The 115,343-nt window shown below is 47.9% G+C and carries 103 protein-coding genes, 1 tRNA gene, 1 other RNA gene and 2 pseudogenes (1 of these 107 running past the window's edge); 41 read left to right on the forward strand and 66 right to left on the reverse strand.

Features of this window, described 5'->3' with window-relative positions:
• Positions 1-304: 304 nt before the first annotated feature.
• The 3 genes from H6F88_RS34405 to H6F88_RS11230 form a co-directional block, all read right to left on the reverse strand.
• Positions 305-1,780, reverse strand: a complete 1,476-nt coding sequence (locus H6F88_RS34405; protein WP_190642837.1) for a GUN4 domain-containing protein — start codon at positions 1,778-1,780, stop codon at positions 305-307.
• A gap of 376 nt (positions 1,781-2,156) precedes the next feature.
• A complete protein-coding gene (locus tag H6F88_RS33295; protein ID WP_190642838.1) occupies positions 2,157-2,462 on the reverse strand; it encodes a GUN4 domain-containing protein in 306 nt (101 codons plus the stop codon).
• Positions 2,463-2,537: 75 nt separating this feature from the next.
• The gene (locus H6F88_RS11230; protein ID WP_190642839.1) at positions 2,538-3,104 is read right to left on the reverse strand and encodes an SEFIR domain-containing protein; all 567 of its coding nucleotides are present in this window, start codon (positions 3,102-3,104) and stop codon (positions 2,538-2,540) included.
• 210 nt (positions 3,105-3,314) lie between these two features.
• Between H6F88_RS11230 and H6F88_RS11235 the strand changes: the two genes are divergently transcribed.
• A protein-coding gene (locus H6F88_RS11235; RefSeq protein ID WP_242050503.1) for an IS5 family transposase occupies positions 3,315-4,144 on the forward strand; the annotation gives its coding sequence in 2 pieces (ribosomal slippage) (positions 3,315-3,651 and positions 3,651-4,144; 831 coding nt in all).
• Between the two features lie 29 nt (positions 4,145-4,173).
• A pseudogene (locus tag H6F88_RS34410) lies at positions 4,174-4,412 on the forward strand (AbrB family transcriptional regulator).
• Positions 4,413-4,690: 278 nt separating this feature from the next.
• Here H6F88_RS34410 and H6F88_RS11245 read toward each other — a convergent pair.
• The 5 genes from H6F88_RS11245 to H6F88_RS11265 all read right to left on the reverse strand — a co-directional run bounded on the left by H6F88_RS11245 (position 4,691) and on the right by H6F88_RS11265 (position 8,254).
• A complete protein-coding gene (locus tag H6F88_RS11245; RefSeq protein ID WP_190642840.1) occupies positions 4,691-5,104 on the reverse strand; it encodes a nuclear transport factor 2 family protein in 414 nt (137 codons plus the stop codon).
• A 37-nt stretch (positions 5,105-5,141) separates the two neighbouring features.
• A complete protein-coding gene (locus H6F88_RS11250) occupies positions 5,142-5,642 on the reverse strand; it encodes an N-acetyltransferase (protein WP_190642841.1) in 501 nt (166 codons plus the stop codon).
• 27 nt (positions 5,643-5,669) lie between these two features.
• Entirely contained in the window at positions 5,670-6,857 is a 1,188-nt protein-coding gene (locus H6F88_RS11255) for an MFS transporter (protein WP_190642842.1), read from the reverse strand.
• Between the two features lie 87 nt (positions 6,858-6,944).
• A complete protein-coding gene (locus H6F88_RS11260) occupies positions 6,945-7,613 on the reverse strand; it encodes an NUDIX hydrolase (RefSeq protein ID WP_190642843.1) in 669 nt (222 codons plus the stop codon).
• Positions 7,610-8,254 carry an HAD family phosphatase gene (locus tag H6F88_RS11265; RefSeq protein ID WP_190642844.1) on the reverse strand — a complete coding sequence of 215 codons (645 nt, stop codon included), beginning with the start codon at positions 8,252-8,254 and terminating at the stop codon, positions 7,610-7,612. Before H6F88_RS11265 ends, H6F88_RS11260 begins: the two co-directional genes overlap by 4 nt.
• 169 nt (positions 8,255-8,423) lie before the next feature.
• Here H6F88_RS11265 and H6F88_RS11270 point away from each other — a divergent pair, with 169 nt between their 5' ends.
• The gene (locus tag H6F88_RS11270) at positions 8,424-9,644 is read left to right on the forward strand and encodes an ROK family transcriptional regulator (RefSeq protein WP_190642845.1); all 1,221 of its coding nucleotides are present in this window, start codon (positions 8,424-8,426) and stop codon (positions 9,642-9,644) included.
• Here the strand turns inward: H6F88_RS11270 and H6F88_RS11275 are convergent.
• Positions 9,622-10,254 carry an FMN-dependent NADH-azoreductase gene (locus H6F88_RS11275; RefSeq protein WP_190642846.1) on the reverse strand — a complete coding sequence of 211 codons (633 nt, stop codon included), beginning with the start codon at positions 10,252-10,254 and terminating at the stop codon, positions 9,622-9,624. The two genes, H6F88_RS11270 and H6F88_RS11275, sit on opposite strands and share 23 nt — an antisense overlap.
• Positions 10,255-10,439: 185 nt before the next feature.
• On the opposite strand from H6F88_RS11275, the gene H6F88_RS11280 reads away from it, so the two are divergent.
• Complete coding sequence (locus H6F88_RS11280) at positions 10,440-11,312, forward strand: helix-turn-helix domain-containing protein (protein ID WP_190642847.1); 873 nt, start codon at positions 10,440-10,442, stop codon at positions 11,310-11,312.
• A gap of 24 nt (positions 11,313-11,336) precedes the next feature.
• On the opposite strand, the gene H6F88_RS11285 is transcribed toward H6F88_RS11280, so the two are convergent.
• Positions 11,337-11,879 (reverse strand): PadR family transcriptional regulator, encoded by a 543-nt coding sequence (locus tag H6F88_RS11285; protein WP_190642848.1) that lies wholly within the window; start codon positions 11,877-11,879, stop codon positions 11,337-11,339.
• A 112-nt stretch (positions 11,880-11,991) separates the two neighbouring features.
• On the opposite strand from H6F88_RS11285, the gene H6F88_RS11290 reads away from it, so the two are divergent.
• The 4 genes from H6F88_RS11290 to H6F88_RS11305 all read left to right on the forward strand — a co-directional run bounded on the left by H6F88_RS11290 (position 11,992) and on the right by H6F88_RS11305 (position 15,795).
• A complete protein-coding gene (locus H6F88_RS11290) occupies positions 11,992-12,399 on the forward strand; it encodes a DUF4188 domain-containing protein (RefSeq protein WP_190642849.1) in 408 nt (135 codons plus the stop codon).
• A 68-nt stretch (positions 12,400-12,467) separates the two neighbouring features.
• A complete protein-coding gene (locus tag H6F88_RS11295; protein ID WP_190642850.1) occupies positions 12,468-13,274 on the forward strand; it encodes a methyltransferase domain-containing protein in 807 nt (268 codons plus the stop codon).
• A 226-nt stretch (positions 13,275-13,500) separates the two neighbouring features.
• Positions 13,501-14,817 (forward strand): MFS transporter, encoded by a 1,317-nt coding sequence (locus H6F88_RS11300; RefSeq protein WP_190642851.1) that lies wholly within the window; start codon positions 13,501-13,503, stop codon positions 14,815-14,817.
• Positions 14,818-14,826: 9 nt separating this feature from the next.
• Positions 14,827-15,795 (forward strand): glutathione S-transferase family protein, encoded by a 969-nt coding sequence (locus H6F88_RS11305; RefSeq protein ID WP_190642852.1) that lies wholly within the window; start codon positions 14,827-14,829, stop codon positions 15,793-15,795.
• A gap of 222 nt (positions 15,796-16,017) precedes the next feature.
• Here the strand turns inward: H6F88_RS11305 and H6F88_RS11310 are convergent, their stop codons facing one another.
• Positions 16,018-16,368, reverse strand: coding sequence for an alpha/beta hydrolase (locus H6F88_RS11310; RefSeq protein WP_190642853.1), 351 nt, complete (start codon positions 16,366-16,368; stop codon positions 16,018-16,020).
• A gap of 38 nt (positions 16,369-16,406) precedes the next feature.
• On the opposite strand from H6F88_RS11310, the pseudogene H6F88_RS33300 reads away from it, so the two are divergent.
• Positions 16,407-16,534: pseudogene (locus tag H6F88_RS33300) on the forward strand (ABC transporter ATP-binding protein); the annotation flags it as partial.
• Between the two features lie 68 nt (positions 16,535-16,602).
• On the opposite strand, the gene H6F88_RS34415 reads toward H6F88_RS33300, so the two are convergent.
• The 3 genes from H6F88_RS34415 to H6F88_RS11330 form a co-directional block, all read right to left on the reverse strand.
• A complete protein-coding gene (locus H6F88_RS34415; protein ID WP_347277691.1) occupies positions 16,603-18,912 on the reverse strand; it encodes a Clp protease N-terminal domain-containing protein in 2,310 nt (769 codons plus the stop codon).
• Between the two features lie 116 nt (positions 18,913-19,028).
• The gene (locus tag H6F88_RS11325) at positions 19,029-20,072 is read right to left on the reverse strand and encodes a serine/threonine-protein kinase (protein WP_190642854.1); all 1,044 of its coding nucleotides are present in this window, start codon (positions 20,070-20,072) and stop codon (positions 19,029-19,031) included.
• Positions 20,073-20,499: 427 nt separating this feature from the next.
• A complete protein-coding gene (locus H6F88_RS11330) occupies positions 20,500-22,029 on the reverse strand; it encodes an FAD-dependent oxidoreductase (protein WP_190642969.1) in 1,530 nt (509 codons plus the stop codon).
• 256 nt (positions 22,030-22,285) lie between these two features.
• Here H6F88_RS11330 and H6F88_RS11335 point away from each other — a divergent pair, with 256 nt between their 5' ends.
• Entirely contained in the window at positions 22,286-22,468 is a 183-nt protein-coding gene (locus tag H6F88_RS11335) for a hypothetical protein (RefSeq protein WP_190642855.1), read from the forward strand.
• A gap of 218 nt (positions 22,469-22,686) precedes the next feature.
• Here H6F88_RS11335 and H6F88_RS11340 read toward each other — a convergent pair whose 3' ends face one another.
• Both H6F88_RS11340 and H6F88_RS11345 read right to left on the reverse strand, forming a co-directional pair.
• A complete protein-coding gene (locus H6F88_RS11340) occupies positions 22,687-22,905 on the reverse strand; it encodes a hypothetical protein (RefSeq protein ID WP_190642856.1) in 219 nt (72 codons plus the stop codon).
• Positions 22,884-23,570: a hypothetical protein gene (locus tag H6F88_RS11345; protein WP_206756439.1), complete on the reverse strand. Its 687-nt coding sequence runs from the start codon at positions 23,568-23,570 to the stop codon at positions 22,884-22,886. The genes H6F88_RS11340 and H6F88_RS11345 overlap by 22 nt, the downstream gene beginning before the upstream one ends.
• Before the next feature lie 375 nt (positions 23,571-23,945).
• Between H6F88_RS11345 and H6F88_RS11350 the strand changes: the two genes are divergently transcribed.
• On the forward strand, positions 23,946-25,808 hold the full coding sequence (locus tag H6F88_RS11350) for a histidine kinase dimerization/phosphoacceptor domain -containing protein (protein WP_190642858.1): 1,863 nt from the start codon (positions 23,946-23,948) through the stop codon (positions 25,806-25,808).
• Positions 25,809-25,816: 8 nt separating this feature from the next.
• On the forward strand, positions 25,817-27,397 hold the full coding sequence (locus H6F88_RS11355; protein WP_199333554.1) for an ATP-binding protein: 1,581 nt from the start codon (positions 25,817-25,819) through the stop codon (positions 27,395-27,397).
• Positions 27,398-27,496: 99 nt separating this feature from the next.
• On the opposite strand, the gene H6F88_RS11360 is transcribed toward H6F88_RS11355, so the two are convergent.
• The 15 genes from H6F88_RS11360 to H6F88_RS11430 all read right to left on the reverse strand — a co-directional run bounded on the left by H6F88_RS11360 (position 27,497) and on the right by H6F88_RS11430 (position 47,209).
• Complete coding sequence (locus H6F88_RS11360) at positions 27,497-27,886, reverse strand: sulfur transferase domain-containing protein (protein WP_199333555.1); 390 nt, start codon at positions 27,884-27,886, stop codon at positions 27,497-27,499.
• A 251-nt stretch (positions 27,887-28,137) separates the two neighbouring features.
• Entirely contained in the window at positions 28,138-29,532 is a 1,395-nt protein-coding gene (locus tag H6F88_RS11365; protein WP_190642860.1) for a hypothetical protein, read from the reverse strand.
• 95 nt (positions 29,533-29,627) lie between these two features.
• The gene (locus H6F88_RS11370; RefSeq protein WP_190642971.1) at positions 29,628-30,797 is read right to left on the reverse strand and encodes a glycosyltransferase family 4 protein; all 1,170 of its coding nucleotides are present in this window, start codon (positions 30,795-30,797) and stop codon (positions 29,628-29,630) included.
• 33 nt (positions 30,798-30,830) lie between these two features.
• Positions 30,831-32,063, reverse strand: a complete 1,233-nt coding sequence (locus H6F88_RS11375) for a glycosyltransferase family 4 protein (RefSeq protein WP_190642861.1) — start codon at positions 32,061-32,063, stop codon at positions 30,831-30,833.
• The gene (locus H6F88_RS11380; protein ID WP_190642862.1) at positions 32,060-33,181 is read right to left on the reverse strand and encodes a glycosyltransferase family 1 protein; all 1,122 of its coding nucleotides are present in this window, start codon (positions 33,179-33,181) and stop codon (positions 32,060-32,062) included. The genes H6F88_RS11375 and H6F88_RS11380 overlap by 4 nt, the downstream gene beginning before the upstream one ends.
• Before the next feature lie 134 nt (positions 33,182-33,315).
• Positions 33,316-34,584, reverse strand: a complete 1,269-nt coding sequence (locus H6F88_RS11385) for a glycosyltransferase family 4 protein (RefSeq protein ID WP_190642863.1) — start codon at positions 34,582-34,584, stop codon at positions 33,316-33,318.
• A 12-nt stretch (positions 34,585-34,596) separates the two neighbouring features.
• Positions 34,597-35,652 carry a glycosyltransferase gene (locus H6F88_RS11390; protein WP_190642864.1) on the reverse strand — a complete coding sequence of 352 codons (1,056 nt, stop codon included), beginning with the start codon at positions 35,650-35,652 and terminating at the stop codon, positions 34,597-34,599.
• 37 nt (positions 35,653-35,689) lie between these two features.
• Entirely contained in the window at positions 35,690-36,652 is a 963-nt protein-coding gene (locus H6F88_RS11395; RefSeq protein WP_190642865.1) for a glycosyltransferase family 2 protein, read from the reverse strand.
• A 238-nt stretch (positions 36,653-36,890) separates the two neighbouring features.
• Positions 36,891-38,033 carry a glycosyltransferase family 4 protein gene (locus H6F88_RS11400; protein ID WP_190642866.1) on the reverse strand — a complete coding sequence of 381 codons (1,143 nt, stop codon included), beginning with the start codon at positions 38,031-38,033 and terminating at the stop codon, positions 36,891-36,893.
• A 703-nt stretch (positions 38,034-38,736) separates the two neighbouring features.
• On the reverse strand, positions 38,737-39,732 hold the full coding sequence (locus tag H6F88_RS11405) for a glycosyltransferase (RefSeq protein ID WP_190642867.1): 996 nt from the start codon (positions 39,730-39,732) through the stop codon (positions 38,737-38,739).
• A 63-nt stretch (positions 39,733-39,795) separates the two neighbouring features.
• The gene (locus H6F88_RS11410; RefSeq protein ID WP_190642868.1) at positions 39,796-40,830 is read right to left on the reverse strand and encodes a glycosyltransferase family A protein; all 1,035 of its coding nucleotides are present in this window, start codon (positions 40,828-40,830) and stop codon (positions 39,796-39,798) included.
• Positions 40,831-41,190: 360 nt separating this feature from the next.
• The gene (locus H6F88_RS11415) at positions 41,191-42,141 is read right to left on the reverse strand and encodes a glycosyltransferase (RefSeq protein ID WP_190642869.1); all 951 of its coding nucleotides are present in this window, start codon (positions 42,139-42,141) and stop codon (positions 41,191-41,193) included.
• 175 nt (positions 42,142-42,316) lie between these two features.
• Complete coding sequence (locus H6F88_RS11420; protein ID WP_190642870.1) at positions 42,317-43,594, reverse strand: polysaccharide pyruvyl transferase family protein; 1,278 nt, start codon at positions 43,592-43,594, stop codon at positions 42,317-42,319.
• Between the two features lie 157 nt (positions 43,595-43,751).
• Positions 43,752-45,593 (reverse strand): heterocyst formation ABC transporter subunit HepA, encoded by a 1,842-nt coding sequence (hepA, locus tag H6F88_RS11425; RefSeq protein WP_190642871.1) that lies wholly within the window; start codon positions 45,591-45,593, stop codon positions 43,752-43,754.
• A 413-nt stretch (positions 45,594-46,006) separates the two neighbouring features.
• Complete coding sequence (locus H6F88_RS11430; RefSeq protein WP_190642972.1) at positions 46,007-47,209, reverse strand: glycosyltransferase family 4 protein; 1,203 nt, start codon at positions 47,207-47,209, stop codon at positions 46,007-46,009.
• A 473-nt stretch (positions 47,210-47,682) separates the two neighbouring features.
• On the opposite strand from H6F88_RS11430, the gene H6F88_RS11435 reads away from it, so the two are divergent.
• The 3 genes from H6F88_RS11435 to H6F88_RS11445 all read left to right on the forward strand — a co-directional run bounded on the left by H6F88_RS11435 (position 47,683) and on the right by H6F88_RS11445 (position 52,006).
• On the forward strand, positions 47,683-49,140 hold the full coding sequence (locus H6F88_RS11435; RefSeq protein ID WP_190642872.1) for an SLBB domain-containing protein: 1,458 nt from the start codon (positions 47,683-47,685) through the stop codon (positions 49,138-49,140).
• Between the two features lie 6 nt (positions 49,141-49,146).
• Positions 49,147-51,387, forward strand: a complete 2,241-nt coding sequence (locus H6F88_RS11440) for a polysaccharide biosynthesis tyrosine autokinase (protein ID WP_190642873.1) — start codon at positions 49,147-49,149, stop codon at positions 51,385-51,387.
• A 106-nt stretch (positions 51,388-51,493) separates the two neighbouring features.
• The gene (locus H6F88_RS11445; RefSeq protein ID WP_190642973.1) at positions 51,494-52,006 is read left to right on the forward strand and encodes a pentapeptide repeat-containing protein; all 513 of its coding nucleotides are present in this window, start codon (positions 51,494-51,496) and stop codon (positions 52,004-52,006) included.
• A 31-nt stretch (positions 52,007-52,037) separates the two neighbouring features.
• On the opposite strand, the gene H6F88_RS11450 is transcribed toward H6F88_RS11445, so the two are convergent.
• Positions 52,038-52,367: a hypothetical protein gene (locus H6F88_RS11450; RefSeq protein ID WP_190642874.1), complete on the reverse strand. Its 330-nt coding sequence runs from the start codon at positions 52,365-52,367 to the stop codon at positions 52,038-52,040.
• Positions 52,368-52,517: 150 nt separating this feature from the next.
• Between H6F88_RS11450 and aat the strand changes: the two genes are divergently transcribed.
• Together aat and H6F88_RS11460 are read left to right on the forward strand one after the other, a co-directional pair.
• On the forward strand, positions 52,518-53,096 hold the full coding sequence (gene aat / locus H6F88_RS11455) for a leucyl/phenylalanyl-tRNA--protein transferase (RefSeq protein ID WP_190642875.1): 579 nt from the start codon (positions 52,518-52,520) through the stop codon (positions 53,094-53,096).
• A gap of 235 nt (positions 53,097-53,331) precedes the next feature.
• Complete coding sequence (locus tag H6F88_RS11460; protein ID WP_199333556.1) at positions 53,332-54,012, forward strand: pentapeptide repeat-containing protein; 681 nt, start codon at positions 53,332-53,334, stop codon at positions 54,010-54,012.
• A gap of 20 nt (positions 54,013-54,032) precedes the next feature.
• On the opposite strand, the gene H6F88_RS11465 is transcribed toward H6F88_RS11460, so the two are convergent.
• Positions 54,033-54,935, reverse strand: coding sequence for a permease-like cell division protein FtsX (locus tag H6F88_RS11465; RefSeq protein ID WP_190642876.1), 903 nt, complete (start codon positions 54,933-54,935; stop codon positions 54,033-54,035).
• Between the two features lie 282 nt (positions 54,936-55,217).
• On the opposite strand from H6F88_RS11465, the gene upp reads away from it, so the two are divergent.
• Positions 55,218-55,853, forward strand: a complete 636-nt coding sequence (gene upp / locus H6F88_RS11470) for a uracil phosphoribosyltransferase (protein ID WP_190642877.1) — start codon at positions 55,218-55,220, stop codon at positions 55,851-55,853.
• 93 nt (positions 55,854-55,946) lie between these two features.
• Here the strand turns inward: upp and H6F88_RS11475 are convergent, their stop codons facing one another.
• The 10 genes from H6F88_RS11475 to purC form a co-directional block, all read right to left on the reverse strand.
• Positions 55,947-57,155: a 4-hydroxy-3-methylbut-2-enyl diphosphate reductase gene (locus H6F88_RS11475; protein ID WP_190642878.1), complete on the reverse strand. Its 1,209-nt coding sequence runs from the start codon at positions 57,153-57,155 to the stop codon at positions 55,947-55,949.
• A 122-nt stretch (positions 57,156-57,277) separates the two neighbouring features.
• Complete coding sequence (gene nadA, locus H6F88_RS11480) at positions 57,278-58,252, reverse strand: quinolinate synthase NadA (RefSeq protein WP_190642879.1); 975 nt, start codon at positions 58,250-58,252, stop codon at positions 57,278-57,280.
• 368 nt (positions 58,253-58,620) lie between these two features.
• Positions 58,621-58,821, reverse strand: a complete 201-nt coding sequence (locus H6F88_RS11485; RefSeq protein WP_190642880.1) for a hypothetical protein — start codon at positions 58,819-58,821, stop codon at positions 58,621-58,623.
• Between the two features lie 223 nt (positions 58,822-59,044).
• On the reverse strand, positions 59,045-59,434 hold the full coding sequence (locus H6F88_RS11490) for a hypothetical protein (protein ID WP_190642881.1): 390 nt from the start codon (positions 59,432-59,434) through the stop codon (positions 59,045-59,047).
• A 202-nt stretch (positions 59,435-59,636) separates the two neighbouring features.
• Positions 59,637-60,791, reverse strand: coding sequence for a lipid-A-disaccharide synthase (lpxB, locus tag H6F88_RS11495; protein WP_190642975.1), 1,155 nt, complete (start codon positions 60,789-60,791; stop codon positions 59,637-59,639).
• A 14-nt stretch (positions 60,792-60,805) separates the two neighbouring features.
• Positions 60,806-61,633 carry an acyl-ACP--UDP-N-acetylglucosamine O-acyltransferase gene (lpxA, locus tag H6F88_RS11500; protein WP_190642882.1) on the reverse strand — a complete coding sequence of 276 codons (828 nt, stop codon included), beginning with the start codon at positions 61,631-61,633 and terminating at the stop codon, positions 60,806-60,808.
• Between the two features lie 62 nt (positions 61,634-61,695).
• Positions 61,696-62,208, reverse strand: a complete 513-nt coding sequence (fabZ, locus tag H6F88_RS11505) for a 3-hydroxyacyl-ACP dehydratase FabZ (RefSeq protein WP_190642883.1) — start codon at positions 62,206-62,208, stop codon at positions 61,696-61,698.
• 82 nt (positions 62,209-62,290) lie between these two features.
• A complete protein-coding gene (lpxC, locus tag H6F88_RS11510; RefSeq protein WP_190642884.1) occupies positions 62,291-63,181 on the reverse strand; it encodes a UDP-3-O-acyl-N-acetylglucosamine deacetylase in 891 nt (296 codons plus the stop codon).
• A gap of 90 nt (positions 63,182-63,271) precedes the next feature.
• Positions 63,272-65,572: a BamA/TamA family outer membrane protein gene (locus H6F88_RS11515; protein WP_190642976.1), complete on the reverse strand. Its 2,301-nt coding sequence runs from the start codon at positions 65,570-65,572 to the stop codon at positions 63,272-63,274.
• Positions 65,573-65,753: 181 nt separating this feature from the next.
• Positions 65,754-66,488 carry a phosphoribosylaminoimidazolesuccinocarboxamide synthase gene (purC, locus tag H6F88_RS11520; protein ID WP_190642977.1) on the reverse strand — a complete coding sequence of 245 codons (735 nt, stop codon included), beginning with the start codon at positions 66,486-66,488 and terminating at the stop codon, positions 65,754-65,756.
• Between the two features lie 191 nt (positions 66,489-66,679).
• On the opposite strand from purC, the gene ssrA reads away from it, so the two are divergent.
• Positions 66,680-67,067: a transfer-messenger RNA gene (gene ssrA, locus H6F88_RS11525) on the forward strand.
• 27 nt (positions 67,068-67,094) lie between these two features.
• Here ssrA and H6F88_RS11530 read toward each other — a convergent pair.
• Positions 67,095-67,517, reverse strand: a complete 423-nt coding sequence (locus H6F88_RS11530) for a response regulator (protein WP_190642978.1) — start codon at positions 67,515-67,517, stop codon at positions 67,095-67,097.
• Between the two features lie 140 nt (positions 67,518-67,657).
• Positions 67,658-68,683 (reverse strand): zinc-binding alcohol dehydrogenase family protein, encoded by a 1,026-nt coding sequence (locus H6F88_RS11535; protein WP_190642885.1) that lies wholly within the window; start codon positions 68,681-68,683, stop codon positions 67,658-67,660.
• Between the two features lie 113 nt (positions 68,684-68,796).
• Between H6F88_RS11535 and H6F88_RS11540 the strand changes: the two genes are divergently transcribed.
• Positions 68,797-69,162, forward strand: coding sequence for a helix-turn-helix domain-containing protein (locus H6F88_RS11540; RefSeq protein ID WP_190642886.1), 366 nt, complete (start codon positions 68,797-68,799; stop codon positions 69,160-69,162).
• Positions 69,163-69,326: 164 nt separating this feature from the next.
• Here the strand turns inward: H6F88_RS11540 and H6F88_RS11545 are convergent, their stop codons facing one another.
• Positions 69,327-69,938 (reverse strand): hypothetical protein, encoded by a 612-nt coding sequence (locus tag H6F88_RS11545; RefSeq protein WP_190642887.1) that lies wholly within the window; start codon positions 69,936-69,938, stop codon positions 69,327-69,329.
• A gap of 172 nt (positions 69,939-70,110) precedes the next feature.
• On the opposite strand from H6F88_RS11545, the gene H6F88_RS11550 reads away from it, so the two are divergent.
• A complete protein-coding gene (locus tag H6F88_RS11550) occupies positions 70,111-70,794 on the forward strand; it encodes a response regulator transcription factor (RefSeq protein ID WP_190642888.1) in 684 nt (227 codons plus the stop codon).
• Entirely contained in the window at positions 70,791-72,284 is a 1,494-nt protein-coding gene (locus H6F88_RS11555) for an ATP-binding protein (RefSeq protein ID WP_190642889.1), read from the forward strand. Before H6F88_RS11550 ends, H6F88_RS11555 begins: the two co-directional genes overlap by 4 nt.
• A gap of 81 nt (positions 72,285-72,365) precedes the next feature.
• On the opposite strand, the gene mgtE is transcribed toward H6F88_RS11555, so the two are convergent.
• Positions 72,366-73,709 (reverse strand): magnesium transporter, encoded by a 1,344-nt coding sequence (gene mgtE, locus H6F88_RS11560; protein ID WP_190642890.1) that lies wholly within the window; start codon positions 73,707-73,709, stop codon positions 72,366-72,368.
• Positions 73,710-73,935: 226 nt separating this feature from the next.
• On the opposite strand from mgtE, the gene H6F88_RS11565 reads away from it, so the two are divergent.
• On the forward strand, positions 73,936-74,418 hold the full coding sequence (locus H6F88_RS11565; RefSeq protein WP_199333559.1) for an NUDIX domain-containing protein: 483 nt from the start codon (positions 73,936-73,938) through the stop codon (positions 74,416-74,418).
• 15 nt (positions 74,419-74,433) lie between these two features.
• Here the strand turns inward: H6F88_RS11565 and H6F88_RS11570 are convergent, their stop codons facing one another.
• Positions 74,434-75,582, reverse strand: a complete 1,149-nt coding sequence (locus H6F88_RS11570; RefSeq protein WP_190642891.1) for a WD40 repeat domain-containing protein — start codon at positions 75,580-75,582, stop codon at positions 74,434-74,436.
• A 464-nt stretch (positions 75,583-76,046) separates the two neighbouring features.
• Positions 76,047-76,736, reverse strand: a complete 690-nt coding sequence (locus tag H6F88_RS11575) for a Bax inhibitor-1 family protein (protein WP_190642892.1) — start codon at positions 76,734-76,736, stop codon at positions 76,047-76,049.
• A 283-nt stretch (positions 76,737-77,019) separates the two neighbouring features.
• On the opposite strand from H6F88_RS11575, the gene H6F88_RS11580 reads away from it, so the two are divergent.
• Positions 77,020-79,233 carry an AAA family ATPase gene (locus H6F88_RS11580; protein WP_190642893.1) on the forward strand — a complete coding sequence of 738 codons (2,214 nt, stop codon included), beginning with the start codon at positions 77,020-77,022 and terminating at the stop codon, positions 79,231-79,233.
• A 162-nt stretch (positions 79,234-79,395) separates the two neighbouring features.
• Here the strand turns inward: H6F88_RS11580 and rpsN are convergent, their stop codons facing one another.
• From rpsN to H6F88_RS33970, 3 genes are all read right to left on the reverse strand, one after another.
• Positions 79,396-79,698 carry a 30S ribosomal protein S14 gene (gene rpsN, locus H6F88_RS11585; protein WP_190642894.1) on the reverse strand — a complete coding sequence of 101 codons (303 nt, stop codon included), beginning with the start codon at positions 79,696-79,698 and terminating at the stop codon, positions 79,396-79,398.
• 143 nt (positions 79,699-79,841) lie between these two features.
• Positions 79,842-80,606 (reverse strand): WecB/TagA/CpsF family glycosyltransferase, encoded by a 765-nt coding sequence (locus H6F88_RS11590; RefSeq protein ID WP_190642895.1) that lies wholly within the window; start codon positions 80,604-80,606, stop codon positions 79,842-79,844.
• A gap of 215 nt (positions 80,607-80,821) precedes the next feature.
• Complete coding sequence (locus tag H6F88_RS33970) at positions 80,822-80,953, reverse strand: hypothetical protein (RefSeq protein ID WP_277882163.1); 132 nt, start codon at positions 80,951-80,953, stop codon at positions 80,822-80,824.
• A gap of 274 nt (positions 80,954-81,227) precedes the next feature.
• Between H6F88_RS33970 and H6F88_RS11595 the strand changes: the two genes are divergently transcribed.
• Both H6F88_RS11595 and H6F88_RS11600 read left to right on the forward strand, forming a co-directional pair.
• Entirely contained in the window at positions 81,228-81,377 is a 150-nt protein-coding gene (locus H6F88_RS11595) for a hypothetical protein (protein ID WP_190642896.1), read from the forward strand.
• A 35-nt stretch (positions 81,378-81,412) separates the two neighbouring features.
• On the forward strand, positions 81,413-84,667 hold the full coding sequence (locus tag H6F88_RS11600; protein ID WP_190642897.1) for a glycoside hydrolase family 15 protein: 3,255 nt from the start codon (positions 81,413-81,415) through the stop codon (positions 84,665-84,667).
• A 93-nt stretch (positions 84,668-84,760) separates the two neighbouring features.
• On the opposite strand, the gene rpsU is transcribed toward H6F88_RS11600, so the two are convergent.
• Together rpsU and H6F88_RS11610 are read right to left on the reverse strand one after the other, a co-directional pair.
• Positions 84,761-84,943: a 30S ribosomal protein S21 gene (gene rpsU, locus H6F88_RS11605; protein WP_190642980.1), complete on the reverse strand. Its 183-nt coding sequence runs from the start codon at positions 84,941-84,943 to the stop codon at positions 84,761-84,763.
• Positions 84,944-85,132: 189 nt separating this feature from the next.
• Positions 85,133-85,441, reverse strand: coding sequence for an RNA-binding protein (locus H6F88_RS11610; RefSeq protein WP_190642898.1), 309 nt, complete (start codon positions 85,439-85,441; stop codon positions 85,133-85,135).
• A 357-nt stretch (positions 85,442-85,798) separates the two neighbouring features.
• Between H6F88_RS11610 and H6F88_RS11615 the strand changes: the two genes are divergently transcribed.
• Positions 85,799-87,142, forward strand: a complete 1,344-nt coding sequence (locus H6F88_RS11615) for an ATP-binding protein (RefSeq protein WP_190642899.1) — start codon at positions 85,799-85,801, stop codon at positions 87,140-87,142.
• Between the two features lie 92 nt (positions 87,143-87,234).
• Here the strand turns inward: H6F88_RS11615 and H6F88_RS11620 are convergent, their stop codons facing one another.
• Complete coding sequence (locus H6F88_RS11620) at positions 87,235-87,825, reverse strand: VOC family protein (RefSeq protein WP_190642900.1); 591 nt, start codon at positions 87,823-87,825, stop codon at positions 87,235-87,237.
• 771 nt (positions 87,826-88,596) lie between these two features.
• On the opposite strand from H6F88_RS11620, the gene H6F88_RS11625 reads away from it, so the two are divergent.
• The 3 genes from H6F88_RS11625 to H6F88_RS11635 all read left to right on the forward strand — a co-directional run bounded on the left by H6F88_RS11625 (position 88,597) and on the right by H6F88_RS11635 (position 91,557).
• Positions 88,597-90,000, forward strand: a complete 1,404-nt coding sequence (locus H6F88_RS11625) for an undecaprenyl-phosphate glucose phosphotransferase (RefSeq protein ID WP_190642901.1) — start codon at positions 88,597-88,599, stop codon at positions 89,998-90,000.
• A 239-nt stretch (positions 90,001-90,239) separates the two neighbouring features.
• Positions 90,240-90,440, forward strand: coding sequence for a hypothetical protein (locus tag H6F88_RS11630; RefSeq protein ID WP_190642902.1), 201 nt, complete (start codon positions 90,240-90,242; stop codon positions 90,438-90,440).
• A gap of 16 nt (positions 90,441-90,456) precedes the next feature.
• Positions 90,457-91,557 carry a polysaccharide biosynthesis/export family protein gene (locus H6F88_RS11635; protein WP_190642903.1) on the forward strand — a complete coding sequence of 367 codons (1,101 nt, stop codon included), beginning with the start codon at positions 90,457-90,459 and terminating at the stop codon, positions 91,555-91,557.
• A 90-nt stretch (positions 91,558-91,647) separates the two neighbouring features.
• On the opposite strand, the gene H6F88_RS11640 is transcribed toward H6F88_RS11635, so the two are convergent.
• The 4 genes from H6F88_RS11640 to H6F88_RS11655 form a co-directional block, all read right to left on the reverse strand.
• Positions 91,648-91,739 (reverse strand) — tRNA-Ser (locus H6F88_RS11640).
• 58 nt (positions 91,740-91,797) lie between these two features.
• Positions 91,798-92,520 carry a SprT family zinc-dependent metalloprotease gene (locus tag H6F88_RS11645; protein WP_347277692.1) on the reverse strand — a complete coding sequence of 241 codons (723 nt, stop codon included), beginning with the start codon at positions 92,518-92,520 and terminating at the stop codon, positions 91,798-91,800.
• A 21-nt stretch (positions 92,521-92,541) separates the two neighbouring features.
• The gene (locus H6F88_RS11650; RefSeq protein WP_190642904.1) at positions 92,542-92,979 is read right to left on the reverse strand and encodes an NUDIX hydrolase; all 438 of its coding nucleotides are present in this window, start codon (positions 92,977-92,979) and stop codon (positions 92,542-92,544) included.
• On the reverse strand, positions 92,976-93,422 hold the full coding sequence (locus H6F88_RS11655; RefSeq protein ID WP_190642905.1) for a hypothetical protein: 447 nt from the start codon (positions 93,420-93,422) through the stop codon (positions 92,976-92,978). The genes H6F88_RS11650 and H6F88_RS11655 overlap by 4 nt, the downstream gene beginning before the upstream one ends.
• A gap of 356 nt (positions 93,423-93,778) precedes the next feature.
• On the opposite strand from H6F88_RS11655, the gene folD reads away from it, so the two are divergent.
• The 3 genes from folD (at position 93,779) to H6F88_RS11670 (ending at position 96,310) form a co-directional block, all read left to right on the forward strand.
• Positions 93,779-94,654 carry a bifunctional methylenetetrahydrofolate dehydrogenase/methenyltetrahydrofolate cyclohydrolase FolD gene (gene folD / locus H6F88_RS11660; RefSeq protein WP_190642906.1) on the forward strand — a complete coding sequence of 292 codons (876 nt, stop codon included), beginning with the start codon at positions 93,779-93,781 and terminating at the stop codon, positions 94,652-94,654.
• Between the two features lie 274 nt (positions 94,655-94,928).
• Complete coding sequence (gene crtE / locus H6F88_RS11665; protein ID WP_190642982.1) at positions 94,929-95,831, forward strand: geranylgeranyl diphosphate synthase CrtE; 903 nt, start codon at positions 94,929-94,931, stop codon at positions 95,829-95,831.
• Between the two features lie 26 nt (positions 95,832-95,857).
• Positions 95,858-96,310: a divergent PAP2 family protein gene (locus tag H6F88_RS11670; protein ID WP_190642907.1), complete on the forward strand. Its 453-nt coding sequence runs from the start codon at positions 95,858-95,860 to the stop codon at positions 96,308-96,310.
• Between the two features lie 146 nt (positions 96,311-96,456).
• Here H6F88_RS11670 and H6F88_RS11675 read toward each other — a convergent pair whose 3' ends face one another.
• Together H6F88_RS11675 and H6F88_RS11680 are read right to left on the reverse strand one after the other, a co-directional pair.
• Entirely contained in the window at positions 96,457-97,194 is a 738-nt protein-coding gene (locus H6F88_RS11675; RefSeq protein ID WP_199333560.1) for a hypothetical protein, read from the reverse strand.
• A 6-nt stretch (positions 97,195-97,200) separates the two neighbouring features.
• Positions 97,201-97,527: an MgPME-cyclase complex family protein gene (locus H6F88_RS11680; RefSeq protein ID WP_190642908.1), complete on the reverse strand. Its 327-nt coding sequence runs from the start codon at positions 97,525-97,527 to the stop codon at positions 97,201-97,203.
• Positions 97,528-98,562: 1,035 nt separating this feature from the next.
• On the opposite strand from H6F88_RS11680, the gene H6F88_RS11685 reads away from it, so the two are divergent.
• The 3 genes from H6F88_RS11685 (at position 98,563) to H6F88_RS11695 (ending at position 100,691) form a co-directional block, all read left to right on the forward strand.
• Complete coding sequence (locus H6F88_RS11685) at positions 98,563-98,787, forward strand: DUF2811 domain-containing protein (RefSeq protein ID WP_190642909.1); 225 nt, start codon at positions 98,563-98,565, stop codon at positions 98,785-98,787.
• A 147-nt stretch (positions 98,788-98,934) separates the two neighbouring features.
• Positions 98,935-99,564: a protoporphyrinogen oxidase HemJ gene (hemJ, locus tag H6F88_RS11690; protein WP_190642910.1), complete on the forward strand. Its 630-nt coding sequence runs from the start codon at positions 98,935-98,937 to the stop codon at positions 99,562-99,564.
• 245 nt (positions 99,565-99,809) lie between these two features.
• Entirely contained in the window at positions 99,810-100,691 is an 882-nt protein-coding gene (locus H6F88_RS11695) for an aspartoacylase (RefSeq protein ID WP_190642911.1), read from the forward strand.
• On the opposite strand, the gene H6F88_RS11700 is transcribed toward H6F88_RS11695, so the two are convergent.
• Together H6F88_RS11700 and H6F88_RS11705 are read right to left on the reverse strand one after the other, a co-directional pair.
• Positions 100,684-101,877, reverse strand: a complete 1,194-nt coding sequence (locus H6F88_RS11700; RefSeq protein ID WP_190642912.1) for an LL-diaminopimelate aminotransferase — start codon at positions 101,875-101,877, stop codon at positions 100,684-100,686. The genes H6F88_RS11695 and H6F88_RS11700 overlap by 8 nt on opposite strands.
• A 72-nt stretch (positions 101,878-101,949) precedes the next feature.
• Positions 101,950-102,288, reverse strand: coding sequence for a thioredoxin domain-containing protein (locus tag H6F88_RS11705; protein ID WP_190642913.1), 339 nt, complete (start codon positions 102,286-102,288; stop codon positions 101,950-101,952).
• A gap of 208 nt (positions 102,289-102,496) precedes the next feature.
• On the opposite strand from H6F88_RS11705, the gene H6F88_RS11710 reads away from it, so the two are divergent.
• Positions 102,497-103,654 (forward strand): hypothetical protein, encoded by a 1,158-nt coding sequence (locus H6F88_RS11710; RefSeq protein ID WP_190642914.1) that lies wholly within the window; start codon positions 102,497-102,499, stop codon positions 103,652-103,654.
• A 96-nt stretch (positions 103,655-103,750) separates the two neighbouring features.
• Positions 103,751-104,707, forward strand: coding sequence for an NAD-dependent epimerase/dehydratase family protein (locus H6F88_RS11715; RefSeq protein ID WP_190642915.1), 957 nt, complete (start codon positions 103,751-103,753; stop codon positions 104,705-104,707).
• 7 nt (positions 104,708-104,714) lie between these two features.
• On the opposite strand, the gene H6F88_RS11720 is transcribed toward H6F88_RS11715, so the two are convergent.
• Complete coding sequence (locus H6F88_RS11720) at positions 104,715-105,464, reverse strand: ABC transporter ATP-binding protein (RefSeq protein WP_190642916.1); 750 nt, start codon at positions 105,462-105,464, stop codon at positions 104,715-104,717.
• A gap of 224 nt (positions 105,465-105,688) precedes the next feature.
• Complete coding sequence (locus H6F88_RS11725; RefSeq protein ID WP_190642917.1) at positions 105,689-106,936, reverse strand: FtsX-like permease family protein; 1,248 nt, start codon at positions 106,934-106,936, stop codon at positions 105,689-105,691.
• A 697-nt stretch (positions 106,937-107,633) separates the two neighbouring features.
• Here H6F88_RS11725 and H6F88_RS11730 point away from each other — a divergent pair.
• Positions 107,634-109,415, forward strand: coding sequence for a C2 family cysteine protease (locus H6F88_RS11730; RefSeq protein ID WP_190642918.1), 1,782 nt, complete (start codon positions 107,634-107,636; stop codon positions 109,413-109,415).
• A gap of 73 nt (positions 109,416-109,488) precedes the next feature.
• Here H6F88_RS11730 and H6F88_RS34420 read toward each other — a convergent pair whose 3' ends face one another.
• On the reverse strand, positions 109,489-111,459 hold the full coding sequence (locus H6F88_RS34420; protein WP_190642919.1) for a helix-turn-helix transcriptional regulator: 1,971 nt from the start codon (positions 111,457-111,459) through the stop codon (positions 109,489-109,491).
• A gap of 1,169 nt (positions 111,460-112,628) precedes the next feature.
• Between H6F88_RS34420 and H6F88_RS11740 the strand changes: the two genes are divergently transcribed.
• Together H6F88_RS11740 and H6F88_RS11745 are read left to right on the forward strand one after the other, a co-directional pair.
• The gene (locus tag H6F88_RS11740) at positions 112,629-114,413 is read left to right on the forward strand and encodes a hypothetical protein (protein WP_190642920.1); all 1,785 of its coding nucleotides are present in this window, start codon (positions 112,629-112,631) and stop codon (positions 114,411-114,413) included.
• Positions 114,414-114,635: 222 nt separating this feature from the next.
• On the forward strand, positions 114,636-115,343 hold the 5' portion of the coding sequence (locus H6F88_RS11745; protein ID WP_190642984.1) for a Type 1 glutamine amidotransferase-like domain-containing protein. The gene runs 663 nt beyond the window's last position; 708 of the gene's 1,371 nt are visible here — the first part of the coding sequence; the start codon lies at positions 114,636-114,638; its stop codon lies beyond the right edge, outside the window.

Raw genomic sequence — 115,343 nt, forward strand, 5'->3', positions numbered from 1 at the left:
CGCTAAACGTTTCACGGTTGACCCCACACAAGCGCTTAAAGTGGCGCTTCGATAGATGCTCCAACTCGTTATATCGCATATCTGCTTCTGACATTAGCTTCTATTCAGAAGCTATCTTGCTTCGCTGCGATCCTCAACTGTCACACTCACTTTATATTCGTGCAGGAAGTCTACTACAAGCTAATCTTCGGTACAGTCGGGCAGTGCTGTACCAAGTAATAAATTGCTAGAACGTCAATGTTTAGTCACAAATAGTCATAGTAATCAATCTTGCGAAATGTCTAAAACCGTTAAATGCCAGGGTTTACAAGTCTAGATGTGTGAGAAGAAACTCAAATCCCCAAATCATTTCATAAGAACGATCACCCCATTTCCTCTCACCCAACACCGCACCAACCCCCAAATACGGGAGATGCCCTCTCGACGCACGTTGTGTCTCGAACAATAATTCGTGGTAGTGAAGCCAATTCTCTCCACTTCGCCATCCAACGCGATCGCCAAACTTCTCCCAGTCTTGTACGTATCTGGTTGGTCTACCGCATTCTTGCCAAATCTGCTTCTGAACACTGAATCCAAACTTACCGTTACTATACTTGACCCACAGCCGATCAATCGCGTGGAGGTCAGCACAGGGAAACCGTTCAAGATCTTCAACTCGTAACCAGCCTTCCTCTCGCCCCATAACTTCACACATCTGCTTAGCAGTTTCCTGGTCTGCCTCTTTCCACTTTCCCCCCTTCAGCAGAGCCTCCAACTGAGTATAGTTTCCTTGTGGAGCACTTTTAGTCGTAGAAACTTCAGGGATTAAGTATGTAACAATGTGCTTCTGAAAGTCCTCCAAGCTACTCCAGGCTTCTCGGAAAGTAGAAAAATTGGGGCTGTTTAAGGAATGAGTATTGCCATCAGCATAGTTAGGACTAAATCCTAAAACCTCCTTTTGATGAGGAAGCTGATTCCAATCTTGTTCAGCAATCCATACAATTCTAACCCAACGGAAAGAGCCTGAACTCGTTTGACGGACTTGATCATCTAGAAACTCAACAACATGAGTGACTTTTGCACGCTGATGCAAGATCATCAGGTCTCCTGCTTTGGGGCGATCGGCTCCATGACTGCCTATCCGCCACATCAATTCAAAAATTCTATTTTCTGATTGTTCTATTCGATCTAACGAATAAGCCCATCGTTCTGGATCTTTAACATTTTTAATAAAAAGAATTTTAGCTGAGTCGCACTCTTGTAACTCTTTCTTAGAGAACCGTTCTTCTACTCGGATTTGTTGCTCTAGCTGAATTTGCCTTTGTTGCTCAGTCCGCTTTTTGTCAATTAACTGATTGACCGTCTCCCGAATTCGCTGAGCCACAATCGTGAATGCCTCATCTGGGTCTGACCAGCTTTTAATCGGTTTTGCATGAGTTGGGAGAACATTCAGCTTACTAAAAGGTACATCCGGGTGGTTCCAATCGCATGAACTTAGAATGATGGGAATCACACGCGTTGTTCCCTCGTTATGCCGTGCGATCGCCCGTTTCAGTTCTGTACCATAGCAGTATTCGGAAGCAATAAAGTTTCTACTAACCAGTAGAAGAATGATATCTGCTGTATCAAGTTGATTCTGAATGTCTCGCTCCCATTCAGTACCGGGTTCAAGTTCAAGGTCATGCCAAGTTCTAATTCTGTTTGCTCTTCTCAAAGCAGACAAATGATCTTCCAAAGCACTCCGCATATCTAGGTCTTTGCGCGAATAGGAGTAAAAGATCTTAATAGCTTCCTCTGACACCTAGTTCTCCGATGAGGTTTGAGTGGACTTGTTGGGTCGATTATAAACTCTTTCCATAGGCTAACAGAAATGCCTTGGTTGGAGTGCGGTAGCGGTAATAGCTCATCTTCGTCATGTCTCAAACCTAGCTCCAGTTATCACATTTCTGCTTTGTTATACATCTCACTCTAATTGTGCACTCGCTCCATCAAGGCAACAAACTGCTTCACAGTATTTCCATGTCCTCCACGTAGCCACAATCGAGTCCGAGGAAAACAACCCAAAGGAGCTTTCATCGAGAAATCAAGCTTCGCGTCCGGCAGTAGTTTTTCATCAGTGCTACGCCAGCCAACTAAGCATCCAAATCGATTCCATGCTTGCGAGTCAGTCAATGGCTCTACCTTTTTAGCAAATATCTTAAAGCGGGTTTCTCTGGCTCCAGGATATTTTGCCATAACTGTCGCTGAACTCTTAGCCCAAACTTCCCATCACTATATTTCATCCAAAGCTGATCAATGATATCAAGAAAATCCAAAGGAAGCTGTCTAATTTCAGGAGCCGTTAAGGAATTATTTTGATTATTCACCAAAAGAAGCTTTTTAGTTTGCTCATCCGCCTCTTTCCATTTCTTTGCCTCTAGTAATTCCTCCCGCCGAGTACAGTCTTCTGTTAAAGTATCTGCCGATTGTTTTTGTTGCTCCACTTCTTGCTGAGCAGCATTTTGATCTTGAATTTCAGCAATATCTAGAAAAATTGGTGGAGGATCTGCTTGCGGTTTTTAAGGAGAAAAAAACTTTGGTTCAAGAGGTGCTTGTAATTTCGCTGTTGCAATGTCTGGTATTGCAACAACCGGCTCTTTCCTAAGGCGATAACACAGTTCTCTAAAGCTTTTTTCCTCTTCAAGGACATACTTATCATTCCCATTGAGAATGGAAGGAACATGGATTAGGTCTTGGGCAGAAAACACAACAGGAATAAATTTGGTGTTTCTCATTTGGTTGTTATAAAGGTGTTGCCTGATGATTGTTCCTTCCCAGGTACTGCCTCGCCCAATTCCTGGCTCTTCATCTCCCCTGAATCGCCGTTTATATGTTTCCGTACAAACTATCAGTACGAACTCAGCCCATTCAATCCTTTTTTCCATCCATAGATCCCATCCTTGCTCTGGAGTATATGGAGGTTTAGCTCTAACGTACTCATCCATATCAGCTTCTATTCCCCAAGGTTTTCGTAGCGTGTTTGCCAACGCAAACACACGTTCTTTATGATCTTCTGAGTCCCAGCTATAGCTGATAAAGGCTTTTGTAGGTGCTTTTGTTTCTTCTATCACCTGTTTCTCCGGCAAGACTTAAATAAACTTGCGATTGATTATGGTTTTCCTTCACAAGTTAACAGAAATGCCTCCGATGGGCATCTCTTACAAGATACGCTTACAATATATGCAAGGAATATGAGTCAAGGCTTAAGAAGCTGTTTGTAAACAAGTGCTAAGGAATTAGTTGATGAGGTAAGGAATAAGCGATATCTAAGAGAGCTAAATAATTTCTTCAAACTCATGAGTCAGCCAGTTTACAACAGTGACTTAACTGACCCAGAATGGCAACAAATAGAACCGCTATTACCAGCAGCAAAACCAGTTGGCAAAGGGCGGGAAGTGGATTTGCGAGAGGTTCTCAACGCTATCTTTTACCGTGCGGATAACGGCATCAAATGGCGAGCCTTACCCCGTGATTTTCCAGCCTGGCAAACAGTCTATGGATATTACCGCTTGTGGGTCAGATTGGGTGTGTGGGAACAAATCAACCTAGCCCTCGTGAGAGAGGTACGGCTTCAGGAAGGACGACAAGCCCAACCGAGTTTAGTGATTATCGATAGCCAGTCGGTGAAATTGGGACAAAAAGGGGGGAAGAACAGGGAGTTGATGGGTTCAAACAGGTAAAAGGACGCAAGCGTCATATCGTTGTGGATGTGCTGGGCTTAGTGCTGGGATGCTATGTGACTGCTGCCAATATCGCTGATGTCAAGGCAGCACCAGGTGTATTGGTTTGGGTGCTGCAGATGTATGGGCGGATTGTCAAAATCCTGGCAGATAAGGGCTATCGAGGAGATTTAGGCGCACTACTGACTCATTTTTTTGCTCAAGCCGGACGGCAAGTTGAACTGGAAATTAGCCAGCGTCCAGACAAGGCAAAAGGATTTCAATTAGAACCGAAGCGATGGATTGTTGAACGGACATGGTCATGGTTAGACAACGCTCGCATCCTGACTCGTGACTATGAGCGATTGCCTGAAAATCATGAAGGCATGATTTATATCGTGATGATTCGATTAATGCTTCGCAGACTCACAAACAACCAACGAACTTGGAAATCTAAAGCAACTTAATCAACGTTTACAAACAGTTCCTAAGAATGATGGATAATGTAACCATTACTAATGAAGGTCAGGTGACGATCCTGAAGGAAATTCGGGACTATCTAAAATTAGCAACTGCAGTCAGGTCGCTTTTGTAATCGATGATGAAGGGCAAGTTAAAATCATTCCTTTGAATGTCTCCGTTGAAACCCTATCAGGGCTATTGCATCGTCCTGGTATGGGTGCTGCTACTTTAGAAGAGATGGACTCAGCAATTCAACAGGAAGTATCCCGGTGATTGGGTTAGATACCAAGCCCAACAGTTACTTTGATCGCAAACTTGAGGGTGAAAAAGGATTGAAATGTTTGTAAGTTTGCGATCGCCTGTCTCGTCTAAACTCAGGGGTTTAACTTGGCAGTCACCACTGCAAATTTGTCACCGAGTTGTCTGACAGCAACCCGCTAAGACTCATCTTTTAAGTTATCGCTCTCATCGAATGCTTGATATGCATTGGCGATCGCCCTTCGGTCTGGTAGCACCAATACGCCAATGCTGCTGAGAATAGTTCAAGCAATCTACACGGGACCAGGAGCAGACTCATGATAGTGAATCACCTTCCACATTTCGTTCTTACGGTGCAGAATAAAGGTGTTTCGCCCATTGGCAATACGAAGTGAATTTCCCTCAACCTCACCCTCAAAGTGAAATGTGCAAAAAGCGTAGGCAACATCCCTAAAAACATCAATCGACAAATCGCTAACCGTCATCGTCCTGACCTGTTTTATAGACTCAGTCACGCTTTCATAATACTGTCTGACCTTTGCCCAACCCCGCATCGGTAGAGCTGCTTCTTGAGCAATATAAAGGATATTTTCATAATCTTGATCCCAAATAGCTTTGAGCTGTTCTGCATTCAATACGGCAAAACCACAGCGATACTGCTCAAGTATTGCTGCAATCTGTTGCCTGTCCTGATCACTTGCTGCCATAGTGTCTGCTTGTACCTATACTTTGCCAAACTTGTTACTATCCATTAAATGACTTATGGTATGAAACAAGTCCACTGGGTATTCGTCCATCAAAAGAAATGGCTTGGAAGTATTCAGGTGGCACTTCTGGGAGGACAAGATTTGGTTCTGCCTTAAAACCAAAGCGACTGTAGTACTCAGGGTTGCCCAGCACTACACATCCAGATGCACCGCGATCGCACAGACTGGCTAATGCCTGCCTCATGAGCTGTGACCCAATGCCAAGACCTTGATGTTTAGGAATTACACAGATCGGCCCAAGCCCATACCAATTCTGGCTGCCGTCAGAATTGGAAACTGGAGATATCGCAACATGTCCGACGACTCGTCCATCAACCTCAGCAACAAGAGAAATAGCCAGATCCCCTGAGTTACGTAAAGCATCAACAATAAGCTGCTCCGTATGGCTAGTATGAGGGGCATTGAGAAATGCGGCGACTATCAATGCCCTGATGTCTGCCACATCAGAAGCAACTTCTTCTCGAACGTTTATATTCATAGCTGATGGATTGATGTTTGCATTTTGCTAAACCGATTGGGTATCTGCAATGAGTTCTGTGTTTTTCACTAACCATCGATGTAGTATCACCATTAAAACAGCCAGTGGCAACATCACCACTGGCACAATCTCCAGGCTTGCTTTGTCCGCTATCCAGCCAATCCCCGTGGGAATGCTCACCGCTCCAATGCTGCCCATACTGGTCAAAAAACCGATCGCCGCTGGCACGATCGCTGCAGGCACTCGACGTGGCATCAACCAAATAGTAGTGGGAAAAATGGCTGACAGGGCAAACCCAAGCAAGGGCAAGCTCCAGAGTTGATGGGGAAACAGCCACCAAATCAACAAACCTGCAATCAGTAAGATGAGTGAATAGTCAATCAGCCGAGTTGCCCCGATCGGTTTCATCAGTTGCCCCATACTCAAGCGTCCGATGGTTAGCCCTAACCAGTAGGCAGTGACGCTATAGCCTGCGATCGCCACAGGGGTATCTCGCCCAATCGTTTGCACCGAGTATGCCCAAATACCGATCGCTGCTTCTGTGCCCACATAAAGCAACAGAAATAGACCTGCAACCAGTACAACAGGTGTCTTCAGGGACTGACGAAGATTGCCTCCAGCACTTTGGTGAGGAGAAGTCGGTAAATCCAGGAGCGGATGACGCTGTGAGGCCCAGAGCATTCCAGCGACTAACAGCGCTACGATTCCAGCAAAGAGCCAATAAGCCGATCGCCAATTTATCCCCAAGGTGAGCAAAGTGGTTGCGATCGCTGGCCCCGCAAGTGCGCCAATGCCATAAAAGGCATGAAGTAGTCCCATCAAATTGGCACTGCCCTGCTTGTGAGACATAAAGGTGTTAATGCCTGCATCAATCAGTCCAACTCCCAGTCCCAGCAGCGTTCCCGTGATCACCATGACAATCCAATGAGGGGTTGAAGCATAGATACAGAGCGCACTAGTTACACAGATGGCTGCCAGTAAAACCATCCGAGTTAGACCCATGCGATCGCTCAACAAACTACTGGTGAGTGCTGCGACAAAATAGCCACTAATTTGGCTAAAAAACAGAATTGTTACCGTTGCCGGAGTCAGGTTGTAGGCAGCTAGGATAGAGGGCAGCAGCACCCCTAAACCGCTCTCTGCAATGGCGATCGCAATAAAAGCATAAAACGCCAGAGCAATACCAACCCAGGCGGGAAAAGATTTGGATTTCATAAACGACTCTCGATCATCCACACATTAACGTAGAGGTTTCAGCTCTGTGACCTCTTAGAGAAATCGCAGATCGAAGCGCTCTCAAGATTAATCAAAATCAGTTGCCCAATCCGGATGGCGCAAATGCTCAAACAACCGAGCAATCTGGGTTGGCATAACGCGGGTGAGGGATAGTTCTGGAATTTGGTGTTCTGCAAAAAAGGCAACTGCCTCTGTTTCGTGATTTTCACTTTTGTGACTCTCTTGCAGTGCACTATCCAAGATTTCACTGTCTAAGATTCCACTATCCAAGATTTCACAGTGAAAGAAGAGTTTGTAAACATGATGACGGAATGGCGGGTGCCCATGACGAGCGTGGTTGCGGTCAAACAGGGCTAACAATTTGGTCGCCTTTGTCTGATAGCCCGATTCCTCATACACTTCTCTCTCAACTGCCTGACTCGGTGATTCGCCCACATCAACCCAGCCACCCGGAAGCGTCCAGCGGCCATCTTCCCGCTCCTTTACCAGCAAAATTTTGTCTTCTCGAAATACGGCACCCCGCACGTCAACTTTAGGCGTTGCATATCCTTCCTCCTGTTCGAAGAGGGAATATACAAAGCTTGGCTCTACCCCGGTATGCGCTGCCATAATTTCAGCGGCAAGTTGACGCACTTGCTCATACCGCTCAAGGTCAAAGGGATTTTGGCAATAAGCAAATCCGTTCTGGGCGATCGCCTGAAGCTGTTGGCTCCATTCCAACCACTTTGAACTCATGATTCTCTCCAAAGTACCCGCACATCAACCCACCGCATTCCTGCCCGTCGTGCCGCTTCTAGCCCCGTATCGCTGTCTTCATAGACAATGCATTCACCAGGTTCAACACCCATCCTTTCAGCTGCCAGTAGAAACAGGTCTGGAGCAGGTTTTCCAATTAAGACATCATCGAGTGTGACAATCGTGTGGAAGAGCGATCGCAGCCCAATCGCTTCAACCGTAGGCTCCACAATCGACTTTTGCCCATTAGAAGCCACTGCCATTGGCACTTTGCCAGAGTTTGCCCGTGCGATCGCTGCTACTGCATCGACCTCTTGCACCTGGTGAATCAACTCAGCAAAGTGTTTCTGCCGCTCTGCACCAAGCATGTTCTCGTCAATCGTGTAGCCAAAGCTCTGGTTAAACGCTGCAATTAACTCTCCAGCAGGAAGTCCTGTCCGTTCGTAATACCACGCCTCTGGCACCTCTGCACCAAACTTGCGAAAGGCAGCCATCCAGATTTGACAATGCACTGGCAGCGTATTGGCGAGAGTGCCATCACAGTCAAAAATCAAAGCGGCATAAGGTGGAGAAGGCGCAATTAACTGATTGAGGGCTTGCCCGTCTAAGTTTTGTGTCTCCGAACTCGAAATGCACTGCATCACTTCACCCTGCTAAACGTCAGATATAGCAGTCCCAAACCATGCAGAAGATAAGTGAGTTTCAATAAGTTCACTTATCGAACTGCCCTCACAACTGATTTAAGATCGCTATAAAAGCTATGCTAATTTGTTTGTTAGAAAAACAAACTGGATCAAAATAAATTTTGGTATGGCGATCGCTTCTCCCCAATTTGCCCCGACCAATTCCGGTTTACTCAAGCAAATCAACATAGCCCGATTACTGGAACTGTTGCGCTGCCATGCTCCCATTTCACGGGCTGAACTGGCGCGATTAACCGGACTGACCCGCTCCACCGTCACTGTTATCACCGCTGAACTGATTGCCCAGAAATTAGTTCGAGAGAGCGGTGAGTTCTCGGTGAGCCGAGGAGGAGGTCGCCCTGGTAGAGGCTTGATGCTCAATCCAGAAGGGGCATTTTTTATCGGAGCGGCGATCGAAGTAGAACATTTGACCGTTGTGATGCTAAATTTGGCAGCTCAAATTGTGGCAAAAGTGCAGCAACCGCTCGTCGAAACAGTACCAGAACTGGTACTACCGCAACTAATGCAGTTGATCGATCAGGTTCGTCAGGCAAATCCATCGCGTGATTCTCGCTTGAGAGGAATTGGACTCTCGATTCAAGGAGTATTAAACCTGGATGGTGTGGTGATTCGTGCCCCGTTTTTCAACTGGTCTGGGGTAGATTTACGCCGCTATCTGCAACCCCATCTCGATTTACCTTTATTTGTCGATAACGATGCCAATGCTGCTGCACTAGCCGAAGTCTATCTGGGTAGCGCGATGCAAAGCTCTAGCTTGCTCTATATTTTGATTAACCGAGGTATTGGTAGCGGCATTATCCTCAATAACCGTGTGTTTCGCGGGGCGTATGGTACGGCTGGAGAAATCAGTGCCCTGATGAGTGATCCACCAGGGCAAGACAACGCAAGTGAGTGCGGTCACCGGGTAGGCAAAGAAGACTTGCTAGACCGCTATTGGAAACAGGGCGGCAAAGCCACTAACCTATCAGAACTGGTGGAACAGTTGGAACAGGGAGAGGCGATCGCCCACACCGTAGTCCAAGATTGGGCAGAAAACTTGGGACGAGGATTAATCAGCGTCGTCAGCCTGCTCAATCCAGAACAAATTGTGCTGGGCGGACCACTCACCGTCCTGTTTCCTTATGTCAAAGATTCACTGATGACCCGGCTACGAGACGAGATGCCTCGCCAGGGTGAACAAGGTTTCTTCAGCAATCCTAAAGCTAAGTTTGAGATCTCCTCATTCGGTGAAGATGCATCTGCGGTAGGGGGTGCAGTGCTAGCTTATCAATCATTGTTTCGGGTTCCCGATCTGGTGTTACGCCCTATGCAGCAATTAGCTCACTGATCTTGGTGCGAGCTGCTGCGATCGATTCTACTAACTTTTGACCGCCATGTTCATCATTTTCTACATGGATAAAACTGATATCTGTGATGCCTATAAACCCAAAAACGGTAACGAGGTAAGGGTCATGGTGATTCATATTTTCGTAAATTCCACCAAGCTGAAAGCCCGAATCCCCTCGTGCTTCAACCACAAACATTTTCTTGCCTAACACCAGTGGCTTGTAGGCATTGGCAGAACCATTGGGTTCAAACGCAACGGTTCGCCCTATTCGCACAATCTGGTCAATGTAGGACTTGAACGCACCAGGAACGCTGAAGTTATACATGGGAACGCCAATCACATAAATATCTGCCGCTAAGAACTCATCCACTAGTTGATCGCTGAGGCGGATAGCTTCCCACTGTTCGGGTGTGCGCTGTTCGGGTGATGTGAAAGCAGCAGCAATCCAGAGTTCATCTATATAGGGAACAGGATGATGTCCAATGTCTCGATAGGTAACTGTATCCTTCGGGTGAGCTTGTTTCCACTGCTCAACAAATTCGCGGGTCATCCGACGAGAGTGAGAGCGTTCGCTGCGTGGACTAGAATCCAGATGCAATACATGTGCCATATTGATGATTCTCCTGACTTGCAAAGCTTCGCTGCTTCGTTACTCTTTCAACTTAGAGAAATGCTGCTGCGTTTAACTATCTAATTCCTGTGACACTATCAAAATCTTGCGGTTAGCTTTCAGGTTGCTCAGCAGCAGGTATTCTAGGAGTAGAGAGTCAAAATACAGAATATTGCGCCTTTCCAATGAGTATTCCAACCGTGCAGCAGACTGAAGCAATCTACGCACCCATCTTGTCCAGTCAAAATCGGGGTTGGGAAAACATTCTAGTGAAGCAGCATCAACATCCGGCAGGTGAGGCACTGTGCCTGTTTGATGACGAACATACGATTTGTATGTCGCTCGCCCCCCGTCCAGTTCGCTTTATGCATATCAAAGGGGGCAAAACTTATACCAGCCTATATGGGAAGGGCGATATTTCTATCACACCTGCTAAGATACCGCTCTTTGCTCGTTGGGATAGTGAAGATCTGTTTTTAGAGATTCGCCTCGCGTCCAGTTTTATTCAAACTATTGCTCAAGAAACTCTGGATATTAATCCTGATCACCTGGAGTTGATTCCCAAGTTTCGAGCACGAGATCCGCAGATTGAGGCGATCGCCCTGATGTTACTGGGAGAACTCCAGCAAGAAAGTTTAGGCGGAAAACTCTACATTGATTCACTCACCAATGTGTTAGCAGTGCATTTGCTCAGGCAATATGCCGTGACTCGTCCTCACCTCACGATCTATGAAGGTGGATTAACCCAGCATCAACTGCTGCGAGTCCTGGACTATATTAACGACCACTTAGATCAGGATGTTAAGCTTGCCGACTTAGCAACATTATTAGGCATGAGCCAATTCCACTTTAGCCACCAGTTTAAGCAATCCATTGGCATTGCTCCCTATCAATACTTGCTTCAGCAGCGAATAGAGCGAGCAAAGCAACTGTTGAAGCAAACGGATCAATCCATTATGGATATTGCCTTTTCATGTGGGTTTAACAGCCACAGTCACCTGAGCAAACAGTTTCGCCAGTTCACAGGCATGACTCCGAAAGCCTATAGAACTCATTAAATACTTCTTCTTTGTACCACCGACCTATTTTAGCAGCGGCATGATTTCATCACACCAGGATAGCCAACCTGTTTCGTGGTGAATTCCGCGCAGCAACGTCATGTATTGAAACTTGAGAGCCTCCGATAGTGCTTGCGGCTCCTGAAAGTACTGGTACTTGATCTCCTGATAAATCGCCAATCGCTGCTGATGCTGCTGTCGATGGTTCTCCAGTTTTGACAACAGGGTTTGGCGAGGCACCAAATGCCCCACAAAAAGCTTCACCAATAACTCATCTTTAATCGGTGTCATTTCTTCCAGCTCAGAAATCCACTGACACAACTGTTGCTCACCCACAGGTGTGATGCTGTAGATGCGTTTATCAGGGCGATTTTCCTGCTGCACTGATTTGGCTTGCAGCCACTCTTTCTCTTCCAGGCGGTTTAGCTCCCGGTAAATTTGTTGGAAGCTAGCATTCCAGAAAAACCCTACCGATCCCTCCATTGAGGGATTGAACCGTTTGGCAAGGTCATAGCCGCTGCTGGGGGCACCAACCAGGGCAGACAAGATGGCATAGGTGAGAGACATGAAGGAGTTGACATATTCAATTTAGTGAGTATATCATGTATTTTATATTCAATTTAGTGAATATTCTCAGATGAACATATATCTTTAATGGGTCTTGCCAAGGAGCCTAAATATGATGAGTGCTAAGGGATACTCCATCTATCAGGTTGATTTGCCAGAACATCCTCAAGCAGTTGTCTTTGTGAATGGAATGTTGACACGCGATCGCACAGGGTTTCTCTGGATGTGGCAAAACCTGCAGTGGATCAAAAACTCCACCACCCAGGCAGAAGGGTGTGTCCAGGTGAAAGCGGGAATTTGCAGCCCGAATGAAGTCATCATGGTTAGCTATTGGCGTTCAGAACAAGACCTGAAACAGTTTTTCCGAGGGGAAGCGCACCGCAAAATGATGCAGTTTGGGATGAAACATCCCAATAGCCTGTGTTTATATAACGAAACCTATCAACCCAAACACAGTGGCAAATACAGCCACGAACCCCAAGGGATGGCTACCCTTTACGCAAGTTTGACATCGCTGTAGACTGGGAGGCGATCGCAACTGTTGAAGATGCAGTGAATTAACCGCTAATCGTAGCGTGGCGAGGAGTTATGACTAGACAAGACTATGTTCACGGATATTCAGTCCGAGAGAACGAGCGTTTGCTTGACCAGGCTAATACCCTTGCTGAATTACTGCATCACGATACGCTCTATCCCAAAGGTGCTCTAGTGCTGGAAGCGGGATGTGGCGTAGGAGCGCAAACTGTTATCCTGGCGCAGAATAATCCCAAAACACAGTTTATCTCAGTAGACATTTCTCCTGCATCAGTTGAGGCGGCACAGGCTGCTGTGGCTCAACAAGGAATATCCAATGTTAGTTTTCGCACAGATGATATTCTCAACCTGTCGTTTGAAGCAAGCTACTTTGATCACATCTTCGTTTGCTTTGTGTTAGAACATCTGCAACAGCCATTAGCAGCCCTACAACAATTGAAGCGAGTTTTGAAACCTGGCGGAACACTCACCGTAATAGAGGGTGATCATGCATCTGCCTATTTTTATCCAGACAGCGAATATGCTCAGCAGGCGATCGCCTGCCTAATAGAACTTCAGGCTCGTATGGGCGGCAATTCTCTCATTGGCAGACAGTTGTATCCATTACTCAAGCAAGCCGGATTTCAAAACATCCGAGTCACACCTCGTCAAGTTTATGTCGATTCGAGTAGACCCGAATGGGTAGAAGGATTTACTAAAAATACCTTCACTGCAATGGTAGCAGGAGCAAAAGAACAAGCTTTACAGCAGAAATTAATCGATCTCAAGACCTGGGAGCAAGGCATTACTGATTTGTACGCTACAGCAGAGGAAAACGGCACCTTCAACTACACCTTCTTTAAGGCAATTGCTGTAAAGTAGGCTGGCGTTGAACAGCAGTCCTTTTCTCAACCAGCAGCGATCGCCCAGTAAGTCAATTACAGTTCTAAAAACTCACTTCATTCGATTGGGTGAATCGATTGGGTGAAGTAAAGAAAAGGGGCGATCGCTACTCTTAGAGGGCTATAGCTAGCCACAGAAAACAATGTATGGGTAGAGAATGAAGACGAGGGCTTTTGAGTCTTACATCATTACCTGCAAACATTTTATGACAAAACTGTTTTACGCTATTCTGGCAAACTCACTGGTGGCATCGCTGACCAACACATTTGTTTGGTTTGCAGTCACCTTCTGGGTGTATCTGCAAACCAAATCTGTGCTAGCTACATCAACGATGGCAGGAATCTATGTAGGAACGGTAGCCATCTCTGGATTCTTCCTGGGGTCGCTGGTCGATCGATATAAGAAGAAAACAGTGATGATGCTTTCAAGCATTTGTTCTCTCTTTTTATATATCCTTGCCTACCTCATTTTTATTTTTACTCCGACCTCTGCTTTTACTGATCCTGCCAGTATGGTTCTTTGGGGATTCATCATTCTTGCGTTAGTGGGAGCGATCGCTGGTAACCTTCGCACCATTGCCTTACCTACACTGGTGACAATCCTAATTTCTGAAGCAGAACGGGACAAGGCAAATGGTCTAGTAGGTACCGCGAATGGAGTTGCATTTCTAGTTGCTTCTATCTTCAGTGGAATGGTGATCGGATTTCTCGGCGTATCTTGGATGCTGATTTTTGCGATCGGACTGACGCTTCTTACCATTCTGCATTTAGGGACAATGTCTATTCCCGAACAGAGAATTATCTATACTGAAACTCACGCAAATCAGATTGATATTCGTGGCACAATTCGCGTCATTCGTTTAATTCCTGGACTATTTGCATTAATTTTCTTCAATTGCTTTAACAACTTCTTAGGCGGAGTCTTCATGGCACTGATGGATGCCTATGGTCTATCACTCGTTTCAGTACAGGTCTGGGGCATTTTATGGGGATTCTTGAGCTTAGGCTTCATCGTAGGCGGGCTATGGGTTGCCAGAAATGGCTTAGGGAAAAGCCCTCTGCGAACATTATTTCTAACTAACATCGTGATGTGGGTTATTGCCACTTTCTTCACGATTCAGGCATCTATTATTCTGCTGTCCGTCGGTATGTTTGGGTATCTCTGCCTGATTCCAGTCGTTGAAGCTGCGGAACAAACCATCCTTCAAACTGTAATTCCACTTGAACGTCAGGGACGAGTATTCGGCTTTGCCCAAAGCATTGAACAAGCCGCCTCACCCCTCACCGCTTTTATGATTGGTCCGATCGCCCAATTTATCTTCATTCCGTTTATGACAACAGGTGCAGGTGTAGATCTGTTGGGCGGTTGGTTTGGCACAGGAACCGATCGCGGAATTGCGCTTTTATTTACACTCACTGGATTGATCGGTTTAACGGTGACGCTGATGGCAATCCGATCGCATTCTTATCAAAAACTATCCGTAAATTACCAAAAACATTTGATGTTAAACCATTATGGTTAGGAGAAAATTATGGCTACAGGCATGATGATCGCAGGCAAGTGGACAGCCCATGGGAATCAATCTGATTCCAGCGGTAAGTTCAAGGAAATACCGACGACGTTTCGCGATCGCGTCACTGCTGATGGGTCAAGCGGGTTTAGAGCCGAAGCAGAGCGCTATCACCTCTACATTGCTTTAGGTTGTCCGTGGGCACATCGCACCCTCATTATGCGAGAGATTAAGGGATTGAATGCTGCTATTTCAGTCTCGATTGTCGATCCGATCATGGGCGAGAAAGGCTGGGCATTTTCTGAAGCAGCGGGAGCTATTCCTGACTCGGTGAATCATGCTCAATACCTGCAAGAAATTTATGTGAAAGCAAATCCAAAATACACCGGGCGAGTTACGGTTCCAGTGTTGTGGGATAAGCAAACTCAAACCATCGTAAACAACGAATCTCGCCAAATCATGCGAATGTTTGACGTAGAGTTTGCAGCATTGGCAACACAGAAAATTGATTTGTATCCACGTGACCTTCAACAAAAAATTGATGAAACAATCGACGCACTTTATCTGCCAGTCAATGCTGGAGTATATCGGGCTGGTTTTGCCACTTCACAAGCAGCCTATGAAGAGGCAGTAGTTGAACTCTTCGAGCATTTAGATCATTGGGAAACGGTTCTGAGCCAGCAGCGGTATTTGTGTGGCGATCGCCTCACGGAAGCGGATGTCTGTATGTTTCCGACGCTGTATCGCTTTGACACCGTGTATTACAGTCACTTTAAATGCAACTTACGACGAATCCTCGACTATCCAAACCTTTGGAATTATCTGAAGGATCTCTATCAGCGTCCTGAGTTCAAGGCAACCTGTAACTTAGATCATGTAAAACGCGGATATTACAAGAGCATGACTGATATCAATCCAAACCAAATTGTGCCCAAGGGTCCAATTATCGATTTTGATGAGCCGTGCGATCGGAGTATGGCGATCGCTTAAGATCGTGGATTAAATAAGCTGCGATTTTCTTAGGGTGGGTTAGTGCAGCGTACCACACCATTCTAAAAGCTGCGGTACGTTACGGCTTTGCCTAACACACCCTACTGGTACTTAGCTGATGAAGTTGAGTAATTCTTGAGCCAAACGGTCTTGTTCCTCAAAAAATGTGCCATGAGCGCTTTCCTCAAACCGCAAGAGTTTTACCCCTTGGATGAGTTGCTGTTAGGCTTCACCTGCTGCGATCGAAACAACAGTATCGTGGACTCCATGACAAATTAGCGTCGGAATTTGAAGGTTACTCACCTCTGAAACCAGATTGCGATCGCACAATTCTTCTAGTGTCCGTACCAACGCCCGTAACGAGGCAACCGTTCCCATCTCAGCATAAAACTCAAGCCGTTCCTGACTCAGTGGTTGATGAAATGCTTTTTGCACAAACGCATAAGCACAGGTGGCGGAGTCTGCTAAAACAGCCTGAATCAGATTTTCTAGCAGTTGCTTGTCCTCAGGATTGGGAGCAGCGATCGGGGTAGCAGCTCTCAGCAACACCAGTTTTGTAACGCGTGAGTCCATTTTGCGTACCCACATAGTGAGCGGCGATTGCTCCTCCCATCGAAAACTATTTACACTTCATTCGTCAGGCTGATTGCTACTACACCATGCAAAAGGGCGCATTGTCGCCTCTGTCCCCATCAGCGAGTTGAGCAATGAAGTAATTCAACGTTTTCTAGCGGTTTAATTCATATAGGTTTGGTAAAACAGAATTTACAGTTCCTATCGTTGTCAAACTTCAGTTTAGTAATGCCCCTAAAGGATCTCACCAAGTATTTGCATGATTTGTCTCGGAATGAGTGATGAGTCAACGCCTAAGTTCTTTAGAACTTGCATTGCCACTCCACCTTCTGCGCGAACCAATCCCAGCAATAAATGTTCTGTACCAATATAGTTGTGCCCTAATTTCCTTGCTTCTTCAGTGCTTAATTCTAAAACTCGTTTAGCGTCAGAAGTGAATGGAATTTCAACGGCTACGAACCCGGAACCTCGACCCATAATCTTCTCTACTTCAATTCTGGCATCTTTTAAATTAACTCCCATTGACCTCAGCACTTTGGCTGCAACACCAGTTCCTTCACCTATTAGCCCTAAGAGGATTTGTTCTGTGTCTATATAGTTATGACCCAAACGCCGAGCTTCTTCCTGGGAGAGCATGATTACCTTGATAGCTTTTTCGGTGTAACGATTAAACGACGGAAACTTATCGTTTTCTGGTTCTTTTATTGCTTCTAGCATACGCAGAACTTGTTCGCGTACCTCCGCCTCCGTCAAATCAACCCCTAAATTTTCTAGTACTCGCGCGGCTACTCCACCTTCTGCGCGAACTAATCCCAGCAATAAATGTTCTGTACCAATATAGTTATGTCCTAATAGCCTTGCTTCTTCGGTAGTTAATTCTAAAACTCGTTTAGCTGCAGGAGTAAATGGAATTTCAACGGCTATGAACCCGGAACCTCGACCAATAATCTTCTCTACTTCAATTCTGGCATCTTTTAGATTAACTCCCATTGACTTCAGCACTTTGGCTGCGACACCAGTTACCTCACCTATTAGCCCTAAGAGAATTTGTTCTGTGCCTACATAGTTATGACCCAAGCGTCGAGCCTCTTCCAGAGAGAGCATGATTACTTTGATAGCTTTTTCGGTATAACGATTAAACGACGGAAACTTATCGTTTTCTGGCTCTTTTATTGCTTCTAGCATACGCAGAACTTGTCTACGTACCTCCGACGAATCAACCCCTAAATTTTCTAGTACTCGCGCAGCTACTCCTTCTTCTTCTCGAACTAATCCCAGCAATAAATGTTCTGTACCGATGTAGTTATGTCCTAATAGCCTTGCTTCTTCAAGGCTGGATTCTAAGACTCGTTTAGCGTCAGAAGTGAGTGGAATTTCAACGGCTACGAACTCGGAACCTCGACCAATAATCTTCTCTACTTCAATTCTGGCATCTTTTAGATTAACTCCCATTGACTTCAGCACTTTGGCTGCGACACCAGTTACCTCACCTATTAGCCCTAAGAGAATTTGTTCTGTACCTACATAGTTATGACCCAAACGCCGAGCTTCTTCCTGGGAGTACATGATTACCTTGATAGCTTTTTCGGTACAACGGCTCCAGAATGTACTTTGGTCATTGTTATTAGAAGAAACAACATCTGATTGCTTCTTGTCAGTTCTAGTTTCATAAGATATAGTTTCAGTTTTCTCTTGAACTGAGCTTGGGGAAACTAGCTGGGTAGTTGAATTTTCCAACATTTCAAGCCACTCTTTGACAGATTGAGGGCGGTTTTCGGCTTGTTGCTCCATACCTTTGAGAATGGCCCGATTAATGCGAGCGCTTACCACAGGATTAATTTCCTTTGGCGGTATCAGCTCTACTCCGTCTGCTCGATCCAAAGCTGTAGGTAAATCGTGGACATTAACATTAGTTAAAAGCACATACAAGGTAGCTGCGAGAGCGTAAACATCCGTATAAGCACCCCGTCTCCGCCGCTTGAAATATTGCTCGATTGGGGAAAACCCTTCAGACATCTGCTCTGTATGAGTTACAGTCTGGTCAGACTTAAACTCACGAGCAATACCAAAATCAATCAAAACTGCTTCTGACTCACCTGCACGCAACATGATGTTTCGTGGTTTAATGTCTCGGTGAAGCAAGCTATTGTGATGGACAGTTGCGAGCGCTTCACCCACCTGTCGAATGTATTGCAACGCTTCGGTTTCTGGTAAAGCACCCTGTTGAGCAATGTAATCTGCCAGAGTCTCACCTTCGATGTACTCCATGACCATGCACCAAAGCTGGTCTTCTTGAAACACATCTTCGACTTGCACAATATGAGGATGTTTACACCGCGCTAGTCGCAGTGCCTCCCGCATAAAATCTTCCTGAAATTTGGCAAACTGAGGACTGTACTGAACACTGTCGTTTGGAACCTTGATAGCTACTGGTAGACCATCTTGATCGAAGGCAAGATAGGTGATGCCAAAGCCACCACGTCCTAGCACTCGCTCGATTGTGTAGTCACCGTTTCGTAACTTGTGCCCTTTGTTCCAAACCATGACTAGTTAGCTCAGGATCTTTAGACAACCTTAGAGTTAATTCTGGCACAGCTATTTCCGAGCTGCTTTAACCATGAAGAATTCTGTTAACATAAGCTCAACGCCTTCGGGATTAGTTACGGATTTGGACTACTTGAGCTGCTAGGTTTTACTTGCACGCTAGGGGGTGAAGTCGGGGTAGAGGGCGCACCGGGAGAAGGAGTCGGAGACGGTTTAAAGAAGGTCATAAATGCAGCTAGCCCAGCTAATAACGTTCCAATTGCTGCTACAGCTGTCCAGAAAAGCGTAGAGTTCTGTTGTTCACGGGCGGGAGGATTGGGGGAGGTTGAAGGTGTCGCTGTCGTTGTGACAGTAGACATCCCTAAGAGATCAAGCCATGCTTGGATTGATTGGGGCCGTTGGTCTGCTTCTAACTCCATGCCTGCCATAATGGCACGGTTGACGCGATCGCTGATTTGGTTGTTCAAGTCTTTAGGTCGAGGCAGCGGCACATGAGAATGCTTGCGCTCTTTAGCACTGACAGGATTTTGACCCGTTAACAGTACATACAGCGTTGCTGCCAATGAGTATACATCGGTAAATGCACCACGTTCGGCATTGCGAGAATACAACTCAATGGGGGCAAACCCTTCAGTTATTTCCTCAGACCGGGTCAAGGTCAAATCATGGTCAAATTCCCGCGCTAAACCAAAATCAATGAGAACTGCTTCTGGTCTACCTGCCCGAATCATAATGTTTTGTGGTTTTACGTCTCGATGCAACAGATTATTACTATGAACTTCAATCAGCGCTTGCCCAATTTGCTGAATGTAGTTCAATGCATCTGCTTCAGGTAAAATTCGTTGGGCTCGTTCTGCTAAATTTGTGCCGTCCACATACTCCATTGCAATACACCACATGCCGTCTTCCTGAAACGGTTCTTCAGCTTTCACAATGTGAGGATGTCTGCACTTGGCTAGCTTTACTGCTTCTTTGACAAAACTTTGTTGCAACCTATCTGCATCTGGTTTGCTAAGGGCTTCATCATTCGGTGTTTTGATGACTACCGAGTCACCGTTACGTTCGATGGCTAAGTAGGTGATACCAACGCGTCCATGTGCCAACACTCGTTGAATAGTATATCTACCGTTTTGCAACTGTTTCCCTGATATCCAAGTCATTGCTGTTTAACCAACTATTTAGGTTATTCTGGCATAAGGAAAAACTAATCTGGTATGCAAGTACAACCATTGCAGGATTAAATTTGGGTAGAGACGCGCCATTGGCACGTCTCTACGACAAAATGGTGGGCTTTGATAATTTTGAGATCGCAAGCAGAGTATGAAACATTTGCCCAAGTTCTGAAGATCAAGAGATTGGGGCGAAACTCTCCCTATTTCAACTGCTCAATTCGCACATTTATAAAGCGGTTATTTCTAAACCAGATGACGCTTTATTGAAGATTACGAAAGCACAACATAGAGCGGCAGTAACCTCTCAGCCACTGACAGTAACAGTTGAAAAAGGATATTGCTCGCAGGAGAAAATATAATTGATGCTGCGATCGCCACTACAGATGACGTATTCTAGTTCATCATCCCCAAGCTTCTAAGGGAGCCACAAAGGTGGTAGAAGTCGGCTGGTCCAATCGCGCAAGGCGCGGTTTGTCGTGCGAGCGAATTCGATGTGAGGTTCATCTGGTTCAACTTCAATAATTGGGGCAGGTGTCCCCACTCCAAACTGCTCAATCACTCGATTGGCTGCTTCTAACCCGGTGACATACGCCTTCTCCTGGGACCAAGAACCATGACGAGTAATAATCCAATCCCCACTCATGAATAGGTTAGACAAACTTGTTTTTCCCGGCAGCATCGATTGGTAGCTTCCAGGAGAGAAGTGCGTGACCGCTTTAGGCAACCGCACAACACTGCTATCAATCACTTTGGCATGGTGAAATTGAGGAACACAAGTTGCTAAATCTTGATGCACTTTGGCAATGATTTGTTCGTCATCAAGCGGCAACAGTTGATTAGCATGATAGAAGTCTGCTTCAATCACACTACCGGGTTCATCTTTCCACTCATCGTGTAGCGTATTCAGGTCAAAAAATGTCCAACCCGTCGTGTTATCAAATCCGAAGCAGGCATTAGAGGGCAAGGGCACCGGAACTTTGCGGTCAAACCAAAGCCGGGTTGCTAGCACATCGATCGCACCCAAATTCATCAGATTGCAAAATTCAGGTAATCCCCGAAGCACCGAACTGCTACTCACAATTTTTTGCATTCCAGTCACTCCGACAGCAAAAATCACGGCATCTGCCTCAAACACTTCATCCCCACAAACCACACCAGTCACTTGAGAGCTTGTATCTCTCCCTTCCTGTGCCTTGACTATCAAATCGGTGACTCGTTGCTGAGTCAGTACTCGTCCGCCCCTCTGCTCAATTTGCTCAACCCAGGGGCGAAAAATTAAGTCTCCCACGGTACCGCGACACCAGACCACGTCAAAATCTGGCTGATGAGCCAAGATGAAGTAATACAGCATTCCTAACGCTGCCGCCGCTGAACATTGTTCTCCCGGTGCAAACAATCCCACCAATAACATCGGCTCAAACGACTCTTTGTAGAGACGGGCAGAGACTCCAAATTGCTTAAAGAGTTCACGGGCAGTAACCGGGTCATACCGTTGCCAAGCTGCATCTGAGTTGTCAAAATCGACCAGCGCATAGAGTAAGGGTAGGGCAGAGAGGCGATCGCTCAGCGGGAGCCGCTTAAATCGTGTATACAAGAACGTGCCCAGTGGCGTGGGTAGCCGAGGTTCCTGTTGAAAGATAGGTGACTCCACTTCCAGACCTGCTGGGGAATACTGGGAAGAGCGAGTCCAATCGGTAAAAGGGGTTAGACCGAGTTGCTTAACCAGGGAAAAAATGTTGCGGTAGGGATACCAGAAGCCATGAATGCCAGCTTCAATCGATCGCCCCTGGGCTGTCTTCCATCCTGCCACCAGCCCACCTGGGTACCTTCCTGCCTCCAGTAGGGTAACATCATACCCCTGTTGAGCAAGATGGTAGGCTGCTCCTAAACCAGCCCACCCTGCTCCAACGATGACTACTTTGGGACGCTCTTGAGTTTGATGCATCGGTTGAGATCTCTGTTTCACCTGCTTCACAGCATAAGGCTTTCTTGCCAAGGCATTGTTGACCAAACCCTCCTGCTCTGGAATCAGAAGAATCACTCAGCAAACTCTCTCCTCTGCACCAGCAAAGCGGGTCGGCTTTCCTACCTTCTTCCAGCAAATTCTAATCCTTCTACAAAAACCGAGTAGTCCCTAAGTTAGATGAAGTTTTGCAGGTTTCAGCCCAGCATGAAAAGCATTGTTTTTCATATTAATACCAATGAGAACTGAAGAACCAACTAATCCTAACAACCCTGCTAATGTAACCGGCGAGTCAATTAAGAACAACAAACAAGATCCAGATCCAAAATCCTCTCAAGTGCTGGTCATCAGCACGGCGATAGGCGTTCTCACAATTCTGGTTCTGGCAATCAGCTATTACTACGGTATCGTTCGTTTCTAACTGTCTAATCAACCTTCGTTTGTCCAATAAGGACAAACAAATCATCCAGCAATCCTGTTTAAGGTGATGAAAAGATAGCTTTAGATGAGGGCTACAGGTAAGAGGGCATCCTCCTTCGAGGGCGTTCCTTTTCCTGTAGCCTGTTTTGTAGGAACGGTATTGGAAGTTTGGCAAGTAGCGAATACTCCCTATGAGGGAGTATTCGCTACACGCAGTATCTACTGGTTTTCTGCCAGTGCTGAATTTGGCAGTACGGCTGGATCGTCATCAATTGACAGCAAAAATTGAATCAGAGCAGTTTGCTCTTCGGTTGAAAATCCTGCTTTTGAGTCAACCCAATATTCATGTCCACTGCCGTCTACGTTAGTTGCCTGGAGATCAGCGTTGAATTGGTTATTGGCGATCGCCAACTCTCTCAAATCTCGATCCAACAACACTCGCAAACTTGCCTCTGGATCAGGCGGAATATTGCTAATTGAAGTGCCACCCAGCCCCAGTTGCTCAGAGTTAGCAACAACAGAATTTTGCCACCTTTAATTTTGGTTTGCATTCCTAGAGGAAAGGGTGAACCAGCAGGTACGTCTAGTCCTGTGTTTAACAAGGTTCCTGCGGCAAAGTTACGTCCGCCAATGGTTACATCTTCGCCCAGGGGAATTTGCAGATTAGTGGTGTGTTTGCCTCCCAAAGCTGCGATCGCCTTCCCCATACTCACCAGATTAATGGGACCGTCGATCGCACCGACTACATCTGTAAAAAAATACTCATTGCCAAAAGTCTCTCGATAAAAGGCATCACGTCCTAAGTTAATTAGATTTTGAGTGATGGCGATCGCCCCATTTTCAGGAGAAAGCTGCTGTTTCCCTTCCTCGGTGAGTAATAGGCGATCGGCTTCTGCTTTGCTGATCGTGTAGCCCAACAAATCATAAGAACCAATCTCTTGAGAAGAAACTTGTGTTACTGGTGTAAACGTACTGCTAAGTTTAGGTGGAGCAGTAGGTAAAGCAATTTCAACTCGATAACCCAAAAAACCTACTACAACCAGCAGCGGAATGAGCAACAGCGCTACCCGCAGGGGTTTTGGTAGGGATTTCATTTGATTCACAATTTTCTCCTCTGCCCGCAAGGCTTGAAGACTGCTTCAGCCATATCTTTAAAGTCACAACTAGCAACACGGTAGTTTTGGTGACTGGGATAAACTTCGGTCGAAAGAAAGAATTTACAGCCATTTTGACTGGGTAAGCCATAGCGTAGGGGCAGTTCGCGAACGGCCCCCACAGGGATATGTGGTTTATCCAAGTAGAAATTGCTGTAATTGCCTTCCCGCCCCAAAATTTTCCTGGCAAAAATAGTGTTGTAGCAACACTCTGATGATGGGTAAGAGTGACTAAAACCTTCTAATCTTCTGCAAAGACAACACGCTCGTACAGTTTCACCCGTAAAGTCTATAGTGTGGAGATGAGCTCTCTCTCCTAGAAACATGCTTATGCTTGACCTGCTCAAAGAGCTTTTTAGTTCAGGAAGCTTCATTCCTCACGGGCATTGTTTTTTGTGGCGACCTGGATTAGTTTGGCTTCACATCGTATCCGACACAACGATCGCCCTCGCTTACTATTCCATTTCCTTAACGCTGGCTAGTTTCATTCAACGGCGAAAGGATTTACCCTTCAACTGGGTCTTTGTTTTATTTGCAGCGTTCATTACTGCCTGCGGCACTTCTCATTTAATGTCAGTTTGGACGCTTTGGCATCCAACCTACTGGCTCTCGGGTGGGGTCAAAGCAATCACAGCCGTTGTGTCTCTAGGTACCGCGATCGCACTTTTTTCACTGGTGCCCAAAGCATTAGCGATTCCCAGTTCGCTAGATCTTGAAGTGGCAAACTGGGCGCTGCAACAAGAAATTATAGAGCGTCAAAAAGTTGAAAGAGAACTCACCTATACCAAAGATTTGCGAGAGGCAGTTTTTAACGAATCTGCAGACGCTTTATTTTTGGTTGATCCGCAGACGCTACACACCGTAGATTGCAATCGACGGGCAGTAGAACTTTTTCAAGCAACTGACAAAGCCCAGCTAATTGGTATCGAGGGACATACTTTGCAGCGATACCAATTTTCTACTGATGAGTTAGAAGCGATCGTCTCCCAAATTCAGTCAGCAGGGTTTTGGAGCCAGGAACTTGAGTATGTAACCTGCAAAGGAAACTTTTTTTGGGGCAATATTGCAGCCAAACCGATTGCCGTTGCTGAACGCACCTTTAATTTAGTGCGAGTCACGGATATTACTGAACGCAAGCACATCGAAGCTGAGCGTGAGCAAGCCGAACAAGCCCTGAAAATCAGCGAAGCCCGTTATCGTGGCATTGTAGAAGACCAGACAGAATTGATTGCTCGTTTTCTAGCAAACGGTGACATTGTGTTTGTGAATGAATCCTACTGTCGCTACTTTGGAGTCCAGTCAGAGAAAGTGATTGGCAGAAGCTATGAGCCCGTGATTTTTGAAGAGGATCGAGAAGCCGTTGTCCAACTCATTGCTTCAATCAGCCCAGAAAATCCTGTGGTGATGATTGAAAATCGGGTAGTTATCGATGGTGAAATTCGCTGGACGCAATGGAACAATCGAATGCTGTTTGACGAGCAGGGAAAATTTGTTGAGTTTCAATCCGTTGGGCGAGACGTGACTAACCTCAAACACACCGAAGAGCGCCTTCAATCGTCTCTAAAAGAGAAAGAGGTGCTATTAAAAGAAATTCACCATCGAGTTAAGAATAATTTGCAAATTGTCTATAGCTTGCTGCGGTTACAGCGCCGAAAACTAAAGGATCAGCTAGCCGCCAATGCTTTACTTGAAAGCCAAAGTCGGATTGAGTCGATTGCCCTGATCCATGAAAAGCTTTATCAATCTGAAGATCTGTCCCACATCAACTTAGCAGAGTACATTCCCAGTCTGGTTACAAACCTTTTTAGTACTTACAACCTCAGCCACACGCAGATTGCATTGCGAACCGAAATTGAACCCATCTTCCTAGATATTGATAAAGCAATTCGCTGCGGATTAATTATCAATGAGCTATTGAGCAACTCTCTTAAATATGCGTTTCCTGACAGGAATCAGAACAATCTATCGATACACTTACAGCTTTTTACAATTTCTACAGGAGCAGAAAAATCAACCATTCAGTTGAATATGAAAGACAATGGGGTAGGGATTCCAGATCATATCGATTTTTCTCGACCTGAAACGTTAGGTTTACAGCTTGTTCAAGGTTTCGTAGGGCAGTTGAAGGGAACCCTGGAAATGCAGCGGCAGGGTGGTACGGAGTTCCGGGTTCTATTTCCAGGATAGGTGCAATCATGAATGATGCAAATGTATCCTCGGCTTCGGCGCGGGTACTCATTGTTGAGGATGAATGGGTCGTGGCGATCGACGTGAGAGATTGCCTGGAAGAATTGGGCTACACAGTAGTGGCGATCGCTGCTTCGGGTGAGGAAGCCATTATCAAAGCCAGAGAGCTGAAGCCAGATGTTGTGCTGATGGACATCCGCCTAGAGGGAGAAATGGATGGAACTCAGGCAGCCCAAGTAATCTGGCAAGAACTCCAAATTCCCATCATCTACGCCACCGGGTATTCAGATCGCGCCACCGTTGATCGCGCCACCGAGACCGAACCGTTTGGTTATATTATCAAGCCGATTAAAGAACGTGATCTGTATATTGCCATTAAAACTGCACTGCAACGGTATGGACGGGAAGCCCAACTCAGGGAACAGCAAGAGTGGGCAGCCACAATTCTAAAAGCGATCGGAGACGGAGTCATTGTCACCGATGCTGAAGGACGAGTGAAGTTCCTTAACCTCGTCGCAGAATCGCTGACGGGATGGCAGTTTCAGGAAGCGATCGATCGCCCCTTAACAGAGGTGCTTCCCCTGATACATCACCAGACGCAGGTTCCCCTAAGCGATCCGCTGATGGAGGTGTTGCAAACGGGGACAGTTACCTACCTGGTGAACCCAATTTTGTTGGTCACCAAAGACGGCAGACAAGTGCCAATCGCAGACAGTGCTGCCCCAATCAGAGACAGTGCAGGAAACATCACAGGGGCCGTCATGGTTTTCCGGGAGGTGACGGAGCAAAAGCCTTCCGAAGAAAGATCCTTCTCGCTGCTGAGAGCGCAATTGTTAGAACAGCAAATAGAGGAACTTCAGCGCTTATCTCAGTATAAAGATGACTTTTTAAGCACGGTTTCCCATGAGTTGCGATCGCCCTTAGCCAATATCAAAATGTCGATTCATCTATTAGAGATGAACTTAGATCGACGCAAGCTTTCAACCTCAGAGGCAGAAATAGATGCCCAATCACAACGAGTTGGACAATATCTGGACATCCTACGGGAGCAGTGTGATCAGGAACTCGATTTGGTCAACGACCTGCTGGAACTACAGCGTTTAGAAGCAGATAGGGCTCCCATTGATTTAGTCCCAATTGAGGTGGTGGAATGGCTTTCTAACATTGCAGCCGTGTATCAAGAGCGTGCCCAAGAGCGGCAGCAAAGGCTACAAGTCTTTCTACCTTCTACACTGCCACCGCTCGTTTCAGATATCGCAATTTTGACGCACATTGTGCGAGAGCTACTGACTAATGCTTGCAAATATACACCACCCGGAGAAGCGATCGGGATCAACGCCCAGCAGGTCGGCGAGCAACTGCAATTGATAGTGAGCAATTCTGGCGTCGAAATTCCAGCAGAAGAACTGCCTCGCATTTTTGACAAGTTCTACCGGGTATCGGGAAGCGATCGCTGGAACCAGGGCGGTACGGGTCTAGGACTGGCACTGATCAAAAAACAAGTAACGTATTTGGGCGGCTCAATTCGAGCAGAGAGTAGCGCTAATGAAGTGCGCTTTGTGATTGAGTTACCTTCTAATGCTAATTAGTATCAGTCCAATCTAGAAACAGCAGCAGTCCGTCCGACTTTTGCATAAAAGGCTGAAAATTTAGGAATTCAAGGCAGCAAAATGCGGCGTTCCGACAACTCACGAGCCATCATTGAGTAAGCCCAATTTTATCACTTTCTGGAATGCATCTTCCGTCCTCATTCCTTGCTTCATTGCAACCTGCATAAGCGCAATAACCGATGATCGGATGCCGGTATCGCAGTGAACAAGCATCGGTTTGGGCAGGTCAGAAATTTGTTGAATGAGCCGCAACGCTGTTTCAGGAGTTAAATGACTCGACTGAATTGGATAATTAACGTAGCGTAATCCTAATTGCTCTATTTGAATCTGTTCGTCATTCCAAAACCCTGCCTCATCAGGCGATCGCAGATTGACGACCGAGCGATAACCTTCTTCAACTAACTGGGGTAGCTTGTCGGGTGCAGGTTGTCCGGCGATCGCCAAATCATTTGTAATCTTCCTGACCATGTTCATCCGCTTTTCTCCCAGACATCAATGATGGATCAAAGCAACCCCACCATCCCAGCGGAGATTTCACTTTGGCTTCTCACCAATTAATTGTTTTTAATAAGGCTGAATACCTTGATGCTAGAGGAAGAATTTGAGGAACTTGTGAAGATATATCATGCTAGACGTTGAAATCAAGACAAAAGGGAGAAAAGCTTTGCTTTTCTCCCTTTTGCTATCGCAACCTCATGGCTACGACTATAATCTGAGCGTCAAATCGCTTCGATCGGTCCATCTGTGCTGTACATGATCTGACGAGCCGAGATTTGGCGCGATCGCCGTTCAATTCGGTGTTCCTGCCAGCGTAAGCCAATCACAGCCATCATCGTTAACATATACCCAGGCTCTTCTAGCTGAGTAAAAATGAAACCATTGATTAGCACAGTAAGCAAAATAAACTTACAGAAATCATCGATGCAAATTCGCTGCCAAATGATTGAAACAATGTAGAGATAGGCAGCCAGTCCTAGAAAACCTGTATCTCCCCAAATACCTGCCCAACCCCACAGTGGCGAGAAGAAGCTGGAATCCAGATAATATCCGCGCCAAGTTGCCCAGACGGCTTGGCTAGCTGGATGAATAGTGCCACCCAGCGGCATTAACAGATATCCATAGTCTATCAACATCCAGCCGCCCAACCGCCCGATAGTGTGCCCTGGTCCAAGTCCAAAAAACCAGTTCAGGAATGAGGTGTAATAGGACGGAATGATCCGAAATGGTCCTGACTTGAGTACCGTTGCATCTCCGTCTGGACCGTAAATTTCGGGTCTAATCCAGGTTTTGAAGGCTCTAAACTCGTATAGGTTTTGGATACACCAGTATAGGATATAGCCAATTACAGCAGCAGCGATCACATACTGGAGCGTAACTCTGATGTCTTTTACACTCAACAAAATCAGGATGACCCAGGCCAGTAGAAAGACCATCAATACTTGTTTTGCATCGGCAGATACCAGCAGGAAAAAGGCAACCAAAACAATCGCAGACCGAAGCCAAATTGGAACAGACTTGGCGCTGATAAAGTAATACAAACCGAAGGACATGTAAACGAAAGCAGAGACAACATGTCCGCCTCCTGAAACATAGAAGACTCCTTGAATGTTGTCTTCTCGGGTTAAGTCAGCTTGAAGCTCAAGAATTCTGAGATCCAGCAGAATCTTTTGCCCCATTGCTAATATCAAATGAGTCAGGGCAAACCCCAACATCCAGCGTCGAAAGCGCTGAAAGCTCTCTGCCGAAAATGGGACAGAAATGATTGCTAGCAGCAGGATATACCCTTCAACCAGCAATAGGTAGCCGACAAATACATTAATTAGCCCAGCTTCGTTTAGCAGAGCGCTGGCAGTCATAATAGCCAGAAAAATGAGCAGCCCGACTAAAAGCGCTACCGTAGCTGCAACCTGCCTCCGATCTTTTGCTCGGGCTGTGATAATCACGTAAATGCAGGCCGGTGGAACAACTGCAAAGTGAAGGAAGTTAACTGGTGCAGGCGCACCCACTGCTTCAAGAATTCGAGGAAAAAAGGCAGTCGCAAAGGCAATCAGCAGTAAAACGGAATTTTGCACGTACCCTTTTCTTTTCTGGTAAATCCCTGCTTCTACAGTCATCTATCTTCCTCTGCACACAGATTGTTGCAAGCGATGACGCGATCGCCCCTATTCAGCAATTCATAATTCTCAACCTTGCTCCGGACTTTCAAGGTTTAGGCGGCGATCGCCTGAGCTTTGGAGTAAATTTCTAGCAGTGTCTCGTAATTTTTTTGAGCAGTGTACTTTGCCTCAAATTCGGCGCGTGCCTCCTGCCGCATTTGAGCAAGCTGGGCTGGATTTGCCAAAACCCATTCGATCTGAGCCGCTAGATCGGCAGCATCACCAGGACGGAAGTGTAAACCTGTGCGTCCTGCATCGACTAGTTCGGCGATCGCTCCAATCTTTGCCGCGATCACTGGAGTTCCCTTCGCAAATGCCTCAACTGCAACTCGCCCAAACGTCTCATACCATTTTGAGGGAAACACCAACACGGTTGCTTCTCCCATCAGGGCGTGAACCTCTGCCATTGGTTTGCGTCCCAGCCATTCCACCTGGGGTAAGCGCTTTGTTGCTTCCACGACCTGATTAACCAGCGGACCATCTCCCACAATTTTGAGCGGCAGCTTTGTCCCAAGTCGTTCCCAGGCTTCCAAAAGCGTATCTAGCCCCTTCTCAACCGAGAGCCGTCCGACAAACAGCGCATAGTTTCCCTGACCCAACCCAACGCCCGGATCGGGATTCACAAAATTGGGCTTCACCACGATCTTCTCAGCCGGAAGACCACCCTCAATGAATTTCTGGCGGGCAAACTCTGTCAGCGCAATGTACAGATCTACCGCTTGCGTCCAGGTTTTCATCGCCCGGTGAGTCGTTAGCATTGTAGCAACACCACCACTCGCAACCACACTGCCTCGGTAGCAGCCATGCATCACGCCTGCATAGGGAATGGGTTTTCCTAAACAGTCTTCACACACTTTCCCTTCTCGGAAAAACAGAGCGTTGGGGCAAAGCAGGCGATAGTTGTGCAAAGTTTGGATCACCGGAACCCCCTCGGCTCTAGCAGCGTAGTAAACCGATGGAGAGATCAGAGGGAAAAAGTTCTGTACGTGAACCACATCACAGTCCGTTTCTGCCAGTTTTTTTCTCACGGCTTTATAGGTTTCTCCTGACCAGATGGTGGCTGCCATCATGCGGAGTTTGCCGATCGCTGCAACGCGATCGTTGTTCTCCTCATAGACTTCTACGGGATGCCCCATCTGTTGCAGCAAACTTACTTCGGCTTCGTAACACTCATCTTCGCCACCGCGAATCTGATAGCGATTGTGAACAGTCATGATTCGCATGAGCGCCGTCTCTCTTGGTATGAATGTCATCAACTACGCGCCTTTGGATACCGTCTCCGCGTAAATTTGAGCCATGTGTTCGCCTCTGGCTCGCCAACTTAGAGTTTCGCGGACTAGCTGTTGCCCCACCTGCGCCATCCGGTTACGAAGTTCTGCATCTTGAGCAATCTGGGTCATTGCCACAGCCAGATCATTCACTGCCTGATCAGGATTGTGTGCTGGAATTCTTAGACCCGCATCTTTAGAAACCAATACGGCTGGCCCCGACAGATCCAGGCAAATCACCGGACGACCTGCGGCCATTGACTCTAGACAAACCCAGCCACCAGAGTCATGTAGGCTGGGATGTACCAGTGCATGACAGTCTTCTAGCTTGCCGAGGGTTTGTTCACGGGGAAGTCCGCCCCAAAACTTCATTCGCTGAGCAATGCCTAGCTCTTGGGCGAGGGTTTCCAGAGATTGTCGTTCAGGTCCGTCGCCAATTACCCAATATTCTGCGTCGGGTAAGTTTGCTTTGGCGAAGGCGCGTAGCCCCAGGTGAAAGCCTTTCCAGTGCAGCAGCCTGCCCATGCTGATAAACCGAACAGGAGAATCACTGGCTGGTTTGCATTGCGCTAGGCGGGCAATGTCAGCTTCGGGCAAACCGATCGCAGGCATGATTTGCACGTGATCCACGCCCATCTTGTAAAGCTGCTGGGCGGTGTCTTCAGTGGTGGCTTGAATGATAGCGCTGCGTCTAGCCGTGAGCCGGACAAACGGATCAAGCTCACCCGCAACCCGAAATAGGTCGCGAGCAATTTCGTATAGCTTGGCGCGAGGGCTAAAGTCTTGCCAAAATGCTTTGGGTGCCACTTCTCCACCCGCAACGGGACCCCAGACAAAGGGAATGGGCAGCAAAGAGAGGAAACTGGGACTAGAATGTTTGGCAAAGGTAACATGGTGAACCAGGTCAAAGCCAATTTCCTGGTGCAACCGTCGCGCCTCGAAGTAGGCTTGGATTTGCCAGAGATAGTGGTGAAGCTGCATCGCGCCTGCTTGCCCCCAGCGCAAACTATCCTTCCAAAACGGCAGCGTGAAGTAGACAAAGTGGAGATTGGGCACTGGGTTGCGGGCTAGCTCTGCCTCGATCGCCTCTCGACTTTCATCGGGACGGGTCAGTACCCAAACTTCATGATATCGGGCGGCTTCTCGTACCGTGTTCCAGCCGATTCCTGGTTCTGACCCTTTGCCGGGTTCACAGGAGTAGGCAGACATCAAAATTTTCATACGCGGGACGGCTCCTTTAGCAGCTTCTCGTAAATTTCAGCGATCTGTTCTGCTGTTTTTTCCCAGGTAAATGCTTTGACTCTTTCCAGTCCTTTAGTAACCAATTCCTGATAAAAAACTGGATCGCTGTGCAAGCGGCAAATGGCAGCGGCGATCGCCTCCCAATCTTGCGGATCAACCAAAACCCCTGCATCTCCCACTACTTCAGGCATCGCTGAAACATTTGCCGTAATTGCAGGCGTGCCACAAGCCATTGCTTCTAACAGCGTCATGCCAAATCCCTCATGCAGGGAAGGCGCAACCAGAATATTCGCCGCATTGTAAAGCTGAACCAGCGTGGACTTATCAGGATTTCCCAGATAAGTAACATGTGACCCAAGTCCTTCCGCATGAATGAATGCCTTCTGTTCGTCGTCAAAGTCCGCTCCTGCCTTCCAGAACAAGAAAGGGAACTCCTTTTGACGCAAAATTGCCAAGGACCTGAGAATGGCTGAGATGTTTTTACGAGGATGATTTGAACCCACATTTAGCAGACAAACCGTTTCTGGGGAAATGCCCTGCTGTTGCCGAAACAACTCACTTTCATGCTTGGGTAACGGTCGAAATCCAGACTCCACCGCATTGGGCACTACAGAAATCCGGGCTGGCTCAACGTTGAGAATTTGGGAGGTATCCTTGGCTGTGACCGCCGAAACTGTAACCACATGATCACAGTCCTGAAGCCCGCGTACCGAATACATCCACATTCCATTACTGACAAAGGGCACCTTGACTGAACCGCGCAGGTTGTCCTTATAGAAGAAGTTGATCAGGTCGTGACACGTCACCATCACGGGTTTGCCCGCCTTTTTTAGTCCATACACAATGTGGGCTTCGCTATGGTCGATGACGTGAAAGACATCCGCCTTTTGCCGCTGCACGGTGCGAGGAAAGTTCCAAAACCGTTCGTAGAATTTTTTTGCTCTCAGGAGTACGGAACGGCTGGTGCGATCGAGGGGCACAGGAGCTAGTTCAACCACCTCCCAATCGGGGCGAACGGCTCTTAGTCCTGCCGCCAGTCCGTCGGCGTAGACATCCATACTGAAGTTGGGCATGGTTCGCGCAATTACAATCCGCATCGCTCCCCTTTGATATCAATTCTTAGTTTTGGGTCGTAGGATGCGTTACGCAGTGCTAACGCATCACTCAAGCTCTTTCGGTGCGTTATGCTGGCGCTAACGCACCCTACTGGTGCTACCAGAAATGAACGACGTTAGGGCGTTTTCACCGGGGTAGTACCTTCTGCAAGCTGTGGTGATGTGTGTTTTGCCTGATTTGGCGATCGCTGCCGCTCACTTTTGATTCTGCCGATGGTTTCCATCAGGGCATTTAGCTCACAGTTGAGGTCTTGCCCGCAGAACACTTCTCTGGCGCGATCGCTATACACTCGACGAGTTTCATAATCCGTTAGTGCCAACACTGCCTTGACCAGCGCCTCAACATTGCCGCAGGGATAAACCAGCCCGTTGTAACGATGCTGAACCGTGTCACTGTAACCCCAGTTGCCGCAGCGATCGCTCAAGATAGGCGGACAACCTGCCGCCATTGCTTCAGAAATCACCAGTGGATGAGGGTCATTGTGAGACGTTGAGATAAACACATCGGTCGCTGCGTAATACAGCGGTAGTTTGCTCTGGTTCACAAAGCCCACATTCAACACTTCACCATTAAGGGATTCCAAGCGTTGATTAATTGCGTCAGTCAACTCACCGCCGCCAATCATGATGCCTCTAACGCGAGGGTCAATTTGGTGCGCTTTGGCGATCGCCTCAATAAACTCAAACGGATTCTTACGCTCAATGTATTTGCCCGTAAAGCAATACAGGATGGTGTCTTTGTCCCAGCTTAGCTTTTCGCGAATTTGCTGAATTTCGTCCTGATTGTGAACGATCGTTTGTTCGTAGCGATCGCGGTCAACCGGATAGCAGCCCCGCACCATCTTTTCATCAGGTACGCCATAGTGCCGCAGGTAAATCGCATTGTGGTCACCGCTAGAAACCCAGTGATCCGCCAAACTGTACATCCAGGGATACAGCATTGACATCACAATCTTTCGCAACCGACTGTAGTGATTGTCAGTAATGATGGTTGCGTCATTCTGCATGATGATGGGAATGTCCCGCAGCTTGCAGAGCAAAATTGCCAGTCTATAGGAGTAGGTGTAAAAGCTAGGCAAAAACACCGCATCGACGTTTTGACGCGTCAAACGGCTGAGCAACCCTGGGTTGAGCAATCCTTTTTCAATCTTGTCGGCAATCTTACCATCCCAAGTTTTTAGAAACTCATTGTGATAGCCGCCTGTGAGGTCAACATCCCAGGGTTGAGTGCTGCCAAGGTGGCGATCGCCACTTACCTGGTTTTCATTGCAGAGATAAAAAGCGGAAACTGAGACTCCAGGCTGTTCATTTAACTTTTGCCACAGCGGGGCGTGGTGCTGAGTGGGGTGGGTAAATACAACCCCTAAGCGAAATGTGTCTTGCATGGTTTAACTCACTCAACTCATTAACAAACGAAGTTTGCTCAACGTCCAGCTAATTGGCTTTGGGCGAAACTGGGGAGCAAATAGCCAGCTAATCGCAGGTTTTGCCAGCGGCAGCGGCATCACACCCACCCAGACAAACCACAGGCTAAAAATCACCCGCTTCTGCCAGTTGTAGTCTGAATATTTCCACAGAGCGCGAACACCCCAATAAGCAAGTTCCAGTGGGCGATCGGAGGGCACCAGATGTTGGTCAGGATCTAGCCGTAACGACGCCATGCGCGACCAGACCCTTCCAAAAAAGCGTAGTCCTAAATCAGCTGGCACTTCATAACCCAACTCACTTGCTCGCTGCTCTAGCAGTTCACATCGCTGTAAGTCGTGGCGCACAAACCGACGGAAGCGATCGCTTGCCACCTCCGTCACCGCCCACTGGTTGCTGTCATGAATCCGGTAAGCTCCCAGAGGTTCCTCAATTGCTCCGACATCGCCATACAGCGGAATCAGAACGGACAAATAGTCATCCGCCGTCAGCTTAAACTCATCAGGAATTGGGAAAACATGTTTCATCGCCTCCCGGCTAAGGGCATTGCCGCTGGTCGGCGTACTGTTATAGGTGCCTACATCAAGCAGAGTGCGCCAAACCTCTCCACTAGACAAGGGCTGTGTCCCTTGAGGGTAAGAAAATCCGCGAGGTTGTCCAGATGAATCGACCACAGACAGTCGATAATGGATTTTCGACATCCCTGGCTCCCAAGCTTCAACGACTCGCTTAGCTACATCGGGGAAAAGATAATCGTCGGAATCCAGGAAGATGATGATATCGCCCTTGCTTCTGGCAAAACCGCTGTTGAAGGCTGCTGCCTGCTTACCGTTGGGCTGCAAAACGGGAATGATGCGATCGCCATACTTTACAATCACATCGCGTGAATTGTCGGTGGAGCCATCATCCACCACAATTACTTCTGTATTGGGATAGGTTTGCGCTAAAGCACTGTCGATCGCCTCACCCAAAAACCGCTCGTAGTTGTAGTTATTGATGATGATGCTGACCAACGGTTGAGTTTCCATAGCTGTCTGTTAGATGTTTTGAACGAAAGATTCTCTCCTAAACTGGCTTGCTTAAGCGCGATTTAAGGAGGTAGTAAAACGTCACACAATTGACTTCTAACCTTTCATGAAACCGGAGATTGGCAAAATACTTCTCTATCAACTCCTTACAATCCTTGAGATTACTTCCACTAGCTAAGTAGGCGCTCAACCCTTGCGAAAATAGTTTCTTACTGAGCTTGTTGAATTCCAAGAAGCGAATACGCATCCAGTATGCTGTTGCGATACGAATTTCAGCATAAATTCTCCGCTTATTATCAAATGACTGTGTACTGTAGAGATTGTTCTCGTGAACTCTAAAAATTCCCAAATTTCTAGTTGTCACATATCCTGCCCCCAGTCCTACTGCCAAGAGATTCAAGTATGTGTCGCAGATTGCAAGACCCGAAGATCCTTTACACTCTGGCAGTGGAAAGATTTTTTCTAGAAAGGTTCTGCGGAAGCACAAATTAGATGTAGAAGGTGTGAAATTTGGCAACTTTGCTTTTTTTAGCTCTGACCTAAAATCAACCAGCTTTGGAGATTCACTAGAATTATTGACAAATATATTTTTGTAGAACTCTGTGCGTTCTACATTGACTAGTGCTTTTGTTTTCACTGGAGTAGATTCAGTGAAGACCCAACCAATCTCAGAGTTTGCCCTAAATAAATCAACGACCTCAGATACCTTTTGAGGTAAAAAGATATCATCCGCGTCAAGTATGCAAACTATCTCTCCTGTACTTGCTGCAAAACCGGCATTTAGAGCAGAAGCTTGTCCTCCATTCGCCTTAAAAACCTTGACGACTTGATCACCATAACCATCAATGATTGAGCGAGAGGTATCTGTAGAACCATCATCTACTACAACGACTTCTACCGAGTCGTAAGTCTGATTTAATGCACTATCGATCGCCTCTGCAATAAAGCGATCATAGTTATAGTTATTGATGATGATGCTCACTAGCGGCTGAGTCTCCACGTTTATATCCTCTTTACAATCCACGTGATTTCCGAGGGAGCAAGCTATCTCTCCCAACTTATTCTGAAGAAATTGGAAGAAAACCGGAACTTTTCAGAAGTAGGGAGTAATCCGTTGCTACAAAGGCAATCCCAGATGAAAGGGCACCCCGCTTCGCGGGGTGCCCTTTCATCTGTAGCCCTAACTTTTGGAATTGATATAACAATTGAAGTCAGCTAAGACACTGATGCAGGTTCACTCACAAATCCATTAACAGTCCTTTAAGGGTTTTACCTGCAACAGACCAATTCAAACGCGTTTGATATTCATGAAAGGCAGATAACGCCAACTGCTGGTACCGAGAGTAGTTGGTGAAAATATCCGTAATATATTGACAGTATTCAGATACTTCTGCCGCTGGATCAAACAACCGTCCGTTTATATCTTCTTTAATAATGGTAGGAACACCACCTACATGAGTAGCGATGCAGGGCACTCCTAAAGCGTTTGCTTCACAAAACACTAAGCCGTAACATTCGGCTCTGGTCGGTAAAATCAAAAAGTGAGACTCCGCTAAAAGACGTAAAATTTCTTCTTTGCCTGCTTGAGTTGATTTACTGATAAAACCAAGAGGACGCACAAAATCAGGCAAAGGTTCATCTAGAACAGGCTGACAACCCACTACAGTCAGTTCCGCTTTAAGACCTGAAGCGTTCAGCATCTTAACAACATTGAAGGCGATATCTCCTCCTTTGCGAAACCAGTCAACGCCCAAAAACAGAAATTTGCACACGTCACTAGGACGTGCTTTAATTACACTTTGAACCTCATCTAGAGCCCAACTATTTTCAAGATTGGCTCCAAAAGGGACAACTTTCACTTTATCTGGGTCAGCTTTGTAGTGATTGACAGCCGTTTGTGCAGCCCAATCTGAAGCATAAATTGCTAAACTAGATTTGTGCAAAGCTAACTGCTCCATACGGTGCCAGTCCCGGACAGTTTCTTGGCAAAGTTGGCTATAGTGTGGGTAAGAGCTGTTTAATCCAGCGAAGGTTGCATCTGCATAAAAAGCAACTGGCTTTGAAGTTTCCAGATAAGCAATCGAATTGCTAGTAACACTAAATATGAGGTCAGATTGGCTTCTTGCCAATTTTTGAGAAACCTGATGAGCGTAATCTTTCAAAATGAGTGGTTCTGGATCTCGCAAATATCGTTCACCAAACAATTCGTGATAGTGACGCTTTGATTTACGAATAACCTTGTGAATTAACTTGTCCTTTAATGGACCAATGTAATCGAGGGAAATAGCCTGATCCGTGAGGGACTGGGCAATATAGTACCCTAGACCTGACCACTGGTGAACATCTTGTGCGTTATAGGTGGTGACATAAGCTACTTTCATAATGTTTCTCCAACATTTTCAAGTGATTAAGAACTAAGGACATTGAGAGTGTTTCGAGCGTTTCAAACAAATCGAACTGATTCAATCTTTAAAGTCCCAACAGTGAATTCTGAATTCACTGTTGAACACATTGCTTTGATCAATAATTTGATGACTCTTTGGTCAATCTACCGCCTTAAAGTCTTATCGTTCTGGCTGCGAGTCTTAGTAGCTCTTGACTGTAGCTATGTTGGTCACTATAGTTCTCATAACGGCAGGCTCAAAAATGAGTTGAGTCGAAATAGGAGAAAGCCCCTGCTTCGGTGCTTTGCTCTAACTCTAGATTTGAGAATGCATTAGGTTTTTGAAAAACTCCCTTTCTGGCAAATCTTTTATGTCTATACCAGTTTTCACCTCGATGCACTGAATACTGGATTGGCGAGCCTTCTACAAGGTAAATACTCCCTAGCAAAGCAGCAGCAAAGGGAATATAATGTAATCGTCATACACACAATTACATCTTCTGAATTGTCGGTAGAGCCATCACCCACCACAATCATTTCTGTATTAAAACGGTTTTTGGACAGAGCGCTGCGATCGCCTCTGCCAAAAACCATTTGTAGCTATAGTTCTTGATGCTGCTAACTAGCAGCTAAATTTACACGCTTACATCCTCCTTAGTCCAAGTGACTTTAAAGGCAATCAGCTATTTCTCCTCCATCATTCAGGGAGAGTCAGAGGAAAACCGGAATTTTCCGAGCCAATAGAAAAGAAATAATCTAGTTTGTTTAATTAGAAAGACAATTCTTTCAAGGTTGCGGAAGCCGAAAAGCCTTTGAGCCAACGTGTAAGCGGCGGTTCTATCTGTGCTGTTTGCCTGAAACTTGGGAGATAACGTTAAAGTTTTCTCTAGTAGTTTGAAATATTGAGGCGGGTCAAATTCTAAATATCCTCTAGCCAACATGAAGTAAGACTGAGCCATTGCATCTCGGTAGCTTTGGGATAGCTTTCCCTCTGCCAAAAGCATTTTCTCCGCCTTCTCCAAAATTATCTGGTGGCTTTCGAGGTATCGAGTCTTAGAAGATGTAGAAACTGTGACGTTGCCATGGCGTCTATAGATGGAATAGCAACCAGACTGGTAGCCTACTTTGGCACCACTCATGACGATGGAGAGGAAAAAGTCCCGATCTTGTCCGGCTTTTAGCGATTCATCCCAGCCGCCAACTTGGGTAATGGGCGATCGCTTAAATAACAAACAGGCAGGCGAAACCCACCAATCTGCTAGCAGCGACTCCAGCAAATCTGGCTGGTTGCCAGTGACTTTTATATCTTCTAGATAAGAGTCTCCGTTGGGCAAATGATATTGATGTCGCCAATCGCCATAAACAACATCAAACGCCGTTTCTTCCAGAAAATGAACCTGCCGCTCTAGCTTCTCAGGCAGCAAGTAATCATCAGCGTCCAGATATTGAATATAGTCCCCTTTGGATAGAGCAAACCCTTGATTGCGGGCATAATTACCGCCTCGGTTAGGACCACTCTCCCAAATCACTCTGTCGCCATAGCGTTTGATTACATCTAGGCTGCCATCGGTTGAGCCATCGTCAATGATAATTATCTCTACGGCCGAATAGGTTTGGTTGAGACAGCTACCAATTGCTTCTGCAATCCATTTCTCAGCGTTGAAGCAGGGAATGATAACCGAAACAAGTTTTGCCATTCTATCCAATCCTATTCGAGCCTGTGAATTTAAGTAGCAGAAAAATATGCGATCGCGTTGAACTTAAAGCTTTAACGCAGAAAAATGCCTATCAAATCCAGTTTTATTGAGTACAAATAACATCATTACCTTGGCAAAGAACTTAATCGTTCTCTGATTAGGAGACCAGGTCATTACCTTGGTAGCTAACATCAACAGTTCCTTACTGCAAGCACTGAAAGTACCAAAGTGATTGCGGTAATAAACCTGTGCATGGATGGAATTGAAGTAATCTAATATAGGCTCTCTCTGGCTGCTCTCTAGTTTAGCGTTTAGGAACGTATCCATTGCATGGAGAAAGTCTTGTGAATCCGCCCTCTTGTTACCAAACCAATTATTACTGCCATGAACACGATATTGAGTTAAGGCATCCTCCGCAAAATACATATCGCCCAGCAAGGAAGCTGCCTTCACTACAAAGTCATCGGCACGAACCTTGATGAGGTGACAAGTTAAAGGAAAGATTTGCTCTGCTAATGAGCGAGTTAATGCTACGCCACTGGTTGGCGCACCTAAAAAAGGAATGTAACGATATTTTTTAGCATAGCTGTACACTTCTGTTGCTGTACTAATTTGGGTCAACGTTTGACCTTGGAATTCCTTAAGACGTTTAACCCTGTGCAAGCTTTTCCACTCACAGCTATGGTTAATTAATTCAGTCCTCAAATGTTCACTTCTATCGTTGATGATCTCAAGCCCGTTACAGATAGCTATATTTGCATTCTCTGAAGTGACCTGCTGAAACAAATTAACGAGCCTACTGATTTTTTCAGGAGAAAATGTGTCGTCAGAGTCTAAGAAGAAAAGGAAATCTCCCTTGCTTTGTTCAACCCCTACATTAAATGCAGAAGCTTGACCACCATTTTCTTTAAGGATGGGGATGATGCGATCGCCATAGCTCTTAATAATCTCCTGCGAGCCATCTGTTGAACCATCATCAACTACAACAACTTCAACGTGAGGGTAAGTTTGATTTAGGGCACTATCGATCGCCTCCCGTAAAAAGCGTCCATAGTTGTAGTTGTTAATAAGTACACTTACAAGCGGAGAGCTTTTCATGATAGGACTCGATGAAGGTATTAGCAAATCACAAAGCTATTTATTTACTAAAATTTACTCAACTAATTCGCACCAATCAGGATATTTCTTCAAATTTAATAGGCTCCTCATTTATTCGAGTTAAGAGAATATTTGAAGGGTCTAACTTGTTACTTGGTGATAGGCGAAAGCATAGCATTCTAGGTTTATTCCAGAGCTATCCGCCAAATGCTACGCTCTTACAGCAGACATTCGTCACTTTTCAAACATCCTCTTGACTCGACTTTATCCATTTGAGATCCAGAGCGTTCCTATAGAGTCAAGCTTAATTCACTCCGAATTAAGCTTGACTCTATCCAAATTTCTTGCCTGAGACAAAAGCTACAGGTTGGAAGCAAATTCCTTTGAGTTCAAAATCTTCTCAATTGCTAATGTTGCTCCTTGCTGAACAGCCTTGTGCAAAGGTCGCTGTTCAGGATGCATTTTCCACAAACGATATAGTTCAGAAACTTTGGCTTTTAGCGATCTATCGGGTGGAGAAGGCAACTTATTACGCATCGCCTCTAGAACAATTCGAGAATAAGTAGTTCCTTTAATCAAGCGAGAAAAATACTCCTGGGTCAGACGATTAGCTGGGATGAGATGTGTAAGTTTGAGAGCAGTAAATAACCCCGTGCCTAAGCCAAGATCGCAAGCGGTATATGCTAGGTCAATATCTTCACAGGAGAGCGGTATTTCATCTGTGCTAGACGCTCCTCTACGTCCAAGCTTTGACCGTACCGGATGATTCTGAACATCGGCAGCATATTGATCTGTTACGGTCTTACGGACACACAACCCGGCCCCGTAAGGGGTAGTTTCTAACTGATGCAACAGATTTGACCATTGATCTCTGTCTACTTCACGAAGAGCCAAATATCCCCAAAAAGGCTTTGTCCACTCTGGAGGAGAGACTTCAAATTCGGGCAGGGTCTGACCACCCCAAGCACCAATTGAAGGATGATTTTGACTAATCTGTAGCGTAACTTCCAGGTAGTCTGGCGCTAAGACGTTGTCATCATCAACAAAAACTAGAGTCTCCCCAGTTGCTTCAGCCATTCCGCGCAGTCTTGCAGGGGTCAAACCCAGTTCTTCTTCCCGAATATGGCGTGATTGGGGATGCCAACTCAAGTCTATTTCTGATGCAAGTAATTTGTCGCTTGCATTATCTACCAATAACAACTCCCAGTTATCCGTTGATAATGTTTGAGAACGCAACGCATTGAGAACTTTTTGAAGGTAGTTCGGGCGGGGATTGTGAGTGCAAATAATAACAGATAGAAACTGACTCATGGTTACTCCTCAAATTTCGGATTGACTAGCTAGATGCACCAGTTTTGTAGCTTGCTCAAGCCGCTTTAAGCGCGTACTTCTAGGCATAGCTGCGGGGGCACCCCTGGTAGTCTCAGTCAATTTGTGAGTAAGTCATACTCTGTTACAAAGACACACTATCTACATGAATAGTTCCTTAGAATTTTGCTATTTCGTAAACACGCTTGTATGCTGCATGCCCTGACTCTATTTGCTTTTGTGCAGCCTCTAACAACTGAGGTTTGATTTGTGCAGCCGTATGCCAGGCAGATTGAATGCTATTCAGCAATTTTTCACCAATGTCCTTATCATCTAAAAGCAATACCTCACAGCCAACACCAAACTGATCTGCCAGACCACGGAATTTATCAACATAGTATTGAGACTTGGCAAGGCAAACAACTGGTACACCTTGAGACAGCGAGAAAACGCCTGCATGGTAACTTCCAGTAATCACGACACGACATCTTCCTACTTGCTCAATCACCTTCAATGGAGTATCAAGCGATTCTCCACCATCCGAGGTGTCGTCATAACCAGCAAGCAATTGTTGAATTGATGCACTATCGGTTTCCATAAACCCTTTATAGAAACCATGAGCAATTGGGATAGGAAGAAGGGAAACTTCTTTTTGTCGAGCAAACGTTTGCAGGGCTGATTTGACTACTTCGAGCAGAGCTGCATTTACACCTGAATATGCAGCAACTCTGAGGTTTATTCCGATACTATCCCCAAGTTCGGGCTTCCGAGATGAGTAAGCTAACTCAATTGCATCGTCACCTGTTACAACAATCCCTTCTTGTGGAACTCCAAGAGATTTGAGTAGTGGCATTCCGACACGTTTTTCTCTTAGGGTCAACAGATTTATGTCCGGGAGAGTAGCTTTAGCCGTAGCGTATAACTCGCGGTTCTGAAGTGGTCCAAATCCTTGCCCCAACATAGCAGTGGGTTTGCCTAGCTTCGTGGCGAGTTTTAGAGTTTCCAGAGCAAAATTTGCATGATTCCCAAACTCATCATTGATGTATCCTCCTCCTGATGCAACCACTAAATCAGCCTTAGAAATTACATCCAGAAAGGTTTCGACATCCTTTACCTTGTCTGGAACCTTGCGTAGTTTGAATTTGACGTATGAACGTGATAACGAAGGGAAGAGGCTCCAGATCAAGTCTTCTAACGCAAGCCACTTCTTAGCAACCCCCTTGGGCAACACTCCATGAACTTGATGAATCAACGGAGAAAACCGCATTTCACGACCAAATGGTGATACGGGTTGTGCGTTGGGAATATACTCATGAAGAATTTCTGGAGCAGTTGTAAATACGTGGATTAGGGCACCGGGGAAGATTTTATGTAGCCGTGCAACCAGAACTTGTAGCATGGCTAAATCACCCATATTCTTCAATTCATAACCGCTCTGCTCTACAAGAATTCTCATGATAAATTAACGTGGTGAAACTACAAGGTAACCGCGCTCAAATCTGGATTAGTTGTATTTGGCTAGCTCTTCTCTAGCTCAATTACCACCAGCAGAATGCTAATTGTCTTTGCTATTTATCGAAATCAACAGATTGGGTAAAGTCAACAGATTCTAACTAACTCGCTTCGTGCTGCATCTGGTGATATTTCCACAGTTTGCCTTGCAAGCTCAGAAGCTCTTGATAAGTTCCCTGCTCAACAATACGACCTTGTTCTAGGACAATGATCTGGTCGGCTCTCATGATGGTTGATAAGCGGTGGGCGATCGCTATCACAGTCCGTCCCACAGATAACTCTTCCAGAGACTTTTGAATGAGTCGTTCAGAAACTGAGTCCAAAGCACTTGTTGCTTCGTCGAGGATCAAGATTTCAGGGTTTCTCAGCAAGGCACGGGCAATCGCAATCCGTTGTCTTTGTCCACCAGAGAGCCGCACACCGCGATCGCCCAACACTGTATCCAATCCTTCCGGCATCTTTTGGATAAACTCCACAGCATTCGCTAGTCGGGCTGCTTCTAGCACCTCTGCTTCACTGATGTTATCTAAACCGTAGGCAATATTACTGTGAACGGTTGAGTTAAAGATAAAAGTGTCTTGACTCACCGTTGCCATCCGATGACGAACCGAATTAATCTCTAGCTCTCGTAGGTCAATTCCATCAAATAGAATTTTGCCTCGCGTGGGGTCATAGAATCGGATGACCAAGTCTGCCAGCGTTGATTTTCCGGCACCCGATGCACCAACCAGAGCAACTGTTTGACCTTTAGGAATGGTTAGCGTGATATCTTTCAACACAGACGATTCAGCATCATAGCCAAAATCAACCCCAACAAACTCAATTGCCTGTTGCAGCCCTCTAAACTGAATGTGTCCAGCCTGTAGGTAAGGCTTGTTTTCAGTGCTTAACAGATTCTCGATACTTTGAATCGGACCTTGGAAGCGGCTGATTGCAGAAAACCGCCCGCTAATTTCTTGAATTGCGGGAGCAGCTCGAATCACAATAAAGATGAAGGTGAGGAGTGAGGCGACTGTCAGGGTTCCATTGTTGACAAAAACGCTGATTCCTAAAACTAGAATTCCGATTAAAACAACACTGGCAATGGCTTCTGCGATCGGCTTCACAACTGCGTAGCGAGTCGTGGCAACCTTCGCCGCCGCCGCTACATTGTCACTCGCCTCGTAAAACCGTCGCCGTTCAAACTCTTGAGTTCCAAAGGCGTGTACCGTCCGAATTCCGTTGATAAACTCCGCTGCGGTGGAAGTTAATCTGCCTCTAGCTCTAGACTCTGGGAAACTAGACTCTCGCACCCAGCCGTTTAGAGATGCTATTCCCGCTGCTGCTAAACCGAAAAGTAGGACTGCCATTACAGTGAGTTCCCAGGAAATGCCCACAGCCAGTATGCTGTAGGCAACCACAACCATCGATCTAACGAATATAGCAGTGAATGTTGAAACAGCTTCTTGAAGCTGAGAAACCTCAGCAGTCATAGTGTTCAATAGTTCACCAGCCTTTGTTTGTCCATAGAAACGCAGGCTGACTGCCTGTAGCTGCTCAAAAACCTGTTTATACAAATTATTGATTAGCTTGATTCTGCCAAAATCTCCATAGATGGCACTAAGATAGCCAAACAGGACACGAAACAGAGTCGAGAGCAAGATTAAGCCTGATATGCGATAAAGACGGCTTAGCGGCGATGCATTAACGCCCAAGATCCAGACATCAATCCACTGAATTCCAGTTTGCAAAGGTTCTGAATTCGGCTCTACCAAGTTTTGCAAGAACGTGAGTAGAAAGCTAATACCAAATCCTTCAAAAACGGCCGTTAGTAAGGAAAAAATAAGAACCAGAAAAATCAGATGCGGAAATTTCTTGATTTCTCGCAAAATCAACTTGTTATCTTTCCAAAAACCGGTTGTTTTGATGATCCGACGCAAAGTTGGAGGAAGTTGGTATTTCATGGAGAAAACTATCTACTTGACTGCACTGAAGATTGGCTGGCGCTGGGGATTGGGAGAGACTAGAAGCCTTGCAGCATTGGTTTATTTGCAGCACTAGTTGATTAGAAGTAACAGGGAAAACCGACCTGAATTCTTATCTGATGAACAGAAGCGTTTGACGTTTGTTCCAGATGGTAATCCTGAATCAAGTTTTCGAGATGTTACAGGCTTTTCCGGATATCTTTACGGAGGAAGAGTGCAACCTGGTGTGTTTCTGCCCTAGAAAACCTTATGTTTTAGCCTTTAGCTGGCTTTAGACAAAGCAACCCCTAAGGAGAGCTGCTCAGCCCTCTGTTAGATCTTTGTGAATTTTGTGAGATTCGTCCGGAGGAGGCGATCGCACTCAAGATAAAAGGTCAAATTAGCCAGAATATTCAGCTTCCTGTAGAAACGGTATCCGTTGCATAGAGCAAACGATGTAGGTTTTTAGCTGCTGGCTGCGCCTTTGCGCTTTGTCCGAGTTGTTCCCGCAACCGTTGATCCTGGCACAACTGACTTAATGTTTTAGAAATTTCAGCCGTAGAGTTGGGATCTACCAACAAACCTGTAACACCGTGAATGACAGCATCTTCTACACCCCCCGCCTTCGAAGCGAGAACAGGTTTACCAAAATAAGCGGCTTCTAGGTAAACAATGCCAAAACCTTCAATACTGTGGGCTTGTTCATCAAAGAAGGTAAGCATCGAAAAGAAATCGCAGGCGGCGTAGTAACCTGCTAGCTGCTGGTCAGTTACATATCCCAAAAAGTGAACGCGATCCTGCACATTTAGTTCTGTGGCGAGGGCTTTTAGCTCTTCCTCCATCCATCCCTGTCCACAAATTAAATAATGAACATCTAGCTGATTTGCTATCAGGTTGGGTAAGTTTTTGATGATGCGATCGAAACCTTTGCGGCGCACTAATCGTCCTACTGACAAAATGACAACTGCTGTTTCAGGAATATTGCAATTCTTCCGCATTTGGCAACGCAAAGCGTGAAGTTGATCTGCGTTTATACAGCCAAACTTCTCAGGTCTAACGGTGGGATGTATCACGTGAATGGATGCATCACAATGAAAATTTGATTTAAGAAAGGCTTGCGTGAAAGAGCTATTACAAACTACTCCTTTAGCCCGTTTGAGTAATAAATTAAAGAGTAGTTTAGACAGTGGTTTTTGAGCAATTTCGAGAACATCATCTCCATGCAAATATACAAAAAATTGAATCGGCAGCAGATAGCTTAGAAACAAAAGCACCGAGAATTCATATCCATGACACCACTCGATGTAGTCATAGCGATAGCGACGAAATAGCTTGACTGCAAACCAACAGGAATAAGTCATTCTCACAACCTGTCGGCAGAAATTAGTCAGACGAACGCTGCCTAAACCACGGGGTGACTGCACCCACTTTGGAACAAGCCAGCGATGAATTGGGAAAGGCTGGAGACGATCGAATGCCTGGTCTCCATCACAAGCCATCGTTGCTACAACAACCCGTTCAGGGTCTTGTAAACAACGGTTATAAGCATATTCCTCGATTCCACCTGCTTGGGGTAAGAAACTACGGCAAACGACAAGGATATTAGGTTTTACCATTGATGGCACGATAACTAAATAAGCAGCCACAGTTAAATATCTTTAATAAAAACCAGGAAGCTATTAACTGAAGCATTCCTTTGGTTTTTAATTTTTTCATTTACTTATGACTAGGGTTGAACTACTAGACGCAAACGCTTTACATCTGCACCTAATTTTATTTTCAAATTAGACAATACCTACGAATAACTTTTAGATGAAGATTCTTTCTAAAAGCACGTTTTTTCTGTGAGTTCACTAATATTTAACATTTGGCTTTTTTCTTTGAGGAATCTATCAAATTCCCTAGCAAAGCGGGGGGAATCAACCGGATACCAGTGTGTATCACTGTAAAGATTAGAAGGTATTCAGATACGTTCGCCTGTCCTAAATCGAGTTGTGAGTCTATCGGAAACACTAAGGCTAGCCCATACGACTATCACAGCAGCATGACTATTGCAACAGCTTCTGCACACTGGACCTACACAAGATTTATGTTGTACACGCGCTCTACAGATTTACTCAGGTGGACAAAGTCTACAGCAGGGCTGATGTTGTTTGCCTTGATGGCGATCGCCCCCATTGCTCCTGCTGCTGCTCAGCTACCATCTCTAAACAACACCAACCGTTCTGCTCTGCCTCCCAACCCCGCTCAAACAGACCAGGGCTACACCTTAGGTCCAGGCGATCGCATCCGCATTGACACCTTTCAGCTTCCCCAATATAGCGGCGAATTTGAAGTTTTAATCGATGGATCGATTAACCTTCCCGTTTCAGGACTCGTTTCAGTTCAAGGGCTAACTGTCAGTCAGGCAGCTGATGTGGTTTCAGCCGCCTATAGCGAATTTCTCAGACGCCCCCTCGTCACGCTTACCCTGCTAGTGCCCCGTCCCTTCCAAATTGGCATTGCTGGTGAAGTCAACCGTCCCGGTTCTTACACCGTTCCGCGTCAAGATACCCAGTTTCCAACGGTCACCCAGGCTTTACAAACGGCTGGAGGACCTACCCTCGCTGCCGACATTGGACGGGTTGAAATTCGCCGCCCTCAACGCTCTGGCACCGAGCAGATTATCAGCGTAGATTTGCGACAGCTATTGGCAACAGGCGATCTGCGTTATGACCTAGCACTGCGTGACGGCGACACCATCTACATCCCTACCGCCGATCAAATCGATCTACAAGAAACCTCTCGCCTCGCCTCTGCTAGCTTTGCCCCAGAAGAAAGTCCTGCCGTCAATATTGCAGTTGTTGGCGAAGTGTTTCGCCCCGGCACCTACACCGTCACGGGTACTGCTAGAACCTCTGAAGCGGGCGTTCCGGGTGGGCTAAACGTCACAGGTCGCCCTCCCACCGTGACCCGCGCCATTCAGGTTGCGGGCGGCATCAAATCGATGGCTGACATCGGACGCATCGAAGTTCGCAGACCCACCAGCACAGGTGAAGAACAGGTGTTTGAAATCGACCTGCGAGCGCTGTTGCTCGAAGGGGATTTGCGGCAAGATGCTGTTTTGCAGGAGGGGGACACTATCGTCGTGCCCGTAGCGACTGTCGTAAGCCCAGAAGATGCAGCGCTTTACGGTAGCGCTAGCTTCTCACCAGACAGCATCAGGGTAACAGTTGTGGGTGAGGTTACTGAGGCAGGAGTGGTCGAGATTCCACCAAATACCCCGATGAATCAAGCTATCCTCTCGGCTGGCGGATTTAATACTCGTGCCCGCAGAGGTACCGTGCGACTCGTGCGACTCAACCCCGATGGCACGGTGAGGGAAGAGCGAATTCCCGTCGATTTTGCTCAGGGAATTAGCGAAGAAAACCCGATTTTGCAAAACAACGATGTTGTTATTGTTGGGCGCTCTAACTTAGCCAGCATTTCGGATACGTTAGGCACGATCTTGACACCTCTGGATCGATTTTTCTCTATCCTTGGTGCTCCTTTCAGGATCTTCGATTGATGCGGTTTGGAACTCACTGCTGGCGACACGATTTACTCATTTGCGGGGGCAAAGATGAAGGCTGACCAATATTCTCAACGGATTCTTCCGGCTGACGCGATTCAAGCTGATGGTGGGGATGAAGGCGGGTTAGATCTCACTCAGACTGTAGGCGCTCTCCGGCGTAAAGCACTGCTAATTTTGGGTATCGCAGCCGCAATTACAGCCGCAGCCGTGTTCAAGGCTTTAACCGATACCCCCGTCTACCAGGCGGGTATGGAGATTCTAGTCAAGCCTGTGAGTGTAGAGACAGAAGTTCTCTCTAATAATCCTGACTCTTTGAGCCGTCGCAGAACGCGGCCAAACTCTGACCAACCTGCAATAACCGACACTCAACTCAAAGTTCTGCAAAGCCCTAAAGTCATCGCTCCGATTGTTGAAGACCTTGAAGGACAGTTTCCTGGACTAAACTACGGTGCCTTCATCAATAGTCTCAGCATCTCGGTGACGGCAGAAAACATTCTGGTCATTGGCTATCAGCATCCTGATCCTGAGCTAGTGCGAGCCGCGCTTACTGAAGTTTCTGAAGCTTATTTAGACTACAGCCTTGAAGAACGGCAGGCAGAAATTCGCACAGGACTAGACTTTATCGAAGCGCAGCTTGATCCATTGCAGGAACAGGTAAATCAGCAGCAGCAACGGCTACAGGTTTTGCGGCAGGAGAACAATCTGATTGACCCTGAATCTAGGGGAGGTGAGCTGTCTGGTCAGACGAGCGCATTCACAAACCAACAGTTGGAGACTCGATTGGAGTTACAGCAGGCGCGATCGCTCTATGCAGACTTAGAGCGCGAACTGGCAGAGTCAGCTGACGCAAATGCCTCATCTGCTCTAACTCAAAATGCTCGCTACCAAAAGCTGCTAGACCTGATTTTGGATGTTAATAGCCAGATGGCTCAAGGTTCAGCCTTGTTCCGAGAAAATAGCCAGGAAATGCAGGTACTTGCAGATCAGCGAGAGAGCCTTTATCCGCTACTGCGCCAGGAAGGACAGCGAGTTTTAGAGCAGGTTGGAAGCCGAATTCAGGAACTCGAAGCCCGCGATCAGGCTTTGAGCGAGTCGATCGGCAATATTAATGTGAGAATTGACCAACTGTCTGAAGTGAGTCGCCAGTACACAGACATTCAGCGCGAACTGCAGATCGCCACAGACAACCTAAGCTTATTTTTAGCGCAGCGAGAAGCTCTACGGATTGATGCCGCTCAGGAAGAGATTCCCTGGCAGATATTGACTCCACCTGGTGAACCCAGCCCCGTATCGGCAAGTGTTACTCGGAACGCCGCTCTGGGTATCGTTTTAGGTTTACTGATCGGCATCGGCACGGCTTTACTGCTCGACAAACTGAGTGACTTCCTCTACACACCTAAGCAAATCAAGGATGTCACCAAACTGCCCATTTTGGGGGTCATCCCTCACTACGAAGATTTGGAAGACTCAATTAGCGCAACTCATGTCATCGCTCAGTCGTTGCAGATGAGCCGAGGTGTGCTGAGCAATGGCAATGGGCATCGTCCGATTGACCCAGCTTTTGTGGAAGCGTTTCGCTCGCTGTGGACTAATATTCGCCTGCTTAATCCTGATGCTCCGGTGCGATCGCTCGTCATCGGGTCTGCCGTTCCTAATAGCGGCAAATCCACCATCGCCGTCTTTTTGGCTCAAGCTGCCGCCGCGATGGGGCAGCGAGTTCTCCTGGTTGACACTGATCTGCGGCGTCCCAGCCTACATGAGCAACTGGGCGTAGCCAACACACGAGGGCTAACCGATTTGATTTCTGCTAGCGTCACTCCCTATCAGGCGATTCAGCGATTGTCCAAAGAAGACTACCTGTTTGTTCTGACGGCAGGTTCGGCTCCACCCGACCCACCCAAGTTCTTTGCCTCTCGCCGAATGCAAAGCCTAATGGAAGAATTTCACAAAACATTTGACCTGGTCATTTATGACACACCACCGTTATTAGGCTACTCGGACGCGCTGCTGTTGACCGCTCGGGCTGACGGTATGGTACTCGTCTCGCGCCTCGGCAAGCTCAAGCGTTCTTCGCTGGAGCAAGCTTTAGAAGACTTGAGAATTGCTGGCGTATCAGTTTTAGGCGCAGTGGCAAACGGTTCTAAAGATCGGGTCAAAACACCTTACTCACCAGCATCTTACATCCCCCAGGAAGTGGCTGGCGAAATCCTCGAGCCATCCCATCCTGGACAGCAAAATTAGGGGAACTGATCACGCTGTACTGGAAAAGTTGTTGTAGAACCTGCAACAGGTGACGCATCAAAATGTTAACTTTAATGAAGTCACTCGACCGCGTTATCTACCTGCCATGCGTTTACAGCATCTTCCTAGACTTGTTCTAACCCTATTAACATTGGTTGCAGTCACACTAGTTGCTCTGTCGCCGATGCCAGCTCTAGCTGCCAGTTCTGCAGCGATTCGGGCTTATGATGATGCCGATGCAACCACCAAAGACTATTCGGGGCAGAGCTTGCTGCAAGCAGAATTCAGCAACGCCAACTTAAAGGAAGCCAACTTTAGCAATGCCGATTTACGAGGCGCAGTGTTTAACGGGTCTGCACTAAATCATGCTAATTTTCATGGCGCAAACTTCAGCGATGGCATTGCCTACATTACCGATTTTGCAGAGGCAGATTTGAGTGATGCAATTTTTGATTCTGCGATGATGCTCAAGTCAAACTTTCGCGGCGCGAAGGTCACGGGGGCTGACTTTAGCTTTGCGCTACTTGACCGAGAGCAGGCGATGGCCCTCTGTGAAACGGCTCGTGGCTCTAATCCAGTAACGGGCGTGGACACGCGAGAGTCTTTGGGCTGTCGCTAAGTCGATTGTCAGGTCTGAGCAAGCAAGATTTTTATTGTCCGCAGCAGCGATCGATTCCTAGGCTGTCTAGCAGCAGATCGCTGACTGCGTTGGCAACGGCGAATTCGCTATAAAAACTTTTAGAAAAGTCAAATGCCTGCATCTCCGTCAGGATGGCGATCACCAAGGATCCGACATCGTTTTCTCCTTCCATCCGCTGACGCACAAACACTTGGGCAGCGCGTTTAGCAATGTCTTGATTGACGGGTTCTGGAATAAACTCGTGGTCTAGCCATTGGTGCAAAGTTTCCTGGAGCCACTGTCCCTCTTGTTGAGCATCTTGAGGCGGCGGCAGGGTAATGGGTGAAATTGGCTCAGCCATAGTCAAGCAAGTAGTGGAGGGCTTTCCTGCTGAGTTAGAATGACCAGTCAGGATTTGTGATCACTATATAACAATCTCGGGGATGCATTCATCACTCCATCGACAATCAACAGCGTCTAGCAGCAGTTTGGCATGAGTGAGGAATAAACCATGCATTTTGACCTTTCTGCCATTGTTCAAGGATATGCTCAAGGCTGCTTTTTGATGGCAGATGAGACAGGCAGAAACTTGAGCTGGTATTCCAGCCAGGAGCGGGCACTGATTCCGCTGGATGAACGATTTCGATATCCGCGATCGCTCCAACGTGTGCTTAACCAAGATCGCTTTACTGTTGCTGTCAATCAGGACTTTGAGGCGGTGGTTGACGGTTGTGCCAATCGGGAAACAACGTGGATTTCACCAGAGCTGCGAGAAATTTACTTCGCGCTCTACAAAGCTGGCTACGCCTACAGTTTTGAAACCTGGCAGGGCGATCGCCTGGCAGGGGGTATTCTCGGCATTGTAATTGGTGCAGCTTTTATTGGAGAGTCTATGTTTTTCGCTATTCCCGAAGGCTCTAAGGTGGCAATGGTGAAGCTGGTGGAGAGATTGCGATCGCGTCATTTTCACTTGTTTGACGCACAAATGATGAACCCTCACCTGGAGAGATTTGGAGCCTACTACATCGGCAATCGAGAGTACAAAAATCTGCTCAAGCAAGCCCTCCCCCATCACTGCTCTCTGATCTGAATTTTCTAGACTTTCTGCACGAATCACTTTTCCAAGCATGAATGGTAGCGCGGCTGGGCCGCGCTACCATTCATGCAGGAGATTTTCTAATCTGAAATTCATCACTCCAGCCCTGAGAGCCATTTTCCGATCACTCCAGCGGGAGATGTGAATTGCATAGCACTCTTGTGATGATGAGCACAAGGAGTTTTTGTGTTTAAATCCATTTGGCTTAAGACGCTATTAGCCATCAACTTTGAGTGAGGAAAGGGCGATCGCAATGGCAAATCTAGAGCAGCTTGCCTTATTTCAAGAAGACACCATTCTGTGGAATCGCTGGCGAGAGGAGAATCCCCAGGTCAGACCCGATTTTGCTGGCGTTGACTTTAGCGGTCTTGACCTCAGAGGACACAATTTCAGCGGCGTTGACTTAACCGATGCTAATTTCCGGGGCGGCGACTTAATCAAAGCTGACTTTAGCGAAGCCATTCTAGATGAAGCTGACCTCAGCAACAGTGACCTCATCAAAACTGACTTTAGCAACGCTGACCTGTCCAACGCTGACTTGAGTGAGTCAGGTACCCGAGAATCTGACCTGAGCGGGGCAAACCTCAAAGAAGCAAATCTGATTGGCACCGACTTGGCTGGCGCAAATGTCATTGGCGCAAATTTGAGTAACGCTGACTTGATTGGCGCAAACTTAGAAGGCGCCAGTCTAGTTAAAGCTAACCTTAGCCACGCTGACTTGAGTGGCGCAAATCTCAGTCGAGCTAGTCTAATCAAAACTAACTTGGCTGGAGCTAGTCTGATTGGCGCAAACTTGAGCGGTGCAAACCTGAGTGGCGCAAACCTCAATGGTGCCAACCTCAGCGGCGCAAACTTAGAAGGCGCTGTGATGCCTGATGGAAAAGTCAATCAACAATCCACCCAAAAATAGCCCACAGTATAAGGGGCGTTCTAACGTAAGGCAAAGCGACGCACTGCGAACAGGCTACCCATCAGCCCTACGGTGCTTCCCAAAAGTAGTAGTGCTAGGGGCAGCAGGATGGTTTGCTGACGGCTTAGATCCAAACTGTTGGTCAAAAATTGAATAAACTCTGGCTGTTGGGCTAGCAAATGGTTGATAAATTGCTGTACACCCGCAATTAAGCCCCAGGAAATGATGGCTCCAGCAATTCCAAAGGCAATTCCCTGGAGAATGAACGGCAGATAAATCCAGGTTGTGGTTGCACCCACTAATTGCATCACTTCAATTTCACGCCGACGCGCCATCACGATCAGGCGAATGGTTGTGGTGATGACAGCGATCGCCGTCATCGTCAGGATTGCGGTCACGCCAAGGCTGACCCAGTTTAGCCCCTGGTTGAGCTGGGCAATGCGCTTGACTGCCTCATCCACATACTGCACTTCATCGACTCCCTGCATCACAGCCAGCTTTTCAGCCAGAGCAGGCACTTGTTCTGAATCCCTAGCTTTGACTTTGATTTCATCCACAAGCGGGTTGCCGTTTAGCTGCTGGGTAGCTCCTTGGATGTCTGAAACTCCCATATCTTTGACCAGTGCTTCCCAGGCTTGCTCTTTGGAGGTTGTTGCCACTCCAGAAACTTCTGGCATAGCCTCGATCAGGGGTTTTAATGTGTCTGCCTGAACTCCGGTTTCTAAATAAACCGACACCTCAAGCTGACTACCAAACTGGTTGAGCAAACTCTCAAGCTGCCAGGAAGATTGAAGACTCACACCAAACAGAAACAGCAGCACCGTAACCGTGCTAATCGCTGCCCAGTTCATCCAGCCGCCCCGTTTCAACCCCAGTAGGGTTTCACGCAGCAGGTAATCTGATTTAGTGAGAAATTGCAGCACGCAATAGCCTCCGCTTGAGAGTTATGAGGTTTAAATTCAGAAATTGTGAGTTTAAAGGGTCTTCAAAATTCACAACTTAGGATTCGTACCTATTGAACAAATTCATAGAGTAAACCAACTTGACCTTTTCGTAAAACGGTCAAAAATTGTCTCCTAGCAGTACCCGTAAATTGGTTGTACCAATTCTCTTGAAGGTTGCATATTCCAAAATATTCAGCCTTCTGTAGAAACAGGATTAGATTCAGGTAGTGTGATTGAATCCGTCTGTCGAGGAGTGCATTTATGGCTGCTGAAGTGACTGTAATTAACCATCCACTGATCCAGCATAAGCTGACTTTAATGCGACGGGTTGAAACCAGTACAGCCAAATTTCGAGCGCTGCTAAAAGAAATTAGTATGCTACTGGCGTATGAAGTCACCCGTGATTTGCCGCTGAAGACCGAGCGCATTCAAACACCCATGTCACCGATGGATGCCCCGATTTTAGCTCCAGAAAAGAAAATGGTGCTCGTCTCAATTATGCGGGCAGGGCAAGGAATTTTGGACGGCATGTTGGAGTTAATGCCGTCGGCAAGAGTGGGGCACATTGGCTTATATCGCGATCCTCGAACTTTGGTGGTGATTGAGTACTACTTTAAGGTGCCACAAGACATTGAAGAACGAGACATTCTCGTCGTCGATCCGATGCTGGCGACTGGAAACTCAGCAGTCGCAGCCGTGCATCGCTTAAAGGAAACAAATCCCAACTCCATCAAGTTTGTCTGTCTGTTGGCTGCCCCAGAGGGAATTCGCCATTTCCATAGCCAGCACCCAGATGTGCCGATCTACACGGCAGCAATCGACAACAAACTAGACGAGCATGGCTACATTTTGCCTGGGCTGGGGGATGCAGGCGATCGCCTCTTTGGCACCAAGTAGGGGCAGGTTTAGCCCTAAAGCGATCGCCTTGGTGCAAAAACTCTGGCAAAACCTGCCCCTACAGGGGGTTAAACCTCCCACAAATCCCCCAATTTAAGCGATCGCCCCGACCGACTTTAGTTCAAAAATCCTCTCGATCGCGTTTGCCACAACGCGGTCGGGAGTCGAAGCCCCAGATGTAACGCCGACCACAATTTTGCCCTCTGGCAGCCAGTTTTCGTAGACCTCCAGATCTCGATGCAGCGGCTTGTGTTCAACCCGATTGCCCGGGCCAATCCGCTCGGCGCTGTCAATGTGGTACGAGGGAATGCCCCGCTCGACTGCGATTTCCTGGAGGTGAGTCGTGTTAGACGAGTTGTAGCCGCCAATGACTAACATCAGGTCGAGCGGTTCCTCCACCAGCTCAAACATGGCATCTTGCCGTTCCTGGGTTGCGTCACAGATCGTGTTGAAGCTAAGGAAATGCTGGTTGAGTGCCGTAGGGCCATACTTTTTCAGCATGGTGTGTTCAAACAGCTTGCCGATTTGCTCGGTTTCTCCCTTCAGCATGGTGGTCTGGTTAGCAATGCCAACTCGCTCCAAATCTTTGTCGGGGTCAAATCCGGCAGAGCAGGCGCGGCTAAACTTTGCCATGAATTCCTGGCGATCGCCCCCATTCAAAATGTAATCACAGACATACTGGGCTTCTGCCAGGTTCAGGACAATCAGATAGGTGCTGGCAAAAGAGCTGGTGGCGATCGTTTCTTCGTGGTTGTACTTACCGTGAATGATCGAGGTGTGGCTACTTTTTTTGTGCTTCTCAACCGTATTCCAGACCTTTGATACCCAGGGGCAGGTCGTATCGACGATGGTGCAACCTTTGTCATTGAGCAGCTGCATTTCCTGAACGCTAGCGCCAAAAGCAGGCAAAATCACCACATCTCCCCGATCAACCACCGAGAAGTCTTTTTGACCTGCGTTCACCGCAATGAAGCCCACCTGCATATCTCGCAAGCGCTGATTCACAGAAGGGTTGTGAATAATCTCGTTCGTGATCCAGATCCGCTCTGTGGGAAAATGCTGGCGCGTTTCGTAAGCCATTGCCACAGCTCGCTCCACGCCCCAGCAAAAGCCAAACGCCTCGGCTAACCGAATCGTCACATCACCCCGATTTAAGGTGTAGTTGTTGTCGCGAATTTGCTGAATCAGATCGCTCTGATACTCGGTCTGCATTTGACCAGAAACTTCAGCTTCGTGACCAAATCCTTTGCGATGGTATTGCTCCGATGCATTGAGCGATCGCTTAAAAGCTTTTGTATCCATACCATCTCCCTACAAACTACACCTAACGAATAAAGCTACCTTCAACTTTAGTGGGCATTGACTACCCTATACAAGAAATTAACTACCCTGTACAAGGCAGAATTCTTGCCAGTTCGCACTTACTACACACTCATTTCCAGCATTCGCTGAATTGGCCGCAGTGCTGCAGCCTGAATATCGGCTGGAAGAGTAATTTCGGGTGTGCGATTTTTCATGCACAGATAGAGCTTCTCCAGAGTATTCAGTCGCATATGAGGACACTCGTTGCAAGCGCAGCTATTCATTGGCGGGGCAGGGATGAACTGCTTATCGGGAGCCTGTTTCTGCATCTGGTGAATGATCCCCGATTCTGTCACCACAATAAATGCCTGCTTGGAGCTTTTTTGAGCGTACTTCAACAGCGCAGTCGTCGAGCCAATGTAGGAAGCATGGCGCAAAACAGCAGGTTCACATTCTGGGTGAGCGATTACCTCAGCGGCGGGGTGAGCAACTTGAAGCTGCACCATTTTCTTTTCAGAAAAGTTTTCGTGTACCATGCAAGCCCCTTCCCACAGCACCAGGTCGCGCCCTGTTTCTGCCATGACGTAGCGTCCCAGGTTGCGATCGGGCGCAAAAATAATCGGCTGATCTTTGGGAATCTGGTTAACGATCTGGACAGCATTCGAGCTAGTGCAAATGATGTCACTCATTGCCTTGATTTCGGCCGTGCAGTTGATATACGAAACCACAAGATGATCAGGATGGGCTGCTTTGAAGGCGGCAAAGGCTTCGGGCGGACAGCTATCTGCCAGGGAACAGCCTGCATCCAGGTCAGGCAACAGCACAAGCTTATTGGGGTTGAGAATTTTGGCGGTTTCTGCCATGAAGTGAACCCCGGCAAAAACAATTACCTCGGCGTTGGTGTTAGCCGCTTGTTGAGACAGCCCTAATGAATCTCCAATGTAGTCTGCGATGTCCTGAATATCGGGGTCTTGATAGTAGTGAGCCAAGACCACAGCATTTAATTCTCGCTTTAGGGTTTGAATTGCCTGAAACAAGTCACGAGGCAAGGCAGACAATTGGTTTTGGTCGAGTTTAGACGGTGCAGTAGTGAACACAGTAAAAAAACGCTGTTAGTAGAGTGAACTCGGAAGCCTCCTGATTATAGTTGTTTTTACCAAAAACAACATGACTATTCCTGCTCCAAAATCCTGAAGTGAATCCGCAGAGATCCCAGCCCACACACCAGCCGCAGGATGGACAGGACTGCTTTACCCATTTCATTGCCCAAAGTCCAGTAGATAGGCACCAGTTCGCATTCCTTATCCTTCTACACGCAGCTTAGGTGCAGGAAGAATGAAGGGTGAGGGTTTTGTCTTGAAATACCAATATTCGAGTGCTTTATTCAACAAAACAGCCACGCACATGGCGTGGCCTCAGGAGCATGAATTGCAAGAGGAATCAGCCCTCTAAACTTTTTGCGGGTTCAATCTACGACTTGCAGGAGATCGTGACGCAAGCCATATAGCACTCGATGAATTAACGCTCGCTGCTCTTCTGCTAAAGCATCTTGAGATAAAGCAGAGACAAGACGGCTCTCTTCAACGCGAGTGATTTTGCGGGAAAACAAAATTTGTTCAACCAAATCTTCCAAAGGGATCTGGTAAACGGAGGCTTGAGTCTGCATCTGGCTAGAGATTAAGCGATGTTAAAACTATCGGTCATTCTGAACAAATCAGACGTGATTGAGGTGCAGCTTTTGTGTGATTATTTCCTCCGATAGAGGTGATCTATATCACTGCATAAAGCTTCATCTTCAAAGCTCAAGTTTTTTGCAAAGACTCAGTGTATAGAAGTTAAACATCCGCTGTAGCAACTCACGCTGCTGAGGGAGCGCAATAAGTCAGCGCTCAAAATCTAAAGCCGACTTGCCCATTCACTCCTCGAATGGAGTGGTAGCCTGCACCTAAGATGAGATTGTCGGTGGGGTTAATCTGGACTCCACCAGAAACAGCAACTCCCTGGTCTTCTGAGTAAAGTCCTAAACCAACGTAAGGAGAAACCTGATCGATCAGAGGCAGATTCACAAATGCCAGGGCATCAACTCCGGTTGAGTCTTCAGTTCCCAGCCCAAACTCGACTCCCAGGTTTAAGGCTCTTGCACCAATTGAAAAGGTAGTTTCGTCGTTGCGGCTACCGACCGACACCCAGGGTTGAGGAATAAGTTGGGCAGCAGCTTCTCCCGCAGGAATCAACGCAAGGAATGCAATTAAAGTGGTAGAGAAGAGGATAGATTTCATGGCTTAATCAGCACCCTAAGTGCTGTGACGGTTGGTATGTCAAGATCGCACTCACCAGTAGAACAATCAGTCACTTACTGGCGCAGAGCTTGCTTGATTTTACGTTTTGTCGCGTAATAACGTTTCTCTAAAAAGAGGCTACAGAGTAAATCTGACGATCGCCTTCTGAATAGGTTGCAGTGGCACGATGTGCAGCTAATGACTAAAGTACAAGGCCGAGAATTTCTTGGGCAGCGCGATCGCACACTCCCGGTTCCCCCAAAGCCTGACGCATCTTCTGATAGTCTGCTAGCATTTGCTGCCTGGCTTCTGGCTGCAGCAGTTTCAGGGCGGTGTGGGTGACGCTCTCTGGGGTCGCATCGTCCTGAAGTAACTCTGGCACGATAGGCTGCATCTCGACTAGGTTAGGCGGCGACATGAACGGGATTTTGAATTTTAGAATGTTTTGGGCAATCCAGGCGGTGAGAGGACTAACCCGATACAGCACGACCTGCGGAATGTCGAGCAGGGCAAGCTCCAGGTTGACCGTTCCCGACTTGGCGATCGCCAGATCCATTGCAGCAAAGACGGTTTGCACCTGTTCAGTCACTAGAGTTGCTCGTAAACCGTAGGTCTGAATCGCTTGCTCAACCGGACGGCGATATGCCTCAAGCGACAGCGGCACCCAGAACTGTACGTGCGGCAATTGTGTCTGGATGCGACGAGCAGCTTCAAAGATGACAGGCAGCAGATACTTCACTTCCTGGTGGCGAGAGGCAGGGAGGAGGGCGATCGCCACCTGATCGGGCGCTATTCCCAAAGCTTCTCGCGCCTGCGATCGGCTGGGTGTTGACTGCATCCGGTCAACCAGGGGATGCCCTACCCAGGTAACATCAGCTCCCCACTTTTCGTAGTAGCGGGCTTCTTCTGGAAAAATTGCCAGTAGCCGATCAACCAGTTCTACCACGCGTTTTGTTTTGTTTGCGCCCAACGACCAGACCCACTCCTGCGGCGCAATGTAGTAAACCACAGGAATCTGGGGAAAATGCCGCTTTACGTAGCTGCCAATTCCCAAATTAGGGGCGAGATAGTCAATCATGACCACCAGGTCAGGCGGATTTTGGCGCAAATAGCGCTTCACTCGCCGCTGCATTTGCAGGGTGGGCAAAACGTAGGGTAAAGATTCAAAAATTCCGATCGAGCCAATGGCGCTGGTGTCGCCTAGCAGCGTTGCCCCTGCCGCTGCCATGCGTTTTCCGCCCAATGCGAGAATTTCCAGGTTCAGCCCATTTTGCTTAGCCCGATCTCGCAAAGCTTTTACGAGCAATGCGCCTTGGAGATCTCCAGAGACCTCACCTGTACTGATAAAGATACGGATTTGCCTGTCATCTCTCATCCTTCATCCTTGCCCTTTCCCCCTCGCCCTGGAGTCAGTCCGCGTCGTCCTTTTGCTTGGGCTGCGATCAGAAATTGGCGCAAATGTTGGAGGTGTTCGTTGTCGGGCAGCAGGTCAAATTGTTCAATCGCTTGATTAAGGGTGAGTCCAGAGCGGTAGATCATGCGAAAGGCTTTTTTGAGCGATTGCAAAACTTTACCGTCATCTGCCTCAGCCAATCCTGCCCGCCGTAAGCCGACCTGGTTGAGCGATCGCACACGCGAGGGGTTTCCCTCAACCAGCATGTAGGGAGGCACGTCTCGGTCAACTCGGCTCATGCCGCCAACCATAGCGAGACGACCGATGCGGACAAACTGGTGAATCCCCAGTACGCCGCTAATTCTGGCTTTAGACTCAATGTAAATGTGACCAGCCAAGGCAACTGCGTTGGCAATGATCACCTGGTCTTCGATGATGCAGTTGTGACCAACATGGACATAGGCCATCAGCAGGGTATCGCTGCCGATAATGGTAGCTTCCCCCGCTCCAGTTGCCCGATTGATGGTGACATATTCTCGAATTCGGTTGCGATCGCCAATCTTGACCAGACTCAGGGAGCCGTCATATTTCAAATCCTGCGGCTCAGTCCCAATGACAGCTCCAGGAAAAATCTGATTGTGCTCCCCAATTTCTGTCCAGCCATCCAGGACAACATGTGCCCCAATCACGGTTTCCGCACCAACGATTACCTTTTCCCCAATCACACTGTACGGCCCCACTTTGACAGTGGGGTGCAGCTCGGCACCAGGATGAATTACAGCAGTTGGATGAATCAAAGTAGTCAAGGGCTGGTCTCCAGTCGCTTTCAGCCTATCGCTTTCAGCTTTTTATTCACTTTCTATGTCAATTAATCCACTAGAGAAAACATCAGTTCGCCTTCTGCAACCAACTGACCGTCAACTTCAGCCCGTCCCTGCATTTTGCCAAACCGTCGTCGCTTCACGACAAGCAAATCGACCGTCATGATCAGCTGATCTCCAGGCACAACGGGACGGCGAAAGCGGACTTTATCGATGCCAGCAAACATCAGTAAGCCTTCGGGTACATCCGGAAGCTGAGTGAGAACGATGCCACCTACTTGGGCCATCGCTTCGACAATTAACACTCCGGGCATGATCGGTCGCCCAGGAAAGTGTCCTTGAAAGTGGGGTTCGTTAAAAGTGACGTTTTTGATGCCTACGGCTCGTTCGCCAGGCACATAATCGATGATTCGATCAACCAGAGAAAACGGATAGCGGTGTGGCAGAAGTTGCTGAATTTCTTCTAGGGTAAACACTTTTTTAGGCTGGCGATTTACCACCTCTTGTTCCGCGTCGGTTGTGAGAGGAGTCGGTGTGTGAACGTCAACTAATGTAGACATGGATTCGGTTAGGTCGGTTAAGTAGGGCTTTGTTAGAAGAGAACTGCAAAAGAAAACTGCTCACAACACCGCTAAAACGATGCTAGCTGGGCAGAAAATTTTGGGCCACAAGCCGAGCGAGTTGGGTGTGCAGGCTGTGGCTAGCTTTATAGGCTAGAACATGGACAAGGGGAAAGATTCCCAACAAACTTAAATCCCCTACTAAGTCTAAAAGTTTATGACGCACTGGCTCATTTGAAAATCTTAGGGGTGGGTTTAACCATCCTTCAGTTCCACAAACCAGCGCATTTTCTAGACTACCGCCTTTGATTAACCCATTTTGTTGCAACTGCTCAATTTGGTGCGCCAGTCCAAAAGTGCGGGCAGGGGCGATCGCCTCTGCAAAACTTTCTTGGGCTGGTGTCCAGCTATACCATTGATTGCCGATCACAGGCAAGTCAAAGTCAATGCCGTAGGTAAAACGCAAGGCTGGAGCAGGTATCGCCGCAACAAATGCGTCGCCCTGGTGAACCCAGATCGGTTCCTTGAGCGTATAGACTGAACGGGGATCAGACTGGGCAACTAGACCAGAGTGGGCGATCGCCTCCACCCACTCTCGGGCTGACCCATCCAATAGCGGCACTTCTGCCCCGTCGATTTCAATCCGAGCATTGTCAACTCCCATCCCAGCCAGCGCTGCCAGCAAATGCTCCACCGTGCGAACGCTAGCCTCCCCACTGACCAACTCTGTAGAGAGGAGAGTTTGACTCACCGCAGTGATATTTGCCGGAATGCGGGGTAACCCTGCCTGATCGACACGAACGAAGTAGCGCCCCTCTCCCGCTGGCGCAGGCAAGACCCGGACATGGGTTGACAAACCCGAATGCAAACCGACCCCTGACCGCTCAAACCCGATCGCCAATGTGTGCTGTAGTGAAGTCTCAACTAACCGCTCAGGATTGCGTTCTAGCTGCTGCACCCGTATTTCCCTCATCCTTCATCCCTCATCGAACGGTAGGGAGCCGGGAAGAGTAGGTGTGAACACTGCTGGTTCCCTCACCCTACCCTTCATCCCTCATCCTTCCTAAAACCTTTCCCCAATGCCGAAGTGCAGCCTGCTGTCACCCTCGTCATTGAAGCCGTAGTCAACTCGGATCGCGCCCAGGGGAGACTGAACCCGAACCCCTACACCATAGCCAAAACCAAACCCAGGTTTGTCTCGAATTTCGGCTGGCTCGCCCGGTACATTGTCTCCGGTACCCAGATCAGAGCCAACATCGACAAACAGTGCTCCACCTACAATTGCGAAGATCGGAAAACGGTATTCAGCCGTTGCTTGAACAAAGCTACGACCACTGCCCAATTCCCCTGAATCGTAGCCTCGGACAGAATCAGTGCCGCCCAGAGAGAAAGCTTCATAGGGAGGTAAATCTCCGAAGATAGTTCCTGCCTGAAGGTTAAGCGCTAAGGTTTCTGGTCCTTCGGTAAAGTTGGTGTAGTCTACCGGGATGTAGTAACTGTAGCTCGCCCGCAAGCGGTTAAACAGAATGCCACTGAGAGGGACGGTTTGCTCGGTGCTTAGGCGTAGCAAAGAGCCGCTAGTCGGCTGAAGTGGGTTGTCTCGCAAATCTTGAGCAAGTCCAAGCTGGAAGATCAGCAGATCATCGGTGCCGTCGTCGTTAAAGCTGAGCAAGTTGCCCAGCTCGTCTCGTGGGGTAATTTCTCCATCTCCATCGCGAAGGGAGACACGCTGATATTGCAAGCCCGCAGAGGCTCTCCAGTTCTCTAATCCCAGCCATTCATCCAGGGGACGGCTGAAACTAACGCCTCCTCCTAAACGCTGCACACGGGGGCGATCGCCATTCTCTAACTCAACCTCGTTCTCTCCTCCGTCAAAAATCAGCGAGATCGATCGGCGGTTAAACAAGTTCACGGTGTAGGACGTGCGATAGGGATCACCCGCAATCCACGGGTCAGTAAAGTTAAGGTCAAATAATAGAGCGTCCCGTTCTCCAAGCTGAACCTCTGCTCCGAGCCGCTGGTTGTTGCCGCCCAGGTTTTGCTCTTGATAGCTGACCGTACCAAACAAACCGCTAGCCGAGCTAAAACCAACCCCTGCTGCCAAGGAGCCTGTATTGCGCTCAATCACATTGACGACCACATCTACCTTGCGGGGATCATCGCCTGGATTCAGTGAAACCCTGACATCCTCAAAAATTCCTAAGCCAAAAACTCGCTGCAAGTCTGACTGGATCGCGGTCTGGTTAAACACGTCTCCCGATTGCGACTCAAACTCACGAGTAATGATAAATTCTCTGGTTTTGCCTTCAATCGGTTCCCCGTTTTCGTCTTCAGTCTCGCCATCCTCGCCTAGAAAAAGCACTTGAATGTCTTCAATTTCACCCTCAGCAACCAGCAGCGTTACCGTTCCATCGGGCGAAACCTGAGGAGCATCGATGACCTGAGCCAATACATAGCCGTTGTCCTGATACCACTGGTTAAGCTCCTCAATGCCAAACTGAAACTCTCTCAGATTGAGGATGCTGCCGTACTGCTCAGCAAAAATTTCGTCTACTACCGTTTGGGGCAATACCTGATTGCCTTGAACTTGAACTTCTTGTAAGACTGGGTTAGGCGCTACTTCAAACGTGACTCTCACACCCAACGGGGTATCTTGTGGCACGGCTCGCACGTCTGAGAAAAAGCCCGTTGCAAAAATTGAGTTGATGTCTTCCTGCAACTGCGAACGGGTAGTTGTGCGTCCTGGCTGCGTCCGAATCGCTTGATAAACCACGTCTTGCAGCTCGCCCTCAGCACCGGTTACTGCTACTTCTGCGACGAGTACACGGGGCTCAGCGGGTGAAGTTTCTGCGCCGGGGGCAGGAGCGGGCTGACTGCCTGCGGGTGGTGCATCCTCCTCATCTCCAGGTTGGTCATCGGCTGGAGAAACATCAGTAGGAGGGGCATCTTGCTCAGGCTGCGCGTCTTCTGAAGGCACGACAGGAGTTTCTGGGGTCTCATCCGGCGAATCATCGCCCTCCGAAGACGGCGTAATGTCAAACTGAATCTGGTTTGGGGTTTCCTGTACTGGCGTTTGGGTGTTGGGTGGCGGACTGCCTGCGTCTGCCGGGGGGTCTGCTATGGGGGGAGATGTGGGAGACTGCGCCCAAAGATTTGCGATGGAGGGTTCTGGGGCGCTCACCGTTGGCAAGGCAGACAGAACGGAAGTAGACAAACCAGACTGATTTGTCTGTGCAATGATCTCAGAACCGTTGCTTTGTCCGGTAGCTGGAGCTACCTCAGACGTTTGCGATTGGGCAGGACGGGATAGACCAAGAGCAGCAGAGGCAGTAAAGACTGCCAGTAAAACTGGAGAGAGACGCATATTGTTTGGGTTTTTTAGCACTTCCACACACCACGACCTGCCATTGCAGGTGAAGGACACAGAGAATCAGGCAGAGGAACCAATCGTTTTAAAGTCGAACGATCTTGAGCAAACGATGCTGAGCAATCGGAGAAATTTTACAGCATTGATGGAACAACATTCGCCTATTCGGGTTGAGGGGCTAAATTTGAGCGGTTTTAGCCAGGATTCTGTCTAAAACTTGCTGATAAGCTGCTTCGACGTTTCCTAAATCGTGACGAAAACGGTCTTTATCCATAACGCGCTGTTTGGGGTCGGGGTCGGATTGGTTCCACAAACGACAGGTATCGGGGCTAATTTCGTCTGCAAGCAGCAAATTTTGAGACGGGTCTAAACCAAACTCTAGTTTGAAGTCCACCAATGTAATTCCACATTGCTGAAAGAAATCAGTAAGGATTTGGTTAATTTTCAGGGCTTTGGCTCGAAGCTGTTCGACTTGTTCTGAGGTTGCCAGGTTTAGGAGAAGCAGGCGATCGCTCGTCAATAGAGGATCACCCAACGCATCATTCTTGTAGTAAAACTCAACCAGCGGCGGCTCCAGGACAGTGCCTAGCTCCAGTCCAGTTTGTTGACAGAGGCTACCAGCGGCAATGTTCCTGACGACAACTTCTAGCGGCAGAATCTTCACCGCCCGAACCCGCATCGTATTTGCAGAAGGACAATCAATGAAGTGGGTGGCAATTCCCTGAGCTTCTAGCAACTGAAATAGATGGCTAGAAATGGCGCAGTTAATTTCACCCTTGCCTTGAATGCTGCCTCGCTTCTGGGCATTGAAAGCAGTCGCATCGTCCTTGAAAGAAGACAGCAAAACGTTGGGATCATCTGTCGCGTAGAGAATCTTCGCTTTGCCTTCGTATAGCTTTTGGTGAGCAGCCATGTAGAGATAGTTGAGATTTTTCTCAAAACAAAAAGTCAGGGAAAGCATTACTTTACCCCAACCTGGTATCACTCGAATGAAGGAACTTAACAATTCTAGCGGACAGGTCTAGCGGACTGCGGTTCGGTAACGCTGATCGCTTGCCTTAGCTACCCGTTTGACAGACATCAAGCTATACTGAAAGGATGCAAGGGGCTGTAACGGTTTCGACGTTTTGGCGAACGCTACTTTGTGATACAGGTCGAGAGGGAGTCCACTCTCGTGAATCAAGGCTCAAAAACAAGTAGATGCGAACAACATCGTTTCTTTTGCTCGTAAGCCAGCTCTAGCTGTTGCCTAAAAACCTCTTATAGGTTCGAGCGTCTACGGTTTGACTCCGTTAAGGACTGTAGACTAAACCCCAACGGATGCTCCGGTTAGGTACCTCTGGTTGCCTACTGGCTAAGACTTCACCAGAGAATCCTGTTATCCGGGATAATGGATAATCCCCGCTTCGAGGGCTAGAGAAGCTAAACCTGTGAGTGAGCGAAGTATTAATACCCAGAGCGGACACGGGTTCGACTCCCGTCAGCTCCATTAATTAGCTCATAGTTTTCCTTCCTCCTCTTAGAAGAGGTTTGGCGGCGGAGAAAAGTCGTAGGGCTTTCTGGCGCTCTTGCGCTCTAACAAAGTTTTGATGATATCGTGCAATACTTCAAAGTCAATTGGCTTTCGCACAAAGTCGCTTGCTCCTACCGCTAAACCTTTGATGCGGCAAGATTCAATGTGGGCTGTGAATAGCACAACTGGAAGAGCGTGCAGGTTGGGGTCGCGTCGAATTTTTCGGGTTAGCTCATATCCGTTGACTTCAGGCATCATTACGTCGAGCAACACCAGGTCGGGGGGTGAAGCCTGCATTTTGTCGAGGGCGATCGCCCCACTAGAAGCCACGTCAATGGTGTACCCTTCTGACTCCAAAAAGTTTTGTAGCAGAAATAGATTATCTGCTACATCATCTACGATTAAAATCCGATAGCTCTCTGACGACATCACAGCTATCTAACCCATTGAAACGACTGGAGGGGTGCCTTTCAATTTATCGAATTGAATCCCTAAAGTCTATTTCCTAGCATCTTGTTTCCGATTCCGCCAAAATGCTGAATAGTTATTGAGCCATACCAGTCTCTAGGTTAGGTTGCAATTTCAGAGAGAACAACTTTCCCGATCGCCTTTCCTGACTCCAACAAGGCATGAGCTTTTGCCAAGTTAGTAGGATTCAGCGGCCCAAAATTCTCAGTTAGAGTAGTTTTAATTACTTGTTGATCGACCAGAGTTGCGACTTGATTGAGCAGGTCATGCTGAGATTGCATGTCCGGGGTTTCATACATGGGCTTGGTAAACATTAGCTCCCAAGCAAAGGTGACACTTTTGTTTTTCAGCAAATTCAGATCTAAGGGTTGCGCTGTTTCAACAATGGAGCAAATTTTTCCTTGAGGTTTGATTACATCTGCCATGTTCTGCCAATGTCCGTCTGTGTCATTCAAACACAAGATGTAATCAACCTGCGGAATGCCAAGCTTCTCAAGCTCTGATATAAGCTTCTCACGGTGATTAATCGTGTAGTCAGCACCCATCCTTACGCACCAATCAACAGTTTCTGGGCGTGATGCAGTTGCAATTATGGTCAACCCAGCCACTTGTTTTGCTAGTTGAATGGCGATCGAGCCAACGCCTCCTGCCCCACCGATGATCAACAGTTTACTTGCCTCATTTGCTGGAGTTTTTTGTGGCTCAATTCCTAACCGTTCAAACAATGCTTCCCAGGCAGTAATCGTGGTGAGAGGCAGGGCAGCAGCCTCTTCAAAGGAAAGGCTAGCAGGCTTTTTGCCGACGATCCGTTCGTCTACCACCTGGTACTCACTATTACTTCCAGCGCGAATAATGCTGCCTGCGTAATACACCTCATCTCCTGGTTTGAACAGAGTTACTTCACTGCCTACCTGTTCTACAATTCCGGCTGCATCCCAACCTAATACTTTAGGAGCAGACCCAGGTTGAACAGAACGTCTGACTTTGTAATCGACTGGGTTAACGGAAACTGCTTTCACTTTAACCAATAGGTCTCTTGGACTCACTGGAGGCAGATCGAGAGTAACTTCAGCAAAACAGTCTGTCTCAGTGGCAGATTTGGCTTGATCAATGGCGATCGCTTTCATAAATGACTCCTAAAAACTGTGGCTGTGCTTGAGTACTATGATTTGATTATGTGAAGTACTTTAAGAATTGCCAAGTACGCACATTTTTGAGCAGTAGTATCAAAAGTTATACTATGAAAAATCGCCAGTATGATTGCAACTACGGCTGTCCCGTTGATGCCACTTTGGATGTAATTGGAGGACGGTGGAAAGGAGTAATTCTATTTCACTTGTTGTCAGGTACTAAGCGATTTAATGAGTTACAGCGCTTATCCCAAGGGTGTACTCAAAGAATGCTGACACTGCAACTACGGGAGCTAGAAGCAGACGGTGTAGTGCATCGGAAAGTATATGCCGAAGTGCCGCCCAAAGTTGAATATTCACTCACTGAGTTGGGACAAAGCCTGGAGCCAATTGTGCTACTGATGCGCGACTGGGGGGAGCAATACATCAATCGACTGAATCAGCAAAAACAATTATCCAAAGATGAGTCCGCATAACCTTAGATAAATTATACTGATCGGCAAGTTATAGCGTAGGGGCGGTTCGTGAACCGCCCCCACAGGGGTTTGTGGTTTATACAAATGGAAATTGCTGTAAACCCCTATGTTAGTAGTGCGATGTGCAGCTTCTCAAGCTTCTCATGGAATCTTTAACGACAAAGCTAGGAGTTGGTGGTGGGGCGATCGCCCTCCTGCTGACAGTCTGGAACTCCTAGCGCTTCCCTCAATTGTTGTTCAGTTACACCTAACGTTTCTGCGGCAGCGACAAAATCAGGGCGAGGTGGACGACCTGCTTGCTCGCCCTCCGCTGGTGGATTCTCGGGAATGCCCAAAGCTGCTGTCAGCTCATCTTCAGTCACACCCAATGTTGCAGCAGCAGCGGCAAAATCAGGACGGGGTCGACGGGGTGGAATTCCTAGGGCTTCCACTAAACGTTCTTCTGTCACATTCAGGCGGGTGGCTGCTCCTGGAATGTCCAGTCGTTGACGTTGTCCTGGTTCAGTGGATGAATCCGCAGAAATTCCCAAAGCTTCTCGCAGTTCGGCTTCAGAAGTGTCAAGCTCAGAAGCAGCAGCGGCAAAATCAATTTGACGACGAGCCCGTCCTTCTCTCGGCTCTTGTGGAGTAGCTTGGGCGATGCGAAGCACTTCCCCCGTTGGGGTAATCGCCTCTGAAGATGCCCCCATTTCAAGTGAAGTAGCTGAATTGGCTTGGTACAGCGTTAAACCCATAGTGCTGACTAACAGTGAGGATGCAATGAGTAATCGAATCATGAGAAATACCTTATTGGTGTGAACGTGATAGGCATATCTGAATCAGTTCCTTCAGTGCCTAATTTGATTAACTCTGTTGAAGATGACAAATGAGGGCTGACAAAAATTACAAAACTGTAATTTGAACTCAAGATGGGCAACTTTATACTTGAGAAGTGGCACCGGGCATTGTATGAACGTTTTGTTAGTCGAAGATGAAGTAAAAATTGCAGACTTTGTTCAAGCCGGACTCAAAGAACATGGCTTTATCGTGGACTATTGCGACAACGGCAATGAAGGATGCGATCGCGCCATCGACCACGAATACGATGTGCTGGTGCTAGACATCATGATTCCTGGCAAGGATGGGCTGTCGATTCTCAAGAGTTTGCGTCGGGCAGGGCGAAATGTGCCCGTAATTTTGCTAACCGCCCGCAATGAACTCGACGATCGCCTGGAAGGATTGAACTTAGGAGCCGACGACTACATCGCCAAGCCATTTTTTGTAGAAGAACTGGTTGCCCGAATTCATGCCGTCGTGCGCCGCAGCATCGGAGAACGCCAAAATTTACTCACGGTTGGGACACTGAAGCTTGATCGCATTACTCGCGAAGTCACCTGCGATCAGCAAATTGTTGAACTCACCAGCCGCGAATTTAATCTGTTGGAATATTTGATGCGATCGCCCGGTCGCGTCTTCACCCGAACGCAAATCTTGGAGCATGTTTGGGGCTATAACTTTAATCCCAGCACCAATGTGGTGGACGTTTGCATTCAGCGAATTCGCAAAAAAGTTGACCCAACTGGCAACCCAAGCTGGATCGAAAGTGTTCGCGGAGTCGGCTATCGGTTCCGTCAACCTGATCCTCAGTCATGAAGCGGTCATTTCGCCTACGGCTGGCGCTGCTGTTGGTGTTGCTGGCAGGCAGCGGGCTAGTTGGATTTAGCGTCGTCTCCTGGAAGCTAATTTACGATGCAAAAGTCAGCCGTTTGGATGCCAGCCTTGAAAATCAATTGAGGCGATCCGTGCGTTTGCCCGATGGCGATCGCGGTACACCAGAACGAACCCATCACCTGGGAGAAGAAGAACGCTGGCAGTTCTATGAATCGATGCTATCCCGCGAGTTGGGCACTGGTTTAGTGGCTTTGCAGGTTACCCAGGGAAACAGTGTGCTGTACCAGTCGGCAAATTGGACAGCGGATTTGGATGCATCAGCGCTATTTCGACTGTTGCCCGAACCGACTGATTTACCTGAAACAGTACCTCCCAATCAGGATAGAAGAATGAGGGGCGATCGCCCCCTAACTGACCGATTGTCAAACTTTCCCTTTGCAACTCGATACAAAACTAGCGGAGCCTGGCGTATTGGTGCGATTCGATTTCCTCAATCTGAGGTGGCGATCGCGGTGAGTTTGCAAAGTATCGATCAGGAAATGGTCGTTATCCGCAATATTTTTCTGATCTCAATTCCTGTAGTGTTAATTTTGGTAGCGGTAGGAGCCTGGACGCTATCAGGTCAAGCGTTGCGTCCGATTCGCCAACTCACTGATGCAATCCAACATGTTTCCGCAAAAGGACTTGACCAGCGACTTTCCAGTCAGGCGATCGATGTAGAATTTGTGGAATTGATCCAGGTCTTCAATCAGATGTTAGAGCGGCTGGAGCGCAGCTTTAAGCAGGCTTCTCGGTTTAGTGCCGATGCTGCCCACGAGCTAAAAACGCCACTCACGATCTTACAAGGTGAACTCGATCGCACGCTACAACAAGCTGAAGCAGGATCAGAGATGCAGCAGCGGTTGGGCAGTTTGTTTGATGAGGCGCATCGCTTAAGTGAGATTGTGCGAAAACTGCTGTTGCTTTCCCTTGCCGATGCCGGACAGATGAGCCTGTATCAAGCTGAGGTAGATTTGTCTGCAATTCTGGTTGAGATGGTTGATGATTTGGAATTACTTGCACCCGAACTCACTGTGCAGACTGAAATTGCTGATGGTCTAAGGGTTTGGGGCGATCGCGACTTACTCATTCAGGTGCTACAAAACCTTTTGAGCAATGCCATTAAATATAACCTGCCGACTGGCTGGTTGCGGATTGATGCCAAGCAACAGTCCACAATGGTGTTAGTCACATTCAGCAATGCTTCAAAAGAGCTTTCTGCCGCTGACCGTCACCGCATCTTCGATCGCTTTCACCGTGGCGACCCGGCTCACACCCGCAAAGTTGACGGAACCGGACTGGGACTTAGCTTAGCCAGAGAAATTGCCCGCGCTCATGGTGGCGATCTCACGCTTGATCCAGACGCACCGAACCAAACTTCGTTTACATTAAGCTTGGCGATCGCACCGCACGTTACAGAAGTCTCATCCTAACTTTATCCATTCTGAGCTTGAATCTCTTGCAAAAGTGATTGAGTAATAGGATGAGATGATAATTCTTTGGTGCGATCGCTCTCACCCTAAAAGGTCCAGCGTGACTGAAACCAACCCCAAGAAGGTCAAAAAACCGATCGCATCCAGAGTAGTAGTGAGTAACGGGCCACTAATCAAAGCGGGGTCAAGGTTTAACCGCTTGAGTCCCATTGGAAGGAGCGTTCCGGCAGTCGCAGCGACAAATACATTAATCACCATGACAGAGCCTGCGACTGCACCAACCCAGCGTTCTTGGGGAGCAGACCAGATCAAAGATAGAACTGCTAAAGTGAAACCTAATGCTAAAGCAGTTCCCAGTCCTGCCAATAGTTCTTTACGAAGAATACGGAGGGTGTCTTTGGGAGTGACTTCGCCAATTCCTAGTCCGCGCACGGTGACGGAAAGCGCTTGAATCGCAACGTTGCCGCTTGTGTTAGAGAGGATGGGCATGATCACCGCTAGCACAGGCACAACGGAGATCACCTGCTGAAAAGGGGCGATCGCACTAGCCGCGCCAATGTATAGCCCAATGTTGCCCAAGAGCCATGGCAGACGTTTGCGAATGGTGACTGCGGGAGGGGAGAGGGCAGCTTCGTCACCACTCACACCTGCGAGTTTTTGGATATCTTCGGTGGCTTCTTCTTCGAGAATGTCGATAACATCGTCGATAGTGATAATGCCCACCAGACGATCTTCTCGGTCAACCACAGGTAGCGCTAGCAAGTCATAGCGCTTCATCAGTTGTGCCACTTCCTCCTGAGGCATAGTGGTGTAGGCTTTGATAACGCGATCGCTTGCCACATCTCGGATCAGCGCATCGGGAATGGAGAACAAAAGCTGGCGCAGCGATATCACTCGCACCAGCCGCCGCTCATCATCCGTCACGTAGGCGTAGTAGACCGTTTCCTTATCCTGGTCTGACTGGCGAATCTTGCTCAGTGCCTCACCCACAGTCAAGCCCTGCCGCAACCGTACATATTCCGTCGTCATTACCCGCCCGGCAGTGCCTTCTGGGTAACCGAGAATCGTGGCGGTTGCCTGTCGTTCTCCAGAACTCATTTGAGCCAACAGCCGCCGCACAACTCTAGCGGGCAGTTCGTCAAACAATTCTGCCCGGTCGTCAGGGCGCATCGCTTCGATGATTTGATACACCTGCACGTCTTGAAGAGAGCTAATCAGCGATTCCTGCACCTCTGGCGGCAGGTACTCAAACACCTCAGTTGCCTGGATTTTGTTGAGCAGGCGAAAGGCGATCGCTTGTCGCTCTGGGGGAAGTTCTGTAATGTAGTCGCCCACATCAACAGCGGGCAAATAATTTAGCTCTAGCTTGAGCCGATTAAAATCTTGAATATCTAGCAGCGTATCGCGAGCGTCCTGAGTGAGCATGACACAACCTCCTAAGCCTCCCCCGCGCAGGGAGACTTAGCTCACCAGGTTAGGGGAGATGAACAATAGTACTAAGTGATGGACTTCGGTCCATAAAACTGATTAACTCGGCATCAATGCCTAAAGAGGCATTGCTAATTTTTATGTTACTCTCTCGAATACCCAAATTGGTAGCCCTCATCCGGCAGAAGCTGTTTGTCTCTTCCTCTAGTACTTTAAAGCAGTGGTGAATTTTAATTCGATGGAGCAGTCCAAACCGGAAAGAAGCAAACTTTCGACCGTTCAGCAAGTCTCAGCGGGCGGGGTGGCATTTCGTCCTGGAGCAGCGACGGCTGAAATTGTGATTGTCTCTGTGGGAACCAAATTGCGGTGGCAGCTGCCCAAAGGAATTGTAGATTTAGGCGAAACTCCAGAAATAACAGCTTTGCGAGAAGTGCGAGAGGAAGCGGGAATTCAAACCCAGCTGATTCAGCCCATCGACGTCATTGAATACTGGTACATTGGCGATCTGGAGGGGCAGCGAGTGCGCTTTCACAAGTTCGTTCACTTCTTCCTGCTAGCTTACGAAAGTGGTGATGTCCAGGACCACGATCACGAAGTCCATGAAGCACGATGGGTCAGCCTTGAGCAGGCGTTAGAACTTCTGGCGTTCAAAGGTGAAAAGCAAATTGTGCAGCAGGCAAGTTCGATGATTAATTTGAATGCTTGACCTTGAGACTCTCTGTTAATGAGATACTTGCCACACTTTAATCGTGCCGTCGTAGTTTACACCTGCCAAGATTTCACCATTAGGGCTAAAAGTGAGAGAAGTGCTTGTTCCACCCTCTCGCACAGGTTCTTCTGCCAGTGTTTGAATCAACTCACCGGTTATCGGATTCCACAGTTTGACTGTGCTATCCAAATCGCTAGTGGCTAAAACCTCTCCATTGGGGCTGTATTGAAGGGAGAGAACAGTTGCCGAATGTCCGGTGAGGGTGTGCAAAAGCTCACCTTCTTGATTCCACAGTTTAACGGTGTTATCAGAACTGCCGCTTACCAGCGTCTCACCATCGGGACTGAAAGTGAGTGCATGAATCGGATACTCATGATCAGTTGGAAATGTGAGAATGAGTTCCCCTGTTTCCAGATTCCAGAGCTTGATAATTTTGTCTAATCCTGTAGTGGCGAGTGTTTTACCATCATCACTTAGAGCAATTCTGGAAAGCCTACCGGGAACTTCTACAGAGCGATCGCTTCCCTCAATCACAATGGCCTCATGAGCCGAGTTAAAACTTCGTTTAACTTGCTGGCTCTCTACATCCCACACCTGCACCGTCTGATCGTCTGGATTGGCCGTAATTAACGTTTTCCCATCCTGACTCAAAATGAGTAGTTCAGTCAGATAGCCAATGTTGGGTAGGGTCTGAAGCTTTTCTCCCGTCTCCAGGTTCCAAAGCTGAATGTTATAAGAGCGATCGCCCACCACCAAGGTTTGGTGATCAGCCCCCACCGTCACAACAGACATTTCATCAAACAGCCCAGGTATTGTAGAAGTAAGTTCACCCAACTCCAAATTCCATATTCTCACTTCGCCGTCATACGATCCCTCCTCGTTCGGTTCGCTGCCACTCATGCCAACGCTGATCAGCGATGAACCATCTGCACTGATCGTCATAGAGCGAACATCAATCAAACGGCTATTAGAATGTCCGGGTAAGGTGTGCAGCAATTGTGCTCCTTCCCAATCCGCCACCATTACGGTAGTCACTGTGCTTTGACCGCCATTTTCTCGTGCAGTTGGAATGGCAGTGCAGCTTGCGGTGGTGATCGCCATCAGACCTACTAAACCTGTGAAGAGGAGGGGCGATCGCTTAAAAATTCGTACTATCATCATTTCAAAGCCGGAACTCGTACTACCTTTAAAGATTCAAAGCCGAGTGTCCAGGTTTCGTGAAACAGTTTAGTGTTGTAAAACTTTTCACACTATTCTCATCTTCCCATCGCCTTTTCTTCCCGCAAAGTCATAACACTAGACCTCCTGCATGAATCACTGTTTGAAGCGTGAATGGTAGCACGGCTCCGCCGTGCTACCATTCACGCTGGAAGTCTACTGTTGAGCACTATTTGCTGTTAAACGTTCAGCAGTCCCCTGCCACTCACTAATGCGAAGCGCGTCCTGCCACGAAACCCCAATCCCTTGCGGAGGGGGGTGGGGGACGAGCACGTCCCCTGCTGGGGGTTTGGGGGAACCCCCCAAGGCTGTCCCTCCAACATGGAAGAAACTTCGGCTTAAGAACCAAATAAAAACAAAAAAAGGGAGGCAGGGCTTTACCCTGCCTCCCTTTTTTTCCCGTATGGCTAACGGCGCGAAGAAAGTGACATCACAATTTGCAGGATATACCAGAACAGCAACGCAACAGACGCAAACAGTTCTAATGACGCAGCGACATATTGATGAGTGGCATAGTGATGCATGACTTTAGACGTGTCATACAAAATCGCAGCCGACGCAAAAACCACCATCACCACTGAAAAGAACAGCCCCAAATTAAAGCCAAAAATCACGCTACAAACGATTAGCCCGATCGCCACCAGTCCACCAATCTTGAGAATGCCGCCCAGAAAAGTAAAGTCGGTGTGCGTCGTAAAGGCAATCAGCGTCAAACCTGCAAACAGGAACAGTGTCAAAATTGCAGCCGTTGGCAAAACAGTCGGATCAGCAAAGAAGGCAGCAAGGTAGAGAATTGGCGCAAAGATTAGGGCTTCTGCTACGACATAGATTCCCAAACCTGTGTACTGAGTGCTAATGGAATCAGCTTTGGCTGCCAGACTGCGCGAAAACCAGCCCAACAGCGCAAACCCACCCAAAATCAGCAGCCAGCTAAAGCGGCTAGATGCAACCAGATTGGTAATGGCTCCAGCAATTCCAAGCTGAAATAGCAAGAACTCTACGAGAATGAACGCTCCGACTGCTCCCGCAAGATGCAGATAGGTTTGCTGAATAAATTTGGCTCTTTCATTAGGTCGTGCCTGAGCAACAGTCAGCATGACAAGTCTCCTGTGCGAGGAAAGATACTGAAAATTTACTCTGAGTTTAGCAAAACAGAACTGGACTACTGGCTGATTTTGAACTGACCTACGCTTTCCTGCAACGCCTGAGCAACTTGGCGGAGCTGGTCAAAAACTGACAGTTAATACCCTACTTTTAGGTTAAAAAGAACAGCAGCGCCGATAATCATTACACATCCGTCAGTTCTGCCAAGCTGAACCTGAATTCTGGGCAACTTTTCCCCGATACTAGTACTTGTTGCAATCCGGCATCCCTTTGGGCATGGAATTATTTGACCAACAGCGCCAGCAGCTGATCGAAACCGAAGCCCCTCTAGCCGCCCGGATGCGTCCCCGGACGCTAGATCAGTTTGTTGGGCAGGATCACATCATCGGGCAGGGGCGACTGCTGCGACGGGCAATTCAGGCAGACCAGCTTTCCTCACTCATCTTTTATGGTCCGCCAGGAACGGGAAAGACGACTCTGGCGCGGATTATTGCCAACACGACTCAGGCTCATTTCATCTCAATCAATGCGGTGCTGGCGGGTGTGAAGGAGATTCGAGAGGCGATCGCCACAGCCCAGGAGAAACGCGGCATGTATGCGCAAAAAACAATTCTGTTTGTGGACGAAGTGCATCGGTTTAACAAGTCGCAGCAGGATGCCCTGTTGCCCTGGGTAGAAAACGGTACGGTGATTCTAATTGGCGCAACCACAGAAAATCCTTACTTTGAGGTAAATAAGGCACTGGTAAGCCGATCGCGCATTTTTCAGCTTAAGCCGCTGGATGAAAATGATTTGAAACAGGTGGTGATGCAGGCGTTGCAGGATAGCGATCGCGGCTACGGCAAACTCACGATTCAGCTTCACCCCGATGCGATTGATCACTTGGTTAACGTAGCTAACGGCGATGCCCGTGCCCTGCTGAATGCACTGGAACTGGCAGTTGAAACCACGCCTGCCGATGAAAATGGTGTGATTCCCATTAGCCTATCGGTGGCGGAGGAGTCGATTCAGCAGCGGGCAGTCCTCTACGACAAAGAAGGGGATGCTCACTTTGATACGATCAGCGCCTTCATCAAAAGCCTGCGCGGTTCTGACCCCGATGCAGCACTGTATTGGTTAGCGCGAATGGTTTACGCCGGAGAAGATCCGCGTTTTATCTTTCGGCGGATGTTAATTCTCGCTAGCGAAGATGTCGGACTGGCGGCTCCTGACGCAGTGGCGATCGTGAATGCCTGTGCCCAAGCGTTTGATCGGGTGGGAATGCCCGAGGGACGCTATCCGTTAGCGCAGGCGACACTATATCTAGCAACGGTACCCAAATCCAACAGTGTCATGGGATTTTTTGATGCCCTTGCTGCGGTTGAGCGAGAGCGGGAAGAGGATGTGCCGCTGCATCTACGAGACGCAAACCGGGATAAGCACAGCTTTGGGCACGGGTCTGGGTATCTCTATCCTCACTCCTATCGAGAACATTGGGTAGCGCAGCAATATTTGCCCAACAGCCTCCAAGGACAGGTGTTTTACCAGCCCTCTAACCAGGGCTATGAGGAGGACATTCAGCAGCAGGTAGCCCGACGACGAGAAGAACAGCTTGCCTCACTGGTAGAAGGAATTGGCGTAGCGTTACCCGAAGTTCTCACTTTTAGCCCGACAAACTCTACTGAGGATCGTTGGCTACAGCGGACTTTGAGCCAAGTGGGAGAACAGTTAGGATTGGTGCGCGATCGCCTCTTTCATCTCGCTCAACCCCAACGCCATCACCTGATTCTAGACTTAAACGCAGGTAGCGGATTACTCACCTGGGAAGCCCTGCGCCGAGTCCCCGAAGGTGGCGTATATGCTTGCGTTCGCACCCTTGACGATGCTGAAGCACTGCAAGAACAGGCATCTGTTTTACCCGAACTCTCACGTCCGATTGTGCTGCGATCCTCATTAGCTGACCTGCCGCAGGCGCTAGAGAAGTATCCCGATATTCGGTTTGACCATATTCTTGGACACAATGCTCTTTTGCAAGAGAGCGATCGCCCCTTCATTCTCAACTCACTGGTAGAACGACTTCAACCTGATGGGTCACTCACTTTAGCAGAAACCATTCCCCGCCATACCCAGCGGCTTTACCGGTTGCTAGAGCCTGAACGGTTCACTAAAAAACTGTTGAATCGACTGATTAAAGCAGAAGAAAGTATTTACACTAACCCATCTGATCCAATGGTGAATTGGGATGTGGATGAGTTGCGATCACTCTTTCACACCGCAAACCTAACTGTTGACATCCAGGTCGAACAGACCCAAACCGACATTCGCATTACCTCTCACTTACTGGAACGCTGGTTTCGACCGGGAGAATCACGCCCCAGCTATGCAGATCACCTTTTCAACTTTTTAAGTGAGTCCGAAGTGAGAACCGTGCGTGAGTTATTTACAAAATATTTACTCAATCAAGTGGTGAAGTGGGAAGGGGCGATCGCCTTTATTCAAGCTAGCCATTAGTTTTTAAAGCAGTTGGTTTTTCCACCCTAAACATAAAATTCCCAGGCTCCTTGAGAATCTGGGGATTTTATGTTTTATTTCTACCTACTACAGCACTGCTGGGTTTGAGCTTTGTGCTTTAGCTTGTCCTGTGCAGCTTCAAGCTGTTTTGCTGAAAGGAAACTACCAGCTAGACTTGACCACACCAGGTAACAGACCTTGGTGAGCCATTTCTCGAATAACGTGACGAGAAAGCCCAAAATCACGGTAATAGCCTCTAGGACGGCCTGTGAGCCAGCAGCGATTGCGAAGGCGGTTAGGGGCACTGTTGCGCGGAAGCTGCTGGATTTGACGATGAATTGCGACTCTTTCTTGCTGAGTAGCCGCGCTGTCAAACTGTTCTTTTAGTTCTTGTCTCTTTTGAGCGTATTTTTCGATCAGCTTTTTGCGCTTCTTCTCCCGCTCAATCATGCTCTTTTTAGCCATGAAAAATTCTGTTATCCCCGTTTAAGACAGTATTTCTTATCATATACCAATTTTTTCCAAGACCGCATATTTTTAGGGTGTGCCCCATTCACCCTAAAAATAGCAATTTAGCTACTCGGTATTTGTCCAGTTGAGTAAGGGGCTCAGCTACGAGAATGCACTAGCGCCCGCAGCGCAAATTTAGGCAAAGCCATCATGCGCCGCCAGCGCCAGGGCTCTTGATATAGCCGATAAACCCATTCCAGGTGATTTTCTCGCAGCCATTTTGGGGCACGGGTTTTGGTGCCTGACCAAATATCAAAACTGCCACCAACGCCAATCCATACCGCTTCGGGGCAAAGATGGCGGTGTTCAGCAATCCACATTTCCTGGCGTGGCACACCTAACCCAACCAAAATGATGTCAGGCTGCAAGTCCTTGAGCGTTTGGCGAAATTGGGGCTGTTCTTCGGGGGTCAGGTAGCCGTGTTGGGTGCCCACGAGCGCTAAACCCGGCACTCGCTGCTGCCAAACTTCAGCGGCAGCCTGACACACACCGGGCGCACCGCCATAGAAGAAGACCTTGAGTGGGCGATCGGGAGAAAATGAATCGGCTGGAGTAGGAAGCGATCGCCGCAACAAAGCCTCTGCCAGCTCAATTCCTGGCTGACGACGCGTCCGCTTACCCCGCAGCAACAGGTAAAACACCACTCCAGCCCCATCGGGAATCACCAAATCAGCCTGTCGAATTACCGTTGCCAGAGCAGCATTTTGCTCTGCTGTCATCGACATTTCTGCGTTTAGCGTCACCACATGTACGCCCTTTCGCTGGTTTAGCCGCTGAATTAGCCAACCTGGATAATCGTCCAACAAATGCACGGGTAGCCCCAGCACCGTTAACTGCTTGGGCATTTGAAACGACTCAGGCATACCCAACTCCTCACCTTGCGATCGCCACTACAAATTGCCAATTCGCAGCTTATCACCATTGCCCAGGATTTTAAGGCAGAAAATTCTGCCAAAAAAAGCAGGGCGGTTTACACTGCCCTGGGGAGATAGACACTTTAAAAATCTAAAGCTGCTAAGGGAATGAACTTGGGAACTGAATGTTGCTTTCTTAGTCGTCAAGATCAAACCTGGATCGGCTATGCGCTGCGCTGTAGAGTGCCGTCAGCGTATTGCTCTAGCGGAACGAGTTCAACTTTGCCGTTCACTTCAACTTTAGAGTAGACAATTTTGACTAGCGGAGCCTGGTTATCGTTGTAGCGGCGAGACATAGCGATTCACCTGCGTTCTAACAATTCTCAGAAGTTAGCTTCTGAAGCTGGGCTAGAGTTGCTCCAGCAGTCCGCTCTGACCGATTGCTCTAACAAATCTTTTGCCCAGAGATTTACTTTTTCAGACTACCAACCTTTCCGTAAAGATACAGGCAAATCGGGCAGTCTTAAATAAAGATCTGAAGAATTAATTAAGCTCGGAGTAGCGTTTATCTTTCGCTTCCGTCTTAAGTAGTGAATGAGGCTTAAACGAGGGCTTAAACAAGCCATAATCATGAGGAATGTTTTTGTGGCAATGAAGGGCGATCGCCCTTTGCCTCCGAGCATTCGCCTACTGACCACTTCATCACACGTAGGACGTGGTTTAACCCTGATTGAGAGAGCTGGTTTTTGTGCGCTTCGCGAACGAAAACTCAACCCTTAAACCAGAGCTTAGACTTCACCTCTAAACATCAGAATATGCAAACTACAACCTCCCAGCCTGCTCAAACCACTCAGCCAGCCGTTTTTGGGTCACTCAAAACCCGCTTAGAAGGGTATTACCAGGAGGTTAAAGCCGTTATTTTGTCTCGCCAAAACCCAGTATCCGGGCTGCTGCCTGCAAGCACAGCAGTCAACATTCACGGGGATTATACGGATGCCTGGGTCCGAGATAACGTCTACAGCATTCTGGCGGTTTGGGGGTTGGCGCTAGCCTACCGCAAAGTGGACGAAGACCAAGGACACACTTACGAGCTAGAACACAGCGTCGTGAAGCTCATGCGTGGCTTGCTGTTTGCAATGATGCGGCAGGCTGACAAAGTAGAGCGATTCAAACAGACTCAGGCAACGCTAGACTCCCTTCACGCCAAATACGACACGGCAACGGGTGACACGGTGGTTGGCGATGACGAATGGGGACATTTGCAACTGGATGCGACCTCGCTATACCTGCTGATGCTGGCGCAAATGACAGCTTCTGGGCTGAAAATTATTTTCACCCTGGATGAGGTCAACTTTATTCAAAACCTGGTCTATTACATCGGTCGCGCCTACCGGACTCCCGACTATGGCATTTGGGAGCGGGGCAACAAAATTAATCATGGCAAGGCTGAACTCAACGCTAGCTCGGTCGGTATGGCAAAAGCCGCACTGGAAGCGATGAACGGGCTGAATCTGTTTGGTGTTCAGGGGAGTCAGGCATCGGTCATCCACGTTTTGCCTGACGAGATCGCCCGCGCCCGGATCACGCTGGAGTCATTGCTGCCCAGAGAGTCCAATTCTAAAGAAGTGGATGCAGCGCTGTTGAGCGTGATTGGGTTTCCGGCTTTTGCAGTTGAGAATGTCGCGTTGGTAGAGCGGACTCGTAATCAAGTCGTCAGCAAGCTTCAGGGCAAGTACGGCTGCAAGCGGTTTTTGCGAGACGGACACCAGACTGTGCTAGAAGATGTCAGTCGTCTGCACTACGAACCCTGGGAACTGAAGCAGTTTGAAAATATTGAGTGTGAGTGGCCGCTATTTTTTACGTACCTGCTGCTGGATGCGCTGTTTCGGGGCGATCGCCAACAGTCCGAAGATTACCAAAAACGGCTAGAAGGATTACTGGTTAACGTGGACGGGATACAGCTATTGCCAGAGCTATATTATGTGCCCGCCGACAACATTGCCGCCGAGCGCGCTATTCCCCATAGCCAACCTCGCCAGCCCAACGAAAACCTGCCGCTGGTCTGGGCCCAGAGCCTGTATCTGCTGGGGCAGTTTTTGCGAGAAGGGTTACTGGCGATCGGTGATATTGACCCGCTAGGACGGCACCTGCGCCTGGAAGAACACCGCGAACCGCTGGTGCAAATTGCGCTGCTCGCTGAGGACGAATCCTTACAACAAGAACTGGCTGCCTATGGCATTGCCACTCAAACCCCCAAGCAGGTAGAGCCAGTTCAGGTGCGTCAAGCGGAAGACTTGTCTATGATTTACGCCCAAGTAGGGCGCAATGACCCGTTGGGGTTGAGCGGTCGTCCAGTACGCCGTCTTCGCAGCCTGACCACTTCTAGAATTTTTCGCCTCCAGGGCGAGACAGCCGTGTTTTTGCCTGCTTTTCTCGATCAGCAGCAGTTTTACCTAACTCTGGACTACCACTTTCTAGTTGCCCAAATTAAAGGGGAACTGGCTTACATCAAGCGCCACTGGTATCAGTTAGGTCGTCCGGTTGTGACCCTGTTGCTGACCCAGGACATGTTTGAGATTGGTCAAGAATCAATCGACGAAGCCCCACTGTTAGAGCTAATCAAGGAGTTGCGTGACGGGGAATGTAATGGCGTTGCAGTCAAACTAGGGCACCTGCGACAGCTTATGCTGACGGCTGGCACAGAACGAGTGGACTACGTCCACAGCCTTGAATTGATGCAATCACTCGTGCAGGATGCCTTGCCTCTCGCTCAGTATTTGATTTTTCATCCAGACCGAAACTGGCTGCTGAACAGCACTCAGGAATTTACGCTAGAGTGCGAAACGAACATTCAGCTTTTGATTAGCAGCCTGCGCCAAGCAACTAATTTGTACGAACAAATTGAATTGCTGGATAGTTTGACGCAACTGCGAGGCTTAGAGTTTGATACAGGGTTTGCGGGTCCGGGTCAGCCTGTCACAGTCGCCGATCTGCTTAACGAGGTTTACACCAAAGCTGGACAGGTACAGCTTTGGGCGATCATTCGGCGGGCAGCGGGCTTGCTCAACAAAGTAGATATTGGCTTGTCGGATGCCGTGACGGATATCGTCGTTCGGCAAAAGCAAATTACGGTCGGCAAAGCTTACAGTGAAGCATCGCTGATCGCTCGCCCCATGTCGCACACCGAGGTGATGGACAAGATTCGGGAGTTTTGCGGGAAAGATGTGCGCGATCGCTCAATCACCCAAGAAATCTTGATCTACCTGGGCATCTTGATCAAAACTGATCCCCATCTATTCAATGGGCTGCTGACCCTGCGAGTCGGCTACCTGATTTTGCTGATCACCAGCGAACTGGCGCGAGAGCTAAACATGACTCAGGACGAGGCATACGAGCATCTAATGCAGCTTAGCCCGTTTGAGGTCAAAACCCGTTTACGTCAAGTCCTGGAAGGATACGCCGGGTTAAACCAAACCCTGTTTCAGCGAGAGTCGCTGCACGTCAGGCAGCAAAGCGATATTCAATGGGTCGTTTCTCCAGAAACCAAGGAAGTGGAGCCACCCACCGATAGCTGGTGGCGACAGCGACAGCGTGATGGCGCACTTAACCGCGTTCCCCGAAACTTTTACCCCAAGGTGTGGCAGGTTCTACAACACTCAAAGGGACTCGTCATCGGCGATAAACTCGATCGGCGGAATCGTCTGGATAGCGAACTAATTCTGGCTGAGATGACACCGGGTGAAAAAAACTTTGCCCTGCGAATTGAACATCTGCTCAACAAGATGGAGGCTCCCGAATATCGTCACGTCAATATTGAGGCGCTAATGGAACTGGCAGCGATCGCCGACCGCAACCCCGACCTGCAAATTGAGGAGTACGTCGTCCTGGATGTGCTGATTGGACACGCAGTTCGCCTGGCCTGGCTGGACAAAAACCCGGAACAGACCGATCGCTATGACGAAAACAAAGGAAGTGCGTGGCGGTCGTTCTATGAAAGCTCACCTTACCTTTGCGCTAGCTACGTCGCCAAAGCACTACGATTCCTGACTGAGTTAGGGCAGAAGCAATAATACAGCCAGAACACTAAAAAATGCGAAAGGCGCATCCTCGGAAGAGATACGCCTTTCGCACCTAATTTGGAGTTTCATCACAAGCAAAAATGGTTAACGAGTAAACCGGCGTTTGCGTCTTCTGGCGATCGCCTTGCGCTTGCGTTTCTCGATGGGAGTTTCAAAATGGCGCAATCTTCTGATATCTGAAAAAATTCCTGCCTTAGAAACTTGCCGCTTAAATCGACGTAGAGCAGACTCGATCCCTTCATTTTCACCAACAATAACTTGAGTCATGCCGTCTCCTTCTGCGTATGGGTTAGTCGCCTGGCTCACCTAAAGTCCATCTCAATGGAAAACAGATAGGATCTCGCAAAGGCTTAAAATTTTTAAGCGGGGTAGAACAAGAAGCCTACCCCGCTTGCTCAAACAGCTTAGAGCTAGCGCCTTAAAAGGCGAATAGCATTAGTCGAAAGGACTTAGAACTTAGTAGCGACGAGAAAACCCATCCCGGTTGTTGTTTCTACGGTTGCCACCTGCGGGGCTTCTTTCTTCACGAGGCTTGGCTTTGTTGACTTTCAGGTCACGCCCCATCCACTCAGCACCATCTAGAGCCTCGATTGCAGCTGCCTCTTCTGCATCAGAAGACATTTCGACAAAGCCAAAACCACGCATGCGCCCGGTTTCACGATCAGTGGGCAGCTGAACGCGCTTAACAGTTCCGTATTCGGCAAAAACCGCACTTACATCCTCAGAAGTTACTTCGTAAGAAAGGTTGCCAACGTAAATAGACATGGAAAATCTCCAAATCGAGTGTGTAGAGATTGAGATTCGGAGATATGAAAACGAGCCTTATCAACCGAACTTAATGCTCGATGTAACTCTAGCACAGGATCAAGCCGGATGCAGGCATAACTATATAGATATGTAAAGCTCTGTGTCCTTTAATTGACAGGCCGTGTGAGCAATTTTAATGAGCAGCATCCGTAGATTTGAGCAGTCAGTTTGCTGGTCTCTAAGACTGTCCGCTGACCAAGAGCTTGATCTTTAAGCTGAAAAACTACCTTTACCCTTCTTTGTTTCCCTCAATAGCTAGAGCGAGGTGAAATATCGGAGTATAAAAGCAGCGAGATAGAATTCACAAACCATAACATGTTTCAAGCCACTCGTCGTCGTCTTGCGCTCTGGTATACCGCAGTTACAGCTGTACTACTGCTGCTGTTTGCCAGTGGATTTTATCTCTATGTCCGCAGTACGCTGGTAGAACGGGTAGACGATACGCTCAACCATGTCGTGGAGGTAGTACAGCGATCGCTGGTGATTGAGCGATCGCCCTGGGACGGGACAACCCTTGAAGCACCCTTACGAATCAACATCGAAGCCAGCTTTCACGACAATGCGGCGACGGTTGAGGACGACCACATTGATCTGGAATGGTTTAGCCCAACCGGAGAACTACTCTGGTCTACCCTCTCCAGCCCGCTTGACATTCCATTGCATCCTAGCGATGGCGAAACGATCCACCTGACGGCTGACCATCTGCTGCGTCAGTTGACTCAGCGAGTGCAAATTGGGCGGCAGGTGTTAGGCTATCTGCGGGTCAGCCATCCCTGGTTTGAGGTCACAAAACCAAGTCGGCAACTGATTGTTGATCTGAGCCTGGGAACAGCGCTGATGGTGGGGGCAGTGGCAGCGATTGGCTGGTTGCTATCGGGGTTGGCGATCGCTCCCGTGCGCGACTCCTACCAGCGGCTCAAGCAGTTTACCGCTGATGCATCCCATGAATTGCGCAATCCGATCGCGGTGATTCAAACCAACGTGCAGGTTGCCTTGACCGATCCCGACCCCGATCCACATCTGCTGCAAAGTCAGTTACGAGTGGTTGAACGGCTGACTCGCCGTCTGGGACGGCTCGTAGATGACCTGCTATTTCTGGCGCGACAAGATGGGGGAATGACTCAACGCACTGATCCCATCGCTTTGGACGAGCTAATCGAAGAAGTTTTGGAAGAACAGGGGGCGATCGCCAGTGAAAAAGCGATCGCGCTCTCATTCCAGATTGCTGACGAAGGAACTTCAGGATACAAAACTCAGGGCGATCGCGATCAGTTTACTCGGCTATTTACCAACCTGGTCAGCAATGCCGTTCAGTACACCCCATCAGGCGGCGAAGTCCAGGTTAGGCTTCAGCACGCAAAGCACCACGGACTAAATCAACTTCAAATTCAAGTCACAGATACGGGCGTTGGCATTCCTGAGGAAGCGCTACCCCATTTGTTCGATCGCTTCTATCGAGTTGACCCAGCGCGAACCCACGCTAAACCCTCGGTTGGGTATCAAGTGGCAAAAACGACGGGTTCCGGACTGGGATTGGCGATCGCCAAAGTCATCGTAGAAAATCACCAGGGACAAATCCAGGTCGAAAGCAAACCTAGCCAGGGCACCACTTTCACCGTCACCCTCCCCAACGGCAGTTATCCTACTTCCAAAAATTAGAGCTACAGATGGAAGGGCATCCCGCTTCGCGGGATGCCCTTCCATCTGTAGCTTGTTTCTGTAGAAACGGTATTAGCGTAACGGCGTCTAATTTAGTTGGAGATTTCTGCCATCTCGATCACGCGGCCATCTATATCTTTAACCAAAAAGTTAAGCGGCTTTTCTCGCCGAATTTTGTACCTCACGCCCCGTGACTGCACCCGCAGCAACACCTGCTCCAGACAATCGTGGTCAAAGCAAACGTGACGCTGACGGTCCTTTTGCCCTAAGCTGGCTCCGCTAATGATGTGTAGCTGCGTATTTTTCTTGAGCTGATACCACAAGCCATCTGGGCTGTTTGCCTGCTGCGTTGCAGGCTGACCCATCGCCCCAGCAGACATGTAAAAAGGGTCAATTCCAGCCGTTCCTAACGTTTGCTCGTAGTTGTAGTAGTAGTGCAGCGGCACATCAGCAACCGCCAGGTCAAGCAGTCCTTCATAAAATTGCTTTGCCAGTTCCAAGTCGGACACCATCACCGTATGAACCTTGGGCGCACTGGTTAAAAACATCCACATCGCCCCAGCATAGGCAACCAGCAGCATCACCATGATGCCTTGAGTGGACATCAGGCTATCTAACGGCAAAGACCAGAGCGCAGCAAAGGCTGAGGGCAAAAGTGGCATAACACTAAAAGATAGAACCATGAACGGATTAGGAGTAAATAGGATCAACGGGTTAAAGCTGAAACCCTAAGCAGGTGGCCTTGATTTATCGTAGGATGCGTTAGCAGTAGCGTAGCGCATCTTTCCGTAGCCCTGAAGGACGGGTGCGTTGTAGACTCGCCTAACACACCCTACAACTTCGTTCAGTGATGACCACTTGCCTAGCAGCTTGATTGGGTAAATCAATTTTGCCTTCTTCTAGTTTACCAATGTCATCTTTAATCTCATCCGATCCGGATCGCTAGCATTCTTGGAAGGATGAATAGTTAAGCAGCTAAAAACCTTCTAAAAAGCCAGATTTGGTATAGGTTTTAACCGTTTCTAGTATGCTTTGGGGTGACTTTTGAAAAGGTTCTGAAAATTAGGGTCATAAAACCAGAACCTACTGTCAAGTTTTCATGAAGTAATTCTTTAAGTTTTCATGAAGTGTGAGTTTGGACACAGGATAGAGTTCGATTTCAGTCGTTATACTTCATAGGTAATAGCAAGGACTAGGAAACCCATAAATTGTGAAAAGTTAGAACAGCATGAGTTGATGCGCTGGGTGTGAATTTGGAACTTAAGGGAAAACAAACCCGTCAATTCAAGTGAGCGACTTTTCAGTCTCCTATCTTTTTCATCTGCTATCAAATCTAGAGCAAGCATCTTTAATGAGATGCTGTTAGTCACAGGACATCTACCTGAATCAAGCAAAAAATCCATCGGTAAAGACCGATTAGCTATCACGATTCTGCGTAGTGTAGGAGTTGCTAAATGCAAGCCAATAATCTGAAGTTGCTAGGAGACTATAGCTCTACATTACTGCCCTTACAGCGAGTATGTGACCCGATTGTAGCGATCGCTTTACTGTCCATTTGGAATCAGTTGTATGGTGTCCCATTCACCACACCTTACATTCTGCTAGCGGCTTTGACATTTCTGCTAGCACCTTCCATTTTCAAAGCAACAGGGCTCTATCGCGCCGATCAAAAAGATGAGCTAATCGCTAAATCTTCCCGGATTTTGCTGGGTTGGGGAATCATTTTAGCGTTGCTATTTCTGTTAGGTTATCTAACCCATAGCTCAAATTACTTTTCTCGCGAACTGTTGCTAGCCTGGGCATTATCTGTTCCAATTGGGTTGTATGTCTTTCACCTAAACTTGGAGGCACTTTTACATCAGCTTCCAACCTTGGGTTGCAACACACGAACAGCGGTAATTGCGGGCATTAGCGAATCAGGACTAGATTTAGCGGCACAAATTCGCAACTCCCCCAAACTGGGGATCAACTTGCATGGCTTCTTTGACCAGGTCATATCCTCTCAGCCAAAACTTACGAACAGTAAGCTAATTGGCACTCTAGAGGAACTGCCAGAGTACGTTCGCAAGCATCACATTGACGTAGTTTACATCGCCACGTCGATGAAGAATGAGGAAATGCTTAACACCTTGATGCGCGAACTACAGGACACAACTGCCTGCGTTTATTTTGTACCAAATGTTCTCAAATTTAGTTTGATGCGAGACAGAACGCACGAGATTAATGGCATTCCTTTAATTGCAGCCTGGACAATTCCTTTTTCAGGAGTACAGTCTGTTTTGAAGCGGGCGATCGACATTATTGTTGCAAGTTTAGCGATCGCCCTTCTGTCACCCTTAATGCTGACTATTGCGATTGGCGTAAAGCTTTCTTCACCTGGACCCGTGTTGTTTAAGCAGTGGCGCTATGGCTTAAATGGACAAGAAATTACCGTCTACAAATTTCGCTCAATGACGGTCATGGAGAATGGCGAAAACGTCGTTCAAGCAAAGCAGAATGATCCCAGAATCACAAAGTTTGGAGGATTTTTGCGCCGCACCTCACTAGATGAACTGCCCCAGTTCATCAATGTCCTGCAAGGGAGAATGAGCATCGTTGGACCGCGTCCTCACGCGATTTATCACAACGAGCAGTATCGCAAGTTGATTAATGGCTACATGCTGCGCCATAAAGTCAAACCTGGTATTACCGGATTGGCACAGATCAACGGCTTTCGAGGAGAGACAGATACGCTCGACAAGATGAAACAGCGTGTTGAATACGACTTGCAATATCTAAAGAATTGGTCTTTAGGGCTAGATTTGAGCATCATCTTTAGAACTGCTTTCGTCTTTTTTAACAGCCGTAACGCCTACTAAAGCGATTAGTAGAAATAGCGGTTCTGTGAGCCTCCCAAAACAATCTGTTGCTCTATGTCCAAAGACAGATTTAATGCAGTTTCTCTCCTGAAACGCTAAGCTCTTGTGCTCCCTGTTAGATACATTACATCTCTTAACATTTTCTACTGCTATAGTCTGCTTCATCAGTACCTCCAAAGAGGTAACGGCTATGGCATCGAGCCCACACAAATCCATCCACGGAGTTGAATGACGAACCTATGATTGACACCCTAAAGCAATCCTACAAGGAACAATTAATCAAGGCAGGCGTCGAACCTCAAAAGGCTGTAAAAGCCGCTGAAAAAATTACTCGTGAAGAGTTGAATCTGATTGGTGAAATTTGGACAGACTGGGCTAATGCCGCACGCCGAATTGAGTTATCGTCTCGTGCAGTCGGCTTAGCTGAAGTGACTCAGTAACATTTCGGAGGGTTGAATGGTTAGGAGTTTGGAGCGAACAACGCAATTTATGGGCATAGCCTTGAGCAATTTGATTGTGTTGAGCCAAGTTCCCTCGGCGATCGCTCAAATCCCTTCAAACAAGGGGATTGCTCCTAACCCAACCCCTCCTGCCGCTGTCCCACAGGAATCAGGTGCGCCTGCTCCGGCTGATCCAGCTCAATCATTACAAGACTACACGCTGGGTTCTGGCGATCGCGTCCGGCTAGACCTTTTTGAAGTACCTGAATACAGCGGTGAATATCAGGTTTTGTCAGACGGGACGTTGAGTCTGCCTCGAATTGGCGTTGTGCCCGTGCGTGGATTGACTATCGACCAGGCTTCTGCTGAAATTTCAAATCGCTATGCAGTCTATGTGCGCCGTCCCTTTGTGACGATCACGTTGCTGGAAGCGGGGGCAATCAATATTGCGATCGCCGGACAGGTGCAGCGTCCTGGCACCTACGTCGTTTCTGAGGAAGAGATTGCAGGCATTCCAACCGTGACGCAGGTGATCAAGCTTGCGGGCGGCATTACCCAAGATGCCAATGTGCGTGAAGTGCTGGTGCGTCGTCCTGCCCCTCGTTTGGGCGGTTCCAGCCAGGAACTAGAGGTAGATCTGTGGGAACTGCTGAGAACGGGTGACATCAGCCAAGATTTAGTCGTGCGAGACGGTGACACTATTGTCATTCCCACGGCAACTGCTCTCAGCCCTGCTGAAGCCACAGAAATTTCCTCTGCTAGCTTTTCGCCTGACACAATTACGGTGAATGTGGTTGGTGAAGTGGTTGAGCCGGGGGCGATCGCCGTTCCGCCTAACACACCGCTAAACCAGGCGATTTTAGCAGCAGGCGGATTCAACAATCGCGCCAGTGAAGGCGACGTTGAGCTGGTTCGGCTAAACCCCAATGGCACCGTTGCCCGTGAAACGATCGAAGTTGACCTGGCTCAGGCGGCTGACCCGGAAGCAAATCCGCCCCTTCGCAGCAATGACACGGTAATTGTAGAGCGTTCTAGCTTAGCCTCTTTCTCCGATACCGCAGGCTTCTTACTCTCGCCCATCACAAGCATCGTTAGAATTCTGGAAGCAATATTTTAAGGCAAGCTAGCAAAAGGAATGGGTAAGGGCTAAGCCCTTACCCATTCCTTTTGCTTAACCTGTATGGTTGCCGCTGTACCTAATTTCAAACGGAGAGGGAGGGATTCGAACCCTCGGTAGGGCATTACTGTTCCTACAACAGATTAGCAATCTGCCGCTTTCGACCACTCAGCCACCTCTCCAGGTGACGAAACATCATAATAACAGATTTGCGAAAAGAACTGGTAGGTCTTTTCATCCTTACTCAAAAGATTGCTCGACCCAGGCGGGAATGTAGCGCCAAGCTTTATTTAGCTCAGCATCCAGCGCTCTATAGTTAGGCTCCTTCTTTTCCACGAGTGCCCAGAATTTGGCGGAATGGTTGAGATGAACCGTGTGGCACAGTTCATGGATGAACACGTACCGAACCAGATCAGGCGGCAGAAACAGCAGTTTGTGGTTGAGGCTAATTGACTTTTGGCTAGAACAGCTTGCCCAGCGGGTCTTTTGTCCTCGTACAGAAACGCGGCTATAGGGCAGACTAATCTCCTTGCTAGTTCGTTTTAACCAGGGAGCCAGATGACAGTAGGACTGGCGGGTGAGCCATTGTCTCAGGGCTTGCCTACAGGCTTCTAGATGATGGGTTGGCCCACGTAGTATGAGTTGATGGGACGCTTTTTGAGTCGTGAGCGATAGGTTGGGCGCGTCAGACGGAAGATAGGCAACCGTCCAGGTCAGGGGGGGCGATCGCCACTCAATTTGGTCGGGCAATGCTCCAGTTGGCTCAGCCGGAGTAGCCTGCCGTTCCGTCGCAATTCGTTCGGTTGTTTTAGCGATCCAGTCTTGCCGCCGCTGAAGAAGTTCAGGAACACGTCGCTGGTCAAATCCTTTTGGGACAATGATCTCTACTTCACCCCGTAGGGAAATCTTGATCGAAACGTGTTTGGCTCTAACGCTTTCCCGGATACTATACGCAAGTTCCACAATTTTAAGAATTTAACAAGGCTAACGTTTGAGGAAATCTAATAAAATTTGCTGATGCGGTTTTCCTAAGGGACGCACTTGCCCAGCGCGTTCTGAGTAGCGATCGCCCCTCACAATATCCTCTACGGTAAACAACCCCAAATCCCACCCTTCATTTAGCTCCAGGGTCTCGACAGGTACCGTGAGAGGCGCGTGATAGACATGCCGAATCGCATGAGCATCCGCATAATCCTTGAATTCTTCCACACTGGGGGGACTGTAGCCAATTTCTTCTAGCAATTCGCGCCGCATTGCCACCTCAGGTGACTCTCCTGGCTCCAGGTGTCCACCAAAAAAAGCCCAGTGACCAGGGTAAATGATCTCTGGAATATTGTCGCGAAGCTGCATGAGAAACTGATGGTCTTGATAGAGAATGGCGATCGCTACAGCCGGACGGCTATCTTTTTCAGCTTGCATCATAAAGCAGTAAGGATTGAAGGGTGAGGATCAAAGCTACGAGAACCCGCTGCGCTGCGTTCGAGTTGGCTTAATTCTTCAACATAAAATTCTCCCTGCTCCCGCCCAGCGAGAGGAATACTTTGATATCGGACCCGTCCTCGAATTAAAACTTGATCCCCAGTTTCCAGGGTTGTATCAGAAGTCAAAACCCAGACTGTTCCTGTGCTGTCTTGAAGCTGGTAAACTTGCCCGTTTAGCAAAGGAGCGCGATCGCCCACGGTGCCCTGCAGCCGCACAAGCTGGTTAGTTGCAGAGCAAGTTTGAATCCGCTCGATCGGTCTAACTTGTCCTGGCTGCAGTCCATTCAAGCAAACTGCCTCTGACCAGCCCGCACAACCCGACAGCCCAATTAACCCCAACAGAATGCTAAATTGCCAAACTCGTACTCTAACCAACCGTATCACCTGCTTAGAAATTCTCTTTATCAGCAACCGCATCTGCGAAACATTATGCCTGCATTGCTAAAAACCCAAAAATAAACTGAATACCGCTTCTACATGAAACCGCATATTTTGAAACAGGCTCCACCTATGCGGGACACGTTCCAAAATATGCGGACTTAAAGAAAGTTGGTATGAGAGCTAACAATTTGAAACACGGTTTCTGAGAAACTTCTATCTACCCAGGGCATGTTTTTTTAAGCAGCTTCTATCTACGAACGTAAAATTACTACGGTGAAGGATTTAAGCTGTAAACCTTGAGTGTCTAGTTGTATCAACTTGCACGACTGTTCCCATTCACAATGACACTGAGCTAAGACATGACTGGTAGAGCTGGCATATTAGATGGCAAAGCACTTGCCGCACAGTTACACATTGAGTTAACTCAACAGATCGAAACCTTGCAGCCCCAGATGGGCCGTCCCCCGGCGCTAGCAGTGCTAATGGTAGGAGATAACCCTGCTAGCCTATCTTACGTGCGAGGCAAAGAGCGGGCTTGTGAAAAAGTTGGCATTGCCTCCGTAGGCAAACATCTGCCAGCAGAAACGACTCAACTGGAGCTAGAAAAACTTATCCACGACTTTAATCAAGATGAAACGGTAGACGGCATTTTGATTCAGCTTCCCTTGCCCAATCATCTTGATGCTGTTGCACTGCTGAGTCAGATTGATTCTGATAAAGATGTCGATGGGCTGCACCCGCTCAACCTGGGACGACTGGTACGTGCTGAAGTTGGCTTGCGAAGCTGTACCCCAGCCGGGATTATGCGTTTGCTGGCAGCGTATGAAATCGACCCGACAGGCAAACACGCCGTGATTATTGGACGCAGTACGCTGGTTGGCAAACCTTTGGCACTGATGATGCTGAATGCGAATGCAACAGTAACAGTTGCCCACTCGCGTACCCAAAATCTGGAGGCGATCGCCCGTGGTGCAGACATTCTCATTGCAGCCGCCGGTCATCCTAATCTCGTCACAGCAGACATGGTTATGCCCGGTGCAACAGTGATCGACGTGGGCACCAATCGGATCGTAGACGAGACTGGCAAAGCCCGATTGGTAGGTGACGTAGATTTTGACAACGTCCAGAAGGTAGCCAAGTGGCTGTCGCCCGTTCCCGGTGGAGTTGGTCCAATGACGGTTGCCATGTTGTTATACAACACCGTATGGAGCTACCGTCGCAAGTTACACCCCTGAGATTAAGCGGAGATTAATCTCTAGCTATATCCTTGCAGACACTTGCAATCGTAAAATCTTCCTAAGTGGCTGCTACGACCATCAGAACTTACGCAGACAGAATTCCAGATTCGAGCAGTCCAAACGCTAACTAGGAGTTTAAGCCCCTATTCTTCGTGAATGCGTAAGTTCTGATAATTTTGAGCGCAAACTGTGCAAAACTTTCGTAGCACAAACGGAAATTTTAAGTTGAATCAGAAGTGTGAGGAATCAAGGGCTAGCCGTGACTAACGCCATGAATTTATCTCAGTCAGAGTTTAACCTTTCTACTTACCTATCCGCCCAACAAGCTCGTGTAGAATCCGCCTTGGACCAGTCCATTGCAGTCGTCTATCCGGAAAAGATTTATGAAGCAATGCGCTACTCTCTCATGGCAGGGGGCAAGCGTCTGCGCCCAATTCTTTGTCTGGCAACCTGTGAACTGCTGGGCGGGAGTGCTGCAATGGCAATGCCAACGGCTTGTGCCCTAGAAATGATCCACACGATGTCTCTGATTCATGACGATTTGCCTGCGATGGATAACGATGACTATCGCCGGGGCAAGCTGACCAATCACAAGGTCTATGGGGAAGACGTTGCGATCTTAGCGGGAGACGGTTTGTTAGCTTATGCATTTGAGTTCATTGCCCTGCAAACTCAAGGAGTACCTGCTGAGCAAGTTCTGCAAGTCATTTCACGGCTAGGGCGAGCGGTGGGTGCAGCCGGACTGGTTGGGGGTCAAGTGGTTGACCTGGAGTCTGAAGGCAAGGTCGATGTCGCGTTGGAAACGCTTGATTTTATTCATCGCCACAAAACAGGAGCGCTGCTCGAAGCCGCTGTAGTGTGCGGGGCAGTGTTGGCAGGTGGGTCAGAAGCTAACGTTCAAAGGCTTTCCAGCTATGCTCAAGATATTGGGCTAGCCTTTCAAATCGTGGATGATGTGCTGGATATTACGGCAACCCAAGAGGAATTGGGCAAATCAGTGGGCAAAGATTTGCAGGCTCAAAAAGTGACCTATCCCAGCATTTGGGGCATTGAGGAGTCAAAGCGTCAGGCAGAACAGCGAATCGCTCATGCTAAAGCGCAGCTAGAGCCTTTTGGAGAAAGCGCTCGGCCTTTGATGGCGATCGCCGACTACATTACTGCCCGAACTTATTAAGGACTCACTAAGGGAGGGATGCCGTCATGCAGGACATTAGTGCAATTTTGGATAATCACGTACTGCTGGTCGCAGTCATCGCCTGTTTAATCGCTCAGGTGCTCAAGTTAGTCTTTGAGTTTGCTCGACACGGCAAGGTTAACTTTCGCACGCTTGTTGAAACTGGCGGAATGCCCAGCGCCCATTCTGCTCTGGTGTCGTCCTTGGCAACTGGGGTAGGACAATTAATGGGGTGGGAGAGCAGCGAATTTGCGATCGCTCTAATCTTTGCCATCATCGTCATGTACGATGCAACCGGAGTCCGTCAGGCTGCTGGCAAACAGGCACGCATCCTCAACCAGATCGTGGACGAACTGTTTCGGGGCGACACCGAGTTTGCCGAAGAACGCCTCAAGGAACTGCTAGGACATACTCCCGTTCAGGTAATTGTCGGCTGTTTGTTAGGCATCACGATCTCCTGGTTAGCTGGCCCAGCTTGATTCATTAAACCTTCTGCGTGAATGGAAGCGCGGCGGGGGGGCCTTCCATTCACGCTTCAAAATCTATCAGGGCAAGAAACAAGGGTAGGGCTTAAGCTCTACCCTTGTTTCTTGTCCGAACTGAGGGGACTAGCGTTGTCTATCGCTCAATCCACGGAGGCGACCGCTGGGGTCAACAAAACGACGCGACGGCTATCAACAACTAATGCTAAGAAGTTGCGATCGCTCAATCGCTGCAATACAGAATTTGCTACAGCCGCATCGGAGGTATGCAACGCTAACAGGTAAGGACGCTGCCCATAGGAAACCAGCCCCACCTGACTACCTAATGCCTGCTGCACATCAGTTGCTACCTCTGGACGATTGAAGTAGTCAACCAGCACTGCATAGCCTGCGGCTAGAGGCTGGGGATTGTAAGACAGTGCCTCAGTAGATGCAGCAGTAGGAGGCTGCGTATTGGGAGCTTGTGCCTGAGTTGAAGCCGCTTCAGACGGACGGGCAACAAATGCTTGCATTCCGCCAAGGTCACTCAAATACTGCGCCCACGAGTTGGCAACCTCAGCATCAGTAAAGCCACCGACGCGAGTAACTGTGTTGTCCAAATAGCGGCAAACCGTTGTGGAGGCGTTAGGCGGTAAGGTACGCCGAAGCTGTTCTGGTGTTTGTCCAGATTCGCTGACGACCAAAAGAAGATATTCTCCTGCCGCAGGTGGCTCACAGGCAGGAGCAGACTGGGCGATCGCCCTCTGCCCCTTAATCCCCGTGATACTGATTCCCGTGAAGGTGATCCCCGCAACTACAGCAGCAAGCGCCACCTTCGCTGAGAAGACACACAGCTTGATTGGCAGCTTTATTGGAGTTTGGCGCATGATTGGGTCGCCCATGACGGTTTAAGACACAGAAGCCAGAGAAGCCAGCGGATCAGGAATCGTCGCAGAGGGAGCCTGAAACTCACCCGTTGCTACATACTCCAGTCGCAACTTCAGCCAAGTAACCAACTGCGGGTTGGTTGAAACAACTGCGGCAGCAGGTTTGGGGCACTTAGCAGCGATCGCTGCCATCTCAGGTGCTTGCAAAAAGGCAGGCTGGTGAACCAGCCAAAAATCGATTTCTTTCCCCTGATCCTGATAGTTGCGTGTCCGCTCCCGCAACACCTCGTCAATGGGTTCTTCCAACAAAAATTTTTGACTGGCTAAAGCGTAATAGTAAGTCTGCATACCTAAATCTCAGTACCACTCATTCAGTAATCAACTCGGGTGATTTTGTTACGGTATCTGCCCTATTCAACCTTTTCACCCTAAAAAGCAAACTTTTGAGAAAGCAGTGCCGAACCTTGCTTCCTCAAGAACAACCCACCTTTAGAAGATTATCAAAATCGGCTGCTTTCAGATCACCCCTCACACCCCTAATCGCAGCATAAGCAAAACTCCAAGTGTCTGTGGAAAAGCAATAGTGGAAAAGCAATAATCCCTCTCTCTGAGGAAATGCAAGGTAAAGCACAAGCAACAAAAGCTAGCAAATTGCTTCAGCTAGCAAAGCTCCGAAAGGAGCGAACACTCGCTCGCCTCTGCGCGGACAGAATTTTTCTCAGAAATGTCCTTTGTCAATCGCAACCCTTATAGATCAAGTGTTCTATTTCAGCATAGACACAACAGAACACTTGATCTATTCTAGGAGCATTCCTCGCTTGCAGATTGGGTTTTAGCAGAAGCAAGGAACACGGACAAGATTCAGCAACTTCTGACTTTTCAACTTTTTGCAATTCTTATCTTTTGGCTTGATTTTCCCCACGCATTCCACACTGTTTCCACAAGTGGGTTGAGGTTTTTCCACAGATTAGCTGAGGTTTTCCACAGCCCTTAACGAGAGCATAAGGACTTGCCGTGTTGTTGGGGATTTCAGTCTTAAAAAGCAGCTTTCTCATAAACCACCGTCTTATGATGAAGTTGTGTAACAAGAAATGCCTTGAAACCCTGATTCCTCCGTAAACCTTATTTTTATCTGAAGAGGATCGCAACATTTTGCAGCATTGACAAGCCTACCCCCCTCTAGCGCACAATGATGCGACCTACCTAAAAAGCGCTCCGATTTGAGCCGGTCTGGATCTGCCTGTGGATTATCTGTGGATTATTTGCGGGAAAGTTTCAAACTTAGCTTAGAGTCGCGTTGGCGCTGATTTTAGCTGCAACTATGGCAGCGATCGCGCCACAGGCAGGTGTTTTTGTCCATTCGCCCATTTACCAGAGGTTTCCATGAACGCAACCGTCAGCATCTTGGCAGAAATCCCTGAAGAGTTACATGAATCGCTCCAAGGCTACCTGGAAACCCATCCTGACTGGGATCAAGACCGGGTGTTTTCTGCTGCTCTCTCACTGTTTCTGTTACAGAATGGCAATAGCGACAGCGTCGAGTCGTCTCGGAGCTACCGTCGTGCTGCCAGAGTTTATCTAGATACGCTGTTTAAGCACGCTGTCTGAGGCGTAGCTTAAGGCATTCTGACTGAATGCTTGTCTGAGTGCTTCTCTCGTTAAGCTTATTTAAGGCATTGGCGCTGCCCCTTAAAAGACTGCAATTGACTCGATACAATTAGGTCTTGGCTGTAGCAGCTATAGAGGATCTGACCCATGAATTATCTCTGGTTCAAAGCATTTCATATTGTTGGCGTTGTGGTTTGGTTTGCTGGCTTATTCTATTTGGTGCGTCTGTTTGTCTATCACGTCGAAGCAAATGAGCAGCCAGAGCCAGCCCGTAGCATTCTTCAACAGCAGTACCAGATCATGGAGAAGCGGCTCTATAAGCTGATTACTACGCCAGGTATGGTGTTAACGGTAGTGATGGCGATCGCCATGCTAGTCACTGCCCCTGAACTCCTCAGAGATACCTGGCTCCACGTCAAAATGGGCCTTGTCGCTGTGCTGATTGGCTACCACCACTACTGCGCTCGTTTGATGAAACAAATGGCCACAGACAAGTTTGCTCTAGGTAGTCAGCAAATGCGATGGCTCAATGAAGTTCCCACAGTGTTTTTGGTAGTGATTGTGCTGCTTGCGGTATTTAAGAATAATTTGCCTACGGATGTGACGGCTTGGGGTGTTCTGGCTCTGATCGTGGCAATGGCGGCAATTATTCAGCTTTACGCCCGCAAGCGGCGGCTAGACAAGGAGAAGCTAGCTGCTACGGCTGATGCAAGCATGAGCAGCATGGCTAACGTCAGCGCAAACAACGGTCATGCATCAGAAGTGCAGGCTGGCTAACCTTTTACGATGAGCTAGAGCGCATCTACCAACACTCAAATTGCTGAAAAAGCTGAGGCAGCTAATTAAACCCAATCAAAAGATTTAAGGGGGGAAATGGTAAAACCATTTCCCCCCTTAAATCTTTGATCTGGAGTGAGGCTACTGAGGCTCTACAGGTTATTCTGTCATGTGGGTTTCCCCATATCCTGTTGTCTAGCTAAGCAAAACTCTTCATCACACTTGCTAGGACAGTAAGGATAGAAATGAACAAAATCAAACGGGTGTTAATTGCAGGTGGAACGCACGGCAACGAGCTAAATGGAATTTATGCAGTTAGAAAGTACGAGCGATGTCCCGAACTGATCCATAGACCAAGCTTTGAGACGTTAACTGTATTAGGCAATCCTAGGGCTATAGAAGCAGGGGTACGCTACATCGATAAAGATTTGAATCGCTGTTTTGATATTCCAGAGGGGAAGGCAACAGATCTTGACTATGAAGTTCAGCGAGCCAGAGAGATCAAGAGCCAGTTTGGACAAGCAGGACAAATGCCTGTGGACTTTGCCATTGATCAGCACGGCACTGACTCTAATGCAGGGTTGATGCTGATTTTAGATAGTCTTGACTGCTTCACTTTAAAGCTGGCAGCTTACCTGAGCTGCAAACAGCCTGAGCTCAAAGTTTACAGTTCTGCTGCTTCGGGCCGCAGTCAAGATTCACTGCGATCAATTGCTAGATATGGAGTCGGGATTGAAGTCGGACCCGTTGCCCACGGAACACTACACGCAGAACTGTTTCAAAAAACTGAAGTATTAGTTTGTGCAATTTTGGATTACTTAGAACAGTACAACAGCAACACAGTTTCACTAGAAGAAACATCATTAACTGTTTATCAACATGCCAATGCAGTCGATTATCCTAAGGGCAAAAACGGTGAGATTCAAGCGATGATTCATCCTCGGCTTCAGTTCAAAGACTATGAGGACTTGAATCCTGGTGACCCAATGTTTTTAACATTTGACGGAGATGCGATCGCCTATCAAGGCAGCACAACCGTCTACCCTATTTTCATCAACGAAGCTGCTTATTACGAGAAGGGAATTGCAATGTACCTAACCCAAAAACAGCAATTCCAAGTTAGCTAAGCAGTTGGTGGTATTTATATTGGTTAAAAAACCTTGCCATGCGCTCCACAGCAGATTCTAAAATCGCTGGTTCATGCACCAGGGCAAATCGGACATACCCCTCACCCGACTTACCAAAACCTGCCCCAGGAGAAGCGGCAACGCCTGTTTCTTCCACTAAACGGGTGCAGAATTGGATGGAGTCTTGCACCCAGGGTTCTGGCAGTCTTGCCCAGATGTACATCGTCGCGTCAGGACAGGGCACCTGCCAGCCAATTTGGTGCAGGGCAGCGATGAAGGCATTCCGACGCTGACGGAAAGTTTCAACTGCGACATTCACCCCGGCTTGCGGTCCAGTGAGAGCAGCGATCGCCCCATTCAAAATGCCGCGATACTGATTGAAATCCACAGCCGCTTTTACCTGCCGAAGCGCCAGAATTAACTCCTTATTGCCGATCGCATAGCCCACTCGAAAGCCCCCCATGTTATAGGACTTTGACATGGTAAAGAATTCAATCGAGCAAGTCTTATTCGGGTCAGCCTGGAGAACAGAAGGGGGAGCGCTGCCGTCAAAATACAGGTCAACATAAGGAAAGTCGTGAACCAGCACCAGGTTGTGTTGCTGACAAAAGGCAACCGCTTTTTGGAAAAATGAGAGGGGAGCGATCGCCGTCGTCGGATTATGCGGGTAGCTCAACACCATCATCCGCGACTGGTTCAGCACGGGTTCAGGAATATCTTCTAAAACTGGTAAAAATCCGTTTTCTGCCAACAACGGCATCGTATATATCTGACCGCTCGCCAAATATACGCCCCCAGCATGGGAAGGATAGCCAGGATCTTGCAGCAGCGCAAAATCACCTGGATTTAAGATCGCTAGCGGCAGGTGTGCCGTCCCTTCTTGCGAACCAATCAGCGGTAAAACTTCGGTTTCTGGATCTACAGCGATGCCAAATCTCTGGGTATACCACTGTGCCGCAGCTTGCCGAAACGCCCGAGTCCCATGAAACAACAGATAGCCATGAGTGTCAGGATCGCGCAGGGAAGTGGCGATCGCCTCCAATACATGCTCTGATGCAGGCAAGTCAGAAGACCCCAACGACAGATCAATCACATCTTGACCTGCGGACTTAGCTCTGGCTTTAGCCCGGTCCATGTCTGCAAACACATTGGCTTGCAGCGGCTCCAAACGTTTGGCAAATTGCATGGTCTTGTTGTAGCCCAGATTGATAGCGTAGGAGGATGGGCAAGTCCGGACCTACACGGACTGGCTTATTACTTAAGCCGCTGTGGGTAAGTAAGGAGTGAGAAACGCTTCTAGTTTTTGCTTACTCATTGCCCCTTCTGTCGAAGTAAGGACTTCGCCCTGCTTTAGCAGAACCAGAAAAGGAACTCCCTGAACCTGGTACTTTGCTACAGTTTCCGGGTTGGGATCGACTTCCATCTTGACGACCTTGAGGCGATCGCCATAGGTTTGGGCCGCCCAATCTGCTACTGGCGACATCAAGCGGCAAGGGCCACACCACGAAGCCCAGAAGTAAACCAACACAGGCTGTGTGGCGCTTAAAACTTCTGCGTCAAACTCAGGATCTGTGATCGAAAGGACAGTGTTGCTCATGCTAGGTCACAATAATTCAATCACCACCTGATCTAGGTTAACCGTCAGACCGTCGTTTCGGGTCAAAACTGGGACTAAATCGATAAAAAACTTCTACGTTGTACCGCTTTTACCCGTACACTAAGGCATCTTTATTACACCCCCTCACCCAGACTGGAAGCTCTCCTGCTGAATGTTCAAAACACTATAGAAACTATTGGTAACTGACGTGACTCAAACTAGTACTTCATCCAAGGCTGTTCAAGTTCGAGCGATCGCCACCCCAGAAGAAATCGAGCAGTTTTTAGACGTTCCTGCAAAAGTCTATGCTGACGACACAAACTGGGTGCCCCCCCTCCGCAGTAGCGTTGCCAAGCAGCTTGCCCCAGACAATCCGTTTCTTCAGTACGGCAAACTGCAAGCTTTTATTGCGGTGAAGGGCGAATCCGGTGAGGAAGTCGTTGGCCGCATCGTGGCATCTGTGAACCAGCGTTTGATCGAGCGGGAAGGCAAGAACGTTGGACTGTTTGGCTTTTTTGAGTGCGTAGAAGATTCGGCAGTTGCCCAGGCTCTTTTGCAAGCTGCCTGCCAGTGGCTCCGAGAGCAAGGGATGACCAAAGCGAGAGGACCGATCGACCTCTCCACCCACAACAATTGCCTGCTGCTGGTGAATGGCTTTGACTCACCGCCGACGATCATGATGCCCTACAACCCGCCCTACTACCCCCAATTCATTGAGCAGGATGGTTGGCAAAAAGCGATCGATGCCTATTCCTATCACTTGCCCCTCGATCGCCCCCTTCCGACTGAGTATGAAAAAGGCTATCGTATTGCTGCTAAGTCAGGAGTGAGCTTTCGTCGGGTCAATCTTAAAGGCGAAGCGTTCGATCAGGATGTCGAGGGAATTTATTATCTGTTCAACAAAGCCTTTGCCAACAACTACAGTTCCACGCCCCGGACATTAGAAGAATTCAGGGAAGAGGCAGAAGACCTCAAAACCGTAGTTGATCCCGACATCTTTTGGATTGCTGAATACGAAGGGGAAATGGTCGGCTTCTTCATGGCGCTGCCTGACTACAACATTGCGCTCAAGCACGTTGGCGGCAAGCTCAACTGGCTAGGCATTCTCAAACTGCTCTGGTATCGCCGTCAGATCAACCAGGCACGAGTCATCGTCATTTGCGCTCTACCGGAACACCGCCGCAGAATGGTGCCTCTAGCTTTGATCCATCTGGGAATGCAGAGTGGCGTGCAAAAAGGCAAACCTTACAAGCAAGCAGAACTAGGATACGTCTACGAAGATAATTCTCCTTCTCGTAAAGTCGTTGAAGCGACCGGAGCAAAAGTCTACAAAACCTACCGAATCTATGAGAAAACACTGGTGTAAACAGCCGTAGGTTGGGTGAAGCAAAGCGTAACCCAACTTCTTCAAGCAGGTTGTGGAGCAGGTTAATTCTCAGGGTTAGTAATGGGGACGCAGAGAATGAAAGCATTGGTCACAGGAGCCAATGGCTTTACCGGATCGCATTTGGTGAAGGCATTGGAACAGCGAGGAGATACCGTCATAGGCTGGGTACGCAAATCTAGCGATTTGTCTCGTCTGTCCGACTGTAAAGTGCAATTGGCTTATGGCGATCTGACTGACTCTCAAGCACTGCAAGCCGCAATGCAGGGCGTTGATGCTGTATTTCACACGGCTGCCTATGTAGAACTGGGCGTAGTCGATGAAGCCAAAATGCAGCAGGTCAACGTAGAAGGAACTCGTGCTGTGATGCAGGCAGCCCAGCAAGCTGGCGTGTCTAAAGTCGTCTATTGCAGCACGATTGGCATTTACGGTGACACTCAGGGGCGAGTGATCGACGAAACGTTCCAGCGTACCCAAAAGGGGTTTTCGTCAGGCTACGATCGCACTAAATATCAGGCTCAGCAGCTAGTCGATCAGTTTGCGGCTGAGGGTCTGCCTGTCGTTAGCGTCATGCCGTCAGGCATTTTTGGGGCAGATGATCCCCACTTTGGCCCAGTAATCGACCAGTTTCTCAAAGGGCGGCTGAAGCTGTGGGCGGGGAGCGATCGCATCACCGGGATCGTCCACGTAGACGATCTGGTAGAAGCAATGCTGCTGGCTGCCGATAAAGCCCAGCCAGGTTCCCACTACATCCTTTCTGCTGGGGAAATGACGACTCGTGAAATGTTTCAATTCCTCAGTCAAGAAACTGGGATCGCGCCACCTGGGGAAGCGCCAAAAGCGATCGTCCGGGTTTTAGGAAATTTGCTTGATCCGGTAGGACGGCTACTTTCCTGGCAACCTCCACTGAGCCGAGAAAGGGTTCACTACATCTACGATCGCTGCGTTCGGGTAGACGCAACTAAAGCGGTTCAAGAACTGGGCTGGCAACCTCGCTCGGTCGAAGCAACACTCCGAGAAGTTTTGAAGCGGTAGATGTCTATTACCGCTTCAAAATCCCGTCTTCTAAGTACGCAACCCGATCAGCGACATCAATGATGCGAGAGTCGTGAGTCACCATCAGCACACTGCGTCCGCCTTCTTTTGCCAAGTTTCGCAACAGCGCAATCACAGCATGACCACTTTGAGAATCAAGCGCAGCTGTAGGTTCATCTGCCATGATGAGTTGGGGATCACCAGCCAGGGCACGGGCGATCGCCACCCGTTGCTTTTGTCCACCTGACAAATCTTGCGGCAAATTCTTTGCCTTGTTTCCCAACCCGACCTGCTCCAACAGAAATAAGGCTTCTTTATGAGCCGCCCCTACTCGGTAGCCCTTTAGTTTTAGGATGACCTCGATATTCTCGACTGCCGTCAGTGCCGGAAACAGGTTAAATCCCTGAAAAATAAAGCCAATGTTCCTTAGCCGGAACCGAGAAAGCTGCTGCCGAGACATACGTGTAATCTCTTCGCCCAGCAGGAACACGCTGCCACTGGTTGGGGTTAGAATTCCTGCCAGGATTGACAGCAAAGTTGTCTTTCCTGATCCGGATGGACCCATCAGCAGTTGAATATTTCCTTTAGCGATTTCTAAATTGATGTCTTGAAGCGCATGAAAGCTTTGGGTACCCGCATGGTATACCATTTCTATGCCTTTCGCGGCGATCGCAGGCTCGTTGATTAGCCTTGGAGCCGTAGAACCTCTTTGAAACCGGGTACCTAACTCGGTGAAATTAATTTGAGAAGCTGCCATGCGTTTCAGTAGTTGAGATGTGAACTTTAAAGTAGTAGAGACAAATCGCAATCGAATCGCCAGAATGTTAGATCCGCATCGAAGTCGCCCTAATCCAGATTAAGTAGATTGTTTTTTCAAGTTTCAGCCACATACGACTTTATTTTTAGTGTACCTAGACACCCTAGCTAGCTTGATTAAGCTTTCATTAGAAACTCTTTACACTCAACCCCAGCCTTGAAGGACTAAGCTTTGAAAACGATTGCAGGATCAACATGAGTCACCTTCTGGATAGCAAATAGAGCAGAGCCACCGCACATGGCGATCGTGATTCCTAAAATGCCGATGGCAGAGAGCGGAGTAATGAGAATCGTGATCCCCTGAGTTGCAAAAGTCCATGCTCCCAACCCTAAGCAAAAAGCCATGCTAGGGACATAGCCTAAAACTGCCATCCACAAGGCTTGCTCAATGATGATGCTGTAAATGACTCGATCAGACGCTCCCATCGCTTTAAGGGTGCCAAATTCCTTCATGTGGTCAGAGACAGACGCATATAGAATCTGTCCGACGACGACCATCCCAACAACGACTCCTACAGCTGCTCCCAGTCTCAAGACAAAACCAATGCCCGTCCGCTTTTCCCAATAGCTACGAGTGTGGTCCGCCATTTCTGTCTGGGTGTAAGCCTGCGTACCCACGAGCTCATCTTCCAGTTGCTGCTTTAGGATCTCGATATTTTGCCCCGCTTCTGCCCGCACCAACACATATGAAATTGGGTCGGTCGAAGTTAGGGTCCGAGGCTGCGAAGCAGCGGGGTCAGCAGGGGAGTCAGAGCGTTCATACACCGTGCTGCACTCCAGCGCACCGCCCGGCTGCACGTCGCAGAGAACATTAGAAGTCAAGCCTGCGCTGACATAGTTCATCGTATTTTCTAGGGACGTGAAGATGAAGGCACTTGTGGCGATCGATTGCGTTCCCTGAGTTTGCCCTACGACACGGGCTGGGATGGAGTTGATTGAGCCGCGTCCGTTTTCCGGATCTAGCTGAAGCGATCGCAAATTTGTCTCATCCACCATGATCGTGTTGGGTTCATTCAGGTCGCTCTGATTGCCCTGTGTTATGTCCCACAACCTAAACAGCCGCCCATCTGGGTCATAACCAATCAGCCTGACAGGAGCAATCTCGCCAGAAGTGCTGCGCCACCTGCCGCTTTGAATCATCAGCGCCTCTGCCCGATTAACTCCTGCCAATTGCTGTGCCTGTGCAACTTGCCCTAGAGTCAACGGTTGAGTCAACTCAAAGTGAACCATCTCCTCAGCTGCAACCCAGATATCAGCGTTTGAATTTTCGATTAGCTGTACGGTAGAGCGTGTAAATCCTTCTAAAATGCCCGTTTGAATTGTCACAAGGCTGACTGCAAAAACAATCCCCGCTTGGGCAACCAGGAAGCGAGGGATGTCTTCAAACAAATTTTTGCGGGCAATAGAAGCCATGATTTGGAGACGCTAAGAGGCTTTCTTGTGCCCCGATAAAGTTTTACTGTAGACACTTAATTTAATGTTACTTTGCTCTTGCCCTACTTCGCTGGACAGATGTGCCAGTGCAGTAAGTGGGCTGCCTGGCTCAGATTTGTAGCAGCGGTAACAGCAACCCCAAGATGTGGTTGATAGCCAAGCTCAGTAACTTTCACCTCACAGAATTACTAGTTTCCAATTCAATCGCTGATCCAAAAAGTATTTCTTCTTAAGTAGAAACACGATAACAGCGTATTTCTACTTGGAGAGAGTATGCGTTTTATTGAATTCATGAGTTTCACAAAGTTGTGTTTAAGTAAACCTACAGAATTGCTTTAGGAAATATACCGATATGGCAAAAGGTCGTTTTGATATTATTACTTAGGTTTTAAGATAAAAATTATACCGCCTGACGATCGCCTCCCAAACCTCTAAGTCCACTTAACAAATTCCTGTTCATGAACAGGAATACCTTATAAACGTCCTCAGTATAAGTCACTAAATTGTCTGACTGCAGCTAGGAAGTAACGTCCTTGCAGTATTTACCCTGGAAATAACATAAGTATTAGTAGCAAAATTCCAGTATAAATTCGGACAAAAAACATGATTTTTCCCGTGTTCTAGATGTCGATTTTGGGCAAATTATGACCAAGCGACTCAATAAGAGAACACAATTATGGCTGCTGATTACGCTGGCAATACGCCCAAGCAAGCGAGACAAATTAGCCTTACTTCTACACCAAGAACCTATAAAGATCGAGTTGGCTCTCTTGATACCAACGACTACTACAGCTTTACATTGGGCAAGCGCAGCAGCGTTAAACTTGCCTTAAAGGGTTTGAATGCTAACGCTGATATGGCGTTAATTAGTAAGTCTAGAAGTCAACCTACAAGGCGATCGACTCGTAGCAGTAATCAAGGTGAAGCAATCAATCAAGTATTAGATGCAGGGACCTATTACGTTCGGGTTTATCCCCGTAGCGGCAACGTTGGATATCAATTGAGTGTGTCTGCTTCTGCAGTAAAAAGCTATCAGCGCTACACGTTCAAATACAGCTATGGCAATGGCGATTACTACACAGGCTATGGCTACAGCACAAGCGATCGCTACCGCAGTGGACAACAAATTACTTACAGCAATTCAGACAGTTCAGGTTATACCGGCTCCTATCAAATCACCTCAGCCGTTAACTACACAGGTACCACTCAAAATTTAGACAAGCTACGGGTTAACAGTTACTACGACAGCGAAAGGAATGATAGCTATCCGCCCTTTTTCGGCTATGGCAGTAGCGGACTAGGTAGCGAATCAGGCTATATCACTAAAACCAGCAATTTCTTTGATAACAAAACTGAAGCTGACCCTACAGAGGATTGGTTTGGTAATACGCTTCGAGATGCTGGACTGCGATTTGCTACACGATCTCGCTTCCTTGATAGCAAGCTCGATCGGAATGACATGATCACTATCTTTCGTGATGCAAAAGATGGAGGAGCAATTGACTCCACTGAACTCAATGATCTCCGCACTCTAACTAGCGACAAATCTTATGTCGCAATGGACGATCATGTCCGAGTTCTATCTAGCAAAGTTGTGAATAGCAATGAGGCAAACTCACAGTATCAGGGGAAAGCACTGGGGAATTTGTTTGCAGGTAGCAGTGATGTTCATCTTGAGAAGCTGGTGAATAAGTGGTTTTTAGGAAGCGATCGCCCCGCTGCCGCCAACACCTATCGCTATGCAAACGGTTCCCTATTTCAAAATGGTGTGAGCTACCAGGACATCAAACAGGGCAAAGCTAGCAACTGCTATTTCTTAGGAGGTTTAGCTGCAACAGCGATACGATCTCCCAATTCGATTCAAGATATGTTTATTGATAATGGCGATAACACTTACACCGTTCGCTTCTTTAATCAAGGTGTTGCTGACTACGTCACAGTAGACCAATATTTGCCCGTCGCTTCGTCAGGCCAGTTCACATACGCTAGCCAAGGTGGATACTACAATCGCACCTCCACTGAATTGTGGGTTGCTCTAGCAGAAAAAGCTTACGCTCAAGTCAACTCTTCAGGCTGGACTTATCGCTGGAATAATGACCACTCCAACTCTTATCAGGGCATCAACAACGGTTGGTTTGGAGATGCGATTCGTGACATCACAGCAAAGAGTTCTTCTATCCGCAATTCGCTAAACTTTGATACTTTGGTCAACGCCTTTGCAGCCGGCAAGATGATCGGTGTCAATTCAAAAGCAAGTGGTCAAATTTCCTCTACAGTTGTCTACAATCATGTTTATGTATTAACGGATTACAACTCATCCACCCAAAAATTCACCTTGTTCAATCCCTGGGGAGTCAGTGGTGGATATGAAAATGGTTCCTCCAAGCCCGGAACATTGAATATAACCTGGAACGAATTGACTGCAAACTTCAGCAGTTGGGATTCTTCCGTAAGTTAATAGCTGTATAGCGCCAGTCACTCAATAAAAAAGGAGGAGGGTCAAGCCCTCCTCCTTTTTTCTGATACACAACTCAACTGTTAGTGAGATGGTAGGTGATTAGCGGCATTGTTTTCTGAGATATAGCGTTCACATCCTGTTCAAAATCTCCAAGCAACATCTTAATTTGTTCAAGATGTTTAGGCTGAATTGTTCGCTGCCCTTTTAGCCAACGAGTAACCAGAGAACGATCTACTTGTAGAGCATCTGCCAGTTGTGCTTTAGTCATACCTTTTGCATCGAGTGCTGCCTGAATTGCATCACTTGTTAGCATTGGCGACTGAACACGAGTCCGTTCAGGCTTTAACGAAATAGGGGCATGGGCACCGAGCTTTTCCTGAATCTTTACTGAAGGTTTGATGATGACGATCGCCTTCAACCAGGTTGCTAACCAGTTACGGGGACGATACCCAGACCCAGACTCAGACTCATCACTCAACGACCAAGCAGGTCGGATACTTTCTGGATAAGTTGCTGGATCAAAATCGATTTCCCAGCCTAACTCTTTGAGAGTGAGTAAAGCACTGTCCCACTGATCGATCAACTTAACGCGGCGTAGTCGGTCTTTCTGAACATTCTCCAAGAGTTCTTTTGGCTCTAGCCGTTCTAGTAGAGTCTGCACTTCATAGCGACCATCGTCTCGAATCCGACTCATGATTGTCAGGAAAATGGCAAGTTTTGAAGCTAACCGTTGGCGATAAGGATTAATTTGAAGCGTACTTTTTGCCAAATAGCCATATTGGAAGAGCGCTTCCTTGGCACTACCATCGCTGGCATTGAGAAACTTTTCGGTCCAAACTCCAGGACGTACCTTGATATATAACTCATCTGGGTCGCCTGCCTCGTAGGTTGGGGAATCTGGCTGGTTAATATCCATTGTCAGCGCCAACTGACCCGCATAGCCTAACCCTTCTAAAATCCACATTGCGCCCCGCTCAACGTTATATCGTTTTGCGCCAATGTTAATGTTTTTGACTAACACGGAGAGGCTACAGACTAGTTCTACGAGATGTCCAATCTTTTTGAGTTTTTGGGCGATCGTGATATCTGTGCGCTTATCCCAACCAAAGAGCCGGATCAGGTCAGTTCCCTTTAAGCGAATTTGCTCTGCCCATGGCTCATCTGAATCGGTCGCATAGGAGGAAAAAATGAGAAACACATAGGCAGCTTCCGGTCCAAACTGCTGAATAATTTCCCATGCAGCTTTGCCTGGAACCAGCTCAATTTGTTGACTGGAGGGGCTTTGACGAACAATCTGATGCTGAATAAACCCTTCCCCAACGAGCTTCTGCCAATAGGGATATTCTCCATCTTCCCATTGCGAATTAATCAGGGCTTGGGCACCTGTGAGAATAGGATAACCCGTTGCTACGCGTTCAAATTCTGTATCTTGAAATAAAGGCTCACGTATAACAGCATCAACAGATTGAACACCCAGCAATTTATCAATTTCAACTGTATTTTGCCCTGATAGATCTAAATAACGTAACCATTGACTCGCTGTGTGAAAAGCACAGGCACTCACGACTAATGATTCACGCCATTCATCACTATCGGTCAAGTTAACCCCAGCTTCTAGTGATAACATTCCTGCGACTGAGCAGTCGGATGGGATTAACCCTTCTCGCTGCCACTGGTCAAGCCGGATTAAAATCCAGCTTGCTGTTTGGTTCCAAAACTCATCCGTTCTCAGCACTGAGCGGAATCGGCGCTCAATCCTCAGGAGTGTTTGTTTTTGCAGAACGCCAAGCTTTTCTGTCTCGCTGTAGAGGTTCCGTGCATCTGCTCTATCTTTGGCCCGTGTGTTTGCTAGATGCAGTCTGAATTGATTGATTCCAGTAGCAACATTAACCAGGACTAGATTTAGAAACGATTTGTCTGCTTTTAATTTTGCAGCAAGATCTAGCACCTGTGTCTGATCTGGAGAAACTGACGTGAGGTTGGGAGAAAGAGGCTCTGCCAAGACAGGAGTAGAGGCTAGGACAAGGTTATCAGGCTGATTCACAGGTGCTACACAGAACCGATTCACATCGGCATAGTATAACCCTGAACGCGGAAGATCAAAATCGGTGGTTGGAATTGACAATACAGAGAAACTTACTTCAAGCCTACGTTGCCCAGTCTGAATTGGTTAGCCCGCTCACCCGTAAGAGTATAGCGATCGCCCCATTATTTCTTAATTGCCCCACGAGACTAGGATCATACAACTTTGTCTCTAGGATCTATCAACATCAAACAAACGTACTAGCAGTCGTATGCTTTTATCAAATGCCGCGCTATGTAGGAAATGGTTCGATCAGCAGGATCGTTTGTGGGCTAATTTCTCCGATTTATTCCGATAAAAATCTGCGAGAAGTTTAAATTGCTTAACAATTGACAAAATTGACACAAATTCTAGAATCCAGTTACGTTGTCTGGTTTGGTTAGGTCTATCTCACGTGAACCTAGATGGACTTAACAGCATGAAACTCCTTCCCCGCTTTATTTTTAGCAGTTTAGGGATTCACTTCATCCGACCTGTCACTTGTCCAAGTGATGAAGAGTTGACAAATTGACGCTAGATTCTAGGATTGGGCAACAAAATTTTTAGCTTAAAGTAGTTGTCACTAGATATAGCGTAGCTAAGAACCTAGAGAGGGCTTTGTTTCAACCCAAGCAACTAGGGATAGATAAGCAGTAAAGAATTGACAAATTGACAAAGAATTCTCGAATTAAGCAACAAACATTTGGTGAAACGAAGTTGACAAAGTTGACAGGTTGCCTAGTATCTCAAAACATTATTGCCAGTTGAGTCTAGATTAGCGAAACAAAATGTGTTGACAAGGTTGACAGGCTTTCTAGAGTGGCGAAACAAAGCTATGGAAGGGCGATTGCCATTGCTCTAGTATGACACTACGAAAAAAAGTGTTGCTAAATTTTTGCGCCTAGAATCAACTAACAATCTGATCATGGAAATAAGGCAGCTAAATCATTTCAGCTATTGTTGCCAAGTCTAAAGGGGAGTTTGAGCAAACGGTGTTGACTCAACTGATGGTGGACAAAAACAGGTTGTTTAATAATCAGACGCAATACCTATCAAGAGAATCTTTAGGGTTGTAGACCTCTAATCATTCGCAGCTTTCACCAAATTGTGAGAGCAACATTTGTGTGCAAATTAAAAGTTCAGAGTTTGGTATGAAAGAAACCAGCACAATCCGCTTTGAAAGCGTATGTGAGTGGGAAGACACATTTCTATCGCTGTTTCCTCACCGCTTTGACTACATTTGGGCAAGACATCCTGATTTAGATGCACCTGTCGAGTGGAAAACGGAGAGCCGTCACCCTTTATCAGATCGTTTGATTCGTCAGGGTGCTTATCTTTATGGTGTTCGCTTTGGAGCTGAGACTAACTATTGCCTACTGGACATTGACGCGGGTAGTCTCTATCATCCCAAACGAGATCCGCTGGCAGTTTCGCGAATTGTGGCTGCGTTGGAGCCCCTTAGTTTGGTCCGGTATATTGCCTGTACCTCTAGCTATAGTGGCGGTTTGCATCTCTATTTTCCGTTTCAACAGGTTCAAAGCTCTTGGCAGTTGGCGATCGCCATTGCCTGTTCGCTTGAAAATGCTGGCTTTAAGCTTCAACCTGGACAATTGGAAGTTTTTCCAAACCCAAAGCCCTATGCAGCAGATGGCAATCTAAGTTTGTTTAACGCTCACCGATTACCGCTACAAATCGGTTCTTATTTATTAAATGAGGCATGGCAGCCCGTTTGGACTGATTCTCAAGCCTTTGTAAACCAATGGGTATTTGCTCAGCAGTACAACGACATTGATGAAAAAACACTCAAACAAATCCTTAAACAGGCAAAGCGAAAACATTTCGGCATCTCTGGTAAAGCTGAGAAATTTATCAATGATCTAAATGCTGAAATCGAATTGGGTTGGACAGGACATGGACAAACTAATCGATTGCTGGGACGTATCACTATGAGAGCTTATATTTTTCATCACGTTCTCTCAGGTGGAGAACCACTGAGAGGAGAAGCTCTTGTGGGTGAAATTTTTGAAATAGCTCGATCCTTACCTGGCTATCAGGAATGGTGTCGTCATCAGCATGAAATTGAACACCGGGCAGAGGAATGGGCACGGTGTATTGAAAGTAGTCATTACTTCCATTTTGGAGATCAGAGTAAAAAGGTTTCTACTACTTTGCACGATCCAGAACTGGTGAGTGCAGTTGATCAATCTCCATCCTGGAATCAACGTCAGTCTGCTGCAACCAGAGATCGAATTAGAAGGGCGATCGCAGACTTGCTTGAGAAAAATAGTTTGCCTGTAAAGGCGACAGCTCGATTTCAAACTTTGCTGCAATACGGTGTAGGTGGGGCATCTCTTTATCGTCACCGAGACCTGTGGCATCCTACTTATTTTGATGTTAGCTGTTTTGATATTGATTACTCGGATGGATCTCCTGTAGAAAATGAGTCTTCATATGAGTCACCTGTGGAAAAACCCCCAGACCCCCAAAACTTCAATACGGACAGCCAGTTAGATAGCGTTAGTTACGCATCTAACTGGCTCAGTCCTTCAAGCTTATTATCTATGGATGGCGGTAATAGTAAGTCTGGACAGGGATTGGGCGATCGCGTTGCCTCTAGTACTCCTTTAGACGACAGTAATGGTGATACCAAGGTTGACAACGCTGCCTCTGCCAAATTTGCTCCTCTCACCACCTCAGACTCACTTTTGGGAGTGCAATATATCCAGCAAGCGTTATCTAACGTTAAAGCGGTTCAAGCAGCGTTTCAGGAGACTGCTTGTCTGGCTCAAGCACAACATCAGCGTCTTAAAGCGGAAGCGGCAGAACAACGACATATTGCCCGGATGCAGCAGTTTCTTGACTCTGGCGACCCGATTTTGGTTGCAGAAGCGATGGCATGGGCACGGGCTAATCCAGGAGTCTTGCAACTGAAATGATTTCAGTGCTCTCTTTAACTAGACTTCCTGCATGAATCGCTTTTTGAGGCGTGAATGGTAGCGTAGAAGATCTATTCTTTAGAGTTTCTTCCCAGGAGAAGGATAAGAGGAAATGATAGATTTGGGTGTTTGATTTCGCAAAAGTCTTTTAACTATTGAGAGTTCGCCTGATTGAACCTAGCTATTTGCCTCAAAGCAGATGTCTTTTAACAGCACTCACCCATGACAAAAGTAACTCGTTTGGTACTGATTTCAAAAGTTGCGATCGCTCTCACTTTGGCTGCGTTCGGAGTCCAAGCTTCTCCTGCTAGAGCAGGCTCTTTGGTACTTGTGGGTGGAGAATGGGCTTTTCCTGGCAGTGGTGGTAGTGAGGAAACCTACGGGGTTTCTATCTACCAAAAGATTGTTGATTTAGCAGGGGGAACTGCTGGTGCCAAAATTGGCATTATTTCTACTGCCAGTTCTAATCCGCCTCGTTCGGCAGGCTTTTATCTTGAAGATTTTGAGATTTTGTACGGCGATTCTGTGGATGTAGAGTATATCCCAATCACGCGGGATACTTGCAGTGATTATAAGAATGACCCCAATTCTTCAGTTGTGAGTCAAATTAGTGATCGCAACGCCTTTATTTTTACGGGTGGGGATCAGTCTTTTATTACTGACTGCTTCTTCAATGAAGATGCAGCGACTCAGACTCGTACTGATACTGCGTTGATTGAGTCGTTGCGACAACAGTTCGATAAGGGTGCAGTGATTGCGGGTACTAGTGCTGGAACGGCTGTGCAGCCTAGCGAACCAATGGTGACAAACGGAGAAAGCTACGAGGGATTGCGGGATGGTCCAGTCAGTCTTGTAGGCAGTCCACCGTTCGATAATACGCTGTACTATAACCCGTTGGGAGGGTTGGGCTTCTTTGAATATGGTTTGTTA

The sequence above is a fragment of the Oculatella sp. FACHB-28 genome (assembly GCF_014696015.1).
GTDB lineage: Bacteria > Cyanobacteriota > Cyanobacteriia > Elainellales > Elainellaceae > JAAUTN01.

Excerpts from the sequence above, each read along its gene's own strand:
- H6F88_RS11245 (WP_190642840.1), bottom strand. The coding sequence starts at position 5,104 with ATGGCAGCAAGTGATCAGGACAGGCAACAGATTGCAGCAATACTTGAG.
- H6F88_RS11250 (WP_190642841.1), bottom strand. The coding sequence starts at position 5,642 with ATGAATATAAACGTTCGAGAAGAAGTTGCTTCTGATGTGGCAGACATC.
- H6F88_RS11255 (WP_190642842.1), bottom strand. The coding sequence starts at position 6,857 with ATGAAATCCAAATCTTTTCCCGCCTGGGTTGGTATTGCTCTGGCGTTT.
- H6F88_RS11260 (WP_190642843.1), bottom strand. The coding sequence starts at position 7,613 with ATGAGTTCAAAGTGGTTGGAATGGAGCCAACAGCTTCAGGCGATCGCC.
- H6F88_RS11265 (WP_190642844.1), bottom strand. The coding sequence starts at position 8,254 with ATGCAGTGCATTTCGAGTTCGGAGACACAAAACTTAGACGGGCAAGCC.
- H6F88_RS11270 (WP_190642845.1), top strand. The coding sequence starts at position 8,424 with ATGGCGATCGCTTCTCCCCAATTTGCCCCGACCAATTCCGGTTTACTC.
- H6F88_RS11275 (WP_190642846.1), bottom strand. The coding sequence starts at position 10,254 with ATGGCACATGTATTGCATCTGGATTCTAGTCCACGCAGCGAACGCTCT.
- H6F88_RS11280 (WP_190642847.1), top strand. The coding sequence starts at position 10,440 with ATGAGTATTCCAACCGTGCAGCAGACTGAAGCAATCTACGCACCCATC.
- H6F88_RS11285 (WP_190642848.1), bottom strand. The coding sequence starts at position 11,879 with ATGTCTCTCACCTATGCCATCTTGTCTGCCCTGGTTGGTGCCCCCAGC.
- H6F88_RS11290 (WP_190642849.1), top strand. The coding sequence starts at position 11,992 with ATGATGAGTGCTAAGGGATACTCCATCTATCAGGTTGATTTGCCAGAA.
- H6F88_RS11295 (WP_190642850.1), top strand. The coding sequence starts at position 12,468 with ATGACTAGACAAGACTATGTTCACGGATATTCAGTCCGAGAGAACGAG.
- H6F88_RS11300 (WP_190642851.1), top strand. The coding sequence starts at position 13,501 with ATGACAAAACTGTTTTACGCTATTCTGGCAAACTCACTGGTGGCATCG.
- H6F88_RS11305 (WP_190642852.1), top strand. The coding sequence starts at position 14,827 with ATGGCTACAGGCATGATGATCGCAGGCAAGTGGACAGCCCATGGGAAT.
- H6F88_RS11310 (WP_190642853.1), bottom strand. The coding sequence starts at position 16,368 with ATGGACTCACGCGTTACAAAACTGGTGTTGCTGAGAGCTGCTACCCCG.
- H6F88_RS34415 (WP_347277691.1), bottom strand. The coding sequence starts at position 18,912 with ATGGTTTGGAACAAAGGGCACAAGTTACGAAACGGTGACTACACAATC.
- H6F88_RS11325 (WP_190642854.1), bottom strand. The coding sequence starts at position 20,072 with ATGACTTGGATATCAGGGAAACAGTTGCAAAACGGTAGATATACTATT.
- H6F88_RS11330 (WP_190642969.1), bottom strand. The coding sequence starts at position 22,029 with ATGCATCAAACTCAAGAGCGTCCCAAAGTAGTCATCGTTGGAGCAGGG.
- H6F88_RS11335 (WP_190642855.1), top strand. The coding sequence starts at position 22,286 with ATGAGAACTGAAGAACCAACTAATCCTAACAACCCTGCTAATGTAACC.
- H6F88_RS11350 (WP_190642858.1), top strand. The coding sequence starts at position 23,946 with ATGCTTATGCTTGACCTGCTCAAAGAGCTTTTTAGTTCAGGAAGCTTC.
- H6F88_RS11355 (WP_199333554.1), top strand. The coding sequence starts at position 25,817 with ATGAATGATGCAAATGTATCCTCGGCTTCGGCGCGGGTACTCATTGTT.
- H6F88_RS11360 (WP_199333555.1), bottom strand. The coding sequence starts at position 27,886 with ATGGTCAGGAAGATTACAAATGATTTGGCGATCGCCGGACAACCTGCA.
- H6F88_RS11365 (WP_190642860.1), bottom strand. The coding sequence starts at position 29,532 with ATGACTGTAGAAGCAGGGATTTACCAGAAAAGAAAAGGGTACGTGCAA.
- H6F88_RS11370 (WP_190642971.1), bottom strand. The coding sequence starts at position 30,797 with ATGCGAATCATGACTGTTCACAATCGCTATCAGATTCGCGGTGGCGAA.
- H6F88_RS11375 (WP_190642861.1), bottom strand. The coding sequence starts at position 32,063 with ATGAAAATTTTGATGTCTGCCTACTCCTGTGAACCCGGCAAAGGGTCA.
- H6F88_RS11380 (WP_190642862.1), bottom strand. The coding sequence starts at position 33,181 with ATGCGGATTGTAATTGCGCGAACCATGCCCAACTTCAGTATGGATGTC.
- H6F88_RS11385 (WP_190642863.1), bottom strand. The coding sequence starts at position 34,584 with ATGCAAGACACATTTCGCTTAGGGGTTGTATTTACCCACCCCACTCAG.
- H6F88_RS11390 (WP_190642864.1), bottom strand. The coding sequence starts at position 35,652 with ATGGAAACTCAACCGTTGGTCAGCATCATCATCAATAACTACAACTAC.
- H6F88_RS11400 (WP_190642866.1), bottom strand. The coding sequence starts at position 38,033 with ATGAAAGTAGCTTATGTCACCACCTATAACGCACAAGATGTTCACCAG.
- H6F88_RS11405 (WP_190642867.1), bottom strand. The coding sequence starts at position 39,732 with ATGGCAAAACTTGTTTCGGTTATCATTCCCTGCTTCAACGCTGAGAAA.
- H6F88_RS11410 (WP_190642868.1), bottom strand. The coding sequence starts at position 40,830 with ATGAAAAGCTCTCCGCTTGTAAGTGTACTTATTAACAACTACAACTAT.
- H6F88_RS11415 (WP_190642869.1), bottom strand. The coding sequence starts at position 42,141 with ATGAGTCAGTTTCTATCTGTTATTATTTGCACTCACAATCCCCGCCCG.
- H6F88_RS11420 (WP_190642870.1), bottom strand. The coding sequence starts at position 43,594 with ATGAGAATTCTTGTAGAGCAGAGCGGTTATGAATTGAAGAATATGGGT.
- hepA (WP_190642871.1), bottom strand. The coding sequence starts at position 45,593 with ATGAAATACCAACTTCCTCCAACTTTGCGTCGGATCATCAAAACAACC.
- H6F88_RS11430 (WP_190642972.1), bottom strand. The coding sequence starts at position 47,209 with ATGGTAAAACCTAATATCCTTGTCGTTTGCCGTAGTTTCTTACCCCAA.
- H6F88_RS11435 (WP_190642872.1), top strand. The coding sequence starts at position 47,683 with ATGTTGTACACGCGCTCTACAGATTTACTCAGGTGGACAAAGTCTACA.
- H6F88_RS11445 (WP_190642973.1), top strand. The coding sequence starts at position 51,494 with ATGCGTTTACAGCATCTTCCTAGACTTGTTCTAACCCTATTAACATTG.
- H6F88_RS11450 (WP_190642874.1), bottom strand. The coding sequence starts at position 52,367 with ATGGCTGAGCCAATTTCACCCATTACCCTGCCGCCGCCTCAAGATGCT.
- aat (WP_190642875.1), top strand. The coding sequence starts at position 52,518 with ATGCATTTTGACCTTTCTGCCATTGTTCAAGGATATGCTCAAGGCTGC.
- upp (WP_190642877.1), top strand. The coding sequence starts at position 55,218 with ATGGCTGCTGAAGTGACTGTAATTAACCATCCACTGATCCAGCATAAG.
- H6F88_RS11475 (WP_190642878.1), bottom strand. The coding sequence starts at position 57,155 with ATGGATACAAAAGCTTTTAAGCGATCGCTCAATGCATCGGAGCAATAC.
- H6F88_RS11485 (WP_190642880.1), bottom strand. The coding sequence starts at position 58,821 with ATGCAGACTCAAGCCTCCGTTTACCAGATCCCTTTGGAAGATTTGGTT.
- H6F88_RS11490 (WP_190642881.1), bottom strand. The coding sequence starts at position 59,434 with ATGAAATCTATCCTCTTCTCTACCACTTTAATTGCATTCCTTGCGTTG.
- fabZ (WP_190642883.1), bottom strand. The coding sequence starts at position 62,208 with ATGTCTACATTAGTTGACGTTCACACACCGACTCCTCTCACAACCGAC.
- lpxC (WP_190642884.1), bottom strand. The coding sequence starts at position 63,181 with ATGAGGGAAATACGGGTGCAGCAGCTAGAACGCAATCCTGAGCGGTTA.
- H6F88_RS11515 (WP_190642976.1), bottom strand. The coding sequence starts at position 65,572 with ATGCGTCTCTCTCCAGTTTTACTGGCAGTCTTTACTGCCTCTGCTGCT.
- purC (WP_190642977.1), bottom strand. The coding sequence starts at position 66,488 with ATGGCTGCTCACCAAAAGCTATACGAAGGCAAAGCGAAGATTCTCTAC.
- H6F88_RS11530 (WP_190642978.1), bottom strand. The coding sequence starts at position 67,517 with ATGTCGTCAGAGAGCTATCGGATTTTAATCGTAGATGATGTAGCAGAT.
- H6F88_RS11535 (WP_190642885.1), bottom strand. The coding sequence starts at position 68,683 with ATGAAAGCGATCGCCATTGATCAAGCCAAATCTGCCACTGAGACAGAC.
- H6F88_RS11540 (WP_190642886.1), top strand. The coding sequence starts at position 68,797 with ATGAAAAATCGCCAGTATGATTGCAACTACGGCTGTCCCGTTGATGCC.
- H6F88_RS11545 (WP_190642887.1), bottom strand. The coding sequence starts at position 69,938 with ATGATTCGATTACTCATTGCATCCTCACTGTTAGTCAGCACTATGGGT.
- H6F88_RS11550 (WP_190642888.1), top strand. The coding sequence starts at position 70,111 with ATGAACGTTTTGTTAGTCGAAGATGAAGTAAAAATTGCAGACTTTGTT.
- H6F88_RS11555 (WP_190642889.1), top strand. The coding sequence starts at position 70,791 with ATGAAGCGGTCATTTCGCCTACGGCTGGCGCTGCTGTTGGTGTTGCTG.
- mgtE (WP_190642890.1), bottom strand. The coding sequence starts at position 73,709 with ATGCTCACTCAGGACGCTCGCGATACGCTGCTAGATATTCAAGATTTT.
- H6F88_RS11570 (WP_190642891.1), bottom strand. The coding sequence starts at position 75,582 with ATGATGATAGTACGAATTTTTAAGCGATCGCCCCTCCTCTTCACAGGT.
- H6F88_RS11575 (WP_190642892.1), bottom strand. The coding sequence starts at position 76,736 with ATGCTGACTGTTGCTCAGGCACGACCTAATGAAAGAGCCAAATTTATT.
- H6F88_RS11580 (WP_190642893.1), top strand. The coding sequence starts at position 77,020 with ATGGAATTATTTGACCAACAGCGCCAGCAGCTGATCGAAACCGAAGCC.
- rpsN (WP_190642894.1), bottom strand. The coding sequence starts at position 79,698 with ATGGCTAAAAAGAGCATGATTGAGCGGGAGAAGAAGCGCAAAAAGCTG.
- H6F88_RS11590 (WP_190642895.1), bottom strand. The coding sequence starts at position 80,606 with ATGCCTGAGTCGTTTCAAATGCCCAAGCAGTTAACGGTGCTGGGGCTA.
- H6F88_RS33970 (WP_277882163.1), bottom strand. The coding sequence starts at position 80,953 with ATGTCTCGCCGCTACAACGATAACCAGGCTCCGCTAGTCAAAATTGTC.
- H6F88_RS11595 (WP_190642896.1), top strand. The coding sequence starts at position 81,228 with ATGAGGAATGTTTTTGTGGCAATGAAGGGCGATCGCCCTTTGCCTCCG.
- H6F88_RS11600 (WP_190642897.1), top strand. The coding sequence starts at position 81,413 with ATGCAAACTACAACCTCCCAGCCTGCTCAAACCACTCAGCCAGCCGTT.
- rpsU (WP_190642980.1), bottom strand. The coding sequence starts at position 84,943 with ATGACTCAAGTTATTGTTGGTGAAAATGAAGGGATCGAGTCTGCTCTA.
- H6F88_RS11610 (WP_190642898.1), bottom strand. The coding sequence starts at position 85,441 with ATGTCTATTTACGTTGGCAACCTTTCTTACGAAGTAACTTCTGAGGAT.
- H6F88_RS11615 (WP_190642899.1), top strand. The coding sequence starts at position 85,799 with ATGTTTCAAGCCACTCGTCGTCGTCTTGCGCTCTGGTATACCGCAGTT.
- H6F88_RS11620 (WP_190642900.1), bottom strand. The coding sequence starts at position 87,825 with ATGGTTCTATCTTTTAGTGTTATGCCACTTTTGCCCTCAGCCTTTGCT.
- H6F88_RS11625 (WP_190642901.1), top strand. The coding sequence starts at position 88,597 with ATGCAAGCCAATAATCTGAAGTTGCTAGGAGACTATAGCTCTACATTA.
- H6F88_RS11630 (WP_190642902.1), top strand. The coding sequence starts at position 90,240 with ATGATTGACACCCTAAAGCAATCCTACAAGGAACAATTAATCAAGGCA.
- H6F88_RS11635 (WP_190642903.1), top strand. The coding sequence starts at position 90,457 with ATGGTTAGGAGTTTGGAGCGAACAACGCAATTTATGGGCATAGCCTTG.
- H6F88_RS11650 (WP_190642904.1), bottom strand. The coding sequence starts at position 92,979 with ATGATGCAAGCTGAAAAAGATAGCCGTCCGGCTGTAGCGATCGCCATT.
- folD (WP_190642906.1), top strand. The coding sequence starts at position 93,779 with ATGACTGGTAGAGCTGGCATATTAGATGGCAAAGCACTTGCCGCACAG.
- crtE (WP_190642982.1), top strand. The coding sequence starts at position 94,929 with ATGAATTTATCTCAGTCAGAGTTTAACCTTTCTACTTACCTATCCGCC.
- H6F88_RS11670 (WP_190642907.1), top strand. The coding sequence starts at position 95,858 with ATGCAGGACATTAGTGCAATTTTGGATAATCACGTACTGCTGGTCGCA.
- H6F88_RS11675 (WP_199333560.1), bottom strand. The coding sequence starts at position 97,194 with ATGGGCGACCCAATCATGCGCCAAACTCCAATAAAGCTGCCAATCAAG.
- H6F88_RS11680 (WP_190642908.1), bottom strand. The coding sequence starts at position 97,527 with ATGCAGACTTACTATTACGCTTTAGCCAGTCAAAAATTTTTGTTGGAA.
- H6F88_RS11685 (WP_190642909.1), top strand. The coding sequence starts at position 98,563 with ATGAACGCAACCGTCAGCATCTTGGCAGAAATCCCTGAAGAGTTACAT.
- hemJ (WP_190642910.1), top strand. The coding sequence starts at position 98,935 with ATGAATTATCTCTGGTTCAAAGCATTTCATATTGTTGGCGTTGTGGTT.
- H6F88_RS11695 (WP_190642911.1), top strand. The coding sequence starts at position 99,810 with ATGAACAAAATCAAACGGGTGTTAATTGCAGGTGGAACGCACGGCAAC.
- H6F88_RS11700 (WP_190642912.1), bottom strand. The coding sequence starts at position 101,877 with ATGCAATTTGCCAAACGTTTGGAGCCGCTGCAAGCCAATGTGTTTGCA.
- H6F88_RS11705 (WP_190642913.1), bottom strand. The coding sequence starts at position 102,288 with ATGAGCAACACTGTCCTTTCGATCACAGATCCTGAGTTTGACGCAGAA.
- H6F88_RS11715 (WP_190642915.1), top strand. The coding sequence starts at position 103,751 with ATGAAAGCATTGGTCACAGGAGCCAATGGCTTTACCGGATCGCATTTG.
- H6F88_RS11720 (WP_190642916.1), bottom strand. The coding sequence starts at position 105,464 with ATGGCAGCTTCTCAAATTAATTTCACCGAGTTAGGTACCCGGTTTCAA.
- H6F88_RS11725 (WP_190642917.1), bottom strand. The coding sequence starts at position 106,936 with ATGGCTTCTATTGCCCGCAAAAATTTGTTTGAAGACATCCCTCGCTTC.
- H6F88_RS11730 (WP_190642918.1), top strand. The coding sequence starts at position 107,634 with ATGGCTGCTGATTACGCTGGCAATACGCCCAAGCAAGCGAGACAAATT.
- H6F88_RS11740 (WP_190642920.1), top strand. The coding sequence starts at position 112,629 with ATGAAAGAAACCAGCACAATCCGCTTTGAAAGCGTATGTGAGTGGGAA.